This window comes from Moritella dasanensis ArB 0140 (genome assembly GCF_000276805.1).
In the GTDB taxonomy this organism is placed as follows: Bacteria; Pseudomonadota; Gammaproteobacteria; order Enterobacterales; family Moritellaceae; genus Moritella; species Moritella dasanensis.
In genome coordinates this window covers 1-115343 of record NZ_AKXQ01000001.1, presented here as the reverse complement: position 1 = coordinate 115343, position 115343 = coordinate 1, and the positions used below count along the sequence as shown (strand labels likewise).

The 115343-nt window shown below is 40.8% G+C and carries 106 protein-coding genes, 1 pseudogene and 2 riboswitches (1 of these 109 running past the window's edge); of the genes and pseudogenes, 41 read left to right on the top strand and 66 right to left on the bottom strand.

Annotation, left to right across the window (positions count from 1 at the left end):
- The 13 genes from A923_RS0100525 to A923_RS0100465 form a co-directional block, all read left to right on the top strand.
- A protein-coding gene (locus A923_RS0100525) for a lipid A deacylase LpxR family protein (RefSeq protein WP_017219676.1) crosses the window boundary here: on the top strand, positions 1-99 show its 3' portion. It extends 861 nt beyond the left edge of the window; the window shows 99 of its 960 coding nt (coding positions 862-960); the start codon falls outside the window, past its left edge; the stop codon is at positions 97-99.
- Positions 100-229: 130 nt separating this feature from the next.
- The gene (locus A923_RS0100520) at positions 230-1273 is read left to right on the top strand and encodes a hypothetical protein (protein ID WP_017219675.1); all 1044 of its coding nucleotides are present in this window, start codon (positions 230-232) and stop codon (positions 1271-1273) included.
- Between the two features lie 265 nt (positions 1274-1538).
- Positions 1539-2243, top strand: coding sequence for a proteobacterial dedicated sortase system response regulator (gene pdsR, locus A923_RS0100515; protein WP_017219674.1), 705 nt, complete (start codon positions 1539-1541; stop codon positions 2241-2243).
- Positions 2240-4300: an ATP-binding protein gene (locus tag A923_RS0100510; RefSeq protein WP_017219673.1), complete on the top strand. Its 2061-nt coding sequence runs from the start codon at positions 2240-2242 to the stop codon at positions 4298-4300. Before pdsR ends, A923_RS0100510 begins: the two co-directional genes overlap by 4 nt.
- Positions 4301-4361: 61 nt before the next feature.
- Entirely contained in the window at positions 4362-5021 is a 660-nt protein-coding gene (locus A923_RS0100505) for a DUF2982 domain-containing protein (RefSeq protein WP_017219672.1), read from the top strand.
- Between the two features lie 105 nt (positions 5022-5126).
- Positions 5127-7148, top strand: a complete 2022-nt coding sequence (locus A923_RS0100500; protein ID WP_017219671.1) for a hypothetical protein — start codon at positions 5127-5129, stop codon at positions 7146-7148.
- Between the two features lie 150 nt (positions 7149-7298).
- Positions 7299-7781 carry a hypothetical protein gene (locus tag A923_RS0100495; protein ID WP_017219670.1) on the top strand — a complete coding sequence of 161 codons (483 nt, stop codon included), beginning with the start codon at positions 7299-7301 and terminating at the stop codon, positions 7779-7781.
- 1 nt (position 7782) lies between these two features.
- The gene (locus A923_RS0100490) at positions 7783-8631 is read left to right on the top strand and encodes an FTR1 family iron permease (protein WP_017219669.1); all 849 of its coding nucleotides are present in this window, start codon (positions 7783-7785) and stop codon (positions 8629-8631) included.
- Positions 8632-8839: 208 nt separating this feature from the next.
- A complete protein-coding gene (locus A923_RS0100485; RefSeq protein ID WP_017219668.1) occupies positions 8840-10315 on the top strand; it encodes an FAD-dependent oxidoreductase in 1476 nt (491 codons plus the stop codon).
- Positions 10305-10943 carry a hypothetical protein gene (locus A923_RS0100480; protein ID WP_017219667.1) on the top strand — a complete coding sequence of 213 codons (639 nt, stop codon included), beginning with the start codon at positions 10305-10307 and terminating at the stop codon, positions 10941-10943. Before A923_RS0100485 ends, A923_RS0100480 begins: the two co-directional genes overlap by 11 nt.
- Positions 10927-12348 carry a hypothetical protein gene (locus A923_RS0100475; protein ID WP_017219666.1) on the top strand — a complete coding sequence of 474 codons (1422 nt, stop codon included), beginning with the start codon at positions 10927-10929 and terminating at the stop codon, positions 12346-12348. The genes A923_RS0100480 and A923_RS0100475 overlap by 17 nt, the downstream gene beginning before the upstream one ends.
- A 91-nt stretch (positions 12349-12439) precedes the next feature.
- Complete coding sequence (locus A923_RS0100470; protein ID WP_033197495.1) at positions 12440-15430, top strand: multiheme c-type cytochrome; 2991 nt, start codon at positions 12440-12442, stop codon at positions 15428-15430.
- A gap of 328 nt (positions 15431-15758) precedes the next feature.
- Positions 15759-16394 (top strand): EAL and HDOD domain-containing protein, encoded by a 636-nt coding sequence (locus A923_RS0100465; RefSeq protein WP_017219664.1) that lies wholly within the window; start codon positions 15759-15761, stop codon positions 16392-16394.
- A 54-nt stretch (positions 16395-16448) separates the two neighbouring features.
- On the opposite strand, the gene A923_RS0100460 is transcribed toward A923_RS0100465, so the two are convergent.
- On the bottom strand, positions 16449-17030 hold the full coding sequence (locus A923_RS0100460) for a thymidine kinase (protein WP_017219663.1): 582 nt from the start codon (positions 17028-17030) through the stop codon (positions 16449-16451).
- 102 nt (positions 17031-17132) lie between these two features.
- Positions 17133-18728: a Na+/H+ antiporter NhaC family protein gene (locus tag A923_RS0100455; RefSeq protein ID WP_017219662.1), complete on the bottom strand. Its 1596-nt coding sequence runs from the start codon at positions 18726-18728 to the stop codon at positions 17133-17135.
- Between the two features lie 110 nt (positions 18729-18838).
- Positions 18839-19025, bottom strand: a riboswitch (Lysine riboswitch).
- 415 nt (positions 19026-19440) lie between these two features.
- Here A923_RS0100455 and A923_RS0100450 point away from each other — a divergent pair.
- On the top strand, positions 19441-19848 hold the full coding sequence (locus A923_RS0100450; protein ID WP_017219661.1) for an H-NS family histone-like protein: 408 nt from the start codon (positions 19441-19443) through the stop codon (positions 19846-19848).
- Positions 19849-19858: 10 nt separating this feature from the next.
- The gene (locus A923_RS0100445) at positions 19859-20290 is read left to right on the top strand and encodes an HIT domain-containing protein (protein WP_017219660.1); all 432 of its coding nucleotides are present in this window, start codon (positions 19859-19861) and stop codon (positions 20288-20290) included.
- Between the two features lie 157 nt (positions 20291-20447).
- On the opposite strand, the gene A923_RS0100440 is transcribed toward A923_RS0100445, so the two are convergent.
- Positions 20448-20690: a DUF3820 family protein gene (locus A923_RS0100440; protein WP_017219659.1), complete on the bottom strand. Its 243-nt coding sequence runs from the start codon at positions 20688-20690 to the stop codon at positions 20448-20450.
- Positions 20691-20740: 50 nt separating this feature from the next.
- On the bottom strand, positions 20741-21382 hold the full coding sequence (locus A923_RS0100435) for a tRNA-uridine aminocarboxypropyltransferase (protein WP_017219658.1): 642 nt from the start codon (positions 21380-21382) through the stop codon (positions 20741-20743).
- A 31-nt stretch (positions 21383-21413) separates the two neighbouring features.
- Between A923_RS0100435 and rrtA the strand changes: the two genes are divergently transcribed.
- The gene (gene rrtA / locus A923_RS0100430; RefSeq protein ID WP_017219657.1) at positions 21414-21992 is read left to right on the top strand and encodes a rhombosortase; all 579 of its coding nucleotides are present in this window, start codon (positions 21414-21416) and stop codon (positions 21990-21992) included.
- Positions 21993-22030: 38 nt separating this feature from the next.
- On the opposite strand, the gene pyrF is transcribed toward rrtA, so the two are convergent.
- The 13 genes from pyrF to A923_RS0100365 all read right to left on the bottom strand — a co-directional run bounded on the left by pyrF (position 22031) and on the right by A923_RS0100365 (position 34590).
- Positions 22031-22732: an orotidine-5'-phosphate decarboxylase gene (gene pyrF, locus A923_RS0100425; protein WP_017219656.1), complete on the bottom strand. Its 702-nt coding sequence runs from the start codon at positions 22730-22732 to the stop codon at positions 22031-22033.
- A 94-nt stretch (positions 22733-22826) separates the two neighbouring features.
- Positions 22827-23996, bottom strand: coding sequence for a lipopolysaccharide assembly protein LapB (gene lapB / locus A923_RS0100420; RefSeq protein ID WP_017219655.1), 1170 nt, complete (start codon positions 23994-23996; stop codon positions 22827-22829).
- A gap of 8 nt (positions 23997-24004) precedes the next feature.
- Entirely contained in the window at positions 24005-24292 is a 288-nt protein-coding gene (locus A923_RS0100415; RefSeq protein WP_017219654.1) for a LapA family protein, read from the bottom strand.
- Between the two features lie 198 nt (positions 24293-24490).
- Positions 24491-24775, bottom strand: a complete 285-nt coding sequence (gene ihfB / locus A923_RS0100410) for an integration host factor subunit beta (protein WP_017219653.1) — start codon at positions 24773-24775, stop codon at positions 24491-24493.
- Positions 24776-24843: 68 nt separating this feature from the next.
- The gene (gene rpsA, locus A923_RS0100405) at positions 24844-26511 is read right to left on the bottom strand and encodes a 30S ribosomal protein S1 (protein WP_017219652.1); all 1668 of its coding nucleotides are present in this window, start codon (positions 26509-26511) and stop codon (positions 24844-24846) included.
- Positions 26512-26633: 122 nt separating this feature from the next.
- Positions 26634-27308 (bottom strand): (d)CMP kinase, encoded by a 675-nt coding sequence (gene cmk / locus A923_RS0100400; protein WP_017219651.1) that lies wholly within the window; start codon positions 27306-27308, stop codon positions 26634-26636.
- 202 nt (positions 27309-27510) lie between these two features.
- A complete protein-coding gene (gene aroA / locus A923_RS0100395; RefSeq protein WP_017219650.1) occupies positions 27511-28794 on the bottom strand; it encodes a 3-phosphoshikimate 1-carboxyvinyltransferase in 1284 nt (427 codons plus the stop codon).
- A 139-nt stretch (positions 28795-28933) separates the two neighbouring features.
- Entirely contained in the window at positions 28934-30049 is a 1116-nt protein-coding gene (gene hisC / locus A923_RS0100390; RefSeq protein ID WP_017219649.1) for a histidinol-phosphate transaminase, read from the bottom strand.
- Between the two features lie 94 nt (positions 30050-30143).
- A complete protein-coding gene (gene serC / locus A923_RS0100385) occupies positions 30144-31235 on the bottom strand; it encodes a 3-phosphoserine/phosphohydroxythreonine transaminase (RefSeq protein ID WP_017219648.1) in 1092 nt (363 codons plus the stop codon).
- A 250-nt stretch (positions 31236-31485) separates the two neighbouring features.
- The gene (locus A923_RS0100380) at positions 31486-31746 is read right to left on the bottom strand and encodes a hypothetical protein (protein ID WP_017219647.1); all 261 of its coding nucleotides are present in this window, start codon (positions 31744-31746) and stop codon (positions 31486-31488) included.
- A gap of 55 nt (positions 31747-31801) precedes the next feature.
- Complete coding sequence (locus tag A923_RS0100375; protein ID WP_017219646.1) at positions 31802-33217, bottom strand: bifunctional ADP-dependent NAD(P)H-hydrate dehydratase/NAD(P)H-hydrate epimerase; 1416 nt, start codon at positions 33215-33217, stop codon at positions 31802-31804.
- 69 nt (positions 33218-33286) lie between these two features.
- On the bottom strand, positions 33287-34183 hold the full coding sequence (locus tag A923_RS0100370; RefSeq protein WP_017219645.1) for a DMT family transporter: 897 nt from the start codon (positions 34181-34183) through the stop codon (positions 33287-33289).
- A gap of 77 nt (positions 34184-34260) precedes the next feature.
- Positions 34261-34590 (bottom strand): hypothetical protein, encoded by a 330-nt coding sequence (locus A923_RS0100365; protein WP_017219644.1) that lies wholly within the window; start codon positions 34588-34590, stop codon positions 34261-34263.
- 136 nt (positions 34591-34726) lie between these two features.
- Between A923_RS0100365 and A923_RS0100360 the strand changes: the two genes are divergently transcribed.
- Entirely contained in the window at positions 34727-35218 is a 492-nt protein-coding gene (locus A923_RS0100360) for a peptidylprolyl isomerase (RefSeq protein ID WP_017219643.1), read from the top strand.
- 201 nt (positions 35219-35419) lie between these two features.
- Here the strand turns inward: A923_RS0100360 and A923_RS0100355 are convergent, their stop codons facing one another.
- The 17 genes from A923_RS0100355 to A923_RS0100280 form a co-directional block, all read right to left on the bottom strand.
- The gene (locus tag A923_RS0100355) at positions 35420-35914 is read right to left on the bottom strand and encodes an HAD family hydrolase (RefSeq protein ID WP_017219642.1); all 495 of its coding nucleotides are present in this window, start codon (positions 35912-35914) and stop codon (positions 35420-35422) included.
- A gap of 59 nt (positions 35915-35973) precedes the next feature.
- On the bottom strand, positions 35974-36594 hold the full coding sequence (locus A923_RS0100350) for a LysE family translocator (protein WP_017219641.1): 621 nt from the start codon (positions 36592-36594) through the stop codon (positions 35974-35976).
- 55 nt (positions 36595-36649) lie between these two features.
- Entirely contained in the window at positions 36650-37150 is a 501-nt protein-coding gene (locus tag A923_RS0100345) for a GNAT family N-acetyltransferase (protein WP_017219640.1), read from the bottom strand.
- A 39-nt stretch (positions 37151-37189) separates the two neighbouring features.
- Positions 37190-37843, bottom strand: a complete 654-nt coding sequence (locus tag A923_RS0100340) for an FMN-binding negative transcriptional regulator (RefSeq protein WP_017219639.1) — start codon at positions 37841-37843, stop codon at positions 37190-37192.
- Between the two features lie 13 nt (positions 37844-37856).
- Positions 37857-38231, bottom strand: a complete 375-nt coding sequence (locus tag A923_RS0100335) for a cupin domain-containing protein (protein ID WP_017219638.1) — start codon at positions 38229-38231, stop codon at positions 37857-37859.
- Positions 38232-38431: 200 nt separating this feature from the next.
- Positions 38432-38641: a DinB family protein gene (locus A923_RS22680; protein WP_083849942.1), complete on the bottom strand. Its 210-nt coding sequence runs from the start codon at positions 38639-38641 to the stop codon at positions 38432-38434.
- 57 nt (positions 38642-38698) lie between these two features.
- The gene (locus A923_RS0100330; RefSeq protein ID WP_017219637.1) at positions 38699-39094 is read right to left on the bottom strand and encodes a DUF2391 family protein; all 396 of its coding nucleotides are present in this window, start codon (positions 39092-39094) and stop codon (positions 38699-38701) included.
- 26 nt (positions 39095-39120) lie between these two features.
- Positions 39121-39507, bottom strand: coding sequence for a VOC family protein (locus A923_RS0100325; protein WP_017219636.1), 387 nt, complete (start codon positions 39505-39507; stop codon positions 39121-39123).
- 26 nt (positions 39508-39533) lie between these two features.
- Positions 39534-39947 (bottom strand): bleomycin resistance protein, encoded by a 414-nt coding sequence (locus tag A923_RS0100320; RefSeq protein WP_017219635.1) that lies wholly within the window; start codon positions 39945-39947, stop codon positions 39534-39536.
- A gap of 56 nt (positions 39948-40003) precedes the next feature.
- Entirely contained in the window at positions 40004-40399 is a 396-nt protein-coding gene (locus tag A923_RS0100315) for a GFA family protein (protein ID WP_017219634.1), read from the bottom strand.
- A 136-nt stretch (positions 40400-40535) separates the two neighbouring features.
- Positions 40536-41015 (bottom strand): GNAT family N-acetyltransferase, encoded by a 480-nt coding sequence (locus A923_RS0100310; protein ID WP_017219633.1) that lies wholly within the window; start codon positions 41013-41015, stop codon positions 40536-40538.
- Positions 41016-41026: 11 nt separating this feature from the next.
- The gene (locus tag A923_RS0100305; protein ID WP_017219632.1) at positions 41027-41824 is read right to left on the bottom strand and encodes a class I SAM-dependent methyltransferase; all 798 of its coding nucleotides are present in this window, start codon (positions 41822-41824) and stop codon (positions 41027-41029) included.
- A 68-nt stretch (positions 41825-41892) separates the two neighbouring features.
- A complete protein-coding gene (locus A923_RS0100300) occupies positions 41893-42624 on the bottom strand; it encodes a glucose 1-dehydrogenase (RefSeq protein WP_017219631.1) in 732 nt (243 codons plus the stop codon).
- A gap of 9 nt (positions 42625-42633) precedes the next feature.
- The gene (locus tag A923_RS0100295; protein WP_017219630.1) at positions 42634-43086 is read right to left on the bottom strand and encodes a GNAT family N-acetyltransferase; all 453 of its coding nucleotides are present in this window, start codon (positions 43084-43086) and stop codon (positions 42634-42636) included.
- Positions 43087-43141: 55 nt separating this feature from the next.
- Positions 43142-43618: a GNAT family N-acetyltransferase gene (locus A923_RS0100290; protein WP_157532724.1), complete on the bottom strand. Its 477-nt coding sequence runs from the start codon at positions 43616-43618 to the stop codon at positions 43142-43144.
- A 34-nt stretch (positions 43619-43652) separates the two neighbouring features.
- A complete protein-coding gene (locus A923_RS0100285) occupies positions 43653-44264 on the bottom strand; it encodes a LysE family translocator (RefSeq protein WP_017219628.1) in 612 nt (203 codons plus the stop codon).
- Positions 44265-44304: 40 nt separating this feature from the next.
- Positions 44305-44769 carry a GNAT family N-acetyltransferase gene (locus A923_RS0100280; RefSeq protein ID WP_017219627.1) on the bottom strand — a complete coding sequence of 155 codons (465 nt, stop codon included), beginning with the start codon at positions 44767-44769 and terminating at the stop codon, positions 44305-44307.
- A 563-nt stretch (positions 44770-45332) separates the two neighbouring features.
- Between A923_RS0100280 and A923_RS0100275 the strand changes: the two genes are divergently transcribed.
- Complete coding sequence (locus A923_RS0100275) at positions 45333-46964, top strand: sodium:solute symporter family protein (protein ID WP_017219626.1); 1632 nt, start codon at positions 45333-45335, stop codon at positions 46962-46964.
- Positions 46965-46998: 34 nt separating this feature from the next.
- Positions 46999-47121, top strand: a complete 123-nt coding sequence (locus A923_RS23185; protein ID WP_017219625.1) for a putative transporter small subunit — start codon at positions 46999-47001, stop codon at positions 47119-47121.
- Positions 47122-47193: 72 nt separating this feature from the next.
- Here A923_RS23185 and A923_RS0100265 read toward each other — a convergent pair whose 3' ends face one another.
- The 8 genes from A923_RS0100265 to A923_RS0100230 form a co-directional block, all read right to left on the bottom strand.
- Positions 47194-49803 carry an LruC domain-containing protein gene (locus A923_RS0100265; protein WP_017219624.1) on the bottom strand — a complete coding sequence of 870 codons (2610 nt, stop codon included), beginning with the start codon at positions 49801-49803 and terminating at the stop codon, positions 47194-47196.
- A 6-nt stretch (positions 49804-49809) separates the two neighbouring features.
- Positions 49810-50277: a hypothetical protein gene (locus tag A923_RS0100260; RefSeq protein ID WP_017219623.1), complete on the bottom strand. Its 468-nt coding sequence runs from the start codon at positions 50275-50277 to the stop codon at positions 49810-49812.
- A gap of 496 nt (positions 50278-50773) precedes the next feature.
- Positions 50774-51196, bottom strand: coding sequence for a lysozyme inhibitor LprI family protein (locus tag A923_RS0100255; protein WP_017219622.1), 423 nt, complete (start codon positions 51194-51196; stop codon positions 50774-50776).
- A 126-nt stretch (positions 51197-51322) separates the two neighbouring features.
- Complete coding sequence (gene prpF / locus A923_RS0100250) at positions 51323-52546, bottom strand: 2-methylaconitate cis-trans isomerase PrpF (RefSeq protein WP_017219621.1); 1224 nt, start codon at positions 52544-52546, stop codon at positions 51323-51325.
- Between the two features lie 34 nt (positions 52547-52580).
- Positions 52581-55238: an aconitate hydratase AcnA gene (gene acnA, locus A923_RS0100245; protein ID WP_017219620.1), complete on the bottom strand. Its 2658-nt coding sequence runs from the start codon at positions 55236-55238 to the stop codon at positions 52581-52583.
- Positions 55239-55244: 6 nt separating this feature from the next.
- Positions 55245-56369, bottom strand: a complete 1125-nt coding sequence (prpC, locus tag A923_RS0100240; RefSeq protein WP_017219619.1) for a bifunctional 2-methylcitrate synthase/citrate synthase — start codon at positions 56367-56369, stop codon at positions 55245-55247.
- 202 nt (positions 56370-56571) lie between these two features.
- Positions 56572-57474, bottom strand: coding sequence for a methylisocitrate lyase (gene prpB / locus A923_RS0100235; protein WP_017219618.1), 903 nt, complete (start codon positions 57472-57474; stop codon positions 56572-56574).
- 82 nt (positions 57475-57556) lie between these two features.
- Complete coding sequence (locus tag A923_RS0100230; protein WP_033197499.1) at positions 57557-58252, bottom strand: GntR family transcriptional regulator; 696 nt, start codon at positions 58250-58252, stop codon at positions 57557-57559.
- Positions 58253-58459: 207 nt separating this feature from the next.
- Here A923_RS0100230 and A923_RS22675 point away from each other — a divergent pair, with 207 nt between their 5' ends.
- Both A923_RS22675 and A923_RS0100225 read left to right on the top strand, forming a co-directional pair.
- A complete protein-coding gene (locus A923_RS22675; protein ID WP_157532722.1) occupies positions 58460-58783 on the top strand; it encodes an acyltransferase family protein in 324 nt (107 codons plus the stop codon).
- A complete protein-coding gene (locus tag A923_RS0100225; RefSeq protein WP_017219616.1) occupies positions 58723-59268 on the top strand; it encodes an acyltransferase family protein in 546 nt (181 codons plus the stop codon). Before A923_RS22675 ends, A923_RS0100225 begins: the two co-directional genes overlap by 61 nt.
- 9 nt (positions 59269-59277) lie before the next feature.
- Here A923_RS0100225 and A923_RS0100220 read toward each other — a convergent pair whose 3' ends face one another.
- On the bottom strand, positions 59278-59739 hold the full coding sequence (locus tag A923_RS0100220) for a methyltransferase family protein (RefSeq protein ID WP_017219615.1): 462 nt from the start codon (positions 59737-59739) through the stop codon (positions 59278-59280).
- Positions 59740-60185: 446 nt separating this feature from the next.
- On the opposite strand from A923_RS0100220, the gene A923_RS0100215 reads away from it, so the two are divergent.
- From A923_RS0100215 to tenA, 6 genes are all read left to right on the top strand, one after another.
- Positions 60186-61766: a BCCT family transporter gene (locus A923_RS0100215; RefSeq protein ID WP_017219614.1), complete on the top strand. Its 1581-nt coding sequence runs from the start codon at positions 60186-60188 to the stop codon at positions 61764-61766.
- Positions 61767-61989: 223 nt separating this feature from the next.
- A riboswitch (TPP riboswitch) is annotated at positions 61990-62089 on the top strand.
- Positions 62090-62161: 72 nt separating this feature from the next.
- On the top strand, positions 62162-63040 hold the full coding sequence (thiD, locus tag A923_RS0100210; protein WP_017219613.1) for a bifunctional hydroxymethylpyrimidine kinase/phosphomethylpyrimidine kinase: 879 nt from the start codon (positions 62162-62164) through the stop codon (positions 63038-63040).
- Positions 63033-63917 carry an ABC transporter ATP-binding protein gene (locus A923_RS21865; RefSeq protein ID WP_017219612.1) on the top strand — a complete coding sequence of 295 codons (885 nt, stop codon included), beginning with the start codon at positions 63033-63035 and terminating at the stop codon, positions 63915-63917. Before thiD ends, A923_RS21865 begins: the two co-directional genes overlap by 8 nt.
- Positions 63910-64722 (top strand): ABC transporter permease, encoded by an 813-nt coding sequence (locus A923_RS0100200; RefSeq protein ID WP_017219611.1) that lies wholly within the window; start codon positions 63910-63912, stop codon positions 64720-64722. Before A923_RS21865 ends, A923_RS0100200 begins: the two co-directional genes overlap by 8 nt.
- Before the next feature lie 60 nt (positions 64723-64782).
- Positions 64783-65730, top strand: a complete 948-nt coding sequence (locus A923_RS0100195) for an ABC transporter substrate-binding protein (RefSeq protein WP_017219610.1) — start codon at positions 64783-64785, stop codon at positions 65728-65730.
- A 30-nt stretch (positions 65731-65760) separates the two neighbouring features.
- Positions 65761-66426 (top strand): thiaminase II, encoded by a 666-nt coding sequence (gene tenA / locus A923_RS0100190; protein WP_017219609.1) that lies wholly within the window; start codon positions 65761-65763, stop codon positions 66424-66426.
- Positions 66427-66519: 93 nt separating this feature from the next.
- On the opposite strand, the gene A923_RS0100185 is transcribed toward tenA, so the two are convergent.
- From A923_RS0100185 to mrcB, 6 genes are all read right to left on the bottom strand, one after another.
- A complete protein-coding gene (locus tag A923_RS0100185; protein WP_017219608.1) occupies positions 66520-67371 on the bottom strand; it encodes a helix-turn-helix domain-containing protein in 852 nt (283 codons plus the stop codon).
- 39 nt (positions 67372-67410) lie between these two features.
- Positions 67411-68229 (bottom strand): GNAT family N-acetyltransferase, encoded by an 819-nt coding sequence (locus A923_RS0100180; protein ID WP_017219607.1) that lies wholly within the window; start codon positions 68227-68229, stop codon positions 67411-67413.
- Positions 68230-68414: 185 nt separating this feature from the next.
- The gene (locus tag A923_RS0100175; protein WP_017219606.1) at positions 68415-69134 is read right to left on the bottom strand and encodes a 3'-5' exonuclease; all 720 of its coding nucleotides are present in this window, start codon (positions 69132-69134) and stop codon (positions 68415-68417) included.
- A 9-nt stretch (positions 69135-69143) separates the two neighbouring features.
- The gene (locus tag A923_RS0100170; RefSeq protein WP_017219605.1) at positions 69144-71021 is read right to left on the bottom strand and encodes a DUF294 nucleotidyltransferase-like domain-containing protein; all 1878 of its coding nucleotides are present in this window, start codon (positions 71019-71021) and stop codon (positions 69144-69146) included.
- Positions 71022-71040: 19 nt separating this feature from the next.
- Positions 71041-71511 (bottom strand): tetratricopeptide repeat protein, encoded by a 471-nt coding sequence (locus tag A923_RS0100165; RefSeq protein ID WP_017219604.1) that lies wholly within the window; start codon positions 71509-71511, stop codon positions 71041-71043.
- A gap of 130 nt (positions 71512-71641) precedes the next feature.
- The gene (mrcB, locus tag A923_RS0100160) at positions 71642-73921 is read right to left on the bottom strand and encodes a penicillin-binding protein 1B (protein WP_017219603.1); all 2280 of its coding nucleotides are present in this window, start codon (positions 73919-73921) and stop codon (positions 71642-71644) included.
- A 450-nt stretch (positions 73922-74371) separates the two neighbouring features.
- Here mrcB and A923_RS0100155 point away from each other — a divergent pair, with 450 nt between their 5' ends.
- Positions 74372-74860, top strand: coding sequence for a hypothetical protein (locus tag A923_RS0100155; protein ID WP_017219602.1), 489 nt, complete (start codon positions 74372-74374; stop codon positions 74858-74860).
- Between the two features lie 61 nt (positions 74861-74921).
- On the opposite strand, the gene A923_RS0100150 is transcribed toward A923_RS0100155, so the two are convergent.
- From A923_RS0100150 to A923_RS0100130, 5 genes are all read right to left on the bottom strand, one after another.
- A complete protein-coding gene (locus A923_RS0100150; RefSeq protein ID WP_017219601.1) occupies positions 74922-76148 on the bottom strand; it encodes an L-lactate MFS transporter in 1227 nt (408 codons plus the stop codon).
- 335 nt (positions 76149-76483) lie between these two features.
- Positions 76484-77674, bottom strand: a complete 1191-nt coding sequence (locus tag A923_RS0100145; protein ID WP_017219600.1) for an amino acid aminotransferase — start codon at positions 77672-77674, stop codon at positions 76484-76486.
- A 223-nt stretch (positions 77675-77897) separates the two neighbouring features.
- A complete protein-coding gene (gene pntB, locus A923_RS0100140; protein ID WP_017219599.1) occupies positions 77898-79433 on the bottom strand; it encodes a Re/Si-specific NAD(P)(+) transhydrogenase subunit beta in 1536 nt (511 codons plus the stop codon).
- Positions 79434-79444: 11 nt separating this feature from the next.
- A complete protein-coding gene (locus A923_RS0100135; protein WP_017219598.1) occupies positions 79445-80986 on the bottom strand; it encodes a Re/Si-specific NAD(P)(+) transhydrogenase subunit alpha in 1542 nt (513 codons plus the stop codon).
- A 631-nt stretch (positions 80987-81617) separates the two neighbouring features.
- A complete protein-coding gene (locus A923_RS0100130; RefSeq protein WP_017219597.1) occupies positions 81618-82073 on the bottom strand; it encodes a hypothetical protein in 456 nt (151 codons plus the stop codon).
- Positions 82074-82313: 240 nt separating this feature from the next.
- Between A923_RS0100130 and A923_RS0100125 the strand changes: the two genes are divergently transcribed.
- From A923_RS0100125 to A923_RS0100110, 4 genes are all read left to right on the top strand, one after another.
- Complete coding sequence (locus A923_RS0100125) at positions 82314-83018, top strand: response regulator transcription factor (protein WP_017219596.1); 705 nt, start codon at positions 82314-82316, stop codon at positions 83016-83018.
- On the top strand, positions 83008-84474 hold the full coding sequence (locus A923_RS0100120) for a sensor histidine kinase (protein ID WP_017219595.1): 1467 nt from the start codon (positions 83008-83010) through the stop codon (positions 84472-84474). The genes A923_RS0100125 and A923_RS0100120 overlap by 11 nt, the downstream gene beginning before the upstream one ends.
- A gap of 249 nt (positions 84475-84723) precedes the next feature.
- On the top strand, positions 84724-85767 hold the full coding sequence (locus tag A923_RS0100115; RefSeq protein ID WP_017219594.1) for a hypothetical protein: 1044 nt from the start codon (positions 84724-84726) through the stop codon (positions 85765-85767).
- A gap of 261 nt (positions 85768-86028) precedes the next feature.
- Positions 86029-86829: a response regulator gene (locus tag A923_RS0100110; protein WP_017219593.1), complete on the top strand. Its 801-nt coding sequence runs from the start codon at positions 86029-86031 to the stop codon at positions 86827-86829.
- 135 nt (positions 86830-86964) lie between these two features.
- Here A923_RS0100110 and A923_RS0100105 read toward each other — a convergent pair whose 3' ends face one another.
- Positions 86965-87885: a LysR family transcriptional regulator gene (locus A923_RS0100105; RefSeq protein ID WP_017219592.1), complete on the bottom strand. Its 921-nt coding sequence runs from the start codon at positions 87883-87885 to the stop codon at positions 86965-86967.
- A 183-nt stretch (positions 87886-88068) separates the two neighbouring features.
- Here A923_RS0100105 and metE point away from each other — a divergent pair, with 183 nt between their 5' ends.
- Positions 88069-90369, top strand: a complete 2301-nt coding sequence (gene metE / locus A923_RS0100100; protein ID WP_017219591.1) for a 5-methyltetrahydropteroyltriglutamate--homocysteine S-methyltransferase — start codon at positions 88069-88071, stop codon at positions 90367-90369.
- A gap of 107 nt (positions 90370-90476) precedes the next feature.
- Here the strand turns inward: metE and A923_RS0100095 are convergent, their stop codons facing one another.
- Positions 90477-90776 carry a Dabb family protein gene (locus A923_RS0100095; protein WP_017219590.1) on the bottom strand — a complete coding sequence of 100 codons (300 nt, stop codon included), beginning with the start codon at positions 90774-90776 and terminating at the stop codon, positions 90477-90479.
- 234 nt (positions 90777-91010) lie between these two features.
- On the opposite strand from A923_RS0100095, the gene A923_RS0100090 reads away from it, so the two are divergent.
- From A923_RS0100090 to A923_RS0100080, 3 genes are all read left to right on the top strand, one after another.
- On the top strand, positions 91011-92738 hold the full coding sequence (locus A923_RS0100090; protein WP_017219589.1) for a choice-of-anchor I family protein: 1728 nt from the start codon (positions 91011-91013) through the stop codon (positions 92736-92738).
- A gap of 275 nt (positions 92739-93013) precedes the next feature.
- The gene (locus tag A923_RS0100085) at positions 93014-93424 is read left to right on the top strand and encodes a hypothetical protein (RefSeq protein WP_017219588.1); all 411 of its coding nucleotides are present in this window, start codon (positions 93014-93016) and stop codon (positions 93422-93424) included.
- Positions 93425-93643: 219 nt separating this feature from the next.
- Positions 93644-94138, top strand: a complete 495-nt coding sequence (locus A923_RS0100080; protein ID WP_017219587.1) for a hypothetical protein — start codon at positions 93644-93646, stop codon at positions 94136-94138.
- Positions 94139-94291: 153 nt separating this feature from the next.
- On the opposite strand, the gene yejK is transcribed toward A923_RS0100080, so the two are convergent.
- Positions 94292-95326, bottom strand: coding sequence for a nucleoid-associated protein YejK (gene yejK, locus A923_RS0100075; RefSeq protein WP_017219586.1), 1035 nt, complete (start codon positions 95324-95326; stop codon positions 94292-94294).
- An 80-nt stretch (positions 95327-95406) separates the two neighbouring features.
- Here yejK and A923_RS0100070 point away from each other — a divergent pair, with 80 nt between their 5' ends.
- On the top strand, positions 95407-95637 hold the full coding sequence (locus A923_RS0100070; RefSeq protein WP_017219585.1) for a YejL family protein: 231 nt from the start codon (positions 95407-95409) through the stop codon (positions 95635-95637).
- A gap of 82 nt (positions 95638-95719) precedes the next feature.
- Positions 95720-97606, top strand: coding sequence for a DUF3413 domain-containing protein (locus A923_RS0100065; protein ID WP_017219584.1), 1887 nt, complete (start codon positions 95720-95722; stop codon positions 97604-97606).
- Positions 97607-97639: 33 nt separating this feature from the next.
- On the opposite strand, the gene A923_RS0100060 is transcribed toward A923_RS0100065, so the two are convergent.
- Positions 97640-98317: a metallophosphoesterase gene (locus tag A923_RS0100060; protein ID WP_026005986.1), complete on the bottom strand. Its 678-nt coding sequence runs from the start codon at positions 98315-98317 to the stop codon at positions 97640-97642.
- A 359-nt stretch (positions 98318-98676) separates the two neighbouring features.
- Here A923_RS0100060 and A923_RS0100055 point away from each other — a divergent pair, with 359 nt between their 5' ends.
- Positions 98677-100464: a GMC oxidoreductase gene (locus tag A923_RS0100055; RefSeq protein WP_017219582.1), complete on the top strand. Its 1788-nt coding sequence runs from the start codon at positions 98677-98679 to the stop codon at positions 100462-100464.
- Between the two features lie 106 nt (positions 100465-100570).
- Here the strand turns inward: A923_RS0100055 and A923_RS0100050 are convergent, their stop codons facing one another.
- Positions 100571-100843, bottom strand: coding sequence for a GIY-YIG nuclease family protein (locus tag A923_RS0100050; protein WP_017219581.1), 273 nt, complete (start codon positions 100841-100843; stop codon positions 100571-100573).
- A gap of 180 nt (positions 100844-101023) precedes the next feature.
- Here A923_RS0100050 and dacB point away from each other — a divergent pair, with 180 nt between their 5' ends.
- Positions 101024-102463, top strand: a complete 1440-nt coding sequence (gene dacB, locus A923_RS0100045) for a D-alanyl-D-alanine carboxypeptidase/D-alanyl-D-alanine endopeptidase (protein ID WP_237716144.1) — start codon at positions 101024-101026, stop codon at positions 102461-102463.
- Between the two features lie 164 nt (positions 102464-102627).
- On the opposite strand, the gene A923_RS0100040 is transcribed toward dacB, so the two are convergent.
- From A923_RS0100040 to A923_RS0100030, 3 genes are all read right to left on the bottom strand, one after another.
- Positions 102628-103929, bottom strand: a complete 1302-nt coding sequence (locus A923_RS0100040) for an inosine/guanosine kinase (protein WP_017219579.1) — start codon at positions 103927-103929, stop codon at positions 102628-102630.
- Between the two features lie 154 nt (positions 103930-104083).
- Positions 104084-104419, bottom strand: a complete 336-nt coding sequence (locus A923_RS0100035; protein ID WP_017219578.1) for a hypothetical protein — start codon at positions 104417-104419, stop codon at positions 104084-104086.
- A gap of 124 nt (positions 104420-104543) precedes the next feature.
- Positions 104544-105701, bottom strand: coding sequence for an acyl-CoA desaturase (locus A923_RS0100030; RefSeq protein WP_017219577.1), 1158 nt, complete (start codon positions 105699-105701; stop codon positions 104544-104546).
- A gap of 447 nt (positions 105702-106148) precedes the next feature.
- Between A923_RS0100030 and wecB the strand changes: the two genes are divergently transcribed.
- Positions 106149-107273 carry a non-hydrolyzing UDP-N-acetylglucosamine 2-epimerase gene (gene wecB, locus A923_RS0100025; protein ID WP_017219576.1) on the top strand — a complete coding sequence of 375 codons (1125 nt, stop codon included), beginning with the start codon at positions 106149-106151 and terminating at the stop codon, positions 107271-107273.
- A gap of 84 nt (positions 107274-107357) precedes the next feature.
- Here wecB and A923_RS0100020 read toward each other — a convergent pair whose 3' ends face one another.
- The 4 genes and pseudogenes from A923_RS0100020 to tdh form a co-directional block, all read right to left on the bottom strand.
- A complete protein-coding gene (locus tag A923_RS0100020; protein WP_017219575.1) occupies positions 107358-108278 on the bottom strand; it encodes a DUF4434 domain-containing protein in 921 nt (306 codons plus the stop codon).
- The gene (locus A923_RS0100015; protein WP_017219574.1) at positions 108272-111334 is read right to left on the bottom strand and encodes an NfrA family protein; all 3063 of its coding nucleotides are present in this window, start codon (positions 111332-111334) and stop codon (positions 108272-108274) included. The genes A923_RS0100020 and A923_RS0100015 overlap by 7 nt, the downstream gene beginning before the upstream one ends.
- Entirely contained in the window at positions 111331-113520 is a 2190-nt protein-coding gene (locus tag A923_RS0100010; protein ID WP_017219573.1) for a glycosyl transferase family protein, read from the bottom strand. The genes A923_RS0100015 and A923_RS0100010 overlap by 4 nt, the downstream gene beginning before the upstream one ends.
- 455 nt (positions 113521-113975) lie before the next feature.
- Positions 113976-114139 (bottom strand): annotated as a pseudogene (tdh, locus tag A923_RS22895) (L-threonine 3-dehydrogenase); the annotation flags it as partial.
- Positions 114140-115343: the final 1204 nt, after the last annotated feature.

The window sequence follows — 115343 nt, the reverse complement described above, 5'->3', positions numbered from 1 at the left end:
GGCGTTAAGTTCAGTGTTGTCGCAATGAGTCCCGACTTCGAAGAAGACGCACATGAGGAATATATCGTCGGCAGTTTGGGCCTATTCTGGCAGTTTTAGCCAAAGTTTATTCTACAATGTATGAATTGTGCACATTTTTAAAAATACTAGAAAGTAGATATATGTTACTAATTTCCCGTGTTAACATGCTTGCAAATTAGCCACTTTTCTGCCTTAAAGATATATTTACATGCATGATTCTTCATTAACATATACTCGCCGCCCTAAAGGCACCCTTGCAATGTGTAGCTTGTATGCCTTTACTGGCGCAGCGATCGCGGCCTCGGTTATATTCTCATTGCTGCTATTTTTATCTATTCACGATAAATTACTCATGCAAATTTTATTCGGTAGCTTAGCGGTCATCTTCGAATTAGGTAAATTCTTTGCTTGGTATGAATTTGGTGAACGCATTGCCCGTAAAGCATTTCATGCCGCAATCATTGCGCTTGGCTTCTATTGTATTCTCGCCATTATTTCGATAGGTGGTAGTATCGGCGGTATTAACAGTGCAACCAATGTCGCCCAACAATATGTTGATAAGCGTGAAAGTAAAGTTAATGCTGTCAATCAGCAAATACTCGCTATCGACGCTGAAATTGCACTAAATAATAAAGCTGCAGATAAATACCTCGAATTAAAAATGATCTCGATTGGTGTTACACGTATTCAGAATGAAAACCAAATACTACGTGAACAACAAACACAGCTTCGAATTGAGCGTGATAATGTGCCTGTCGCTGAAAATGGCTCGGTTATTAGTTTGATCGCAAGTCTTGCTAAAATTCTCAATACCACAACTGAAAATGCACAATCTTGGTTAGTCATATTCTTATCGGTATTACTGGATATTTTTGCCGCATTCTTTGTGGGTTTGATTGGTGAAGAACTGCGTTTCCGTCATTCAATCGTCCGTAAGAAAAATCAAGAAAAAGCCGATAAAGCTGAACGTTTACACTTGCTAGCAACACAAAACTATATTGAAATTGAAGCACCGGCACAAATTGAAGACCAACCGTTACTGATTGAAAAACAGATGTCAGTAACCTCACTCGCGGTCTTAAAAGCAACACAAGAGCAAGACTTGAGATGCTCTAAGAAGCACATTGCTGAAGTATTAAAACTCAGTGCTGAAGACATAGAGCATGTCTTTGAAGAATTCTTATCATTTGGTGTCGTAGAAAGAAAACGTAACAACCATTTACGTTGGATAAGACAGGCGGATGTAGCTTAACCCGCTATATTCCTCGGTAACGAACTCCCTTATCGAGCTTTCTCTATCCCTAGATAGGTTTAGGTATCATAGATAGTTTTCGATGCACTGGATAACATAGATATTCTATAAATATTTAAGCTAATTCAACACAAAACGTTAATTATGATGGTGTTGAATTAGTCTATCGCGCTATAAATCCCACCTTCGCTGTATTAATATTTTCATCCTTGCTAACATAGCCTGTAGATTACACTTCCCATTCTTGATTTATGAGTCAGCCCGAATGATTAAACAACAATTACATATTGCCCTCGTTGAAGATGAAATAAATATCGCAGAGAATTATCGAGATGCATTACAACGAATCGGCTATCGGGTGTCACTCTTTCATAATCGTCAGGACGCGCAAGCCGCCTTTGCTTTAGCATTGCCTGATATGGCTATTATTGATGTCGGTTTACAAGATGAGTATGAAGGTGGTTTTGATCTATGCCGAACATTACGCCAACTTTCTGACACGCTGCCGATAATATTTTTAACTGCAAGAAACAGTGAACTTGACGAAATTTCGGCGTTACGTCTTGGCGCTGATGATTACTTAACCAAAGACGTTAGTATTCATCAAGTTTTAGCCCGTGTTGCCGCGCTGTTTCGCCGTATTCAAGCATTAAAAAAGCCCCAATCTAGCGACGAACAAGTACTCAACCGAGGCGCATTGCGGATCAATGTTGAGCGTATTGAAACATCCTGGCAAGATCAGCCTGTGATGCTTACGTTAACCGAATTTTGGATTGTCCATACCCTTGCTAAATATCCAGGTCAGGTTAAAAACCGTGATCAACTCATGGATGCTGCGCACGTGGTGTTAGATAACAATACCATCACCACACACATCAAGCGCATCCGCAAAAAATTCAGTTATATCGATAGCGAATTCAATGCGATTAAAACAGCTTACGGTATGGGTTATCGCTGGGTTATTGAGTGAAATTTCACTTTAACCTAAAAACGCAATTATTCTTGGTTGCCAGCTTAATGTTATTACTGCCTTGGGCTGGTTGTCAGAGTGTCAGTATTTTGGAAACCAGTTTACGCCAAAGCCACAGCCAGCTACTTGACGTGCAAATGGCTGCGGCAGCACAACAACTGCAACGCAAACTAAAGCAATCACAACATGCCAACTTTAATACCAATCAAGGTAACTATTACGCTCCCCTCACTGACAGTAAAATGTTATTGGATGGATTTGATGGTGAAGAAAGTGATTGGGAGAATATAACCACCCCTTGGTTTCAGCTTAATACTTATGGCTACGTGGCCAAATTAGCCGCAGTAACAACCCCCGCTACCACGGTAAAATTTAAGTTAGCCGCCAATGATAAATTACTCTATATATTTATTCAGACCTCGGCACTGACCCCGCATTATTATAATCCAACGCAACCGCAACGATCTGCAGATCAGCTTAATATCCGCAGTATCAACAACACAGGTCTTATTTCACAGTGGCAGATTAACCCACAAGGTTCTGGTCGTGTAGAAATGCATAACACCGCTCAGGCTATAACAACCAGCCGAGATGCGGGGTCATGGGTGTGGCGCGATGGTCACTACACGATAGAAATTGCAATCCCAATTAATTTAGCCAGTAATGCCATTGGTTTTGATCTCATCCTTAATGACTATCAGATAAATCAACACTTTAAATCGAAACCGAGTACGACTTACGAACGCAGTCTTGTGCGTGAAAAATTGGATTTAAACCACCAGCTTGCGAACTATCAACAACCTGGCCTGAGTTTATATTTGCTCAATAGCCAATATTGGTTAGTTGGGCAACTCAATGCAGAGCAAATGATGAATGACGCAGAGGGGGATATTCATAGCGACCAAGCAGATTCATCTTGGTTCAGCAACGCCATCTACAACAAGTTATTTACCTCAGACTCATTACCTTATTGGCGAGAACCAACTAGCTTAGGTCGCTGGATATCGCCACAGCAGCTAGGACAAACAATCTGGTATCAAGACTCACCGATTAATAAGCAACAACACAGTAAAACCATCATCATTGACGGCCAACCATTCTATTTTATCGCCGTACAAGATTCACGACAAAGCTTACTGTCAGCAAGTAAAGCCTTAAACCAACTGTTAATTTTACTGTTCACTATTATCGCCATTATAGTCTCAGTATTATTTGCTTTTGCATCACTACTATCATGGCGTATTGTAAAAATGAAACAAAACTACCGTGACGCTATTGATAGTGACGGTAAGATAATGGCTGTACCTAACGCCAGTAAACTGCCAGACGAACTGGGTGACTTATCCCGTGTAATGCAGCAGCTAACCGTCAACCAAGGTAAGTACACCGATTACCTTGCTTCACTGGCCGATAAACTGTCGCATGAATTAAAAACACCAGTGGCCGTTATTCGCACATCATTGGAAAATCTTGAGCTATCCAACTTAGATCCTGAAGCAACAAAATACCTGACCCGTGCCATGCAAGGTACTAACCGCCTAAGCCAAACATTAAATGCCCTGAGTGAAGCCAATAAACTAGAACAAAGTTTTGAATATGCGCAATGGCAAGTCGTGCCGTTTGACGATATGTTGGAAGAATTAACAGAGGCTTATCGCCAAATTTATAGTCGTCATCAATTTCAATTAGAATATGACCGAAATGATGATTACACCATTAATTTAGCCCCAGAACTCATCGTGCAATTACTCGATAAACTCATCAGTAATGCTGTTGATTATGCGCCTGTAGACCAGCCGATTCGCTTTACGCTAACGAAGCAAGACACCCAACTGCAACTCTCGGTCGAAAACCAAGGGCCACACTTTAGCAGTGATAATATCCCGCAACTGTTTGACTCTATGGTTTCCAATCGTGCGCAATCAGCTACCCCGCACCTAGGACTCGGATTGCACATCGTTAAGTTAATCAGTGACTTTCATCACGGTAAAATAACCGCAGAAAACTTATCCGGTGAAAAAGGCGTTATATTTAAGCTATTATTACCTATAGAATAGTTAAGTGAGTAGAGAGATATACAAATAAATAAACAGATAGATAACTTATAAAGAGGTATGCATGCTAATACGACCTATCGCAAAACGTAATGGTATGACGTTTACTATTGTTGCTGCTGTACTTATCTTCAGCAGTATTATCGCCCTACTCTCAATCGCTAACAACAACAGCCTCTACTTTCCATTATTCGCTGGTTCGTTGGTTGTCGGGTTCATCCTATTACTTGTTGGCATAGTTAAAATAAATGATGTCGATTATCGTTTTTCGTTAACCAACGAAGGTATTCATTACTTCACCTCTCGAGGTGGCTTTACCATCCTCTGGCAAGATATACAACGAATTGATATACCAAGAATAAATGATGGGTTAGCACTAAAAGACTTACCTTACATTGGTATTCGTCTCAACCAACGAGAAAATCTTATTAACAGCGCTTCATTACCCACCCTCTCACACATGTTACTAGAACAGCGTGCGCTTATCATGCTCACAGATCCCAACTCCACATTGTATGGCAATGCTGACAACATGCTTTATCCCAACATAAAAGTGACCCATAAATATAAAGGTTTACAGGCTATGTTTATCAATCGAATGCACTATCTTCACGATACCCTAGGTTATGATATTTACTTTCCCGAAGATGATCTTGACCGCCCCGCGGCAGAGTTTGTCACGTTACTGCGTCAATTTAAAACACATTGTCCTAGATCAGTGTAAATGGTAATAATTATCAATTAGACTTGCATTAAACATTTTTATATGGATAATACGAACTATTCTCATTAAGACATAGTCTATTATAAAAAATAAAAAGGATTTGTTGTGAAAAAGTCTGCCCTTTGCTTTGCCATCTCTTCAGCTTTACTTACTGCTTCATTTGCATCACATGCTGCAAACGTACAAGTACTTGATAAAACGCTTTCTCCTGCTGCAAACTTTCTTGCATATACAGAATTCGAATTATCAGGTGAACCACTTGCTGAATCTCTTGGTTTAGACCTTGACGTTTTAGACCCTAACCAAGTTGACCAACCGACTGCATTCGATTATGCAGCTGGTATTGAAAGTTACGAGTACTCAGAAGAAGCGATGTATGCGTTAAACTACCAATCAACGATGGGTCCTCACCTTGTAAATGGTCCAGTAAACCAAGCTCGTGGTGGTTCTCTTGCCGATCTAGGTAAACGTTTCATCTCACTAGCAGGTGCGGTTGGTTTCCCAAGTGAAGAAATTCCATTAAACATGTACCCTATCTCTGTACCATACGTATCAGGTAATCCTGAGTTCGTCGGTAAAGTAGATACAACTAAAGTAAATGGCGAAGAACTTGAAGTATTATCTGCAACAGGTAAAGCAGCAGTTCACAACACCGTAATTCCAGCTTACTTCCGTGATTACAAAACACTAGCATGGGACAGCGCAAGTTTCGATAAAGCCTTAAACCCTGGCGCAATCGGCAGCATCTTCCTTAAAGAAGTAATGTGGTCACAAGATTTCTTAGGTGGCATGCACGTTACAACGACTGATGAAGAAGTTGAAGCAACATCAAGCACAATGGATCAAGATGGCGTACACAGTCTTGGTGTATCCGCTGCCGATGGTTTCAACGGTATGATCTTAACTGAAATGTCACTAGACAAACTACTTATCTTGCAACAGCAACTTGGCTTTGACGGTAAGAACTTAGGTGTTAAATTCGGTCCTGACTACGACGCATCTAAAAATCCTATCTGGTTTGCACATAAAGTAGCGGTGAAAGAAACACAGAAAAACAACGTCAATCACATCGGTGAATTATCAGTAACAGATGGTTCTTCATCATTACGTGATACTTGGATGCTATTGTGGCCTGTCAGTGAATTCTATGCATTTACTGACCAACGTACGGCGAACACAGCGCAAAACCCAGCGTTTAAAGCTGTATTTGATGGCAAACCATTTGCTGCAGCACCAAAACAAAACATTGATAACAAAACAAGCAATAATATCATTGCTGACGATGCGTTCTCAGTGGCAAGCAACGTGGCTAACCTATCGTTCCAAAACTTAGCAAACCTACATTTCAACAAGAAAGAAGGTACGTTTGTTACTCAATACGACGGCAAACAAAATGCACAAGTTGAGACATTTGACGCGGCATACAGCATTGTTGCACTATCAATTTACCAACGTTCACAAGATGCATTACCTGTAGGTTATGCAGCAGCAGACGGCGGTGATGTAGATTTAGCAACACCTCAAGGTAAACAAGCACTGGGTCTAATCAAAGCACAAGCAGATTACATCGTTAATACGTTAGTAGCGAAAAATGGTCTAGTATATGACGGCGCGACGATTGGTAAATCAGTAGATAAAAACCAATCACTTGACGCTCAATTCGCTTCAATCCGTGGTTTAGTTGCCGCTTACCTTGCTACACAAGACGATAGCTACAAGCAAGCAGCACGTTCAATCTTCCTCGCGGTAGAGAAAAACATGTTTGATGCAGAGCTAGGTACTTGGGCACAAACGCCAGGTAAAGCAACTATTCACACACCTTTAACTGCTGCAGCAATCTCTGGCGGTTTACGTGAAACAATGCTTCACCTTGCTAACGAAGAAGGCGAACATGTTCCAGCACTCGAACTACAACACTTAACAGAGCGTTACACAGCTTGGTTCAAGAAAGTAGTTAACGGTGGTCAACAATTATCAGAATGGGTTGGTGATTCAGGTGAAAACTTACTGAAAGACAGCAATACTACCGATTCAGATAATGATGGCGTACACCAAGTAACAGGTGCCGGTGGTAAATTTGGTACAGCGCAAACGATGGCAGCAAAAGTATCGGTTAGTGCAAACTAGTCTCACCCTTTTGGCAATGAATAGCCATCTCGCAGTCACAGTTTCAATTAACATGTGGCTGCGAAATTAAAATAAAAGTTGCACAAAGGGATGAGATTTTACTCAGCCCTTTTTGCGTTTTCATACCGTCGATATGAATAAGGTTTTATCATGTCAGTTCAAATAGCTACCTCAACCAGTGATAATGCTTGGTCACGTTTACAAGATCATTTTAAACGTTTAGCCTTTCACCACAAAAAAGCCGAAGCAATATTATATTTAATGTTCTTATCGGGGCTTTTACTGTGGCCATTTATCAGCATCCCATGGCAAGTAGAACGCACTGTGCTGCTCATGCATATGCTTGCTGGTATTAGTATCTTCCCTGCTTTTGTTGGTAGTTTTTGGCTGTCTCATCGAAATCTTATTCAAAACAGTAAAAAGAAATTCTTGCGTCAAACTGGCAATGTGATTGAGTACTTACTTGTTACTTGTACTCTGACTGGTGTTTATCTCACTTTTTGGGGAAACACAGGTAATGACTTCAGTATCCTGATGCAAGATATCCATTTTTACAGCTCATGGTTACTCACCCCACTGGTTCTTCGTCACGCATGGCGCTGGACTGTCATCAAATTTTTTAGGAAGTCATAATATGTTTGCCAGTTTTTTAATTACCTTTCGTGAAGGACTCGAAGCCTTCCTACTTGTTGGCATTATACTTTCTTACCTTGCAAAGCTGGGTGAATCAAAACACAACAAACTCATCTATATTGGTGTTGCACTCGGTTTGATTGCGTCATTAATTGTTGCCTTCATTTTCCAATTTGTTGTCGACCAGTTTGATTCCCATGAATACCGCAATTTATTAATGGCGGGTATTTTAAGCTTTGCGACAGTCGTCCTCACCTACATGGCCATTTGGATGCAGCGCCAGGCTAAAAGCCAAGTCGCAAACATGCAAAACAATATCCGCCAAATATTAACCACGGGTAATGTTTTTGGCTTAATCTTTTTAGCTTTCCTTGCCGTGATGCGCGAAGGCTTTGAAACCGTGTTATTTTTCTCGGCGTTAATGTATTCAGGCCAAGGTGACTTTTCATTACAAGATGGATTAATTGGCGCAGGCGCAGGTCTTGTTGCATCACTGGTTCTCGTTATTGTATTAATGCGCGGTACCCGTAAAGTACCAATCCAAGCATTCTTCAAATGGACCAGCTTGTTGATCATTATTATTGCCGCTGGTTTGTTATCTTCAGCAACCAATATGCTACAGAGCGCCGACGTATTACCTGTATTCCAAACGGCGGTCTTTGATATTAGCCATATCCTTGATGACCAAGGTGTATTTGGTACTTTCTTACGCGCTTTATTTGGTTATAATTCATCACCTAATCTATTACCTCTGATTGTTTGGGGCATTTATTTAGCGGTGTTCTCTGTTTTCTGGCAGCGTGGTTATCAAACGCAGGCCAAACCAACAGCTAATGTAAGTAATACATAGAAGTTAGCGAACAATATATAGAGTGGATGGCATAAACTAAGACAACTGTTGCTGGCATGGATGCCAGCGCAAGCCCCCATGGATGGGTTTACGGCGCGTTGGCGTGCTTATGTTATCTGCTCGAAGGCTGCCAGTAGTTACAAAAAATTACTCGCCGCTTAATAAAACTGACTATTTGAAAAAACACTAATTTTAAACTGAGTTAATAATGTCGAAACAAATTGTAATTTTAGGCGCAGGTCCAGCTGGATTAATGGCCGCATGGGAATTTAATCAAGCTGGCTATGAAGTCACCATCCTAGAACGTGAAGAGTTTGCTGGCGGCATGTGCGCAACCCAAACATTCCAAGGTGAAAAAGGCGAATACCGTTTTGATTACGGTGGCCATCGCTTTATTACTAAAAATCCGAAATTATTACAGTTTATCGATGACTTAATGACTGACGATCTGCTTTATGCTGAGCGTACCAGCGTGATCCGTTTTAAAGGCCGTACTTACAACTACCCACTCGCGATTGGTAACCTACTGCGTAATGCGCCAATCAGTTTATTAGCAGGTGCTGCGGTAGATTTAGTATTTAAACTACCATTCCAGAAACGCCCTAGCGAACAAAGCACCAGTAACTTTGCCGAGTGGATTGAAACGCGTTTTGGTACAACCTTATATAAAAACTTCTTCGAAGGTTACACAGGTAAGCTTTGGGGCATCGACCCACGTCAACTCTCTGCAGACTGGGCATCTCAACGCATTAGCTTGTTAGATTTAAAAGATGTAGCACGACGCTTAATACCCACTCGCGGCGCAACACCTCGTACTTACGCTAAAAAATACCGTTACCCTAAACTCGGCTTTGGCCAGATGTATACCAAGCTTGCTGAAAAGTTACAGTTGCAAGGCGTAACGATAGTACAAGGCGCAAACATCACAGCGCTAAATCAATGCCATGATCCACGTAAACATAATGAGCTTAATAAGTGCAATCGCATTGATGCCGTGACTTATGAACTTAACGGTGAAACGCATACGATTAATTGTGATCACGTGGTGGGCACAATTCCTTTACCTGTAGTTTGTACATTAACAGGGTTCGATTCAGGCTTAACTTATCGTTCACTGCGTTTTTTCAACATGCCAATGGCGACAGAAAACGTGTCAGAAAATACCTGGCAGTACCTGTCTGACCCAGAGTTAATCGGTACTCGTTTACAAGAACCTCGTCGTCGTTCCCCCTTCATGGCTCCCGAAGGTCAAACATCTGTGATGATTGAGATCCCATGTAACAAAGGTGATGATGTTTGGAATATGGACAACAACAAGTTATTAAAACGGGTAAAAGAAGACCTTGATCATTTAGACGTACCAGATGTAAGTACGGGTGAATACTTTACTACTTATACTGAATACGCTTATCCAATGATGGACGTGCGCTATAACGCCAAACGTGAAGCCGCGATTAAACACCTTAACCAATTTGATAATTTGGTCATGACTGGTCGCCAAGGTACTTTCCGTTATATCTTTACTGATACCGCAATGGAAATGGGCTTAATGGCTGCAGAAGGTATTATTAAAGGTGAAGATAATCGCCGTCAGATCTTTGATCACCGTAACGAAAAAACAGTCATTGAAGTGCAAAGCATTATGGATGATAAAAAAACACCAGAGGGTAAAAATGTCACTTAACACGGCTAATCCAATGTTTGTGAAAACAAGCGTAATAAACACCAGCATGATGAAATCATTTATCTTAAGCTTCTTTGTCTTACTATTTAGTACACAAAGTTTTGCTTATTCTTATGCTGCAGCAGGTAAAGAACCGTTAATTGAAGGACGAGAGGTGCTATTAAAAGCATTATCAACGGATGATTATACCGCTGTACAAGCTGCCTATAATACCATGCAAGCTGAGTTTGTTTATTTCAATGAACACCATGGTTTAAATCTTGATGAACAGATGGAAACAGCCATCTCAAATAAAGACCAGCAAGGTGTAACGGAGGCACTCGTCACCACGATGAAAGCAGAAGTAATGCGCCGCCTTGAAGGTGCAGAGCAAAACATTAACGATTACCAAGTCGCTAAAGTACTCGTGGTCAAAAGTAAGTTATTTATTGATTTACTGGCCGCTGATTTGACGGCTGATAATCGCCAGAAAGCAGATTTAGCGATCCGTGGGGCGCTTGCCTCTATCGGTAACCCTGGTGTATTTGGTGTTGGCCAAAAACCTGCGGATGTAACGCGCTTCATTGCCTTCCGTACTGACTTACAAGCGGCACTGCAATTCACATTACCCGATGCACCAACGAAGTAATAAGCCTTGCTACGCTGATTTAATTATCGGTATTAGCGTAATAGCCTGCATTGCTGGCTATTTTGGCTTACTCAATTATTATAGTTTCGATATTAGCAGTGATGATGCACTGTACTTTCAGCGTGCATTAACTTACTTTTCGGTATTAGAATTCAGCCCACACTTCCCCGGTTATCCCGGTTTTGTTTGGTTAGAACGCTGTATCGCTGCAATCACTTCCCATCCCAATAGTAATGTATTATTAAGTTTTCTTTCAGCTATCGCGTTAACGTTCAGCGTCTTTGTCTATTGCTATCAACATATGCAATCAAAGGGGTTTACTATCCTTGCCGTTATGCTTTTTTTACTGCAAGGCAATATTGCTGAATTGGCCTTTAATGGATTGTCTGATGCGACAGCACTGTGGTTCTTCAGCTTATATTTATTGCAGGCTCACCTGTATACGCGGCCCACTACGAACATTGAAAAAAAAGATAAATACTCAGCACTAATCGGTGGACTGTTATTAGCGGCATGCCTCGCTACCCGCCCCTCTTATTTACCGTTAGTTGCGAGTGCTCTGGTTTTAGAGTTTATCTATCACGCTCAAGAACAACAGCGTGTTCAGCGACTCGGTTGGCAATTATTCAGTATCACTGCAATTGGATTATGTTGCGCTGGTTATGTCTTTATGCAAGACGGCTGGGCATATATTGAAGAAGGCCAACGCTTTACCCAAGGCCACTTTACAATTTGGGGCAATACCACCAGTACAGCTGATTCTCTATTGCAACAATGGCTAACAACCCTAACCAATACCTATTCAAGTTTAGGACTTACCTTATTAACCATGAGCCTTACCATCGGCCTTTATATACCCAAGACTCGTGGTCTTAGCATTCTCACTTGTTGCTGGTTTGCATGGATAATACGTGGACAAAATCCAGAGAACATTCGCCATTTAGCTGTTTTCAGTTTGTTGTTACCCATCATCACCGCTCAGTTAATGGCGCATTTTTATCACCAAAAAAGCATTCGTCCTATTCTATACATGCTTAGTATTATATTATTGGTAACACTGGGTTATCACAGCCTAAAGCAATTTTCAAAACCAAAAAACGCACCGGTATTACAAGCAACTCAGTTTTTTGACATTATGGATACGCAACAGGTTATTATCAGTAATTATAATATCGATAATTTACGCCATACTTTACCGCAACATGTCATTTTAGATCGCCATTATCAAAACAGCAGTAATTACCAAGCCCAACAGCAAGACTACTGGCGTCTAAGCAGTAATAAACTAGACTCGGATCCACTGGATAATGAACATTTAGTGGCACAATTTAAAGGCCGTTTTCTTGGTGAGCGCAGTTTATACCTCTATTACTTTGATCCTAATCATTTAAGCCCGCAAACATAACTGCAATTATTGCACTATCGCACCAAAACTATATAATGATAACCATTCTTAATCGCAATACCATTCACCCCTGTCAAAATGTTGTAAATCTATGAATATAAATATGTTGCCTAAATTAATGTTTACTTTACTGCTCCTAGTAAGCCAGTCACTTTATGCCAGTAATGCCAATGCGGCTGATAGCAATATTGCTCATGCTAAAGGTACTTATGCAAATACCAAAAGTAACAGCTTATTACTATCAACTGATAAAACTCAGTTTATTAGTGCAAATATGGATGCAGGCAGTGTCAGTATTCTTGATGCTGAAAGTGGTGAGTTATTAGCAGAACAAGCATTTGGTAAAGATTTACGCCGTCTTGCACTCGATCCGATTAACAACCAATTATTAGTCAGTGATTATCTTGCCAATCAGCTCTACCTTATTGATGCAAAGAGCTTAGCTTTAATCAAAACCATTAAAACCGGTGACCGCCCTTTCGGTATTGTCTACGACGAATATAATAAACAGTATTACGTCTCTTTATTCGAAGCCAAACAACTATTAACTGTATCGACAGAGGGTGAGATCACAGCAACAACGCCAACAGCAGAGACGCCCCGTGGACTCGCTCTGGCAGCCGATGGGCGTTTGTTTATCACCCACAGCATGACAGGTCAGGTATCCATTTATGATACCCGTGCTGCAACACAGCAATCAAACACGCTACAATTAAAAAAAGTCATTCAACTTGTCGATACGCCAGCACATGCATCGCGCGCGGTACCACAAGGTAAACCACGTGTACTCGATAATATTGCGATATCACCCGATGGTACGCAAGCTTGGTTACCGCATGTACTGTGGTCATTCTCACAAAATTTTCAATTTCAATCGACAGTCTTCCCCACTATTTCATTACTGGACCTGACACCAGGTAAAGAAAAAGAAATGGTTGATAAGCGTAAGCAATTATTTAAGCAAATAAACATTATCGAGAATAACAACACCACCCGTATTGTCTCAAATCCACATGACGTTTCATTTCGTGAAGACGGTAAAAAAGTCTTTATTAGCTTATCAGGCTCTGAGGACTTGCTGGTATTCGATTTATCTCGCCAAGCTAAAATAGGTAAAAAGTCTAAACGCCATCGTCGAACCAAGTTACAAGGCGGCGTGAAAGCCACGCAAATATACCGTCATATTCCAGGCAGTAATCCACGTAGCCTAATTGAAAAAGACGGTACCCTGTATGTGCAAAACGCCATGTCTCACGACTTAGTCAGCTTTGATGTCAGTGGCAAAGGACCTTTTGCTAAAGTGAAACTCGCTAATGCGCAGTTCGCCAAACTGATTAATCAAGATCCAATCGCACCAGAATTACGTTTAGGTAAAACCCTGTTTAACCTTGCCAACAGTGAAAAATTTGAAAACAGCGCCATGGCGGGTGATTTCTGGATGAGTTGTAACTCTTGTCATCTTGATGGTTTTAACTTTACCAATAAATACCTATTAGCTGACGGCACTAAAAACGTCAAAGAGAATGCCATGACAGGTCATGTTGGACTCGCAAGCATGATTGCAGGGGATCCGATCGAAGCTTATATCGATATGATCCAAAAGACCCAAGGTGGTATGGGCACAGATCCTAAAAGACCAGAATTACCAAAAGTCGATCCCAAATCACCCTCAGTAGAGATCGTCCGTTTAATGTCAGCATTAAACATGTACGTCACCACTAAAGAGAATCTACCGTACCTGTCAACTTGGTTACGTTTTGATGACGAGCGCAAGTTCACGCACAAATCAGAATGGTTAAACTCAGCCAGTTGTGAATCATGCCATAGTACCCTCTATAAGCAGTGGTCTAACTCGAACCATGGTATGCACATGGATAGCCCTTATTATCGTTTCCAAGAAAACTTAGCGGCTGAATCAGAAGGCGAACCCTTTAGAAATTTATGCCGTGGTTGTCATGCCCCGCAAACGATATTGAATAACAATACAGCGCCGTTGACTCACCTTAATAGCATGTATGAAAAAGAAGGCCAAAGCTTGCGTGATGCGTTGAAAGAAGGCTTACCTGTCGATGAAACAGGGACTAGCTGTGTATTCTGTCACCGTATAACCAAAGCTGAAGATGCTGGTGGTAATACCGATCTTACCGTTAACTTAAAAGACCGCGCTGAATACCTGTTCGAATTTTCGAGTAACCCGGCATTAAAGCTCATCGCCGAAGCACAAATAAATGCATCGCCACAGCAGCATAAAGACAGCTATTCAAACCCAGACCTGTATAAGAGCTCGTTATATTGTGCGACTTGTCATAATGAGTTCACTCCAGGTCAAGGTGCTAATGTAAATAATAACTATGGAGAATGGCAGGCATCTAAATTTAACGCGCCTGACAACCCAGAACAAAACAAAACCTGTATCGATTGTCACATGCGCTCAGACATGACTGATTTCGATAACGATGTACCGGGACAAGCAACGGATAATGGGCCTATTAAGCCGAACCTCATTGCCCATAACTTTATTGGCGGTAACTATTATTTCTCTGATATGCGTTCAAAAGAACACGGTAAACTTAGCCGTGATATCTTACGTAACGCCCTACTACTTGACGTTGAAAGTAGCGAAGATGGCCGTCATATCAACGTGAAAATAACCAACCATAATACCGGCCATAAAATGCCTGGTGGCGCACGTCGTCAAGTATGGGTTGATCTGGTTGTTACCGACAGTCAAGGTGTCGAGCGTTTAGTCAGTGGCCAATTAAATGATGGTTATTTACCGAAAGATAGCCGTGTATTTGCCAAGAAAAGTGGCTATATGCATGGTGAACCGGTTGGACTTAAATTCTGGCGTGTAGAAAAAATTCTATCGGATACTCGCATATCACCCGATGAAACGCGTATTGAAACATTTGAGCTACCTAAGGGGCTAAGTTATCCAATCACAGTAGTCGCTAAAATTAACTACCGCTCATTCTCGAAGCCGTTAACGAGTAAGGTACAAGCAGCGTTCCCTGAGCAGGTTATTCCTTTTGCTGATGTGATCGAGCTAAACAAAGTCACTAAAGTGTTCCAACAACACTAGTTGATTGGCTAGCTGAATACTGGAATAGATAATGTGTCTATTGTGATATTCAGCTAGTCTATCGATAAAATGATCCATACAAACTATCAATAAAAGCCGTCAATAAAACCAGATCAAAAAACTCGAGATGTTTGGTCATAAACAATAATCCTATTCTTGGCTGGTGCTATTCTTATCTGGCGCTATTTCAAACAGATATTATTGCAGATAAAGTACTACGACAGTACTCACCAAAAGTAATGGCAAGTTACTTATATTCATTAAATAATTCGCCTTTTCGCTAATCCGGCATAAGCTTATAGATAACTTTGTTAATAAAGCACCCTTTATGCATGCATATATAGCTAAACAACCGATTTTAAACAGTGCACGCCAAATTGTGGCTTATGAGCTGTTATATCGTGATAGTTTAGATAATACCTTCCCAATGATTAATGCTGAGCTCGCCACCGCGCGCTTAGTTGAAGAGCACTTGTTGAATTCTAATATCAACAAGCTCGTGGACAACAAACCCTACTTCATTAATTTCACCGAGAAGAGCATACTGACTGGCTTACCACTAAAACTGCTCAACAAACCCATCGTCATTGAAGTATTGGAAGATGTCCCACCAACGCAAGCGATATTTAATGCGTTAACAAAGTTGAAAAGTATGGGGTTTACCATCGCATTGGATGATTTTATTTATTCTGAAGACTGGCTGCCATTTTTTAGCATTGTCGATATTATCAAATTTGATATTACCCTCACCTCTTTTAAAGAGATAAAAGCACTAAAGCCATTATTAGACAAACATGAGGTAAGTATATTAGTCGAGAAAATTGAAACGGAGGGGCAATTTACCCAAGCTAAAAACCTGCAAAGTGAATATTTTCAAGGTTACTTATTCTCTGAACCAGAGATAGTATTGAATGAAATTAATACGCCGGAGACACAAACAACGCAGATGACAAGCGCACCATAATACGCCCATCACCAGCACATTTAATCGAATCAGAAAAATAACGCAACGATGAGACTAAGCGCTCGCGTTACCATTCATAAAATGCTTACGACACAAGGATACATAGCGTTCATTACCGCCGATTTCAACTTGTTCGCCTTCTCGCAATACCACGCCACTGTCACTCACTCGAGCATTCATGTGCGCTTTATTGCCACACCAGCAAACCGTTTTCAGCTCTTCCACTTTATCTGCTAGACACATTAAGTGATACGAACCTTCAAACATCTCTAATTTAAAGTCCGTTTTTAATCCATAGACAATGACCGGGATATTTAATTGGTCCACGACATTCGCGAGTTGATAAACCTGCTCGCGAGAGAGGAATTGCCCTTCATCAATGATAAACACATCGATTTTTTTCTCTTCTGAACGTCTCGAAACAGTGGTAAATAAGTTGGTATCTTTTTCAAATACTTCGACTGCTAGTTTTAAACCAACACGTGCACCAATAACCCCCTTGCCATAACGACTATCACACTCAGGTGTCATCGCTAGTGGATACATACCACGTTCAATATAATTAAAGTGAGCTTGGATTAATTGTGTTGATTTACCTGAATTCATAGCTGCAAACTTGAAATGCAAAGATGCCATTTTATACCCTCAAAAAAAACGCCTGTATCAACAGGCGTGTATTATTACTTAACCATCAAATTCAAGGCTGCTTGTTACAAACAGCCTGTTTTTAATGTCTTATTATACTTTACGACTTAATCGAGCCATAATAGCAACCACAACAGTAAATGCAATTGCAGAAGCGATAAACCCAGATAGTACAGAGCTTGTAATACCAAGTACCAAGTAACCAATAGCACTTACTAACGCAATTGATAACGCATAAGGTAACTGAGTCATCACGTGGTCCATATGGTGGCAGTTAGCCCCTGTAGACGATAAGATCGTGGTATCAGAGATAGGTGAACAATGATCACCAAATACCGAACCCGCTAACACGGATGCTAACATAGGTAACATTAACGCTATTTCCGTACCTGCAGCCATATCACCTGCGATTGGTAACATGATACCAAATGTACCCCAGCTCGTACCTGTTGCAAACGCCATAAAGCCAGCGAGTACAAACACGATAACCGGTAATAAGCTCGTCGGGATTGAATCGCCCACTAGCGTAGCAAGGTATTTACCTGTCTCGATAGAACCAATCGTTGAACCAATTGCCCATGCGAAGAATAAGATATAAACCGCAGGTAACATTGATTTAGCACCGTGGAAACTTGCTTGTGCTAATAATGATACCGACACACCAGAAATAAGGCTTAATACCAAGGCGACAGCCAGACCAGATAATGCACCGTATACCAATGAGCTACCTACATCTGTATTTTCAAATGCACCAAGGATATCGAACGCTTTACCATCAGCAGCCAGTGACGAAGCACCAGAGTTAATCATAAAGAAGATAGTGGCAAAAATAAGCACTAGAATAGGTAAGATAAGACCAGAGATGTGACCACCTTCCGCTTCTTTTAAATCAAGTGAAGCGCCTGCTGGTTGGCCTTTTTTATCATCAAATAATTTGCCTGCTTTAGCCGCGGCTTCTTCTTTCGCCATTGAACCAAAATCAAGGTCTAACAAGACAACAGCAAACACCATCGCGATAGCGAACATGGCGTAGAAGTTCATCGGGATCATTTGCATGAATGCAGAAAGTGGACTGATATCCGTAATGGCATGGCTCGCTAAAATACCACCGATAACGGCAATAATATAAGCACCCCAGCTTGAAATCGGCATTAATACACACATAGGTGCAGCTGTCGAATCCAGTAAGTAAGCTAGCTTAGCACGCGATACGTTATAGCGGTCTGTCAATGGACGGCTTACACTACCTACCGCTAGACTATTAAAGTAATCATCTACAAAGATGAAAATACCTAAGAATGCCGTCAATAATGTACTACCACGACGTGTTTTAATTCGTGTTTTAGCCCAGTCAGCAAACGCACTGGTTGCGCCACTTACCATCATAACGCTCGTTAACATACCAAGTATGAACAAGAATACGATGATGGATAGATTCCAAGTGTTGAATGAACCCACTTCCCAGAACGAGCCCTTGCTCGCATCACCTGATTCCCAAACTAAGCTTAGCGCTAAGTCTGTAAGGTGTTTAGCCGCGTTAACAACATTAAAATCTGTTAAAAATAGTGCGCCAAGTAAAATACCACAACCAAGTGATAACAATACTTTACGCGTTAAAATTGCTAATGTAAGTGCAACTAATGGTACAACCAGCGATAATGCTGAGTCTGAGTAATTAATGAGTTCCATGATCCCTTTGACCTAATAAGTTTTATAGGAAGCGACTGAACAAGACAGATGAGATATGGTATAAGGCTATTTACAAATGATGTATGTAAAGATAACACTTACAACTCTTCTATTTCAGTAGCGCCCCATAGTTAATTTAAAATTGACTATGACAGTGATGTATCTATTCGAACACATCCCCAGAATGAATACTTTAAGCTGTTAGCATCCGTTCTTCGGCGCAATTCCCTTTCGTATTATTGTCATTGGAGCTACCTAAACAATACTAGTAATGAGTTGCGCACCTCTACTTAGGAGGAAGCCAGATAATAGCAGATAATTTCACCACATCAAGACATAGTCAGTGTTAATGTTCATAAAATAAACAGCAAGTGACATTAAAATCTAGCTCAATCATCGGATGATTTTTCGACATAAAGTATATCGACTTCAAATAATAGACCATTAAAGAGTTTAAAAAACAATGTTCACACTATAGTTGAATTATATTCATTTACTTATCGAATTAATCCCTAATGAGTTCAATTTAATAAATAAATGTAAATACGTTTCTTATATTTATTTAGCTATAGTATATTCATTACATTAGAGTATATTATTTACATTATGTTTTTCGTATTAAATAGATTCATTATACTAGGTGCTTCTTTGTATTAGTGTATTAATCTTATTTCGCGTTTACTCGTCCCCTGTCTATATTTAGGTATTAATTATGAATGATTTTATTAAAGTATTTTTAAATGCACGTAGTCTACGCGCTGCAACAAAAGAATTAAGCGTTGAGCAACTAGAAGAAGTGTTAATTAAATTCACTACAATAGTAGAAGACAGAAAAGAAGCTGAAGCGGCTGACTTAGAAAAACAACAAGAAAAGCAAGCTAAGATGACCGAAATATTATTACAACTTAAAGAAAATGGCATTAGCCCTGAAGAATTAATGGGCTTAACTGATGCAACAGCTGAAAAAGCAAAAGTTAAAACTAAACGTGGCCCTCGCCCTGCAAAATACGCATATGATTTTAATGGCGAAACTAAAACATGGACAGGCCAAGGTCGCATGCCTTTACCACTTCAAGAAGTAATGAATGCTAAAGGTACAATTGAAGAATTCTTAATCTAGAGGGATCTTTGTGACACAGTTTATATTACATCCACAACTTGCTGCAGATACAATCCTGGTTGGAGAGTTTCCACTGTGCCAAGTGTTATTGGCTAAAGATGGTAACTTCCCGTGGTTAATCTTAGTCCCTAAAATTAATGAGATCAGCGAATTTCATGATTTGACGAACGAGCAACAAATTCAATTTTTATCTGAATCTAACGCTGTCAGTAAATTATTAAAAGACGGATTAAGTGCTGACAAGATCAATATTGCAGCCTTAGGTAATATGGTGCCGCAATTACATATCCATCATGTAGCCCGCTTTAAAGAAGATGTTTGCTGGCCGAAACCGATCTGGGGTCAAATACCAGCAGTAACTCGCACTGAGCAACAGACTCTATTATTAACAACCATGATATTGAATAAGTTAGGCTCTGGCTTTATCGCGAAACAAGCGTAACGCTAAACTTAGCGCTAGATTCAAGTAATAAGTATTAACAATCATCACCCCTAATACTTATGTCTGGATGTTAACAGTGTCAAGTATCGGAACTAATCTGATACTTGACCTACTTACCTTAACCATCCAATCTATTTACCTTCACGCTCTACAAAAATTATTTGCCTTCACGGTCCAAAATGCGCGACTGCCTTTTTAGTAACGGCGTGAGCATTGATTCCAAGCCATTTAGCTTAATTTCATATATCAACGCAAGTTGTTGCCCCAGTTTAGAATCTGGAAAGCCATTACTATGAAACCACACTAAATAAGGTTCTGGTAACTCCAATAATAAACGCCCACGATATTTACCAAAGGGCATCACGGTATTAATTGCTTCAATCATTGCTTGTTGTGACATATTAAATCCAATATTAATTAATGACTTAGTGATTTTTATTCTCGCGCTAGCTATTTATAGTTTTTGTTAAATAATCCTTCAGGCATTTGTGCAATCTGAAAGTTAATCATATATTCAAATGCAGTCAACAACGGTTGATACTTGTGTTTATCTTGATCTAATGTTGAGAGTAATAAGAATCCGGCTTCAACCGTCGATAAACCACCTTCAATAGACGTTTGTCTTATTGTATATTGGCTTTGTTGCTGCGCATTTAATCGCACTGCAGGTATTGATTGTAAATTAACTGATGATTGATACATTTTAAAGGCTTTACGCCAGGTACCATCAAGTAAAATAAAAGTACGGTTAATATGAGTATCTAGCGCACCATTATCCACATCGAGGTTTTCATTACCCGCTAAAGTTTCAGCTGCAATACTGTCTTCACTCGGATAAAGTAAAAAGCACTGTTTTGTCGGATCATTGAGTCGATCATTTAGCTGAGCGTTACCAGTAAAATCCTCACCAATTATAATTTGACATTGTGGCAATGAAAGATTGAGAATACGGGCGGTGCCGATCGCATTTTTAACTTCGCTTGGATGTTGTAATATGATTAACTCAATAGCAGAATCAATCTTGGTGATATGCTGACATATACACGCGGCTAATGCTTTATCACAAACTGTACACTTTTTTCTTTTACTCACGACAAACCTAAATATTATGGATTAATAAGATATGCTAATTCAACATCGGTGGTTAAACTGGTTTTTTATCGGACTATTATGCCTCGTTATATATGTGGTTTCAGCCGACAATATAACCGCGTTTGATTATAACAGGGAATTAATTATCAATGGCGAATATTGGCGTTTGATCAGTGGTAATTTTAATCATACTAATATCTATCACCTACTGCTAAATTTAAGCGCTTTAGCGGTCATGGCAGGCTTACACTATCGCTATTATAGCAGCGCGGCTTACGTTAGTTTAATTTTATGTTTATCTATTGGCGTTGGTATTGGCATATTATGGTTCTCACCAAGTACGCATTTATATGTGGGTTTATCAGGCGTGCTACATGGTATTATTATTGTAGGGGCGATATTAGATATAACGAAGCGCTATTACTCCGGTTATCTATTAATTATTGGAACGATTATCAAAGTGATCCACGAGCAATTATTTGATAGCCCAATAGCAATGAGTCAATTGATCGACGCCAAAGTACTCACTGAAGCACACCTTTATGGCCTTGTGACTGGATTTGTTATTGCCCCCGCCTTTGTATATCTAAATAAAAAAAAGAGCGCCTGAGCGCTCTTATAGATATTAACGTTAATGCTAGACAGTGATTAGCTTGCTAAGCTGTTATTAATTTCAGTTAATACCTGCATTGGTGATTCAGCTTGCGTTATTGGGCGACCAATAACTAAATAATCTGAACCAGCTTCTACCGCTTCTACAGGCGTCATAATACGGCGTTGATCGCCAGCTGCACTGCCCGCAGGACGAATACCTGGGGTAATTAACAGGAATGACTCACCAAGTGTTTCTTTCAGCATTGCTGCTTCCTGTGAAGAACACACCACACCGTCTAAGCCACTTTTCTGCGTTAGCGTCGCTAAACGAACAACTTGCTCCGCAGGGCTAATGTTAACACCCATTTGCGCTAAATCTTCTTGTTCCATACTTGTTAGTACAGTCACGGCTATTAGAATTGGCGCTTTATCACCATATGGCACTAATGCTGCTTTTGCAGCTTCCATCATACGTTGACCACCACAAGCATGTACATTCACCATCCACACGCCCAGCTCAGCGGCTGCAGCAACGGCTTTAGCCACTGTGTTTGGAATGTCATGAAATTTAAGATCTAAGAACACATCAAAATCACGCGCAACTAATTTGCGAACGAACTCAGGTCCAAATAACGTAAACATTTCTTTACCAACTTTTAAACGACATTGGCTAGGATTGATTTTATCAACAAAATTCAATGCACTTGCTTCATCAGCATAATCAAGTGCGACTACTACTTTACTATCTTGCAACATATCTCTTCCTAGGTCCGGTTAATCATTATCGTATTCTTGTTATATTATCTATCGCGATTATCTATCGTTAATAGACATGGATTATGAGGTCACGCTATTCGCCATCTAATCCACGAATTGGTTTAACGCTGCCCCAACGCTTACACGATGGGCAATGCCAGTAAATACTTTTAGTACTAAATCCACATTTACGACAGCGGTAAATCGGCTTTAACTTAAGCTGCTCACCAACTAGATTCCGTAACATGGTTAAACTTTCTTTTGCTTTCCCTTCTTCAGCAGCCCGCTCTTGGTATTGCATCAGGTGATAAAAGCCTTTCATCGTTGGGGTGCGGACAATTTGATTTAAAATCAACTTTTCTGCTGGTTCTAAGCCAACACTACTTACGGTAAAATCAGCTAATTCAATAGCAACACTGATACCCGCTTTATTATTTTGAGCATCGTTGAGAAAGTGAATAAAACCATCTTCATCGTTAATTTCAACGTAGCAATTTTTTAGTTTCTGTAATATTTCGGTAACAAAATCGATGTCCTGAATCATGACATGTTCAAGCCAAACAATGGCTTTTTTATGTTCCCCTTGCTCAATGTGCAGATCAGCAAGCATAATACTTGCTCTCACACAGAGCTTGTCATGCTGCAGGGCTTTTTTAAGGCTTGCTAAACGTTTCTTGGGTTCATTAAGCAACGCTGGTGATTTCGCTAACTCACAATAAAAATGAGCCACTTTGCGTTCAATCTTAACATCACCTAATTTCTTCAATTTATTACCTATCGCAATCGCTTGTTCCCATTCTTTAGTTTGTTCATAAATAATAATGAGTTGCGATAATGCGACTTGACGATGATCAGGTTCATCAATCAATTTCAAAAATAATTCTTCGGCTCGATCGACTAATCCAGCAGCAAGGTAATCCCGCGCGAGTTGTAATAAAGCTAGATTACGCTGTTCATGCGTCAATGACGGGCGGGCAATCAGGTTTTGGTGGATTTTAATTGCGCGTTGCACTTCGCCACGTTGACGAAATAAATTGCCAAGTGCTAAATGCGTATCGATTGTTTCGCTATCAACATCGAGTAAATCGATAAATAAATCAACCGCTTTATCAGGTTGGTCTGATAATAAAAAGTTAAGACCGGTTACATACTCTCTAGAGATCGTATGTTGCTTATCTTGTTGTAAATAGCGGCCATTTCTTCTACCCATATACCAGCCATAAGCAGCTGCGACAGGAAGTAAAAGAAATAAAAGTTCAAACATAGAGTAACTTAACCTTTAATGTCGGTTGTACGTAATCGCTCAAGTTCTGTCACTTGACGTTTAGATTTACGTTTTATTTTTGACAGTGACATTTTTAATTTCATCACGATTAAAGTCATGCAAACACCTGCAACAACTAAACCAGAAACAAATGCACCAACAAGCAAAGAAGATAATTTAAATGAATCTAATGCGATTAGATAATTAAAATCGACTAACTGATCGTTACTCGCAGCAAATGCAGCTGCTAGCGCCAGTGTACAAGCGATAATAATAAAAAAGATAAATGATTTCATCGACGTCCTCTGTGATATGAATTAGTAATACAAGGGATTATCGCCAAAAAATGGGTCAAGTGCTAGTAATATATGGTGCAATCCAAAACTACTGCTTTCTTCTAGTATACAAACAACACAACAACTCAGTGTCGTTCGCTAAAAAAATGTAAAAAAAAACGACATACCTAGGTATGTCGTTTTTGCAAGTATCAACTACTATAACGAAGCGTTAACACGATCTCGAAGTTCCTTACCAGGTTTGAAATGAGGAACATATTTTCCCTCTAATTCAACCTTTTCACCTGACTTAGGATTGCGCCCAACTCGAGGTTCACGGTAATGTAGAGAAAAGCTTCCAAAACCTCGAATTTCAATTCGATCGCCAGTAGCCAAAGTATCTACCATCTGATCCAGTATAGCCTTCACAGATAATTCAACATCTTTAGTCGCCAGCTGCGAATTTGCAGTGCAAAGACGTTCGATCAGTTCAGATTTTGTCATATAATCTCCATTAAGAATATTGTCGACATCGTACTAATTAAGGGATGAATTAACATCCCTCAGGCTTATTATTCGCCTTTAGCAGCTTTAAATGCTTCTGCCATAGCAGAAAGACCAGACTCTTGCGGTTGGCTGTTTACACTAGCCATTGCTTCTTTCTCGTCAGCTTCATCTTTAGCTTTAACTGAAAGACTAATTACGCGGTTTTTACGATCAACACCAACATATTTAGCTTCAAGTGATTCGCCTACAGATAATACTAAGCTTGCATCTTCGATACGGTCGCGAGAGATATCGCCAACACGGATGTAACCTTCAACGCCTTTAGCTAATTCAATTGTTGCGCCTTTAGCGTCAACTGAAGTAACTGTACCATTAACAATAGCATTCTTCTTGTTATTAGCTAGGTATTCGTTGAACGGGTCTTCATCAATTTGCTTGATGCCTAAAGAAATACGTTCACGCTCAGGGTCTACTTGTAGAACGATAGCTGTGATTTCGTCGCCTTTCTTATATTCACGAACGGCTTCTTCACCAGTAGCATCCCAAGAGATGTCTGAAAGATGAACTAGACCGTCAATGCCGCCGTCAAGACCGATGAAGATACCGAAATCTGTAATAGATTTGATCTTACCAGTAACTTGCTCGCCTTTAATGCGTGAAGTTGAGAAGTTTTCCCAAGGATTAGCAATACATTGCTTAAGACCTAGAGAGATACGACGACGTTCTTCGTCGATATCAAGAACCATAACTTCAACAGAATCGCCAACATTAACCACTTTAGAAGGGTGAATGTTTTTGTTTGTCCAATCCATTTCAGAAACGTGAACTAAACCTTCAACGCCTTCTTCAATTTCAACGAAACAACCGTAGTCAGTTAAGTTCGTAACTTTACCCGTAAGCTTAGTGCTTTCTGGGTAACGTTTAGCGATAGCTACCCATGGATCTTCACCAAGCTGTTTAAGGCCTAGAGATACACGTGTACGTTCGCGGTCGAATTTAAGAACTTTAACGTTGATTTCATCGCCAACATTAACGATTTCACTTGGGTGCTTAACGCGTTTCCAAGCCATATCAGTAATGTGTAGAAGACCATCAACACCACCAAGATCAACGAATGCGCCATAGTCCGTAAGGTTCTTAACGATACCTTTAACTTCTTGACCTTCTTGAAGGTTAGCAAGAAGCTCTTCACGTTCTGCACTGTTTTCAGTTTCGATAACTGCGCGACGTGAAACAACTACGTTGTTACGTTTTTGGTCAAGTTTGATTACTTTGAACTCTAACTCTTTGCCTTCAAGGTGAGTAGTGTCACGTACAGGACGAACGTCTACTAAAGAACCTGGTAAGAATGCGCGAATAGTGTTCACTTCAACCGTGAAACCGCCTTTAACTTTACCGTTGATAACACCGATAACAGTTTCTTGGTCTTCGTATGCTTTTTCAAGCTGAATCCAAGACTCGTGACGTTTAGCTTTTTCACGAGAAAGTTGAGTTTCACCGAAACCATCTTCAATTGATTCTAGTGCTACATCAACTTCTTGACCAACTTCAACTTCAAGTTCGCCAGCAGCGTTCTTGAATTCTTCAGCAGGAATAGAAGATTCTGATTTAAGACCAGCGTCAACTAAAACGTAACCGTTTTCGATTGCAACAACAGTTGCCTTGATAATGCTACCAGGAGCAGCAAGTTCTTGTAGTGACTCTTCAAAGAGTAAAGCGAAAGATTCATTCATAATGAGTTATATGTACTTATAAAACGTTCACATAAGCAATCCGGCTAATGTGGGTTGTTAATCAAAAGTCATCATCATCCTTGATGCTTGACTGCTAAATAATCGACAGAATATCGACTACCTTAAATTTTCCCTTCTGCAAAAGCCAACACACTAGCAACTACGTCCTCGATCGACATAGATGTCGAATCGATAACCAGTGCATCATCTGCAGGCTTTAATGGAGCGACCGGTCGATTGCGATCTTGATGATCACGCTTTTCGATCTCTTCCAGAAGGGCTGACATGCTAACATCGAAGCCTTTGTCTTGCAACTGATTAAAGCGGCGAACAGCCCTTTCTTCAGCAGATGCATCTAAAAATATTTTTACCGGTGCATCAGTGAATACCACAGTGCCCATATCACGCCCATCGGCAATCAGCCCTGGTGCGGTGCGGAAGTCACGTTGGCGTTGTAATAACGCTGCGCGCACCGCTGGATAAACCGCAGCTCGAGAGGCTGCAAAACCCGCTTCTTCAGTACGGATTTCACGTGATACATTTTCGCCTTCTAGGATAACTTGTAACCCGTTATCAGTCGGTTCGAAACGTACGTCAAGGTTAGCTGCAAGCGCAGTTAGCCCTTCTTCGTTGTCCAAATCAACATGACGATGCATCGCCGCTAATGCTAAAACACGATAAATGGCACCACTATCTAGTATATGCCAACCTAGCTTAGCCGCAAGTAATTGGCATAAAGTACCCTTACCAGAGCCACTCGGCCCATCGACTGTAATAATTGGTGCTACTGCGGTCATAAATTCTCCAAACTCAATATCTAACATGCAACTTTATACTGTGCCGCATGGATCTGGCGGCGATTATAACGGATCTGTATGAAAAGTGTATGGATTAATAACCACAAATAAAAAAGCGAGTTATCACCTTATCAGTAATACCTCGCTTTTTAAGATTGATACTGACGCACAATATCAATTATCAAGACAGTTTATTGATTGTTTATGCTTGCACTAAACTAGCAAAACGGTCGAAATAGTCTGGGAACGTTTTTGATGTACAACCGGGATCATTAATCGTTACCGGTGTATCACTTAATGCTACAAGTGAGAAACACATCGCCATACGATGGTCGTCATAAGTATCAATCGCTGCATGAATTAACTGTGCAGGAGGGGTGATTTTAATATAGTCATTACCCTCTTCAACTTCTGCGCCAACTTTACGTAACTCAGTCGCCATCGCCGCTAAACGGTCAGTTTCTTTCACGCGCCAGTTGTATACATTACGAATAACAGTGGTACCTTTTGCAAACAATGCTGTTGTCGCAATGGTCATCGCCGCATCTGGAATGTGGTTCATGTCTAAATCTACAGCCGTCAGCTCACCGACTTCCGCTTCAATATAGCTATCTGCCCAGGTAATCTTACCGCCCATCGCTTCAATCACATCAGCAAACTGGATATCACCTTGGATTGAGTTTTTACCAATACCGGTCACACGGATCTTACCGCCTTTGATTGCAGCAGCTGCAAGGAAGTAAGACGCAGAAGATGCATCGCCTTCAACTAAGAAGTCACCTGCAGCTTGATAAGTTTGTTGACCTTTAATAGTAAAGGTCTGGTAATTATCATGGCTTACCGTCACACCAAATTGCGCCATAATATGCAGAGTAATTTCGATATACGGTTTCGACACAAGTTCACCGACAATTTCAATTGTCGTGTCACTTTCAGCCAAAGGTGCTGCCATTAAAAATGCGGTTAAGAATTGGCTTGATACACTGCCATCAATCTTAATATTACCGCCTTTTAAGCCAGTACCTTTAATTAATACCGGTGGATAATCAACATTCTTTAAATAAGTAACATCTGCACCCGCTTGGCGTAAGCTATCAACTAGGCTACCAATTGGGCGCTCTTCCATACGCGGTTCGCCAGTGAGTTCAAACTCACCTTCGCTCAAACATAATGCCGCGCATAAAGGACGCATAGCAGTGCCCGCATTACCTAAAAATAATTCCAATTTTTCTGTGGCAGAAAAAGCACGGCCTAAACCAGTGACTGTACAAATTGTCTTACAGGCAGACAGATCATACTGTACACCCAGTTTTGTCAGTGCATTTAACATATGACGAATATCATCACTGTCTAATAAATTAGTTAAACGCGTCGTGCCTTCAGCTAACGCGGCAAGTAATAACGCACGGTTTGAAACGCTTTTAGAACCGGGTAAGTTAATCGTACCAGATACTTGGCCAATTGGTTGTAATGTTAATTTTTCCATAAATTTATTCACTTAATTTTTAATATTTGATTCTCTACATTCTGCTGTTTATAAGGTTTACACATAAAGTCTTAATACTGACCAAAATATAAACCTTCATTAACAGAAAACAGAATAAGGACTACAATCTTAACTGGTATTACAGCGCGTCTAATTCAGCTAACACAGCCAGTAATGCTTGCATAAATGTTTCATTTTCCAGTTCAGTACCAATGCTCACTCGCAGGTGCTTGGTTAAACCATAACCCGCAACAGGGCGTACAATCACGCCTTTATGTAACAATGCTTGGTAAACAACAGCAGGATCTTGGGTAAGTTCCATGGTAATGAAATTACCTTTAGATGGAATATAACCAATACCTTGTGCGTTGAAAAATGTTTCTAATACGGTGCGCTGCTGATTATTTAACGCCACACTTGCGGTTAAAAAATCGTGGTCAGACAATGCAGCTTCTGCAGCGGCTAATGCAAAGCTATTGCAATTAAATGGTTGGCGTACACGGTTTAGAATATCAGCAATATCAGGATGTGAAATGCTATAACCAACACGTAAACCAGCAAGGCCATAAGCTTTAGAAAAGGTACGAGTAATGATTAAATTTGAGAATTCCGTTAACCAGGTAATCGATGGCGCTTGCAGTTCTTTATCTACATACTCGAAATATGCTTCATCCAATACCACAATCACGTCTTTTGGCACATTACTCAAGAATTGGTATAACGCTTCAGCCGTTAAGAACGTACCGGTGGGATTGTTTGGATTGGCAATAAAGATAAGACGTGTACGTGCTGTAATGGCTGCCAGCATTGCGGGTAAATCATGCCCCCAGTCTTTCGCAGGAACCGCGACACCGGTCGCGCCAATAGCTTGTGTCACTAACGGATACACTACAAATGCGTGCTGCGCAAAAATTACTTCGTGCTCTGGCGTCACAAAGCTGCGAGCGATTAACTCAAGTACATCGTTTGAACCATTACCTAAAGTAAACTGTGCTGGCGCGAGGTCGTATTTATCTGCCAGTGCCTGTTTTAAGTAAAAGCCATTCGCGTCTGGATATCGTGTGATACCCGCTAGTTCTTTCTCTAACGCTGCTTTAACTAACTCACCAACACCTAATGGATTCTCATTCGATGCTAATTTAACAATATTAGTTAGCCCCAATTCACGTTCTAATTCATCAGTCGGTTTTCCCGCTTGATAAGGGTGTAAACCTTTAACCCCTGTATTTGCTAAAGCAAAAAAATCACAACTCATATCAAATCCTTGTAGTCGGCACTGCCGTGTTCAACCAATTTTGTCCATTGCCTTAAAGGCGTATATGTCGATCTTATCTAGAGCACGCTGGCGATTAACGCTGTTGGCGTTCAAAGTTTTCCATAAATTTAATTAACGCTTTCACACCTTCAATTGGCATGGCGTTATAAATACTTGCGCGCATACCACCGACAATACGGTGACCTTTTAGCGCCATTAAATTAGCGTCTTGAGACTGCTGTAAAAACGCAGTATCCAAATCGCTTGATGCTAATGTAAACGGTATGTTCATTTTAGAACGGTTTACACTCGCCACATTATTACTATAGAAATCGCTGCTATCAACGTAGTCATAAAGTAACTTGGCTTTTTCTGCATTAATTTCTGCGATAGCAGACAGACCACCTTGGGCTTTTAACCACTTGAATACCAGTCCAGCTAAATACCAAGAATAAGTCGGTGGTGTGTTAAACATTGAATCATTTTCAGCCATCAATTTATAATTGAAGATTGATGGGGTTTCTTGTCTGGCTTTATCGAGTAAATCATCACGCACAATCACCACACCTAAACCTGATGGACCGATATTTTTTTGCGCGCCGGCATAAACAATACCAAACTTGCTGATATCTAACGGCTTAGAAAGGATGTTTGATGACATATCAGCAACGAGTGGAATATCGCCAGTATCAGGAATATCGTTAATTTCAATACCTTCAATGGTTTCGTTCGGGCAGTAGTGCACGTAAGCAGTATCTTTACTTGATACTTGCCATTGTGACGCAGGTTTAACCGCAACAATACCATCTGTATTTGGCATGAGAATGTTCGATTCATTCACTGTGCAGTACTTTTTACCTTCAACAACCGCTGACTTAGACCATTGGCCTGTTAACAGGTAATCTGCTTGGGTTTTATCGCCAAGGATATTCAGTGGCACAGCAGCAAACTGACCGCGACCGCCACCTTGTGAAAAAATAATTTTGTAGTTATCTGGAACCGTTAACAAATCACGCAGATCTTGTTCTGCTGCCGTCGCAACAGCCATGTAGTCTTTACTACGGTGGCTTAATTCCATTACCGATACACCGGTATTATTCCAATTAATAAATTCTTTTTGGGCTTGTTCCATCACTGCAGCTGGCAACATTGCGGGACCAGCGCAAAAGTTATATGTCCGACTCATATCAATTATCCTTGTTAACAATGCAGCTTAAACGGTTTAAACCTTTATTGGATGACCATCTAATGTAAGCGATTAACGTGGATTTTTAAAGTCTTTATTTTACTGCAAATAATTCACGATTAAGGCAATGCTTGCAGGGTATAAAAAACCAGAAGATTGACTGAACAGCTGAGGTATTAAGGAGGGATTAAGTTACGCTAATATCGTTAAAAAACGGGGCACCCTGTAACACTTGATGGGTGCCATTTAATTACTTTTCTACTTTCTTAGGTAGCGCTGATTTTGCGAAAAAGAAGATTAACGAACCAACAGCCATTGATAACATAGCCAATCCAAACTTAGCGTCACTGCCCATGCCAATAATGAGTAAAAATAAACCGATAACGATAAGTACAGAACCAGTGAACATCGCAGCGCGAGGATGCGTACTAACCAAACTAGTCTGTTTATTTAAGTCGTGATGCTTATGTGAATGCTTTGCTGCTTTACGTTTATGCTTTCTGACTGTCATAATTTGCTCCAAACACTGGTAAATTAGATATGCTATCGATTACGTAAGATAGTATTCACAATACTTTAACGCCTTCGATAATATCCATCGGCGTTAACGCGTAATTATTTTTTGTATAATTCGTTGCGGCCATACCGTGCGCTAAGCTGGCTGTAATAGTTGCGTTAATAGCACTATATCCTTGAGTTAACAGCGACGCAATCAATCCAGTTAACACATCTCCAGTTCCGCCTTTACTGAGCGCATTATTTCCCAAAGTGTTGATGTAGAGCATATTATTATAGCTAATAAGTGAGTTCGCGCCTTTTAATAACAGTACCGTTTGGGGATAGTTACCAGCAAACATCCGCACATACTTAAATCGATTACGTTGTAATTCGGCTACGGTGATATCTGCTAGTTTAGTCAATTTCAACAGCGAGCAGAACTCTTTAGGGTGTGGTGTTAGCACCACGTTTTCACGATTTAAAATAGTAAGGATAATGTCATCATGAAATAAATCCGCATCAATTACTTTTGACAGTTCATTGTTTAAGATCTGTTGTACTTCCGCTTTTTTAAAATAGCCGAGCCCCATACCGATTGCGATCGCAGTGGAGTTTTCTGGCAAAACAGATTTTTGCATAATATGACACGGTAGATTTATCTCTTGATCTGTAATGACAGTAACCAAACCCGCACCAAACGCAAAAGCAGCCTCGGCGGCAATAATACCAGCCCCGGTTTTATTACCGACGATCACGCTTAAATGGCCAAATGTACCTTTGTGTGAGTTTTGTTTTGTGCGTAATGGTAATTTCATATCAACGGAGTCTAAAAGAAAGGTATTAGTATTAGCTTCATAAATGCTTCGATGCACACCTAAATCACTGACTGTGATATCTCCCGTGTGATCTTTAGCGACATCACTGTAGAGCTGCGTTTTCAATGCACCCATGGTGATAGTGATATCAGCGCAAAAAGCAACAAGACTAACCCTACCCTGCTTATCTAATCCAGACGGAATATCACACGCAATTTTATATCCCGACAACGCGTTAAGCTGTTTCAGCAAACACTGCGACGCTTCATCCAAATCTCGGTTTAACCCTGAACCGAAAAGGCAGTCAACAATAACATCAGGAGCATGTTCAAGTGATCGTTCCAATAGACCAGATAGGTCATCAACAATATTGACACCAAGAATCTTGGCTCTTTTATGTTGCAGCTTGGCCATCGCAGATTTAGCCTGATACGGCATAAGCAAACTGACATCATATTGTGAATATAAAAGTCTGGCGAGCGCGATGCCATCAGCGCCATTGTTACCTGAACCACTGACAATAAGTATCTTGGCGTTATTTAAACACTTACTGTGTATATGCCGCATCATTGACGCTGCGGCATGTTCCATCAGTAAATCTTCGCTTAACCCAAACTCATCACAGCATCTGTTATCCAAAGCGTTCACATCATCAAATACTTTTTGCATCTTGTTACCCCGTTATGGATCCAAATCTGTGTTCAATAAAAACCCCGTACTACATGCTACCTTACTACGTCACTGGGTTTTAACTCGATAATTAAGGCTACCAAACACGTTGATTAAAGCGCCGAGAATAATTAGCCCTCCGCCAACCCAGGTCCATAATGAGGGTATTTCACTAAACAATAGCCAACCAAATATGATTGAAAAAACCACTTGTACATAAGAGTAGGCAGTCGCTTTACTTGCTACTTCTGTTTGCATTGCTTTCGTTAATCCGACCTGGCCTATCTGCGTAAATATACCAATCAAGATGAGTAATACCAACGCCTCTACATCCGGCATCACAAAGTTATTACCTAACAAAAACACAGATAAAGGTAATGCAATAAGTGGAAAATAAAATATAATCACCGAGCTGTCTTCAGTACTGCTAAGGCGCTTAACAATCACATACGCAATCGCACTGCCTAAAGCCCCCATTAGCGCAACAAAAACGCTAAATAAAGGTAACTCAGTCGCCCCTGACAATGCCATATTTGGACTAACAATAAACAGTAACCCGACGATACAAAGCACAATGCAAACGATAGTTGAGCGTTGAATTCGTTCTTTAAGAAAGACTAAGGCAAGTATAGCGGTAAATACGGGGTGTAAATATTGTAAAATGGTGGCTTCGGCTAATGGCAATGTTGTCACAGCGAAATAAACGCATATTAGCGCTACAGAGCCCACAGCACCGCGTGCTATCAGTAATTTTTTATTGTGGCCCCAAACCGATATGCGTTTTCGACGCACGTCTACATAGCTGATAATCAATGACACGATAGCTCTTACCGCTACAATTTCAAAAACAGGAATACCATGCGTACTGACTAATTTAACGCAGGCCGTCATAATCGCAAAAGCCAATGCAGACATCAGCATGAACCTGACGCCAACAGGGATATCGTGTATAAATTGAATATTCATAGTGAGTGGTTAACTTTAAATGATTAGAATTATGATCCTATAAGACTAATCATCTAAATGAAAGTAGTTTCAGGTAGTTATCTAGCAGCATTAATGGTATCAATGTAGTCGCACCATTGTGCTGAATTACGCGTTGGTAGGCTTGAGTCACCGCGAATACCTAACTTGAATTCAATAACAGAACGCCATTCTGACGAACCTAAATCAGGTCCATGCCCTTGCCCATCACCTGTCACTAATTGACGGTCTATTTTAGTAAACCATTCGTTCGAACAGGCTTGCGGTTTAACATCGTCAATAACCGGGTTAACACTTACGCTCGAAGTCGGACTCTGCTCTGCCCCTGAACATCCGATGACAACCGCACTCACTGATGCTATCACCATTAATTTTATTACTTTAATCATAATAACTTCCTTATCAAAACTACATTTTAGGATCAACTATCTTGAAAAACACCGTATACTGCAGCGATTAAACGAATACTCACGTGAGTAACGACATAAGTTACTACCGACATTAATACAAAGATGGTGCAACACAATGATTATTTTTACCACAAACTTAGGTGACATCGAAATTGAGCTCAATACCGAGCGAGCGCCTGTCACCTCAAAAAACTTCATCCGCTATTGCAAAGAAGGTTTTTATGAAGGCACTATTTTCCATCGTGTGATTAAAGATTTCATGATCCAAGGTGGCGGTTTTACTGAAAAGATGCAAGAAAAACCAACCCGCCCAGCGATTGCTAACGAAGCGAATCGAGGCCTTAAAAACGTCATTGGTAGTCTAGCAATGGCGCGTACAGATTCGCCACATTCTGCAACGGCTCAGTTCTTTATCAACTTAGATGATAATGACTTTTTGGATCATACCGCGACCACAAACGCAGGTTGGGGTTATACGGTATTCGGTGAAGTATCTGCTGGTATGGATGTGGTGAACATGATCGCGTGTTCACGAACGGCGACAGTAAAAGGCCACGAAGATGTGCCAAGTGAAGCGATTGTTATTAAAAAAGTAACGATAAAATAACTGCGCTTGTAAATAATCATAATGGATGCCATGAATAATACATGGCATCCATTCATTATTATTTAGAATCGATACAACCTGCTGGTTTTAATATACGTATTATCGACGCAGGATTATCCCTTAATGCATCGACAGGTCGAATCGGTCTAGCAACCAGATTACCTGCACAATTAGGGCGAACATCTAGATATCCTTATAATTTTAGAATACTTCCTTCACTTGAAATTGGCATAACTCACTAAGAACTCTAATTTGTTGGTAATCACCAACCTCTTCCAGTGAGGCGTCTGGCGTATACCAAATCGCATTCAAGCCAGCCTCAACAGCGGGTATGATGTCACGATGTAGCATATCGCCAACCATGGTGACTTCGCAGGCCTCAACACCAAGCGCTTGCACTACCGCTTGATAATAAGCAGCGGTTCCTTTGCCTATGCCGAGGTTTGATTGGCAAAAAAATGCCAATATATATCCATCAAGTCCAACACGTTCAAATGCCGCTTTAATATCTGCTTCACTAGAATCTGCAGCACCTGTTGCCACGTAAAGCTGGCAACCCTGTTGTGACAATAAAGCGAGCGTATCATGTGCACCCGTTATGGCTTCAACATGTTCCCAGTTGCACATTTTACCTTTCATCTCAGGCGGGTTCACCATCAAGGTTCCGCCCCAGTCAAACAGATAAATCTTAGCCATCTGTACTCCTTTACATTTTATTTTTAACACTAACTAGGTTATGTTTAGCTATCGATTCACTATTTCTGTGTCAGCACCAGAGAGCTGAAATATATCATCGCAGTACCTGAGATCCTCTGAACCCAATTGCCAACCTTGGTATTTTTAGCCGATAATTTTATTTTTTCTATTGCTAACGTGACGCCCAAAAACCACATAAAGATGATGCTGGCATGAATGGCCACTAACGAGAATGCATTAAAATACGAAAAGTTATCTGGAGATATAAATTGCGGAAAAGCCGCCAAGTAAAACATCGACACTTTGGGATTGAGGATCTGAGTGATGAATCCTTCATTAAAATAACCCAGACCTTGCTTCTCCGATTTAGCAACTTCATTCACTTTAGTATCAGTGGTTTTATACGAGTTAATAATCGCTTTTACGCCAATATAAAATAGATACCCTGCTCCGAGTATTTTAATAATGAAAAACAACTCAGCAGATTGCATCAATAAGGCTGAAAAACCGAAAATAGACAGTGCGCCATGAAAGAAGGTTGCCGTTGTTAATCCGAAAATATTCAGGATTGAAGCGCTTTTTCCCTGCGATGAGGCCGTTTTTAAAATCAACACGCCATTTGGACCTGGTGATACCACTAAAAGTAACGCGATTAAACTAAACGCTAATATGTCATTCATTATCATTCACTCCTTTTTTAATGATAATAAACACACTTTGAAGTTCAGTGTCAATTTAGCTGATGATATTGAATCGCGCCATGTGATAAACATTCACATATTGGCCATTTCTAAACGCAAACGCTTTCGACTCACCTTCAATAACAAAACCAAATTTTTCATACAGCGCAATTGCCGAATGATTATCGGTATAAACGGTGAGTTCAATACGCATGATATTAAGCCAGTTATCAGCCAATTCGATAATGTTCGTGAGTAAGGCACTGCCAACACCCTTACCTTGGTAATGATCTTTAACCCCCATACCAAATGAACCAACGTGACGCCTGCGCATATTACTGCATACTTCAAAACCTAGATTACCAACAATCTCGCCATTAATTTCAGCAACCAATGAATAGACGTTAGCAGGTACATTGGCCATACGCTCTGACCATCCCTTCGCCGATGGATTCGGAAGTTGCAGCGTACCGCTATAAGCGTTCTCGCAAGCGTAAATATCTCGAATAGCTAAACCATCTTCAGGCTCAGAGTGTCTTACTTTAATTTCTTCCATGTTATGCGACTCCGCTACAACTCAATGCTAAAGACTAAATTAATTTTCTACATACTGACTTACTAAATCAGCCATTGCTAACGATTCAAAACCGCCTTCGTCCACCAGCCCAGAAATAACCCCTAATTGATTTTCATGCGGTTGATTTTGGCTTACTTTCCATTGACCCGTTATTGATACGATGTCCAGTTCCAAACCAACAATAGCAGGTAACATTTTTTGAATATATTCTGACGGTGCATCGTTAACAGACCAAGGGTTTGACTGACCAGCTTCATGTTGATCACTGAGTTTAGTTATGTGGCTTAAAATCCAGGCATCATCATGAATACACTTCAGTGAACCTTTTACATGCACGGCAACATAATTCCATGTTGGTACTGCTCTGCCCGTTCTTTGCTTAGTTGGATAATGGTTTGGAGAGATATAGCCATTGGGGCCACTAAAAACGAGTAACACGTCGGCGTTATTGTTATCGCTATTGTTATTACTTAATGTTTTCCATACTTTATTGGCCTTGGCCACATGCCCTTGCAGTACATCAACACCTTGAGCGTTGTCGAATATAAAGGGAATGTGATTAGCCTCTAAACCAGCGTCTGAATAACTGATTAATGTCGCTAGTGGATATTTCACAATAAGGGCTTTTAACTTATCGCTATCTGCCTGTTTAAACGTCCTTGGGATATGCATTATCTTTCCTTAATCATCCTGAAGTCATCGCTTGACTTGGAAACGATATTTCCAAAACCACACATTCTTGCTCACAAATAAACGGCCCATGCACTTCTCCTGGAGGACGGCTAGCGTAATCTCCAGCTTCTAGCCAAACATCAAAAGCTGCATCAAAAAGCCGACCGGATATTATGTATATTTCTTCCGGGTATTCATGATACTTACCACCAAACATTGACGTATCAGCGCCCGCTTTGAACCGCGTTAAACGAGTATAATCTCCCGAGACAGGGTCCATCGATAACGTGAGCTGTTCAAGCTCACCATTTGTGTCCGCAATGACATCCCATTGATTTTTACTCGTCGATGCTAACGTATTCCAATACTGAATTGTGCTTTTACTCATGACTGTCCTTGTCTATTCATGATTTAAAACTAAACAATACATTCAAAAATACAGGTCATAAACCCAGTAAGCAATGGTTATAATTTAGTTCAATGTACTACATTACCAATAATACACTGACAAAGTGAAGGAGCATTAAAGGGAGGTGTACGATAAAACCTCAAGCGAAATTCATCCCAGTTAACACTCGGTCTTATTTATTACGTCTTGAGGTCTGGAATATTGATGAAAAAATCAGTGATACCAACATTTATATTTAGCTGATGAAGAACAGCACTTAATTGCCCACGATGGTGCGTTTGGTGATTGAATAAGTGGCTGACCAAAGCGCTAAAATTTCGCTCACTCACCACTCCAGAAGTACTCGAGTATACCAAGTTTTTTTTCAAAATCGTCACGATGAACTTCATGCTTTAGCCACTCAACGTATCAGTCATATATACAAAAATTACTCTAAAATGCCAAATTTATTCTTTATCAAAACTGTCCACGACAATAGCACCCATTGACGCTGGCATTGTAATGACAATAATGCGTTTCAACGATACAATTGGATCACCTGCTAGCGGTAACTTGTCTAAACAAAAAAGCACCAGTGCAACGACTAATGCTGCGATTAAATAAGCGATGACAATTCGGAATACAAAAACTAATTTTCTCGATTTAATGTCTCGTTGGAAAACACTTTGGTAGGTAAACAGAGTGAGAAATATGACTGACAATGAAAACAGCATAAACAAATTAGCAAAAGGTAATGTCTCGCCTAACTTCCATGCTTCTTCAGAAAATGAAATAGGTACTGCAAGCGCAAATGCACCAACAAAAATCTGGCTGGCATCTTCGAAGTTAAAACTAAATTTCATTGTTGTTCCCCACTAAGCCACCCAAATTAAAATATCAGTTGTTTAAAGCCTAGTTCATCTCTGATACCAACACGATTACCGTCTGGGTCGGTTATATTTATCACGACTCCCCAAGCATTCTCTACTATCTGCGCATCAATACCATAGTCACGTACAGCGTGAAGCGCTGACTGAATATCGGCAACATTGAACCTCAATTTAGTCGCGTTTTCACTAATTGATTTACCGGCCGTATTTGACACGCCTTCGGTTTCAATCATTAAATAGGTCGCACCATATTCTAAACAAGTGAGTTTAAAGTCTCCTTCAATTTTAGAAAATAATACCGGTAAACCAAATAAATCGCGATAGAAGGCAACGCACTCGTCAAAGTGTTCAACGTTTAATATAATGCCGTGTCGTTGTATTTCCATAAATTCCTCTTAACTGGTCACTATTTTTATTTCTCATCGAGATGCTGCGTAAAGCGTAACAAATATCCATCGGGATCTTGAACCAAAAACTCACGTTCTCCGGATAGCTTATCGCCAATGTCATACCATGCTTCTTTAACGTCTCGGTAAAGTGGTATTTGACTGCTTTGAAGTCGTGTTAATAACGGTTCAATGTCCGGTAGTTCAATTTGAAAATTAATACCGCGACCAAATGGAGCAAGCAATTCACCCGTATTCCATGCACTCGATGACACTTGTTCTAACATTAATTGAACTTGACCTTGTTCGAGATAAACAAAATCAGGATCATCGCGTCGAATCCTTATCGCGAATCCAAGTAAGCGAGTATAAAAATCCAGTGATTTTTCAAAATCACTTACCATTAATTCGGGAACCATTGGGTTCCAATATTCAGTCATGCTGTAAATTCCTTTTACATATACATTATTGTTACTTCAATTGCGATTATCGAAAACTACCTATCAGTAGGATGGTTCACACCATCATTAGTAACTACATCACCTAAGTCATAGGGATTTACACCTTCTAAACAGCCGATGTTAAAGCCATATTCATGCGGATTAGAACGTCGTTGATGATGGGTATAAATTCCACAATTCGAACAGAAAAAATGTTGCGCCGTATCGGTATTAAATTGATATAACTTGAGAAACTCTTTGCCTTTTACAACTCGAATGCCATCGAGATTAACTGACCCTACAATGGCCCCTTTCCGTCGACAAATAGAACAGTCACAACGCCGAGGGTTTTCAATACCATTTGGTAGTGATAATTCAAGCTCAACAGAACCACAATGACAGCTTGCTTTATGTTTAGCTTGGATCAGAGTCTTTCCAACTTGTTTCAACATGCTTAAAATCCCTTTTTATAAATATCCCAACAATCGTAATGTATCCAGTGCCTTAGTATATGCAGTAATCACGTTCCACTTGCCTGTACGGGCTTTAAATCGCTCATATCATAATAGAGCCGCGATATCTCGAGTATTAGATTTCGAGCATCATACAAAGCTCATTTTCAGTCCTCATTGCCATCGAGTCCTCGATTTTAAAACCGGACTTCTCGTAAGTTCTGATCGCACTTTTATTATCAGGGTAAACATCAAGCTTAAGCGTAGTGACTTTAAACTCTGTGGAAGCGTACTTTTGCGCTAATGAAAGTAAGTTCACGCCAATACTATTACCACGATAGCTGGATTCAACATACATTTGAGTAATGTCTGCTGTATCAGTCGATTGAGGTGTAACACCACATAAACCGACTAACTTACTGCCATCAAATGCACCTAGCATAATATGATTTTTACAGCCCTCTTCAATTAGTCTTTCAAAATAAAGTGTCTGAAGATTAACTTGTTCTAGGTACTTTGAACCAAAACAATCAGGGTGTAACTTAAGACTGTCTAAACGTACTTTGCGATATTGTAAGCTGTCCTCGGATATCAAGGCTCTATATTTAATGTCCATATTGCCCTCTATCAACTGATTTTTTTAGCGAGTAATAATCCATGATTACTTGACCCTAGCAGAGACGGTTCATCACAAATCTTAAGATGATAACTCAACCATGTTTTATATTGCTCTGGCGTAAAGTTATTAACACCAGATGAAATATATCGATTAAACCCATCAGTGGCTACATGCCGTAATTGAGTAAAACCATGTTCGCTAACAAGATCTTCCATTTCTGCGGGTGTGGAAAAGTCCCCCACGTTAAAAAAACTATCCGCGAGCGGGCTTGGAACCAAACCTGTTTCTAAAAGTGTGGATAGAATCTCAGGTGTAATTAGCTCCGGATATTGCTGAGCAAACATACCAGCAACGAAATAACGCGAAATGTAAGCAACCGCTAATACGCCATTCGGTTTTAGAATTCGGTAAGCCTCAGAAATGGCTTGGTCACGTTGCGCTTGAGTCTGTAAATGATAGAGAGGGCCAAGCATAACGCAAAGGTCATGTGAGTCGCTTTTAATACATGGTACTGAACAAGCATTACCTTCATGAATTGAAAGTGTTAAATCTTGTTCTTTAGCGTTGCGCTGCAGAATATTAACTTGATCGGGAACCAACTCCACGGCTGTTGTATCACAACCCATTTTCGCGAAGTTGAGAGAATAACGTCCCGTTGCAGCGCCAAGTTCAATGACTTTTACTCTGGGAACAAGATACGCTTTCAAGACATCCATCGTGGTATCAAATTCCATTTGAGTAATGAACTGCCGAGTAAGACGGCTATCTTCATTAGCATCTGTATATTGCGCGATTAACCCCTGCATTAAAGCCTCCTTTTTAAAATCCGTTACATCTATAGAATTAATATTATTTTGATGACGTGAATGACCTCTTACTTACCGCCTGCAATATCGATAAATGAACCCGTAACATACGAGGCTTCATCAGATAACAACCACGCGATAGCATTAGCGACTTCTTCAGGCTTGCCGCCACGCTGTAAAGGGATTTGCGAACTTAACCTTTCGACACGATTTGGTTCACCACCATCGGCGTGCATGTCGGTATGAATAAAACCGGGACGAACACAATTAACCCGAATGCCATCGGCAGCGACTTCGAGTGATAAACCTTTGGTTAACGTATCCATTGCGCCTTTAGAGGCGGCATAATCTATGTATTCGTTTGGCGCACCACTTCTTGATGCTGCAGAGGATACATTAACAATAGCGCCACCAGCGTTAATTCGTTTAACCGCTTCTCTGCAACATAGAAAACAGCTGTTAACGTTGGTAGACATGACTTTATTAAAGCGTTCTAAACTTAAATCAACCAAACGTGATTGCGGGAATAAAATACCGGCGTTGTTGACTAAATGCGTGATGTTACCGAATCGTTTTTCAGTCGCCTCGAACAATTTAATCACGTCACTTTCATTAGAAACATCTGCAGCAAAGGCAAACGCTCGACCACCAAGCGCTGTAATTTGAGATACTACAGATTCAGCGTCTGCCACCCTAGAATGATAATTAACGCAAACAGCATAACCTTTTGAGGCTAACAATTTTGATGTGGCAGCGCCGATTCCTCGGCTACCGCCAGTAACAATGACAACTTTACTCATGTAAATCCTTTACTGTGTAAGTCTAATTTCCATTTTATAGTATGGAATACCTGATTTAATAAATGGCTCACCCAAAGTTTGCATACCAAATCGTTGATAGAAACTCACTGCACTTTCACGCGCATCGCACCAAAAATAATTTATACCGATTACGTTTAGTGCTTTCATAATATGAGCAATAACCTGAGAACCGATGCCCTTATTTTGAAAGTGAGGCAGCGTAGCGAATTTACGGAGCCTTGCTGTTTTACCCTCAATATAAATCGACGCTACACTCACTAATTCGCCATCGATATAAGCACCGTAATGAGTGGCAGTTTCATCTCCATCTACTTTACAAAACAAAGGCGGTTTACTTGGCCACAATACTCGGTGTCGTATGGGTAAAGCGTCTTCCCATTGAATCGTTTGTACATTCATATTGGCGTCACTTAATGGGCTGTCAGCTTCTAAAATATCCATTTACTTTCCCTTTAGGTAAAATGCCTTACTTAAAGTAGTTTGTTGAACACAACATCTATTTATAGATATTATGTTCGAGCTTTAAACGTTCAAGCAATTGATGTCTATTGATTTTTAGATTTAGTACGCCTTTATTTCTACCTGCTTCTTTAAAACCAAGTGAAAAATACTGCTCTTTAGCGACATTATTGTCGAATACACGGCATAACACTTGCGCGTTTTCATCAAAGTTGGCTTGTTCTTTTGTTAGCACTGCTTTTAACAAACGAAACCCACACAAGCCGTTTTGGTATTCTCGAGATATTTGAAGTGAATGGATCATTTGATTGTTGACTGACACATCATAAGCAATAAACCCAATAATATGACGTCCATATTCGCCAACTAATACCGACTTAGACATGTAATGTTTAATGATCGACTCTCGATTCCAATCCAGCCCTAACTCTTCTTGCATTGAAAACATGTTGTCTTCTATCAATTGATAGATATGCTCCCAATCTAAACTAGAAACTTGCCTTATCTTCATCATTATATCCTTGTCTGAGCATTCGGTTTTATTGCCATTATTTACTGGACGCGGCTAAACCTACGCCTAGTAATACAAAAACACTACCACTCACTTTATTAAGTGCTTTTCTTCCTTTTGGTGCTAATAATTTCTTTTTAGCAACACTCGCTAAAATGGCGTAGCCGCTATGAATAACGATAACCAAACAACAAAATGTTAAAGATAACGTAATAAACTGGGCCACATAACTACCTTGAGCATCAATGAACTGTGGAAACAATGACATGAAAAAAAGTATTGGTTTAGGGTTTGAAATAGTGAGAGAGAGCCCTTCGATATAACATTTTGTATGCGATTTATCTTTCAACGTGATATGCGTATTAAGAGGCGCTTGAACCCTCCAAAGCTTGACACCAAAATAAATTAAATAGGCTGCACCAATCAACTTCACAGCCGTAAATGCAACAGCAGAAGTAGCTAAAATAACACCGATACTTGTCGCCGAAAGCATTGATACAATTAACACTCCAGTTGCAATGCCCACAATGCCAGAGAAGGTATTAAAAGCACTTCTTTGTATCGCGTTATTAATCGTTAAAATAACACCAGGACCTGGGCTAGCAATCGTAAGCGCAGCGACGACCACATACATTAAATAATTTTCCATAAATTCCCTTACAGATACGATAGCCTGAGACTCTGGCCGACTAAATAAATTTTTCCATGACGAAATTTATCAACTTCTGCCCTCTGACTTCTATTAACTGCTCTTTGGCTAACGTAAACCCGCAATGTTCATAGAACGGACGAGCGGTGATACTCACGTTTGAATAATATCTCATTACTCCCGCTTTATGCCCAGCAGAGAAAACGTGATTCATTAATGCCTTACCAACGCCTTGGCCTTGAAACTTATAATGACAAAAGAAATGATCGATCAACCCATCATCTTGTAAGTCTGTATACCCAACGATAACGCCATCAATTTCAGCAACGAATGGTGATAATCTTGTCATCACTTTTTTCCAGACCTCAAAATCAAATGAATCAGGTGCCCATGCTTCAACCTGCACTTTAGAGTAGTCACGGGCATTGATATGGCGAACAGTATTAAAAAATATATCCCATAACGCTTTAGCGTCACTGTCTATGTAGTTCCGAATGATTATCACTGTAATCTCGCTTCTTGAAATTTAACGTCTAACGATAAGAAATAATATATATTACAAAGGGATGATCGACAATACCAAGCATAACTAAAGTGATATAAGTAGCTGGCGTTATATTCAAATAAAAACGCTGCTTTAGATAACTAAAACAGCGCAGGGCTCTGAAATAACAAGACTCTGCTGCAAAAGATCTATTCTGATGTAGCGTATCTACAATATACCACGAGATTGAAAAACGTCCTTGGCGACAAACATACCATTGAGTGATGCTGAGAATTGGCTAATGTGCATCTAAACTTCCTTATCTATATCGCATTGTAGACACTTACGTTGATTATAGTAACACTGTGAAATACACCTAAATCGTATTAAATCGACGGCGTTAAAATCGTGATCAAGATCTCATTTCCAGTCAATCTCCTTTTATACTGAGGATCATGTATAGTGGCGCGCGGCGACTATCTCTAATGTGAATAGCAATCGTGCAGAGTCAACCAATAGGGCATGCCATTGTTCTTATCCCGCACATTTGAAATATCGCCACAACAATAACCCCAAGGAGACCTATGTTAGACCCTGTGTTTTACCAATTTTCAACCAGTACTACTCTTATTCTCTTAGTCGGTTTTTACGGCCTTACATTCCTCTTCTCAACCTTAGCTTCAAAAAAATCTGATAGTGTCGACGGTTATATGGTTGCCAATGGCGCAGTCGGATTTGGAATAGCAGCAGCAAGTATGACAGCAACCTGGATTTGGGCGGCTTCTTTTTACGGCGCGGCAAGCTCAGGCTACCAATATGGCTTATCCGGATCTTTGCACTACGGATTTTGGGGAGCTTTGATGATATTGTTTATCTATCCCTACGGCCAACGTTTCCGTGAACTAGCCCCTAGAGCACGTACCTTGGCAGAAATAATGCAAGCAAGGCACGGAACATCAAGTCAGCTTATCTTAGCGATTTCAAACTTAGTTGGCAGCATCATTAGCCTAATGGTTAACTTCACCGCAGCGGGCGCGTTAGTGTCTGTACTTACACCACTGTCTTTTGAAACCGGTGTAATGATTGCCGGTGTTGGTGTTTTATCTTATACCTTATGGTCAGGTTTTAGGGCTTCGATCCTAACCGACTTTGCACAAGTTGTGGCGATGATGCTCGTTGCGATTGTGCTGATCCCTTGGATTTATTTCAACATGGGCGGTTCAGAAGCACTATCACAAGGCTTCAATATAATCACTGCTGAACAGGCCGATTTTTTCTCGACTAAAGCCATGTTAGAACAAGGCGCACCATTTTTTGTCGCTGTTCTTGCCTACGGTATTGGTAATCAAACCATTGCTCAGCGACTTTTCGCAGTACGCCAAGACTTGATTAAATCGTCATTTATTACCGCGACACTAGGCTATGGCTCAATAGTCATCGGTTTAGGTATGCTTGGTATGATGGCATTATTCATGGGCATGACGCCGTATGAAGGTGATTTAAACAACCTTATTCCCCAAGTTGCTTCTGCCTACCTGCCTCCTGTTGCGATAGGCATGCTGTTTATCTTAGTTATTGGCTCACTGTCTTCAACGGCTGACTCAGATTTGTCTGCGCTGTCTGCCATTGTCATGACTGATATCTATGCTAAAAATTTAGCCAAAGGTAAGATCGATAATAAGAAGATGCTACTGTTGGGCCGTATAACCATGATTATCGCGACAGCGCTTGGCTTAATACTAGCAAGTTTCTCACTCGACATTCTAGTGATGTTGGTATTCGTCGGGGCATTATGGGGGACGCTTGTGTTCCCTGTTATCGCCAGTTGTTACTGGGACAGAGTCACCAATCGCGCGTTCTTAAGCGCCGTACTTGGTGGTTTAATTCTATTTTGCTTAGTTCGTTTTGAATGGATCGCACTTGTGGGAGCCTGGGCTTCAAGCTTAGAGTTCATTGCTGCTGTCGGTGGTGGTACTGTCATTGGTTTGATGTTCTTCGGCTTTACAAATCGCAACGTAGCGCTTATCGCAGGATCGATTGTAGGTGTGTTATGCGCTTACTATTTCCACGATTTTTTACGTGACTACACAGTGTTGCTCGGCTCTCTTGTTGCCTACGGAGCAAGTACTATAATTTGTACTGCGGTTAGCCTTGCAAGTAACGAACGCTTTGACTTTGCGCTGATCCATGAACGTATTCAACACTTTGATGATTAATAACTATTTAATAATTAATAGCTAGGAGCACAATATGATGTTATCACTCTATATTTTGATATGGCCAGTCATTTCAGCTGCAGTGCTGTTCGTGATAGTCCGCGCTTTTTTTAAAGACATGGCAGAAGCTAAACGCGAAGAGCGTGATATTATTTAAATAAAAATCAGGGTACCCAATATGCTTGGATACCCTGATTTAGTTTAACGCTATTAGTTCAGAACGCTGACGTTATTTGCCGTTACCTTTACCTTTTTTATTCTTATACCAATCTTTTTTATTCTTACCACGGCTTGAAGCCCAATCCAATATTTCAGGATAATCCTCAGATAAATCGACTTTCTCTTTTGGATGTTCCCATATTTGCGGAATGAGCATCGCCCAAGGTAAGTTATCTTTCGTTTGGTAATATTTGTCCGTGCCTTTGTCGGTATCATCATAGCCAGTACCAAACTTCCTTTTAGATGCATACTTAGTCGGTCGATAACCGGGGAAATGTACCTCAATAACTTCACCATTTCCGAGCTTACGTGAAATAAAGGTATTGTAAGGTGCTGAACCAAATGTATTTTCATCCACCGGATTTTTTAAGTTTATGGTCAGAGTGAACATAGCACCAGTGACTTTAGGGCTATTAGACTCTGTATTAGCAAACTCAAAGCCACTTGGCGACGGTAACGCTGTTTCGATATCATCGATAATAACAAACATGGTCTGATTACCATCTTCAATCGGTGTTAATGGCACTGTATTGGAATGTTTCCCCATGGTTGCGGATGCAATATTGGTAATGGGTGTATTAATACTTACCTGCAGTGCATTTTTATAAGACGCCCCCCGCGCAACGGGTTGTAATTTGAGGATCAATTTACTTATTTGCCCATCCACTTTGGTCTCTGTGGCATTATAATTAATCACCACATCATTAAAATCATAGTCACCTTTGTTGGGCCAAAAATCTTCAAACGCCATTGTGCCCATTTGGTTATCTGCAGGTGAATAAGTTGTGCTGGTAACTAAGGGTTCAGGTACGTCGGCGACTTCTAACGGCGCAGTATCATATTTATTAACTTCTAGACCATCACTAAAAGTATCATTGTCACTGTCTGCATCAAGTGGATCGGTAAGGTGCAAATTTAGCTCCTCATTATCTGTCAAACCATCGCCATCGGTATCGGCCAGTGATGGGTTTGTGGCTAATTCATTCACTTCAACTGCATCAGATAGCCCGTCGCCATCGGAATCAACCAATCCAGGGTTTGTTTTAAGGGTGTTAACCTCCATTTCATCTGAAAACCCATCACCATCGGTGTCTGATAACGTAGGATCTGAATTATAAAATATAACTTCTTCTAAATCCGTCAAGGTATCTTGGTCGGTATCACTTAACAGCGGATCCGAACCGTAAATAGTCACTTCTTCAAAATCAGTTAAGCCGTCATTATCACTATCAGCATCCGTCGGTGAGGTATTGAGGATATTCGTTTCATCACTATTCGTTAAGCCATCGCCATCAAGATCATTTGGGTTTACAATCGCTTCTGCTGCTGGATTATCCAGTGTTGCCAAGGTATTTTCCAAATCGATTTCAGCTTGCGAAACTTGCGTTTGCTCATTTAATGCGTAGACATACACCTCACCAGGGACACTTTTTTTAATCTTTTTATTATATGCACCAATCGTGACATAACTTGCAGAAAGACCTACTGCATGGCCAAAATTTTCTTGTGTAGAGCCCTGTGCAGCGCCATCGGCAGCTGTAAATGAAAATTGCTCTAACCACACATCATCAACAAGCTTAAACAATACCGCTTTACCTGATGATGAATTACTATTTTCAGCGCCAGTGACAATATTGTCGCCAACAATCGCGACGGAGTTACCAAATTGATCAGCCGCAAGTCCATTATTAGCGGTTAACTTGGCTTGGTTAGTCCATACATTATCTTTGCGTTTATATATGTATACAGCACCTTTTGAAGTAGCGTTTCTCACATGGAGATCATTTTCTAAAGGCGCGCCAACAATCGCGTAATCCTTAGAAATAGCGACTGAAGATGCGTACTTGGCACTACGCGTAACTAAACCGCCTTTGAGTGTGGCTTGTTTAGTCCAGATATCGTCATAGTCATCATATTTATAAATATAAGCAGAGCCTTCTTTAGTTTTACCAGACTCACCATCGCCAATGATCAAGTAACCTTCAGATATGCTCACTGCGGACCCAAACTTTTTACTTCGAACCTCAGAATCAGGTGTGATGGTGATGTTTAATATCCAATTAGAAGCGGTGCGTTTATAAACATAAACAGCGCCATCATCATTGGCACCGCCTGGAGAACCAATGGCGGCAAGATCGCCTGATATACTCACTGATTGACCAAAAAAATTGTTAATCACTTTCCCTGGTTTGGTCAATTCCCCCTGCTGACTCCAGGCGCCATTGTCATAACTGAAAATATACACAGCCCCCGTCTGCCCACCTTGATGCCTAGCCGCGATAATGACGCTTTGCTCTGATGCTGCAACAGCACGACCGAACTGTTTGATTGTTGACTGCGTATCTGAAACAGGGTTTAGACAATGCGTCATCGTCCAAGTTGATTGCTGACGAAAAAAAATACAAGCTTCACCATGATCACTCTGTTTTCCCGGTGTGCCAACAGCAGTAAAAGAATCCGTAACAGCGACTGCAGAACCAAAATTCGCAAATGATTTAGTCGAACCGTTCGCAAGCTGACTTTGTAGTAGTGGATCAGCATTAACAGAAACAGTCCATACGCTAGTCATTAACAACAAGATGAATAACAGCACGTCTGAATTTTTTTTTAAATTAAGCATAAGCGTTTACTCAACTAGATAGAGAATATGATTAGTGTCGTCGATAGGCAGTTCAAGCTCGGCATAACTATCGCCATTAATAACCACGACCATTGATTCGGTATAGCTGGGGACTGGTAATGACGTCGAGAATTTCACTGCATTGTAGAGTTCTGCTTTTTCCAACAGATTGATCGGCATATTGGTATCCGGATCTGTTGCTGAAAAAATTGAAATTTCCGTGAATCCTTGCTTCTGACTAAAAGAGATATCAATACTCACCGTTCTTTGCATATCAAACGTAAAACCATCTTCAATGACAAGTTCGTCAAACGTACTCGCTGACTGAAGAATCGGATCTGGTTCTACATCGGGAGTGGGGGCACTCGAGGAACCTGATGAACTCGGTGAACCACCTTGCTCAGAACACCCCATCAAGACCATCATCATCAAGACAGTACTACCCTGTATTATCAATCGACTTAGATTACCCATTACGCTATATCCTCTTGGCAAACTTGAGTAGGAACAAGGTAAGTACAGCATTTATAACGTCACGCAAACCAACCTTTCATTACAGTTTTTAATTACACTTTAAACCTGCACTTAATGACAATATTGCAAGGTTTACGCCAACTGAAAATACGAATACATTAAATGTTAAGAAAGGACTAGAGGATACATCAAGCATTTGTTTAATAAGGTTATTTATATTATCGTGAATAATTAAAACTAAGATGGTTCATAATGAATGGTATCAAAAAACGATAAATTAGCGTGATTCCGGCTGTCTAATTCGCAATTTGCAATGCATGTCGCGACGTACACATTGCAATATGCGTAATACAAAAACACGCACTTCAATACCACACTAGTGACAGAGATAGAGGTTGAGGTTGAGATAGGGAAAGAAATAGAAAGCAGAATAACAGGAAGAAAAGACGGGGCTATCGAGGATGTCGTTGATAGCCCTGTTGGATACGCGTATAAGCTAGCTGATATCTAACACCGCTGGTTCGGGTAATACCGGTTCTGCACTGTCAATATACGTTAAGTACTGTGACCAAAGTTGATGAGTACGTTGTTGCGTAAGCTTAGTCCGACAGCTTAACGTCATCATCACCCGCATTGAACCATCCCGGAACATAGTAAAAACCGAATCACACTGTGATTTACTATACGATTGCCATGCCGATTGTGCGATGTTGATCGACTCTACAACATCGGTATCCTCGGTATGTTGGGCAATACTTTTATCTAGATAGCGCTCCATTTCAGCTTCAGCTTTGTCTAATTCTACTTTAGCGCAGTAATTAATTTCTAATGTATTAATCGCTTTATCGCAGTCTACAGAGGTCGCCATAGCAGTAAAACTGCACGCACTCATGAGTAACAATGTAATTACCTTTACCATTATAGAATCAGCCTAGATGTGAATAGGCTGACAATATAACGACATCTCACCATTAATCCAATTATTCTAACAACTGGTTTGATTAGTTTGGTGTTATGAGCTAATTGTTATTAACAAAGAAACTTATTAACCGTTATCCGCTGGAATACGCACCCAACCTTCCATTAAAATACGTGCGCTGCGGCTCATGCTGGCTTTAGTAACGGTCCATTGACCATCCACTTCACTTGCTTGTGCGCCCACCCGTAATGTCCCCGACGGGTGGCCGAAATTGACCGAATCACGGTTACCGCCACCCGCCGCCAAATTAACGAGTGTGCCAGGTACTGCAGCTGCAGCACCAATCGCAACAGCTGCCGTGCCCATCATCGCGTGATGTAGTTTACCCATAGATAAAGCCCGCACGGATAAATCAATATCGCTAGCGGCAATACGCTTATCACTTGAGGATATATAATCAGCAGGCTTAGCCACAAACGCAACTTTAGGTGTATGTTGACGCTGTTCAGCTTCTGAAATATCAGTAATTAAGCCCATTTTTACCGCGCCATAGGCACGGATAGCTTCAAACATAGCCAGCGCTTTAATATCGTTATTAATCGCCTCTTGCAACTCTGAACCTGTGTAACCCACATCTTCGGCATTAATGAAAATAGTCGGTATACCAGCGTTAATCATCGTCGCTTTTAACTGTCCACCAGCAACGACAGATTCAGGCACAACCAAGTCATCAATCAAATTACCAGTCGGGAACAGATTATTAGTTGTGGAACAGGTTCCTTCACCATCTGCAGGATGCATAAATTCTACCAGCACTTCCGCGGCAGGAAATGTGACGCCATCCAACTCAAAGTCACCGGTTTCTTGCACCAAGCCATTTGTCATCGGCACATGGGCAATAATGGTTTTGCCAATATTAGCTTGCCAAATACGGACAATAGCAATGCCGTTTTCTGGAATGCGGCTCACATCAACCAAACCACTGGTAATCGCAAAAGAGCCCACAGCAGCAGACAAATTGCCACAGTTGCCGCTCCAATCAACAAATGGTTTATCAATCGATACCTGACCAAACAGATAATCGACATCATGATCGGCTTTATCGGTTGCCGATACGATCACTGTTTTACTGGTACTTGAGGTTGCCCCGCCCATACCATCGGTTTGTTTGCCATAAGGATCCGGACTGCCAATCACCCGCAGCAATAACGCATCTCGTGCAGACCCAGCGACTTGCGCAGCCTCGGGTAAGTCCAGCAGGTTAAAGAACACGCCTTTACTGGTGCCACCACGCATATAAGTAGCAGGGATCTTAAGCTGTGGTAAATACGCTCTACTATTTATTATCATGTATCCTGTTCCCCATCATGTATCGAATTCCTCATTAGGCTTCACTTGATTCAAGGAAGTCCTGTGCAAAGCGTTGCAATACACCACCCGCGCTGTAGATAGACACTTCTTCTGCGGTATCTAGACGACAAGTAACAGGCACTTCAACCATGTCACCATTTGCACGATTAATGATTAACGTCAATGCACATCCAGGCGTTGGTTCACCGATAACATCAAAGGTTTCACTGCCATCAATCGCATAGGTCTTACGGCTTTCCCCCACTTTGAATTCAAGCGGTAATACCCCCATACCCACCAAGTTAGTACGGTGAATACGCTCAAAGCCTTCTGCAACAATCGCTTCTACACCCGCGAGACGAACGCCTTTCGCCGCCCAATCACGTGAAGACCCTTGACCATAATCTGCACCTGCGACGATAATCAGTGGTTGTTTACGCGCCATGTAGGTTTCAATCGCTTCCCACATACGAGTCACCGTGCCTTCTGGTTCGATACGCGCTAATGAGCCTTGTTTAACTTGACCGTTTTCTAACACCATTTCATTGTTCAATTTCGGATTAGCAAAGGTAGCTCGCTGCGCCGTCAAGTGATCGCCACGGTGAGTCGCGTACGAGTTAAAATCAACTTCCGGTAAACCCATTTTATCTAAATACGCACCCGCTGCACTATCAAGCATAATGGCGTTAGAAGGCGATAAATGGTCAGTGGTAATATTGTCACCCAATACCGCGAGAGGACGCATACCTTTAAGAGTACGCTCACCCGCTAACGCACCTTCCCAATAAGGAGGTCGACGAATATAAGTACTCATTTCACGCCAATCATACAGCGGGTCTATTTGGTCGCCATAATCAACGCTGCATTCTATCTCACTGCCGGTATCAGAACCTATATCAGAGCCACCATCAGAATCAGAACCAACAGCAGTACCAAACATGGGGTTGTAAACTTGGCGGAATTGTTCTGGTTTGACACTGGCCTTAAGCACTGTATCAATCTCGTCATCATTTGGCCAAATGTCTTTCAAGGTGATGGCATTGCCAGCCTGATTATAGCCAAGTGCATCACGTTCAATATCAAAACGAATAGTCCCGGCAATTGCATAGGCAACCACTAACGGTGGCGAGGCAATAAAAGCTTCATTGGCGTGTGGATGAATACGGCCATCAAAGTTACGATTTCCCGACAATACCGCGGTGGCATATAAATCGCGATCTAAGATCTCTTGCTGAATAACCGGATCCAGCGCCCCACTCATGCCATTACACGAGGTACAAGCAAACGCCACGATACCAAAACCAAGTTGCTCGAGTTCAGGTAATAATGTCGCTTCTTCGAGGTAAAGTTGCACTGCTTTTGAACCCGGTGCCAGTGATGTTTTAACCCAAGGTTTACGGGTTAAGCCAAGTGCATTGGCATTACGGGCAATCAAACCTGCTGCAATCATGTTGCGTGGATTACTGGTATTAGTACAACTGGTGATAGCAGCGATGATCACTGCGCCATCTGGCATTTTACCCGGTTCATTTTCGACTTTACCGCTGATACCACGTTTGGCTAGTTCAGAGGTGGGCACACGATTATGCGGATTTGATGGGCCTGCGATATTACGGCACACCGTCGATAAATCGAATGTTAATACACGTTCATACTCAACGTTAGCTAGGTCATCTGCCCATAAGCCAGTTTGCTTAGCGTAAGTTTCTACCAGTTTAACTTGCTCGTCTTCGCGGCCGGTTAATTTAAGGTAATCGATCGTCTGTTCATCAATTGAAAACAGTGCTGCTGTTGCGCCATACTCCGGCGTCATATTTGAAATAGTAGCGCGATCACCTAGGGTCAGATGCGGCACACCTGCACCATAAAATTCGAGATAACTGGAAACGACTTTCTGTGCTCGGAGGAATTCTGTCAATGCCAACACGGTATCTGTTGCCGTCATTCCTGCTGGTGGTTTGCCCGTTAGCTCAACACCAATGATGTCCGGTAAACGCATATATGACGCACGACCTAGCATCACACTTTCAGCTTCTAGACCACCAACACCAATAGCAATCACGCCCAATGCATCAACCATCGGTGTGTGGCTATCGGTACCGACTAAGGTATCAGGAAACGCCACGCCATCCAGAGATTGGATCACCGGTGACATACGTTCTAAGTTAATCTGATGCAGAATGCCGTTACCTGGCGGGATCACATCGATATTCTTAAAAGCTGTTTTGGTCCAGTTAATAAAATGGAAACGGTCATCGTTACGACGATCTTCAATGGCACGGTTTTTTGCAAACGCATCAGGATCAAAACCCGCATGTTCAACAGCCAATGAATGGTCGACAATTAATTGCGTTGGCACCACAGGATTGACCTTGGATGGGTCGCCACCTTTCGCCGCGATCGCATCACGCAGGCCAGCCAAATCAACTAAGGCAGTTTGGCCTAAAATATCATGACATACCACACGCGCCGGAAACCAAGGAAAATCAAGGTCGCGCTTGCGCTCGATAAGTTGCTTTAAAGATGCGGTTAATGCTGCAGGTTCACAGCGACGCACCAAATTTTCGGCAAATACTCGAGATGTATACGGCAAGGTGGCATACGCGCCCGCTTGAATGTCGTCAACAGCAGCGCGGGTATCAAAATAATCCAGATCACTGCCAGGCAGTGCTTTACGATAGTTAGTATTCATAGTCCATTATCTCTCTGAAATTCGTGTGACAACTCTTGGCTCGGCACCAATATAATCTGCACTTGGGCGAATAATACGGTTGTTAACACGCTGTTCCATCACATGCGCAGCCCAGCCTGTTAAACGTGAACAGACAAAAATAGGGGTAAACAGTTTCGTCGGAATGCCCATAAAATGATAAGCAGATGCATGGAAAAAGTCGGCGTTACAAAATAGTTTTTTGCTATCCCACATAAACTCTTCACAGGCAACTGAAATGTCGTATAACGCGGTATCACCCTGTTCATGCGCCAATTTTTCTGACCATTTTTTGATGATCACATTACGCGGATCGGAAGTACTGTAAATAGCATGACCAAAGCCCATGATTTTTTCTTTACGCGCTAGCATGCCGGCCATTTGTATTTTGGCATCTGTTGGTGACGTGAATTTTTGGATCATATCCATCGCCGCTTCATTCGCACCACCATGTAGTGGCCCGCGTAGCGTACCGATTGCACCGGTTACACACGAGAACATATCTGACAATGTTGACGCACAAACACGCGCCGTAAATGTCGATGCATTAAACTCATGCTCTGCATATAAGATCAGTGATACATCCATCACGCGGCGGTGTTGCACTGACGGTGCTTCGCCATGTAGCAATTTAAGAAAATGACCAGCCAATGACGCTTCATCAGTTGTACAGTCAATTTCCACGCTATCATGAGAATAACGATACCAGTAACACATGATTGCAGGGAACGCAGCCAGTAGACGATTGGCCGCTTTATGCTGCGCTGAAAAGTCAGCTTCAGGTTCAATATTACCTAAGAATGAGCAACCGGTACGCATGACATCCATTGGGTGGGCGTCTGCTGGTATATGTTGTAATACTTCTTTTAACGATTGCGGTAAATCGCGCAATGTATGCAATTGCGCTTTATAAGTTTCCAGCTGATCAAGTGTCGGCAATTCGCCGTTAAACAATAAATAAGCCACTTCTTCAAAGGTTGCGTTCTCGGCCAGATCCGCCACATCATAACCGCAATAAGTTAAACCGCTGCCTGACTTTCCAACGGTACAAAGTGCGGTGTCACCTGCGCTTTGACCACGTAAGCCTGCGCCTGATAATTTTTTGTCTGTCATCATTATTCCCTTAATTAATTGAAACTGTTAATTTCAAACGAATAGCAACTCTACATACGCAACTGCTTTTGACTGCAATTGGCTCACTCTGCAACATCCTGTTTGCTATGATCCGATTGATGATTTCTATGTTTATTTATTTAATCATTTCTATTTCTTTAATAAAGTCGATTTCTTCAATATCTTCTATGCCTTCGACTGTTTATTTATTCTTACCTTCCGAGAACAGCGTATCTAGCTTTTGCTCGTAGTCGTGATAACCAAGATAATCATATAAATCCATGCGTGTTTGCATGTTGCCCACCACGGCTTTTTGATCCCCATCCGTCAATAAGGTTTTATACACTTGTTCCGCGGCTTTATTCATCGCGCGGAATGCCGATAATGGGTAAAGCACCATCGCGCAACCCCATTCACCAAGCTGTTCTTTATTCCATAATTCGGTTTGACCAAACTCGGTAATATTAGCGAGAATTGGCACATCTAACGCCGCTGAAAAAGCACGGTAATGCGCTTCGGTTTTCACCGCTTCAGCAAAAATACCGTCTGCGCCAGCTGCAACATACGCTTGCGCTCGAGCAATCGCGGCTTCTAAGCCTTCTTGTGCGAATGAATCAGTACGCGCCATAATGAAAAAATCAGGATCACTGCGCGCATCAACAGCAGCCTTGATACGGTCAACCATTTCTGCGGTCGACACAATTTCTTTATTTGGGCGATGACCACAACGCTTTTGTGCCACTTGGTCTTCTAAGTGAACGGCGGCGGCACCGGCTTTTTCCATATCACGGATAGTTTTAGCTATATTGAATGCCCCACCCCAACCAGTATCGATATCCACCAGCAAAGGTAAACTCGATGCAGCGGTAATACGTTGCACATCGACAATCACATCATTCAATGACGTCATGCCTAAATCGGGTAGTCCATAAGACGCATTCGCCACACCACCACCAGAGAGATATATAGCTTGATGACCTAATTGTTCTGCCATCATGGCGCAATAGGCATTAATAGTACCGACCACTTGTAAGGGTTTATTGTTGGCCAAAGCTAAACGGAATTTAGCGCCGGGGGATAAACGTTGCGATGATGGTGTAGACATATTATTACTCTCCTTGAATTGGGGTAGATGCTGTTACTGTCTTTAATTTTAGTTTCTGTGCAATTTTAGTTGTTGGGTAATTTTAATTGCTATGTAATTTTAATTGCTGTGTAATTTTAATTTCAATATTTTTACGTGAAGCAGCTATATGGCGGCGCATGAGCATTTCGGCTAATTCACCATCTCGGTCACTAATGGCTTCGATAATTTGGGCGTGTTCTGAAAAAGCGCGGCTGGCTCTGGGGCTGTGCATACCAAACTGGCAGCGGTACATGCGCACTAAGTGATAGAGTTGGCCACATATCAAATGAATGAGTTGGGCATTATGGCTGCCTAAAATGACTTTATAATGAAAGTCTAAATCACCTTCTTCTTGATAATAAGCCACACCATCTTTCAGTGCTTGCGCCGATGCGTGTTGGTTAAGCATGGCTTTCATGTCGACAATCTCGGCATCCGTCATATTTTCTGCCGCTTGTCTGCATGCCATACCTTCTAACGCTTCGCGTACAAAATACAGGTCGAGTAAACCTTGCGTTGTACATTGTACGACCCGTGAACCAACATTGGCTTTACGCTCAATTAAATGGCATTTCTCTAATCTATTTAATGCTTCACGCAGGGTAGAACGACTGACTTGGTAATGTTTTGCGAGTTCGGGTTCACTGATCTTACTGCCAGCGAGTATTTCACCGTCAACAATGGCACGTTGCATTTGCTCGAAGACTTTATCTGCTGTTGTCACAGCGACTATTTTTGTTGGGTCATCTAAAGGCATAATATTGTCGACAATGTTTGAATTTAATTCAATATCATTCATTTTTTACATCTTGTCAACATTGCAGTAACTAAACTGACGATTTCAGAACGGATATATCGATAACACCAATACCTATTTCCATACTTTTTTCACCTACTAAGCTTTGCGAATATTGTTAAAATAATAAGCAATTAAATGACTTAGATAACTTAAATGGAAATACGTATGTCAGAAAATACTAACGTACCTCGCTTGTACGCTTTAGATCACCTTAGGGCGACGATGATGTTACTTGGTGTGGTGATTCATTCTGCAGTCAGCTACATGATATATGAGCCTGACCAAGTATGGCCTTATCGTGATCCCGTTACATCGGTATTTTTCGATATCCTTGTCGGTATTATCCATAGCTTTCGCATGCCAGTGTTTTTTCTAATGTCGGGATTTTTTGCCGCATTAATTTATCATCGTCGAGGGTCAAATTGCCAATGTCGTCGGGTTCACTCGACAGTGATTTACGCTGGATCCCGAATGCCGGGGTATTTTTAGCATATGGTTTTGTTTATTGGTGTGGCTGGTTATTGTATGGTCAGCAAGCGCGGTTACAGGATATTAAGCAGCACAGCTATCGATATTTACTGCTCGCTTTCATACTATTGCCAATCGCCAGCTATTTTATTCAGCAAGTGGCTAACAATACCCATTTAAGTCAAATAACAGCCCATTTATTGGCGGTTCTGTTTAGCGGTTTATTAATGTGGGCATTCATGCTGGGGATCACTGGTTGGTTTTTGCGGTGTTTTAATCAATACAACATGACTGCAAGGTATCTAACCGATTCCGCCTATTGGGTATATCTGATCCATTTACCGGTCGCCATCTGGATCACCGCACAATTGGCTCATTTGGACTGGTCGGTCTGGACTAAATTCAGTATTACCCTAACCGTGACACTCACACTTAGCTTGCTCAGTTATCATTATTTAGTACGTCGCACGGTTATCGGTTATTGGCTAAACGGTAAACGCGCCTGAGCCTGAGATTTATAACCAACGGCGAACCTGACTTTGGTAACGAATAAATTCACGGCCAAACAGCGTGGTTAACGCGCTTTCTTCCGGTTTAATTTGATATCGATTCATATATAAAATAAAACCCATGATGCCGAATAAGCTCAACGGGGTAGATAAGTAGACATTCCAAGCAAGTAATAACAGCACTAAGCCAACATACATCGGGTTACGTGAGTACTTGTAAACACCTGAAGTCACCAGTAATGATGCAGTTTCTGGTTTTAATGGATTCACCGTGGTTGCAGCTTTTTTAAATGACACCACACCGGCGATAGCAAAAAAAATGCCTAAGCCAATAAGGACTAAAGATAAAATCAGTCGTAACGTCAAGCTCATTTCAACACTGGGGACAAGGAACGAACATCCCCACATGATCGCAGCAAAAAATAAGGTAATAACCGGTGGTGGGATCTTATTTTCAAGTCTCTTCATCATATAACGCCAAGTAGATTAAGCAGTTGTAATAGCATACATTATTTAATCTTATTAAAAATAAACCGAGATCTTAATTGTGAGAACTGGACAGGGGTTCAAGGTGATCTATACTAGATATTGAAAAGCGTTTTATCTACCGACAGACCTAAGAGGTGAGGCAGATATAGCAACCACGTCAGTTTCTGGGCTTGAAACGTGGCCAACGGGAAAGAAGCAGAACCCTGTAATAGCTAATTCTCGACGCGCTTTTCACACTTCAATCTCCGCATTAAATTAAATACCGCCATCCCCTATTTCGACGCTACATATCCAATATCCATTATAAATTAATGGTTAAAGTTACTCTAAATAGATATTCCGCTGAAATTTAACTCTAAATTTGCTAAACTCTCGAACAACAAATAACTAAACAAATAGAACAGGCTTGTTCTAACTGAGGACTAATGAGTATTAATAGGGATAAATACAGTATTGATAATACTGACTACACTGTTGGTCAAGATAATGTCCAAAAATGGGGTTTTGATGTTCACAACCCAGTATTTGGTATCAGTGCATCGTTAATCGGCTTATTCTTGGTTGCAATTTTAGTAGTTGACCCTGAAACATCCAAATCATTTTTAGACGGCATCAAATGGCAAATCATTGGTACTTTTGATAGCCTCTTCATGTGGTCAGCAAATATTTTTGTTATTTTCTGCCTCGGTTTAATTGTCTCGCCATACGGTAAAATCCGTTTAGGCGGCGATGACGCTAAAGCCGATTATAGCCGCATGTCTTGGATTGCAATGCTATTTGCTGCCGGCATGGGTATTGGTCTTATGTTCTGGGGTGTTGCAGAACCTGTTGCTTACTTCACGGGTTGGTATGAAACACCGCTTAACGTAGCAGCAAACACACCTGAAGCAGCGCAACTGGCATTAGGCGCAACTATGTTCCACTGGGGTTTACACCCATGGGCAATTTATGGTGTTGTTGCACTGTCACTGGCTTTCTTCTCTTATAACAAAGGCCTACCACTTTCAATGCGTTCAGTATTCTATCCGATCTTAGGTGATAGAACGTGGGGTTGGGCTGGTCATATTGTTGATATCCTCGCTGTAATCGCAACTTTATTTGGTTTAGCAACATCACTTGGCTTAGGCGCACAACAAGCCGCAAGTGGTTTTCACCATGTATTGGGCATTGATAACGATCTATTCTTACAAATTTCGATCATCTTTATCGTGACGTTATTGGCTGTTGTGTCGGTAATTCGTGGTATTGACGGTGGCGTTAAAGTAATTAGTAACATCAACATGCTACTCGCGTTAGTGTTATTAGTATTCGTTGCGTTAGTAACGTTTGCCGTATCAATGGGCACAATTCCAACGACTATTATGGGTTATGTTAAAAATATCATCCCATTAAGTAATCCAATTGGTCGTGAAGACGAAGCTTGGATGCACGGTTGGACTGTATTCTATTGGGCATGGTGGATCTCATGGTCACCATTCGTAGGTATGTTCATCGCGCGTATTTCACGTGGTCGTACTATTCGTGAATTCATCACGGCGGTATTACTGGTTCCAACCGGTGTGACTGTATTGTGGATGTCTGTATTTGGTGGCATAGCGATTGATCAAGTCGTTAATAACGTCGGTACATTAGGCACTGAAGGCTTGACTGAAGTACCTTTAGCTATGTTCCAAATGTTTGATGCTTTACCTATGGGTAACGTATTATCAATGCTAGCTGTATTGTTAGTATTAGTATTCTTCATCACCTCATCGGACTCAGGTTCGTTGGTTATCGACAGCATCACTGCTGGTGGTAAAGTTGATGCGCCAGTACCACAACGTGTGTTCTGGGCATTCATCGAAGGTGCTATCGCAGCAGCGCTACTTTGGGTTGGCGGTACACAAGCAATTGAAGCATTACAAGCAGGTGCAATCTCAACCGCACTGCCATTCACGGTGATCTTATTGGTCATGTGTGTGAGCTTGATTATGGGTTTAAGAACAGAGCAACATAACCGCAAATGATAAGCGTATTCGATTTTCGACTGTGAAAATCTAATTGACGACATTCAAGCATGAAAAAGGCCACGCGTTACATTAACGCGTGGCCTTTTTATTATCCTTAAAAAATAAATAACCGAATCAATGGCTAATGAATCATTGAGGAATCACTGCTAAATCGTTAAAGCAATTTTATAATCTAAGTAACTGGCTATTGCGCTTTCAAAAAAACTTGTTACTATTGCCGCCTATATAGTCGGGGGGCCTAAAGGCTGAGAGCGCATATTGCGAGACCCGTTGAACCTGATTCAGTTAACACTGGCGTAGGGAACTATCAGTCTTGCTTCACCTGATTTGACCTACTCCGTCTCTCAATCTTGGCTTGATAAAGTTCCTATACGTCTGTACTAGGAATATTTATGCTAAAGGTTACAACAAACACATCAACACCCGTTTCATCAACAGCTAGATCATTAATCAATAGCGTATCAACTCCTATCGTATTAACGATCGCGGGCTCTGATAGTGGTGGCGGTGCTGGTATTCAAGCTGATATCAAAGCAATCTCTGCAACGGGCAGTTATGCATGTTCAGTAATCACAGCCATTACTGCGCAAAATACCCTTGGCGTGTCCGCTATATTCCCTATTCCACTCGAATATGTTGAAAAGCAACTTGATGCCGTCTTTAGTGATTTAAATATTGTCGCCGTTAAAGTGGGTATGCTGGCAGACAGCGATATCATTAAGGTTGTCACCGCTAAGATTAAACAATATAAACCCGCATTTTTAGTCGTCGATCCGGTCATGATTGCCACCAGCGGCGATTTACTGTTAAAAGAATCAGCCATCAACACCCTTAAAACTGAGCTATTACCGCTTGCCGACTTGATCACCCCTAACTTACCCGAAGGTGCCGCTTTAACAGGTTCATCGCTGCCAACTTGTGAGGATGATATGGGCGCGATGATCCAATCATTACGCCAGCTTAACGTTAATGCAGTGCTGTTAAAGGGCGGTCATTTAGAACAAGACGAAAACAGTAACGACCTGCTTATCTTCCAGGATCATTTTGAGCAGTTAACCGCAAAACGTATTAATACCCACAATACCCATGGTACTGGCTGTACGCTGTCTTCCGCCATCGCATCTTACTTAGCGCAAGGACACGACCTACTGCAAGCCGTCAAATTGGGTAAACAATACATTTCTAACGCGATTGCGCATGCCGATGAATTAGACATTGGCAGTGGTCACGGTCCTGTGAATCACTTCTTTGCTGGCCACGCTGATGTCTAGCTCACCACAGGTAATTTTAGCGCCTACAAATAGCAAAGACACCATTGCGGTAAACATAACTATTACCAACGGTTACTTACGCTATCACGACAGTATCGACCCCGTGCTCAGTCAGCTAAACATGACGATGCCTGCAAAACAGTGGACATGTATCTTAGGTCGCAGCGGCTGCGGAAAAACCTCGCTACTGCGTTATCTTGCAGGCTTGTTAGATCAGCAAGTGACATGGTCTGGTGAATACGCCATTAACGCTAACCAGCAAGTCCTGGCAGACTTAAACAATCAAATAGCCTACATGGCACAACAAGACTTGCTATTGCCTTGGTTATCCGTGCTCGACAATGTCACTTTAAGCAGTAAGTTTGGCGGAAAAATGTCGAAATCAGCTTCGAAAGTAACGTCGCAAGCAAGCACTAACAAAGCGCTTACTCTATTAGCTAAAGTCGGACTTGCTGACAATGCTCAGCATTTCCCCCAGCAACTGTCTGGCGGTATGCGTCAACGAGTGGCATTGGCAAGAACATTAATGCAAGACAAGCCAGTCGTCTTAATGGATGAACCATTTTCCGCTTTAGACGCCGTGACGCGTTATCGATTACAGGATCTTGCTTGTGAATTATTAGCAGATAAAACCGTGGTATTAATCACCCACGACCCGCAAGAAGCCATTCGTCTCGCTGACCAAATCTATATTATGCAAGGTACACCTGCTAGCGCAGAAAATTTATCCGTCCCCACATCAGCAACACCTCGGCAATTCGATGCAGAATGTGCACAACTACAACAACAAATAATGTCTTGTTTGGCAAAAGAATATCGGGATGAGAGTGAGGATGAGGATGAGGATGAGGGTGAGAGTGGTGTTGGATATGAGTGAATTAATCAATAATCTTACCCCAGCGCAATCAAACGCAGTCAAAAATACCGACAAGCAACAGCGCCACATTAGCCCCTGGCTACGCGCGATAATTAGTACGCTAGTGATCATTGGTATATGGCAAAGTATCGTGGATATTTTTGCCATGCCCTCTTTCATTCTACCCGCGCCATTAGCGGTATTTGAACGCTTAATAGAACGCCATGAAGTCTTGTTTAAACACACATTGGTTACTGCGCAAGAAATTGTCTTTGGCTTGTTACTGGGTTTATTCATGGGATTATTTTTTGCATTGCAGATGCTGCTATTCAAACCAATTAAGCATTGGCTGTTACCACTCTTAATTGCCAGTCAAGCCATTCCGGTATTCGCCATTGCCCCCGTATTGATGCTTTGGCTAGGTTATGGCATGGCGTCGAAGATAGTGATGGCGGCATTAATCATCTTCTTCCCCGTCACAACCTGCTGTTACGACGGTTTACGTAATACCCCAACAGGCTATTTAGATCTGGCTAAAACCATGGGCGCAACCAAGTGGCAGCTGCTGCGTCATATTCAGCTACCCGCGTCTCTGCCGACACTCGCATCCGGTATTCGGGTCGCGGTAGTCATAGCGCCAATCGGCGCGGTTGCAGGTGAATGGGTTGGATCCAGTGCTGGACTCGGTTACCTCATGCTGCAAGCGAATGCCCGGATGATGATTGATGAAATGTTTGCCGCATTACTGATCTTGTCGGCTCTATCGATCTTACTTTATTTTGTCACTGACAAAGTATTGAAAAAACTCATTCCTTGGGAAGGATAATTCCCAATAGCCCTTATCAACATATACAACAACATATACAAAAATATAAAAAGGATATTTATGAAAAACAACATGTTACTAAAAGCAGCTATATTGACAACGGCTATGCTATCGACAAGTGCACAAGCAGAAACCAAGACGCTAACGCTGATGTTAGATTGGTTTGTTAATCCTAATCACGGCCCTATCGTCATTGCCAAAGAACGTGGCTACTTTGCAGAGCAAGGCGTGAACGTGGTGATCCAAGAACCTGCCGATCCAAGTATGCCACCAAAGCTTGTAGCGGCTAATAAAATCGATCTTGCTATCACCTACCAACCAAATCTCACTATTGATGTGGCGGCAGGTTTACCACTTATCCGCGCAGCAACCTTGATCGCAACGCCACTCAATACTTTGATGGTGCTCGACAACGGTAAAATCAATAGTATGGCTGATTTGAAAGGCAAGAAGATTGGTATCGCCATTGCTGGTAACGAAGAAGCAACTATCGGCACCATGTTAAAAACAGGCGGCGTTAGCTATGATGATGTCCAGATCATCAACGTTGGTTGGGCACTGTCTTCATCACTCGCATCAGGTAAAGTCGATGCTATTTGGGGTGGTCTACGTAACTTTGAAACAAATCAACTCGAACTTGAAGGCTTTAAATCAAAAGCCTTCTTTCCAGAAGAACATGGCGTACCCGCTTATGACGAATTAGTGTTTGTTGCTAATGCCAATACCTATGACAAAGTAGCGATCAAAGCCTTCAATAAAGCCCTAGAGAAAGCCACGACTTATATTGTTAATCACCCACAAGCATCGTGGAAAGAGTTTGTCGCTTATGCACCAGACACATTAAACAACGAGTTAAATAAACGAGCTTGGAACGATACCTTGACTCGTTTCGCGTTGCGTCCTTCTGCCGTTGATTTAAACCGTTATGACGATTATGCCGAATTCATGTATTCGCAAAAGATCATCAAAACATTACCGAAAGCGCAAGACTACGTGCTGGCACTGTAAACAACGTTGTAAAAAACACTGAGAAAAATGATGAATCATCAAGACCTAATCAATGCCTGTCGTGAAGACTGGGATGCGTATACCCAACATGCGTTTGTACAACAATTAGCGCAAGGCACGTTAGCACAGCCGAGTTACTTGCATTACCTTAAGCAAGACTTCTTGTTTCTTAAACAATATGCCCGTGCTTACGCGTTAGCGATTTATAAAGCCCGCACTTTAGCGGATATGCGTAAAGCACTACCAAGTGTGCATGCCCTACTGGATTCTGAAATTGGCCACCACATCACCTATTGTGCTAACTGGGGATTAACCGAATCTGATTTAGAGGCAGAACCGGAAGACTTTGGTACGGTGGCTTACACACGCTACGTCCTCGATTCAGGTATGGCTGGGGATATTGTTGATTTGTATGCAGCGTTAGCACCCTGCTCGATTGGTTACGCCGAAATTGGCCGTAATCTTGCGGCAGATAGCAATACCAAGCTTGTTGATAATCCATTCGCAAGCTGGATTGAGCTCTATAGTGGTGATGAATTTCAGCAAGGTGTGGCACAAGGTACAGCGCATATTGATGTGTTGTTAGCTGAAATAGACGTTAACAGCCAACGTGGCAAAAATCTGCTACATGTATTTAAAACTGCAACACGCATGGAAATTGCATTTTGGCAGCAAGGGCTTGATGTCGATAAGTAGTAACACGCAATTAATCAACTCGCTGAGATTTTATCATTTAGGCTAATTTGGCCAGCAGTCGACATAGATTGCTGGTTTTTATACTATTCAACGTCAGCTAACCCCACCATAGACATCAATAGTCAGGTCACGCTGCTTCACATAATTATTCGGCGTGGCACCTATTTGGCCTTTTAAATAACGGATCAAATGAGGCTGGTCACTAAAACCAAACTGATACGCTAAATCAACCCAATCAATGTCTTTGCTATCTCGTTGATATAAATACTCTAACAAGCTTTCTAACTTAAGCATTGACTGACATTGTTTAAGTGTAAGGCCGGTAACGCGATTGAAACTGCGCTCGATAGTCCGTTGCGAACAGTAAAGCTGTTCACCTAAGTGTGCAATAGGTGTCGTCGTTAACAGCGGTAAGACTTTTCGCGTTAATTGGCTGTGGTTATCTTCATTATTATTCGCCAACCAAGTTGATAGATATTGATCTAAACGCTCACAACATAGGTCAGGATCGTCTTTTGCAATAGCCAATATATGTTGCTCAATAAAGCTCTCATCTTTTGAACAATGGCTCAGACCAGCAATAAGTTCACTCAGATTCACGTCCATCACTTCATCGATGACGGGTTGTACTGGCGACATTGTCAGTGAATATAATGCGCCAACACGGAATTTAACACCAAGATATAAAAACGCTTGGGCATGGTCGAGCTGCAAAGTCTGAACTTGTGGAAATAGCCAATGACTACCCTGCCCTTGTTTTACGCCTGATTTTAAATCATAACGATAGTGCTGTGCGGCTGGCGCTAATAGCAGATGACTTTCTGGATGTGGGTTTAACTTCGGTGACTGATGTGATCCCGTATCCGTCTCCTTAATTAATAACCAATAGCTTTCTACATACTTGGCTACAGAAGCAGACTTTGGCGTTCTAATCCAATTTATCATTTAATATCTACATCCATAAATAAAGTGAGCGTTATAGCGCTAGCTATTAACACTAAATTGAACAATGCGGTGACACGCATTAAACCCAGCTTTTAAAATCGCCTTCTGCGCGCCGATATTAGCCATTTCGGTTGAGCACATCGCGGTTAAACCTTTCGATTCAGCGCAACTAATAAGATAATTTAAAACTTGAGTCGCAATACCTTTACCACGTTCAGATTCAGCAACAATCATACCCAAATCAGCATATTCAGTCTGGACGGTATCAAACAGGCGGCATTCACCACTTGCTAACAGTTTACCGCGTTTCCAATAACCGACTAATTCCTGGCGATTAATCAAGCGCTGATAATAACCCGTCAGCCATACTTCAGGGGCACCAATGGCATGCATTGTAAATTGCACAAAGTCAGATAACTGTGCATCGGTCGCGACGTCCATTGCAATAGATTCACCTTGGAATGGTGCTGCTGAAAGGTCTTGTTGATACATTAATGCGTTAGTTTGGTGCGTGGAATAGTTATCTAAACACAAAGAGAGATACAAAGGTTCTGCAGTACTAACAAACGCACCTTTGACTTCACCTATCACTGCGCTATTTTGTTCAACGATCAGTGTAAATAATTCACTCGCCTGTAACAGACATTGTGGATCAAGGTGAAATTGCAGCAGGTAACCATCGGCGTTAATACAGCAATAGCCCACTAAGGTATTATTTTCATAAAAACCAAAGTGCGTCGCCATCGGTAAAAAACCGCATAACCACATGCCATCAAGCGCAGCGGTCGTCGTGCTAAGATACTGACATTTTAGCGCGTCGAGTTGTGTAATATCGTAAATCTTTTTGATTACTAGCATCTGTCATTCCTATCATTTACTGACTTGTTATGACTGGGAACACTTAGCTATATACTCTTAGTTATATACTCTTAGCTATATAAGAACTAAGTCGCTCACCAGTCGATAACGTCAATATTAAGGCAGTAGCAAAAACAAAGATTGAACAAATACGACAATATTAAAACAACATGACACTCACTAGATTACAGCCATAGTTTCTTAATCGGTGTGTCCGGTGAAAAGTGGTAATGGATCTGCGCTTGTAATAACTCTGCCGTCGCAACCGCATCCGTTAATGCATCATGCGGTGGATAAGCAGGTAAATTATAGCGTTCACGGCTCTTACCCAAACGAATCGACTCTTGGCGTTTCTTGGGTTTGAACAGGCTGAAAAAGCCCTTTTTTTGCGCATCCTGTATGTCAGCTTCTATCTGCATGGTATCGACAACCGGAAACACAATACCTTCATCAATCAAACTGCGTAAATGATTATCAAAAAAATCGCGTTCAATACGGCGATAATGTACTACCACGACTTTACCTGCTAATGCCGCTAATACCGGTTTTAGAATATGTAATAAATCCGGTGCACCGTTCAAGTCAGTATGTGTAATACCATGAATAATAATTGAATTTTCTTTCAATTTATCTTCAGGCTCAATATACCAATGCTGTGCTTGACGACAATAAATACGCTTTAAATTAAACGGCACCAAACCAATACTAATAATACTGTTTTGTTCAGAATCCAGTCCCGTCGTTTCAAAATCTAACGCCACAAAATCAATATCACTTAACTTGGTTTCATCATGATACATACCAGCGCGATAAAAAGACTTTAAACGTTCATCCTTGCTTTGCTCTACTTTTATTTTGTAGAAAGCGCTCCAGTTTAAAATCTCTTTATTAATAAAATTATGCATTAATGATCCCTACATTTTATTGGCGGTATAACGATACTTCAAAAAGTTCTGCGCGTTACTCAATACCAAAAATGCATCTTTAAGATTACGACGCTCAAATTCAGACATGTTTTCTGGTTCGATATTATTATCCGGTTCAATGTTCGACTCGACATCTAACGCTTGGTGACGTAAACGTACTAAGGAAATCAATTCCATTGCATGTTGTAAGTCTTGGCCTTTCGATGCAGGTAAGATCCCCGCTTCAATAATATCTTCTAAGCGTTCAAATGAATTTTGAGATTGTGAACCAATGGCTAATCCATGCACACGGATCAAATCTGCAAGTGGTGCTGTACCACGGCGTTTTAAATTAATAGAATTGTTATGGCGACCATCGTTCTCCATCACAAAGGTTTTGAAGAAACCCAATGGCGGCGTACGGTTTAAAGCGTTACGGGCTAAGCAGGCTAAAAATCGGTTATTTTTCTTGGCACGACGAAGAATGAAAGCGTTTAATTGTTCGGCCCATTTAACACGACCATAAACACCGGTTAAATCAAAGAAGATAGAACAATTTAATAGCGCTTGTGGATTCGGATTATCAATCCAATCAGCAAAGCAATCTTCCCATTGTGCTTGCGTTTTACGATGTTCTGGATTAGTCGCCATAATATCGCCAGTACAATAGGTATAACCGCAGGCCGCTAATCCATCACAGACAAACTTGGATAATTTTTCAAAATACTCGCCATGCAGCGCTTCGTCATAACTGTTATCTAAAATAATACCGTTATCTTGGTCTGTTACGATCAATTGTTCATCACGCGCCATCGAGCCTAAAGCCAAGAAACAATAAGGAACCGGTGGCTGGCCTAATTCTTCTTCAGCAAGTTCAAGTAATCGCTGCTTAAAGCTACGACCAATTTCTGACATCGCACTACCAATCATGTGTGAGTTGGCATCTTCATTCACCATACGCACGAAACAGTCTTTAAGCTGCTTTGACAGTAACACCAAGTCTTCAATATTTTGTTGCAGAAAAATACTGCCCGACAATAACAAACTATTTTGTGATTCATAACGAATAATATCAGCCACTTCAATAAGGCCAATAGGTTGCTTGTTCTTGAGAATAGGTAAATGATGAACGTTATAGCGCAACATCATCAGCATCGCTTCTGATACATAAGCATTATGGTCGAGTGACATTAATTCTGTCGACATCACATCTGAAACGGGGTTATCAACACTCATGCCCATCGCGATAACTTTGGCACACAAGTCATGTTGAGTGATAATACCGACAAAGTTATTGCCATCTTCGTCGGTGATTGTTGGATCATTAATCAGCGCAGCTGTGACATTTTCTACCGCCATTACTTTCGCCACATCTTGAATTGATGTGGTGCTTTTCAACATGACTAAATCTCTGCTTAATAACTTTTTCACCTTTGACGTTGTTAATGAATTAGCATCATCATTATTATCTTCAACGGCTTGTTTTAAACGAATCGTACCTTCCACTTCGGAAAAATCTGAAAACGCTTCATAGCGTTCACAAAAATCATAAAAGATTGATTCTGGAATACAATAAAGCAGCGTATCTTTAACGGCTTTAGCAGGTAGTCGCACTTTATTATTGGCGATCAAGCCCATCTGACCGAATATTTCACCTTGGTCTAGACGATTGTATAGCTCACCTTTACGACGGTATATTTCTACCACACCACTGCGAATAAAATACAGTTCATGGATCTTATGACCATATTCAATAATCATCGAATCCGCACGGAAGTAAGAGATTTCAATGCTCTTAACCACTTCGTTCAATGCTTCTTCTGGCAATTGATCAAAAGGTTGATACTGACTTATAAAATTTTTAATTTCTAGTAATTCGATTTCCATTCTTTACTCTATATGTAATTTATTGATATGCCGATGCGCGTTCAATTAAAGACTCAGCTTGTCGGCGTAACAGCCAATCTGCACCCAATGTTATCGACTTTTCAGCCAATGAACGGGCTTGCTTATAATTACCTTGATAAAAATAGCGTTCGCCTAAACGATAATAGGTTTCAGGATAACGCGGTGCGATGCGGATCGCGCGCTCTAATGACGCGATAGCGCCGCGATTATCACCACTTTCCACCTGTTTATCAGCACGCTTCATCAGCGATAATACCGCCGCGGGCGCTTGCGCCGTATCGTCAACAGGTGCTTGTTTTGGCGTCACCGTTGGCGCAGGCTTGCTTTGTTTATCGGTATCCGCGTTACCTATACTTGTGTTCGTCGTGCTTTGTACTTCAGTCCCATTAGAGTTATATGTTGGGATGGTGCCACAAGCCGTCAGCAACCAGGGTAAGGTCAACAGACACAGGCGTTTAATTATTTTCATTTTACGTCCATTTTTCATTGTACATGATCACTATTTACTAAATATTCGATGAATAATGTTTGCTTAATGCACAAATATTATTCATCTATAATTCTACGGTTGATCTGCCCTTATTCTGCACTAGGTCAAATTACTCGACCAAGCCTCGGAACCATTCAATGACCCGCTTAACACCTTGGTTACAACGTAATTCAATTTCAGGCTCATAACCGCTTATAAAGGGTAACGGAATAGAGTTAAGACAACTGCCTTGACTACCTTGTCCCGTATCTTTATCTACCCAGCCGACCGTAATATTTTGTGGCGGAAGATTCTGAATAGGCAATGTCGAACGTTGACGGAAAATATCAGCCCACACACGTAATGCACCACTTGAACCGGTCAGACCGATAGACGCATTATCATCACGTCCCATCCAGACAACCGCCATCATGTCACCAGAAAATCCAGCAAACCAACTGTCTCTTAAATTATTCGTGGTCCCCGTTTTACCTGCTACTTCAAAGTCAGGTAATAGCCATTCTAGCGCTCTGCCCGACCCTTCATGAGTCACTGCTTGCATCGCATGGCGTAGCATATAAATCGAGCCCGCATCAAAGCGTTTATCAACCGCTAACGGATAACTTTTAAGGACATCACCACTTGGATCAACAACCGATCTGATCGCTAATAACGGTGTATAAAAACCATCTGCAGATAAGGTCTGATACATTTGCGCCACAGAAATCGGCGACATATCAACAGCACCTAATGTAATCGCAGGCAACTCAGGTACTTTTTGTTCGACACCTAAACGCTTAAGCGTATCAACAACGTTACCTAAACCAAGCTCATTCCCTAAACGCGCTGTCGATTGATTATAAGACTTGGCCAGCGATTTATAGAGTAGTACTTGCCCGTGATCTTTTTTATCATAATTTTTAGGCGACCAAACATCCCCATTGGGTAAAGTCAGATTATATTCGTCATCACTAATAATAGTGGCCAGATTATATTGTTCTGGTTGCTCTAACGCGGTTAAATACACCGCTGGCTTTATTAATGAGCCGACTTGACGTCTTGCATCAATGGCACGATTGAAACCAGCAAAGCGGGTGTTAGCCCCCCCTACGATAGCAATCACAGCACCGGTATTTGGTCGGGTAATAACAACAGCACCTTCAAGTTTAGCACTCAATCCATCACGTTTATGTCGCGCAATGGCTTTAGTTAAACTTAATTCCGCACTGCTTTGCACAAGAGGGTCAAAATGCGTAAAAATAGACAAGCCATTTTCACTTAAATCTTCGACTTTATAGTCACGTTGTAATTGACGGCGCACCAAATCAAGATAAGCCGGGAATCGCTTCGTACTACTTGCGGTTTGTTCACCCATTCCTAACGGTTGTGCTTTTGCCGCTGCCGCTAACTCTGCGTCCAAACGTCCTTCGCGTACTGCAATATCCAGTACTAAGTCTCGTCGTTTCAGTGCTCGTGCTGGATTTCGCCATGGATTGTAATAACTCGCACCACGTACTAATGCGACTAATAGCGCTTGTTTATCAAGTGATAACTCGGCGAGTGATGTTTTAAAATAATACTGACTCGCTAAACCAAAACCATGGATCGCACGAGGTCCATCTTGACCAAGGTAAATTTCGTTAACATAACCTTCTAAAATATCAGCCTTGGTAAAATGCAACTCGAGCAGGATCGCCATTAAGGCTTCTTGCGCTTTACGCGTAAAAGTACGCTCTGAACTCAGGTAATAATTCTTAACCAGCTGTTGAGTCAGTGTAGATGCGCCTTGCGAAATACCCCCTTGTTTGATATTCGCCACTAACGCACGGGCAATACCACGCACCGAAATACCAAAATGGTCATAAAAGCTATCATCTTCAACCGCCACGAGCATCGCTTGTAACGATTCCGGCACCTCAGATAACTGTACTAACAATCTATCTTCATTATGCGCAGGATAAATGCCACCAATAACCACAGGTTCTAGGCGTAACAGTGAGGCATTGTCATCGGTATCAAGCTTCGCCACTAAGCCATTTTTCACAGTCAGTAAAATGTTACGAGGCGGTTCGAGACCGTCACTAAATTGAAAACCAGGTGTATAGACATGCACCTGCTCACCGTCTATATTTGCTTGCCCTGGTTTTGTTGGGTATGCCACAAATTTGTACCCTAACAAACCAAGTTCCGTTTTCAAGTCAGCAACCGTTAACGCGGCACCTTCATATAACTCAAGCGGACGCGCGTAAACCGTCGATGGAACCGCCCACTGATTTTCATCAAACGTAGAGCGAATTATCACATCTAAATAGACCATTACCGCAATACCAATAAACACAGGGATCAGCAATAATTTCCACCATAAACCTTTACGACTTTTAGTGTTATCGCCTTTTACTTTTTTACTCACAAGCACCTCTCGTTGTCATTTATCCGTTAAACAACAACTTATTTAATCTATTAGTCAATACGGATCATACCACAGTAAATAAACGCTAAACGATATTAGGCTGTAACGCATGATATTTTCATAAAATACAAAATAATACTTTGAAATCAGCATTTAAAAGTCATATTTATAAACTAATTTCAGCTAAAAAATGAGGTAATAAATACGATTAATGCCACTTCAACCACTTTCAAATGAAAACACCAAGGGTTATAGGGTAAAACCGACGATCTACATTACGAGATCTGCTCATCGACATCAAACACAGTTAATTGATATAACCTGAGTAGCACTAAAATAGCGCTATTACTTAGATATAAAAATGATAATTAGTTCATATTATAGCGAAATCAGCTGTTAAGACTATGATTAAAAAAACACGTCATAGTTCACATACATCAAGGATCCACGATGAAAATACTTATCCCTCTCGTTTTATCACTCGGTTCAATTGCAGCGAGCCCCGTCCTAGCTAACGACAAGACATCAGGTGATGTCGACTTTTACCTCGGCGCTAAAACTGGTTATATCTATACCGCATTTGACGAACTAGACCCTAAATTACCGGCTACTTTTATGCTGGGTATTCAAAAAAGTGGCTTTGGCTTAGAGTTTGAAGGTACTTTTGTTGATATGGATGAAAACAATATTGATTTGGAATATGAATCTTACGCGCTCTACGGCGTCTACCGTACACCCGGTAAATACTACGCAAAATTAAGGGCGGGTTATTTAGAAGAAACGTTGAAGTCAGATACCAAAAAATGGGAAGAAGATGGATTTTCTGGTGGTATTGCCTTTGGTATGGAACTGGGAGATGCATTCAGTATTGAAGCGGGTTATACCGTTATCCAGGCTGACTTGAAATATTTTTCTGTAGGCGGCAATGTGCACTTCTAACAAAAAGGGATAGTCAATTGCTTGAGCTATCCCTTTGACACAAATTATGACGCGCTAATAATTAAGCTTTAGCCGTTTTTAATTTGCTTTCTTCTTTCGCTAATACAGCGGCTTTATCAACTGGCTTAGTAAAGAATGCGATAACAGTAACTAACACTAATAATGCTGAGAACGCAAAATAAGTATTGTTAGTTGAACCTGCAACCGTTGCTAAGAAACCACCGAAGAAACCAGATACACCCCATGAAGAATAAAGGATACCGAAGTTAGTGCCGTAAGTTTTTAGACCGTAGTTATCTGCCGTAATCGTTGGGAATACACTTAATAGTGCACCGTATGACATAGCACCAATTGCAATTGCAAACATAAGTGGAACTTGCGTTGTAATTGTAGTGAAGAATGCCATGTTAGCCGCTTGCATCATGAATACTAAAGCAAGCGTATTAACACGACCAATCTTATCAGATACTAAACCACCAACAACACGACCACCGGTGTTGAAAATTGCAAGTAGTACAACACTGAATGCAATTTGCTCTGGTGTTAAACCAATTGATTGACTGATGTTACCAACAGAACCAATAAGCATGATACCTGCAGCCGCTGAAACCATGAACATTACCCATAACTGGTAAAATTGACGCGTTTTCAGCATTTGCTGCCAAGTCAGGTTGATGTCATCACTTGATGCTGCCGCGTTCGCTTCAGCTGCATCAGCAACATAACCAACAGGTGGTGCAACAAGTAAAGATGCTAATGGGATAGCGATAGCTAATAGACCAGCACCCAAAATTTTGAATGTGTCGTAGATACCATAGCTTTCAATAAGGCTAGTAGATAGTGGTGCAAGGTAAACAGAAGCAAGTCCGAAACCACCAGCAGTTAAACCACTGACTAAGCCTTTTTTACCTTTTGGCCACCATTTCATAGCACTTGGGCTAATACATGCGTATGCGAAACCGATACCGGCACCCACAATACCACCAAAGGTAAATTCAAGTTCAGTTAACGTTGTTGTATAACCTGAAGCAATAAGACCAACACCAACGAGCGTTACACCAAGCATGGTTACTTTTTTAGGACCAATCTTGTCTTGTAAAATACCAGCAATAAGTAAACAAGTAGCAAATGTGAAAACCGCAATTTTGTATGGTGATTTTACATCTGTTGCATTCACGTTCAACGCTTCAGCGAGTGGAACAGTGAAAACACCCCATGCGTATAGGATACCAATTGTTAAGTTAATGCCGATGCCAGCTAGTAGTATTTGAAGTGGTTTATTACTCATTTTTGCCTCAAGGTTACAAATATTTCGGCAATTTACACGTTTTGTGATCTAGGTACAACTTTTAATTTAAAATATACTGAATATATTGGAATAAGCAGCTGTATATTTACTACATGTAAAGAATAAATTGCTTATAGAGTGATTATTAGACATTTTTAATATCAATCTGAAATAACTCGACGATATTTTATAGCGTAAAGATATTAAAAATAATTTTAGGGTAATTTTACGGCCTGTCTTAAACGAAAAATGAGCGCCGAAGCACTCATTTAATCATTCACTGTAGCAACAATTAGCTATTGCCCTACACCTACTACTTATTAACACTAAGCAAATTAAAGTACAGCTGCAATCGCTTTACATAATGGTTGCATGTTGTTTTTAGTCATACCAGCAACACTGATACGGCCAGAACCAACGATGTAAACTGCGTGCTCATCTTTTAATGTAGCAACTTGCTCTTTTGTTAGACCTGAAAATGAGAACATACCGTTTTGACGAGTAATAAAGCTATAGTCGCCAGTCACACCCATTTCAGCCAACGTTGCTACAAACAGCTGGCGCATTTCGTTAATACGTACACGCATCTCAGCTACTTCTGCAATCCATTGATTACGTAATTCTGCATCATCAAGAATAAGCGCAACAATGGCAGCACCATGTGCAGGTGGATTCGAATAGTTTGCACGGATACCAGATTTGATTTGGCTAAATGCGGCGACAGCAACCGTTGGGTCTTTTGCTACTAGCGTTAGACCACCAACACGTTCATTGTAAAGACCAAAGTTTTTAGAGAATGAGTTAGCCACTAAAAGCTCTTCACAATGCTCTGCGAATACACGCAAGCCAGCTGCATCTTCTTCTACACCGGTAGCAAAACCTTGGTATGCAAAATCAAATAAAGGTAATAGTTTTTTGTTTGCACACAGTTGCGCTAATGTCGTCCATTGTTCCAATGTTGGATCAATACCCGTTGGGTTATGGCAGCAACCGTGGAAAAGAATAACATCGCCAGCTTCTGCTTCAGCTAAAGAAGCTAACATAGCATTAAAGTCTAAGCCGCGCGTTTCAGCGTCATAGTAAGCATACTGTTCAACTTCAAGACCCGCGGTATTAAATACATTACCGTGATTCGCCCATGTTGGGTTACTTACCCAAATACGATCACTGGTTAAATGACTTTTGATAAAATCGGCAGCTGTACGTAAAGCACCTGTACCACCCGGCGCTTGTGCTGTAATTGCACGTTGCTGAGTAACTACATCGCTATCGGCACCAAATAATAGTTTTTGTACTGCAGACGCATAGGCTTTATGGCCTTCAATACTTAAGTAACTTTTACTTTTTTCTTCATCAATTAGCTTTTGTTCTGCTAATTTAACTGATTTTAGGATAGGAGTTTGACCTGTTTCATCTTTATAAATACCCACACCTAAATTGATTTTTTCGGCACGTGGATCTTTAGCAAATGCTTCAGTTAAACCTAAAATTGGATCTGCTGCTGCTGTAACGATTTTCTCAAACATGGTATTCCCTATCTGTTTGTAATTAAACTACGTAATAAACCTAACGTTTGACTTATTTATACCATCACAACCCCTAAATTAATAGTGATGTGACGAAAAATTTACACAGATATAAGAAATAAATACACAGGTGAATTATCTCTTATTTCAAAATAAAAAAAGGAGCCTTTCGGCTCCTTCGATCTTCAACGTCTTGTATCATTTAACCGATACGGACAGCACATTACATTGCTTTGAAGATTTCTTCTACGCTTTCTTTAGCATCGCCAAACAGCATAGTTGTATTCTCTTTGAAGAATAACGGGTTTTGAACACCAGCGTAACCTGTTGCCATACTACGTTTGAATACAACAACGTTCGTTGCGTTCCAAACTTCAAGTACTGGCATACCAGAGATTGGCGAATTTTCTTCTTTCGCAGCTGGGTTAACCGTATCATTGGCACCGATTACAAGCACGGTATCAGTGGTATTGAAATCTTCGTTGATTTCATCCATTTCTAATACGATGTCGTAAGGTACTTTTGCTTCAGCAAGTAATACGTTCATGTGACCCGGTAAACGACCCGCTACAGGGTGAATACCAAAACGTACATCAACACCAGCATCACGTAATTTCTTAGTGATTGCGAATACAGGATACTGTGCTTGAGCAACAGCCATACCATAACCAGGAGTGATGATTACACGCTTAGAATTCATCAGCATTTCAGCAACTTCAGCTGCAGATGTTTCAACGTGAACACCTTGCTCTTCATCACCTGTAGGTGCGACAACATCGTTACCGAAGCCACCAGCAATAACAGAGATAAACGAACGGTTCATCGCTTTACACATTACATAACTTAAGATTGCACCTGAAGAACCTACTAGCGCACCCGTTACGATTAACAGATCATTACCTAAGATAAGACCTGTAGCCGCACCAGCCCAACCAGAGTAAGAGTTAAGCATAGATACTACAACTGGCATATCTGCGCCACCAATTGATAATACTAAATGCGCACCAAATACAATGGCGATAAGGCTCATGATAACTAATGCTGCAGTATTGCCTTCAAGGCCAGCACCAACAAATGAGAACATTAAGAAGATGATAACAAGCAATGCCGCTAAATTCATTTTGTGGCGGTGCGGTAACATTAATGAGCTCGATTTAACTCGACCGTTCAATTTACCCCAAGCAACTAATGAACCAACAAACGTCACGATACCGATGAATACGCCCAGGAAGATCAACGTTAAGTGAATGCTTAACATAACTGGTTCTGTAATACTGTGTTCGATATAGCTGTTGTAACCGATGAATACTGCCGCTAAACCACCGAAGCTGTTTAGGATCGCAACCATTTCTGGCATTTCAGTCATTGCAACTTTGTTTGCCCAGCGTACACCAAATGCACCACCAGCAAGCATAGCGGCAATGATATAGCCGATGTTTGTTACGTCGCTGCTAAATAATGTTGCAACAACCGCTACAATCATACCTAGAATACCAACGAAAATACCTTGCTGTGCAGTTTCTTGCTTTGATAGTGCAGCAAGAGCAAGTACGAATAGTACCGCAGCAGCGATATAAGCCGCTTCCAAAATACCTTTACCATTTGTTGCAACAACAACATCTTGTACAACTTGAACAACAGCTGGCGCTTGTTCTACAACAGCTGATTGTGCCACTTGCGCAGCTTGGGTTGCTGCATCTACTGCTACTTGCGCTGCGTTAATCGCAGTTTGTGCAGCATCAATTGATTCTTGAGACATTATAAAAATCCTTATTTACGGAACATTTTCAGCATACGCTCAGTAACGGCAAAACCACCGGCGATGTTGATAGTGGCAATAAATGTGCCGAGGAATGCGAGGAAGGTAACAAGACCGCTCTCTGCGCCCATTTGGAAGAAAGCACCAAGGATAACAATACCTGAAATAGCATTAGTTACACTCATAAGCGGTGTATGCAATGACGATGCAACGTCCCAAATCAGGTAATAACCAATCACACAAGCCAGTGCAAATACCATTAAGTGATTTAAGAATTCCGCAGGAACATAACTTGCTAACGCTGAATAAGCCCAGATACCGCCACCCGCTAGGATTGCTTTATAGATACCGGTTTTTTTCTTTTCAGGTTTTGCAGGCGCTGCTTTCACTTCTTCTTTTTTAGCGGCTTGAGGTGCAGCTGAAACTTGAATCGGTGGCGCAGGCCACGTAATTTCACCGTCTTTAACTACTGTCACACCACGTTGAACAACATCATCAAAATTGATGCTCATTTCACCGTCTTTTTCTGGTGTTAATAGTTTAAGCAGGTTAACTAAGTTGGTACCGTAAAGCTGAGATGCTTGTGCAGGTAGACGACGAGCCATTTCGTTATAACCGATAACTTTAACGCCACCAGCTGTAGTAATAACTTGATCAACAACACTTGGTTCAACGTTACCGCCATTGACGGCAGCTAAATCGACAATCACACTACCCGCTTTCATCGCATCAACCATTTCTTGGCTAACAAGACGTGGTGCTGGACGGCCAGGAATTAATGCAGTGGTAATAACGATATCAGCATCAGCAACTTGTTCTGCAAGCATTTTCTGCTCTTGAACTTTATATTCGTCACTCATTACTTTAGCGTAACCATCACCTGAACCAGCAGATTCTTCAAAATCAACTTCTAAGAATTCAGCACCCAAACTGGTGATCTGTTCTTTCACTTCAGGACGTGTATCGTAAGCGCGAACAATCGCACCTAGACTACCAGCAGCGCCAACAGCAGCAAGACCAGCAACACCAGCACCAAGAATAAGTACTTTTGCAGGTGGTACTTTACCAGCAGCGGTGATTTGACCGGTAAAGAAACGACCAAACTCATTTGCAGATTCAATTACCGCACGGTAACCGGCGATATTAGCCATTGAGCTTAATGCATCAAGTGACTGTGAACGTGAGATACGAGGCACTGAGTCCATTGCTAAAACGTTAATTTCACGTTTTGCAAGCTTCTCTAGAAGTTCTTCATTTTGGGCTGGCCAAATGAAACTAATTAATGAAGTGCCTTTTTGTAATAACTTAATTTCTTTGTCATTCGCTGGCGCGTTAACTTTAAGTACAATATCTGCAGCCCAAACTTGTTTGGTGTCTGCCGAAATTGTTGCTCCAGCCGCTTCAAAAGTAGCGTCACTAAAACTAGATAGTTGGCCTGCATTGCTTTCAACCAACACAGAAAAACCTAATTTCTGTAACTGCTCAACAGTTGCTGGTGTAGCAGCAACTCGAGTTTCACCTTTGAGGCTCTCTCTTGGTATACCTATTTGCATCATCTGTTCCTGTCTGTTTCAACATCAAAGATAAAATACTACGTTCCATGTGTATCCCATTTAGCATGAGGTACGGAGAAGCATAAGTACAAAGTATCGGATTCAACCCATTCATAATAAAAATGAAACGGGGTATTTGTCACTAACGATTGTTCACAAAAATGTGACTTAACGCAACAACAATTTATTTGACCATACCTTATTTCAAATTGAATATAGAATCTAAAATGTGGATTAACTGTAAAATAAATAATTATCTAACTCGGATTAGAGCATCTTTGAAGTGTGATTGACAAGGTTAAATTGGTTTAATGTTCAATGATTTACATGACTAGGTAAAGCAGGTTTCGTTTGAAATGAAAGAGGATATCGAAAGGTGGTAAAATGAAAGAATAATGTAATAAAATAAAAAGGCATATGTTGTTACTTTTTATTATAAAGTATCATTTTATTATTTTAGTGCGTGATTAATGGCTAATTTTACACCGCTACAGGTTAAATTTTAAGGCCTAAAAAATGTAGATCCCATAATTAAACAGCTGTTTTAATGATGATTAATCAGCTGCGTCTATTAAATCAAATGGTTTTACATATCAAACGCAATTTTAAAGACGCTAGCTCACCAGTGATTTTACGCCATTAACGTTATATTTGCCGACCCTGCGAGCTGCTGATCCTTAAACAATAATAATGAATGAATATTACTGTCATAACTGGCCACCGAGAACAATTCGATATGATGATGGGCAGACGCTATATTCATCCGTAAAAAGCCGTTATGAATATGCCACTCCCCTCGTAATTGATCTCTTTGCATTAAGGGGCATAAAACCGCATCACGGGTTTGTAAACAGTCTAATTTGGCGGCTTGACCACGGTAAGTGGTTTCCAGCCAATGAGAATCAGCCACTTCGGGATAGTCAAAGTCACGTTTACCTGACTCCCACAAAATATATTCTCCCGAAGTGCGAATAAAGCGCGCTTCCTCATCAGAAATATCAAGCACTGATTCAGACGCTAACTCGCCTTGAGTTTCAAATTGATATAACAAAATTAATTTATCAGTTTCAGTTATCTGACCAAGCATGCTGTTACACTCTATTCATGGGGTATAATTTAACGTTAGCCAAGATAAATAAAAATGCATGAATTAAGTGGCAGATGTATGATGTGGATACAAGCGGTTATAAAAAACCCAACGTAGATCGCACTAAATAAGACTGAAATGTCTCGCCTTCGCAGTTGCTATACAACCTATATAAAAAAATAGCGAAAAACACAAAATACAATAACTAAATATCGAATGGTATAAAGAGGTAAGGATACAATGGACACACATGTATTGGTGGTCGAAGACCAGCAGGATATCGCTAATTTAATACGCATCAATCTAGAGATGATAGGCAACAAGGTTATTTGTTGTCACAACGCCAAGGATGCTTTTCAACAGTTAAGCGAACACACCTTCCAACTTATCTTGTTAGATCTCAATCTACCCGATATGGATGGCCTCGATATCTGCAAAAAAATACGTTCGACTGACGCTATTGTGCCGATCATGATGTTAACTGCACGTACTGAAGAGCTCGACCGCGTACAGGGTCTAGAAGCTGGCGCAGATGATTACCTCGCTAAACCTTTTAGTGTTTTAGAATTACAAGCTCGCGTTAAAGCCCTACTACGTCGCAGCAATGTGCAAGCTGCAGCTAATGTCGTGCCAGAACGCATCAAAATTGCCGACCTCATCATAGATCAAGCAACGCACACTGTGCATAGAAACGACAAGCTAATTACCTTAACCAGTACTGAATTTTCGTTATTGTTCTTTTTGGCTAAATCGCCTGGGCGTGTCTACAGCAGAGAACAGTTGCTAGCAGAAGTATGGGATTACCATCACGACTGTTATGAGCACACTGTTAACTCGCATATGAATAGATTAAGAAACAAAATAGAACCAAACCCAGCAGCACCGACATACATAAAAACAGTGTGGGGCGTTGGTTACAAACTGGAGGTCAGCGATGTCACATAGATCCTTATTAGGACAGATAACATTCCCGTTGATTATTTTGTTTGCCATTATGGCGACGGGCTTGTTTGTTATTTATTGCGCGATCACCGATACCAACTCAGCCCGAGTAGAACAAACACTGCATAAAAATTTAGCCCAGCAAATCATTCATTACTCAGATGATTTACAACAAGGTGATATTAGTCGTTCGGCACTAAAACCAGCTTTCCATAGCTTAATGCTGTTGGGTCCCAGCTATGAAATATATATCACCGATAACCGCGGTCAGTTATTAGTTTATGCAGCAGAACCGAGCAAGATAAAACGTAATATCATTAACGTGAAACCGCTAGAGCGCTTTATTAAAGGCGCTAACTACCCTATTTATGCGGATAATCCAAGAAGCCCAGACAAACAAAAACTATTTTCATCCGCACCTATATTCAAAAACAGCCAGCAAGTTGGTTATGTGTTTGTGATCCTCGGCGGCGATAAATATGACAGCATTGTCAAGAACTTAGCCTTCGACAGTGATATGTATAAGATCCTTGCAGCCTTAGTCATCTTCTTTGCATTAGCTTTTGCGCTATTAGTGTTTATTTTTGCGCGACTTGTTCGCCCTATCAGTCAATTAGACAAAGATATGACGAACTTTGTTAATAGTGATTTCAGCACACTCTCTAATTCAACACCCGATCAATATGCCGCCAACGAAATTATTAATTTGCATAATAACTTTGGTTCATTAGAAAATAAGATCAATAAGCAATTAACCCAAATTAAATCGACTGAACAGTTACGTCGAGAGATGCTTTCGCATATATCCCATGATCTCAAAACCCCATTAGCCTCTTTAAAAGGTTATCTGGAAACTTGGTTATTACAATATCCAGAGGCTGCAGGTAGTGATTTCATTGAAGTTGCACAAAAGAATGCGAACCAATTACAACGGCTTGTCGAACAGATCATTGAGCTCGCGCAGTTAGACAGTAATACCGTTAGCCTGTATCAGGAGCCAGTGGCGGTGGCAGAACTGGCACAGGACGTATTGAGTAAGTTCCAGCTGCAAGCACAGCAAAAAAATATCACCTTGTCTGTTGAACCTAAAGACCCTAGCTTGCAAGCCATTGCTGATATTGCCAAGCTTGAACGGGTATTGACCAACCTGGTTGATAACGCGTTAAGGCATTGCCAGCCTGGTGACAGTATTAAGATCCAGCTGCAACCGAAAGATAACCAGTTGATTATTAGCATTGCCGATTCAGGCGTTGGTATTCCCAAAGAAGATGTCGACCATATCTTTGATGCCCATTTCAGGGCTAAGAATTCCGTTAATGGTCAACAAGGTAATTCAGGGTTAGGACTCGCTATCGTGGCTAAATTACTGTCCTTGCATCACGCCCAAATATCGGTATCGAGCGTGTTGAGTCAAGGCACGACATTCAGCTTTAGCTTACCAACAACGGCAACAATATAAATCAGATTGCAACTTAACCTAGCAGGCTAAGTTGCAATTTGGGTTCTAAACAATTAATTCTAAATCATTATTTTTTAATATATTACCTACAATTATTCATTATTTTATTCTTCCTAGCTCACAATTTTTGATTAGATCTAAAAACCGCATCTCATTTAAACTGCAAATACCTTAATTACCGCTAACCTTTAAAACCATTATGTTACGACTACTTCCAACACTCTCGTCTAGGATGGACTCATCCGAATATTGAAACTTACTCATACGGCTATATTTATCACGCTTGTCACAGGCTGTGCCAGCTTTGAAAAGCGTGCACCTGCAACAGCAGATCTCCAACAAAGTAAAATAACCAATATACAACTCAACAAAACAGTCAATGACGCTGTAACACAAATTGAACAGAAGTACCTCGCGGCTAAAGATGAGAATTTTAACTATTATGCCCCACGTACCTGGCAGTATATTGAGCAAGATGTAGTGGAAATGCGTCAACTGGTAAATCGATTTGACCCAAATAATCAAGGGTTCTTTGGCGGGCCATCAGAAAGTACCGTACTAACCAGTATTACCGACGTCAGTGAGCAGTTAATCCTAGCGCAACAATATAAGAACCAAATAATGACATTATTGGCGCAACCGCTAGCAGACATAGAATATCTCACACCCAAAATAGGAAAGGTGTGGCAAAGAGAGTTAGAGACGATTAATCAAGATATCGACCAATTCATTCGTAACGTTGAAAAAAAATACCCTGAATCAAAACAAAAGTTCGATCGCGATAAGTTACAGAAAAAAATTCATGATCTCGAAATTAATATAGTCATAGCCAATTATTATTCACCATTAGAAAAACCATTTAATCAGTTAGATAAGCAGTTAATTCCACAGAGTTACAATAAGGCCTCGCAAGGTTTACAACAGCTCAATAGGCTTATAACCAAGGTTCCTCGTGATACAGAAGCACTTACTAACGCGGCAAACCAGATTAAAAAAGACATTCAAAGTGCAGAACATATCACCACAGATGTTACTTGGATCAACAATCTAGATAAAAACCAGCGTGAAGAAGTTGTTTTACACTATCGCGCCACACTCGAAGGCTTAGGACATAAGTTTCTTAATCAGGACCTGTCGAATTTGTCATACAAAGCACAAGTGAGCACATTTGAACGCGTGCTGTCTGCACAGCTAGGTGAATTTACAACAGCAAATATCGAGGTCACCAAAGCTAAAGAGACCAGCATAACAACGATACCAGAAACAGTGACGCCAACAGCGGTCGACGAGTAATATTGGAACACAATACTTGGTGCGACGCGCTGCCTAGCCAAGTATTGTGAGCTAGAATAGCCCCTTCTATATGTGCGATTTATAATTAACCGACTTCGTACACTATCTGCATTAATTAAACTGGATCAGTAATCAAAGTCACTATTCATGACGCTAAAACTAGACTATTTTATCCAGTCGCGGTAATTTATAATGGCTGTTCGTATTAGTCACGATGTTGACTTTTTAGCTGTAATATCTACTTATATAACAAGGAATAATATGAGTCTTGAAGTGCGTGATCTGTCTATTTTATTAATTGAGCCGTCGACTACACAAAATAAATTCATTAGAACGCAATTGCAGGATGCTGGAGTTGATAACATCGAATGTGTTGTCTCAATAGCGCAAGCAAAGCAGAGTTTAACGGGATTCATTCCCGATTTAATCATCAGTGCGATGTATTTTGAAGATGGCTCTGGCGCTGAGTTAGCCGAATTCGTTAAATCAAATCAACTCACTGAAAACATCGCCTTTATGCTTATTTCCAGCGAACAACGTTTCTCAGTGTTAGATAAAGTAAAACAAGCTGGCGCGGTGGCTATTTTACCTAAGCCGTTTAAATTTGTTGATTTGCAACGCGCACTAAATGCGACTCTTAGCTACATTGAACCAGAAGAAATGGAGTTAGATTTATACGATGTAACCGCATTAAGCATCTTGGTCGTTGATGATAGCTTAACCGCGAGAAAACATATTTGCCGTGTATTAAATAGCATGGGAATTGTCGGTGTTACCACCGCTGAAAACGGTGTGGAAGCGCTAGAGTATTTGGCACAAAACACCTTCGACTTGATCGTTACCGATTACAACATGCCAGAAATGGACGGTAAAGAATTGGTTGAACGAATCAGATTGAATCCGGAATTAGCTAACCTACCGATTATAATGGTAACGTCTGAAGAAGGCACCGCCCAATTATCAGCAGTGAAGCAAGCAGGCGTCTCTGCGTTGTGCGATAAACCGTTTGATATTGATACGGTAAGAATGCTGGTTAAACAGCTGTTAAATGAAGAAGATTAACTATCTCTAAAAGCTATCTATAATAACTATCTACAAAAGCTATCAAAATACATAAGCAGAAGTAATAGCTGTCATTAAGAAAATAGAAAGGGAAATGACTCACTGTGAGCGTTTCCCTTTTTAATGCGTAACGGCTTATTCACTCGCTATTTTAATGCCTTTCAACAGCTGAAAAGAACTGGCTTTGGCATCTTTTAAAAACTCACTCATGTAAGGCGTTTCCAGTTGTTCAATACGCACGGCAGCATAGAGCGTCGTCCAACAACTTTCTTCACCCAGTGGCTTAGCTAAAATATAATCTTTCTCTAAATATTCTGTTAACGCCCAATTCGGTAATGCAGCAACACCACGCCCACTCGCCACCAGCTGTAACATCATAATCGTTAATTCTGCATGGCGAATAGCATGCGGCGATACTCCTGCCGGATCTAAAAATAAATTAAATATATCTAACCGCTGCTGCTCGACAGGATAAGTAATCAAGGTTTCTGTCGCGAGATCTTCAGGATCTATATACGCTTTATCCGCTAAGGCATGATGACGACTCACCGCTAGCATAGGTTGATATCGAAACAGTGGTTCGTAATGAATACCGGATAATACTTGTGGATCGGACGTCACAACTAAATCGACATCGCCACGTTTTAGCGCTGGTAATGGCGCAAAACTAAAACCAGACGCTAAATCTAATTCAACTTCAGGCCACTGGTCTCGAAACACGTCAATCGCTGGCATTAACCATTGAAAACAACTATGACACTCAATGGCCATGTGCAAACGCCCGGCATTTCCCGATAATAAACGACTGATATCGCGCTCGGTATTGGTAAACATAGGCAGTACTGATTTCGCCAGTTTAAGCACCCTCTCCCCCGCAACCGTAAAGCGTAACGGTCTGGTTTTACGGATAAATAACGACGTATTTAAACGTTCTTCAAGATCTTTAATCTGATGTGATAACGCCGATTGCGTCATGTAAAGACTTTCAGATGCTTCGACTAATGAGCCGGTTTTTTCTAACGCGATAATCGTTTTCAAATGCTTAACTTCGAGCATCGTGAATTCCCTTTTAAACTGATGACTGAAATCAGCATAAAGCCAACTTCAATTAAATTCAACTTAATCAGTAAAAATATGAATTTGATTCACGTGAAATAATGAGCAATACTTTAGCCATCTAAACGGCTTTACGTTTATATGTATATTTTAAATAAATCATTAAATCAAATGGAGTTGCAAATGGCTAAATCACACATATTAGGTTTCCCACGTATCGGTGCAGACCGCGAGTTAAAAAAAGCAATTGAGTCATACTGGAAAGATGACATCACCAAAGCTGAATTGGAAACCGTTGGTAAACAACTGCGTGCTAAACACTGGCAGCAACAAATTGATGCCGGTTTAGACTTCATCACTGTCGGCGACTTTGCTTGGTACGACCAAGTATTAGCCTTATCAGCAACATTAGGTGTTATCCCTGAACGTCATCAAGAAGAAGCTATCACCCTAGATACATTATTTAATATGGCGCGTGGTTCAAGCCCTTGTTGTGGCCAACAAGCTGCTGCATGTGAAATGACTAAATGGTTTGATACTAACTACCACTATCTTGTACCAGAACTTAATCAAGATCAGCAGTTCGCGTTAAGCTACAACCAGTTGATTGAAGAGATCCAAGAAGCAAAAGTCCTTGGTTTCCCAATTAAAGTCAGTCTACTAGGCCCGGTTAGTTATTTATCACTCAGTAAGACCAACAGTGATTTTGATAAACTAACGCTGCTACCTCAGCTCGTTGCAACGTATAAACAGCTGCTTGCTAACATCGCAGCGGAAGGTATTGAATGGCTACAAATTGAAGAACCAATTCTAGTACAAGACTTAACAAGTGATTGGCAACAAGCCTTTACAACTAGCTATGCGGAATTAGCGAAAGGCACTAACAAGCTATTACTCACCAGTTACTTTGGTGCACTCGGTGATAATGCGGAACTGGCATTCTCATTACCTGTTGATGGTTTCCACATTGACTTGTCTCGTGCTCCACAGCAGCTTGAAACGGCATTGGCATTGCTGCCTGCTCACGCGATTTTATCGGCAGGTATTGTGAATGGTCGTAACATTTGGCGTAACGATTTAGCTAAATCAGTCAGTGCATTACAACAAGCTAAAGTACAGTTAGGTGAACGTTTATGGGTTGCTTCATCTTGTTCGCTACAACATAGCCCAGTTGATCTGGATAACGAAACTAAACTTGATGCCGAACTGAAATCTTGGTTAGCCTATGCGACACAAAAATTAACTGAAATCAGTACCATCAACGCACTCTTAAACGGTGACAGTACTGAAGAATTAGCCACACTATTAACAACAAAAGTAACAGAATCAACGGCGGTTGTGTCATCACGAGCAACGTCATCACGCATTCACAATGCCGCTGTTAAAGCCCGCGTTGCAGCAATCACCGACCAAGATGCACAACGTCACAGTGCCTTTACCCAACGTATTGCTAGCCAGCAACAAGAATTGAATTTACCCCTTTTCCCAACCACAACCATTGGTTCGTTTCCACAGACCAGTGATATTCGTCAGACGCGTAACCAATTTAAACAAAATGTGATTAGCCAAGACCAATACATCACCAAGATGCAAGCAGAGATCAAAGATGTCGTGACGCGCCAAGAAGCGCTGGGCCTTGATGTACTCGTACACGGTGAGCCAGAACGTAATGACATGGTTGAATACTTTGGTGAATTACTTGATGGTTTCGCATTCTCTAAAAACGGTTGGGTACAAAGTTATGGTACGCGTTGCGTTAAACCACCAATCATCTTTGGTGACATCTCACGCCCAGCACCAATGACAGTCGCTTGGAGCCAATATGCTCAAGCGCAAACTAACAAGTTAATGAAAGGCATGCTAACAGGTCCAGTGACTATTTTATGCTGGTCGTTTACACGTGATGATATTAGCCGTGAAGAACAGACTAACCAAATTGCCTTGGCGATCCGCGATGAAGTAGTTGATTTAGAAGAGGCTGGTATTAAGGTTATTCAGATTGATGAGCCAGCACTGCGTGAAGGACTACCGCTACGTAGCAGCGAGCAACAAGCGTATTTAGATTGGTCGACAAAAGCATTCCGTATCAGCGCATCGGGGGTCAGAGACAATACCCAGATCCATACGCACATGTGTTACTGCGAGTTTAACGAAATTATGCCTTCAATCGCGGCATTAGATGCGGATGTGATCACCATTGAAACGTCACGTTCTAACATGGAACTATTATCTGCGTTTACTGATTTTAGTTATCCAAATGATATTGGCCCAGGTGTTTATGACATTCACTCACCAAACGTACCCAGTGTTGAATGGATGACTCAGTTGATGACTAATGCCAGTGAATATATTGATGTGGCACGCTTGTGGGTTAACCCTGATTGTGGTCTAAAAACCCGTGGTTGGAAAGAAACAGAAGCAGCGTTGCAGAATATGGTGACGGCGGCGCATAACTTGCGTGAAACCTTTTCGCACAAGGCTTAAAGCATCACGTTATAGATAGCATTAGCGTTATTGCTATAACTTAAACCTAAAAAGGAGAGCGCACGCTCTCCTTTCTTATTTATACTGTTATAACTTATAAAATCAGATTAGTAATCTACAGCTGCGCGCTGACTCGTAATACTTTTCATCATAGGTAATACAGCTTGATGTGCAGGATGATCTTGATACACATCTAGCGTTTCGCGAGAGTCTAGATCGGCAATCAATACTAAATCGTAAGAGCCTGCGCCTTGCAGACAATCAATACCCACTTCCAAACGTTGTAACCCAGGGATCTGACCATTAAGCGCTTCAAGTGCTTCTTTTGCTAATTTAGCATTTGTGCTTTTATCATTACCATTAGCAGTGTCGAGTAAAGTCCACATTACGATATGTTTGAACGCCATGATTGTTCCATCCTTATTAACAAACGAATTATTCACCCACATTACTCATTCAAACTCTTCATCCAAATAAGGTGGGCATTTGAAGAAGCAAAAGTATAACTTTAAAAAGACTATTTAGTTGCATGAATATCAATATTTCACAAAATTGTCATATAGACATCACAAATATGTATTACATCTGCCCTATATTCATCTATACACATGCGCATAAAAACAACTCAAAAAGTGAACTCAATGAAAAAGACGCTGCTAAGCACCACAATCGCCCTTGCCCTCACCACCATAATCAGTGGTTGCAGCGCCAAGCCCAATGACACATCGATAGCAAGATCACAGCAGCGTGCACAATCGCCACTTGTGGTCACCATGCTTGCTCGCCATGAGTCTGGAGAATATGGTGTGAGCGCGGCAGAGATCTTAGATTATCACCCACAAAGTCAGTCTATTTTTGTGGTTAACGCTAAAAGCGGTCAGGTTGATATTCTCGATGCCGCTGTCATTAATACCATAAGCGACAGCCAAGAAGATGCTATAGACCCGTTAACGCTCAATAATCTCACTAAAAAAACGACACTAAACCTGGCAGAAGATTTGAACCTGACAGGTCTGGGTTCAGTTAACAGTGTCGCTATTTATGATAATTTACTTGCTGTGGCTATCGAACGCGGTGATAACCAAGGTAACCCAGTCCAAGGCCGAGGGTTTATTGGCTTCTACACGTTAGACAAGACAGGCAACGCAACTTATCTACAAGCCGTTGAAGTTGGCTTCTTACCAGACAATGTAGTGTTCACTCATGATGGCAGTAAAGTCGTGGTGGCCAATGAAGGTGAGCCGAATGGTGCCTATACTGTCGATCCAGAAGGATCCGTGTCGATCATTAACATCAACAATAATATCCCTGAAAAACAGGCGATTCACATTAGCTTCAATGACTTTAATCGTCAGGCTTCACGCCACCATGAATTACCAACAGGCGTGAAGATAAACGGTCCAAAATCATCGGTAAGCCAAGATCTTGAACCTGAATATGTGGCGATTTCCCATGACAATTCACACGCGTTTGTATCGCTACAAGAAAACAATGCCCTTGCAATAATAGATCTAAGATCCCATCGCGTTGAACGTATTGTTGATTTAGGCAGTAAAAATTACGGTTTAAGCAATAATGCCATCGACGCCAGTGATAAAGATGGCAAAGTAAACATCCAAGCATACGCCGGTGTATACGGTCTTTACCAGCCAGATACCATTGCCAGTTACAGCATTAATGGAGCCGATTTCATTGTCACGGCCAACGAAGGTGATGCCCGTGATTATGCCGGATTTTCTGAAGAAACCCGTGCCGGTAAATTAACGCTCGATAAAAACCACCCACAGTTTGAGGCAGTCCAAGACAAAAAACAGCTTGGCCGCTTAAAGGTAACGACCAGTATTGGTGATACGGATAACGATGGTGATATCGATAAGATCTACAGTTATGGCGCACGTTCATTTTCTATTTGGGATGCACAAGGACAGCAGGTATTCGACAGTGGCAATGATTTTGCGCGTATTACTGCCGCGCGTTTAGGTAACAATTTTAATAACCATAACAGCAAAAAAAAAGGGGATAACCGCAGTGATGATAAAGGCGCAGAGCCTGAAGCATTAGCACTCGGGTCTATTGATGGTCGTCAATATGCTTTTATAGGACTAGAGCGTACCTCGGGGTTTATGATTTATGATATTACCGAACCACAACACGCCTATTTCATCGATTACATCGTAAATCGTGACTTTGCGCCTAAGTTTGAAATTGAAGATGGCCAAGTAACCAAAGGCGACCCTGCTAAAGTGGGTGATTTAGGTCCTGAAGGGATGAAGTTTATTGCTGCAGACCACAGCCCAAACGGTAAACCATTATTATTAGTTGCCAATGAAGTCAGTGGTACAACCGTTGTTTATCAATTGCAAAAATAACGTTTAGCGCTATTTATTAATACACATAACGTTTAACCGTTTGTATTAATGAACAATAGCGAAAACTAAGTACATTAAAATGCATTACCTTGGGTGATGCATTTTTCATTTCAGCTTCTGAAAGCATCTATATATTGTCGTTTCATTACTACTTTTATACATAATTATAGATTTTTTATTAGCTCTGGAATGTGATTTCTAAATAAAACCCATATGATTAACTCAATTGAAAAATCTTAATTTAAATCTAAATACTTTCACTAGGAGTGATCATCATGGCTAACTTACTAAACCAAGTAGAAACTATCTACAACGTCGCAAAAGAAACAGCAAAAACATCAATCACTGCAGGTTTTGGTGTTTATGGCACAATCATTGATGAAGCATCAAAGTCATCAGATAAAGCAACGCAACTTTTTGAATCTCTCGTTGAACGCGGTACGCAAGTTGAACCTCAAGTAAAAGAACAAGTTTCTGCACTTTTAGGTAAAAAAATCTCTCTAGAATCAATTGAAGCTAAAGCACAAAGCATCACTAGCCGCTTTACTGGTGCTCAAGGCCAAAAATTGAATGAAGTAGAAAGTAAAATTGACCTACTTGCTACTATGATCAGTGAACTAAAGACTGAACCAGCAAAAGTACAAAAAGTACTTAAAGCGCCAGTAAAAGCGACTGCTGAAGCATAATTATCTTTGATGCATCACATGATGACTGCATAATCGATTCAAGGGGGGCTCTGTCCCCCTTATCCCCTACCTTTTAGCCTCTATTACCACTTAGCCTATACTCGCCAAATCCGCATATTAATTACCTTGAACTGTTTCTCATTTCCATTTGCACTTTACAATGTAAAAACTACTATTAAGTAATATCAATATCACGTATTCACCCAGTAAGGACTAAGAATGAGCCAAGTTAGCTTAACTTATAACCCTGTTGAAGATCGCATGTTACTTATCGTTTCAAATAATATAAATCATCCTCAATGGTGGCTCACTCGGCACATGTGCAAAAAATTATTAGAAATGCTCAATGCCGAGTTAACCCTGCAATATGAGTTAGATAAAATTCAATCTTGTTACAAAAATAATAAAACCGACCAAGAAGCCTCATTTGCAGATAAACACCAGCAAGCATTACATGACGCGGCAGGCAGAACCGAAATACAGAAAAAATCAACACCAGCACAACCAGAAGCGCTACTCACGACACGCATATCTTTAGATAAGAAGCCTGATAATCTAGTCGCTTTATATATTTATTCCCGAGAAAATCATGGGATTTGTCTGGATCTAGATAATAACGGCTTACATATATTCTTAGATATGATGCTAAAAGTGGCAATAAAAGGGGAATGGGGATTAAAACAGGCCAAGTCTATTGAAAACAAATTAAGTTAATAACGCACCGCAAAAGCGTGAGACTAATAATGAAAACATAGTTAAGACATAGCTAAGACAGAGTTAAGACATAGATAAAAAATAGTGATTAGCTATTCATCAAAAGTAAAATACCTAATCACTCATACCTAATCACACATAACGAATTAAGTGTTATTCGTTATTATCATCTGAATTACTGCGACGCGTTAACTGCTCACGTAAATTCGGTGGGATCCCAACAATTGTTAGCGTATCAGTTTGTGCATCATAGCTAATGCGTTCGCCCATTAACTTCTGATCAAAGCTCACGCTTAAACCACCGCCCTGACCGACATACTTAGTCAGTTTACGTACCGCGCCACGATCCGCTGGGAAGCTATCTTCAAGCTGGTATGCTTCTGACGCATATTGATAGAAGTCACGTGATGATACATCGGCTAAATGATCAGATAGATCTTTAACTTCAATCTCATTGCCTTCTTTAATTTGCTCGTTACAGTATTGTGCAACTTGCTCACGTGCTTGAATGGATTCGTTAGCATCGAGTTCGGCAACATGACAGAATTCGTCAACAGCGCGCATTAAGCCTGCGTTCTGTATTTTTGCATCCATGCCCTCTGTACAACCTAAGAAGTCGAGGAAGAAATCAGACACTTTACGTCCAGCGCGACCTTTAATGAAAGATAGGTAGCGTTTTGAATCACTATTTTGTCGCCACTCTGTCAGGTCAATTTTAGCCGCCAATTGTACTTTAGACAATTCAAGATAATGTGTACTGCTCAGATCAAGCTGCTCTGTCACCATCACACTGTCTTTATTTTCCAATAACGCCACGATAAGATAATCAGAAGCCATCCAGTTATAATGGACAAAAGACAGAATACCTTGAGTCATAAAGTCATATTTCAATAACTCGCCGACTAATAAACTTGACGCGGCGCTGGAAAAATCAACAAAATTGCTTTCTTCATAGATGAATTTGCGCAATTCAACTTCAAAAGGTAAACGACTATTGTCTTCTTCTGCGCCTTTAAAGTAACCAAAACCTTTCGCAGGCTTGGCGTTATAAATACGGTGTAATTCACTCGCCAGTTCTTCAACAGGCTGTGAAGTAATCAGTTCTTCACTACGTGGGTAGCATTTAAGCTCACCTTCGGTATTAAAGGCTAATGAATGTAGAATAATGTTATTTAATTTTAGCTGCATATATTTAAAGTATTAGAGTTAATGAATTCTGTGAGGTATTATAATCATCTTTGCCCATTCATACATTAAAAGATTAAATTATGCCTATAGTTTCTAAATACAAAAGCGATAAAGTTGAAAAAGTGATTGATGAAGTTATCGATGTACTAGAAAAACACGATGCACCCTTAGACCTTGGCTTAATGGTTCTTGGTAATGCAGCGGCTAACATCATCAACGCATCTTTATCTCCAAAACAGCGCCAAGCGGTTGCTGAAAAATTTGCTAAAGCGCTTGTTGCGTCAGTAAAAGCAAAAGATACATCACATTAATTAAATGATAGGCAAGGATGCCTTGTCATTTATTTTTATCCATTACACTATCAAAGTACTAATAGAGACTGCAGTTTAACTTATGCTAGAAACAGGACATCATTATCGCGATCAAGTCTCCAAGATTATCAGTTGGGGTCATTGGTTTAGCTTAGCCAACATCTTACTGGCTATCTTACTTGCATCACGTTATATTTTCATCGCCGAATGGCCTGAAACTATGCTTGGTCAAGTTTATTCTCTTATTAGCCTGCTAGGCCACTTCAGCTTTATTATTTTTATATTGTATCTGGTGGTGATCTTCCCGATCAGCTTTGTGATACCGTTTCCACGGGCGCTGCGATTTCTTACCGTTATCTTCGCCACAGTGGGATTATCGTTATTAATCATCGATACCGAGATATTCAAGCTTTATAATTTACACATAAATCCCATTATCTTTGAGATATTACTCGGCGAAAATGAACAAACATTAAACTCAGATTGGCAATCCTTCTTTGTTTTCGTACCGTTTTTGTTTTTACTTGAACTGCTTATTTCCAGCTTTTTGTGGCATAGACTACGACCGTTAAGCCGCTTTAAACTTGGCCCTATTATCGCCATTTTCTTTTTCTGCTGTTTCTTAACGGGTCATTTACTGCACATGTGGGCAGATGCAGCCGTCTACCGTCCGATCACCGCACAAAAAGCAAACTTCCCACTCGCTTACCCAATGACAGCAAGAACCTTCCTTGTTAAATACGGTTGGTTAGATAAAGAAGCCTTTAGCAAACGTATCCGTGATACAAAAAAACCATCAGATTCACGTCTCGACTATCCTAAGCACCCATTGGTAGTGAATGACGATAATCAAAAACTGAACGTGTTACTCATTAATATCAGTACGCTTAGAGCAGATATGCTCAATGATAGTGTGATGCCCGAAATGTCTAAATTGTCACGTCAAGGCCTGCGATTTAATCACCATTTCAGTACAAGCAACGATGACTTGCTCGGTAACTTCGGCATGATGTATGGTCTTGCCCCACAATATTGGGATGATATCGAAACATCAGCGACGTCCCCTTTCATGCTCGACTACTTTGTTCAGGCGGACTATAACCTCGGTATCTTTAATACTGAAGCGTTGGCGGCACATAGACAAGAGCAAACAACATTCATTAATTTGGAAAGCCCCAACACAACCATCGTGGCGGGTACACAGCAAGATAGTGAAACCGTTAGCGCGACACGTCGTTGGATAAAGCAGCAAGACGAGACAACCGCTTGGTTTGCTTATGTGAGTTTACAGTCAGTACAAAAGGTGGAAACGCCAGCTGGTTTCCCTGCGATGTTCTACCCTAATATTCAAGACTTAAATAGCCAAGCAAGCAACCGTCAGATAGCGCTGTTTAACAGTTACCGAAACAGTGTCAGCTATATTGATAAAGCCGTCGCTAAGATAGTTTATGAGTTAAAACAAACCAAGCAATATGATAATACGGTTATTGTATTCACAGCCAATCACGGTAATGAATTTAATGATTCTGAAAATCACTCGTGGGGATATGGCAGTAACTACTCAACGTATCAAACACAAGTACCGCTATTCATCGTCTGGCCAGGTAAAACGCCACAGGTGATAGAACAAGATACTAATCATATTGATATCGTACCGACTATTTTGACTAATCTAAACGCGGTCAATAATCCAATTTCAGATTACAGTAACGGGATTGATTTATTTTCTGGTGAGTTTAAAACGTGGCAACTACTCGGTGATAAGAATAACTTTGTGATCCTGCAACAAGACACGATTACCTTGTTCTCGTATCAAGGCCTATTCAGTCGCCAAGGTAATCATGATGTGAGAAATCGTCTTGATTACAAATCAATTCCACGAGAAGAGATGCTTGATACGCAATTTAATCAGATTTTGACGGAATTAAATTATTTTTATAAAGCGACGCCAGCACAAAGCCAGAACTAAGTTAGAACGACGCTAGAACGACCAGGTTAGGCGTTAGGCAATCACCATATATGCTTGCTGTGCGGACAAGACAGTTAATCGTCTTGTCCGCATTAATGTATCGATCCATAGTTGATTTACGTTCGTCGTCACCCGCGCACAATTAACATGCCCATGAATAACAAATTTAACCTCATCAATATGAAATACCTCCCCTCTTTTCACCTGCTGATATTGTTTCTTCGACCAAGCACAATCTTGTAATAACTCAATATCATCCAGCGTTGCCGTTTGTAATGCTGACCAATGACTTGGTGCATTGGCGTGACAAACACCAATATTGCCAAACTTAGATTCAATCGTAAAAGCAAAGGGACAATACGCGTCAACCAACACTTTGAGACGATCTTGCTCCTGTACACTGCACTGATAAAACCATTCGCCACCAGCATTGCGATGAATACGAGCCAAGTCACTGGCTTCGTCGGCTAATAACATCTCTTCATGATTGCCACGGACAGCGTAAAACCAAGGTTTTTGTAATAATTCAACGCACTTCATAGAGTCCGGTCCGCGGTCAACAATATCTCCCACAGAAAACAATCGATCACACTCAAAATTAAACTGACACTGCGCTAAGGTAGCCAATAATAAATCGTATTCACCATGAATGTCACCGACAAAGAAATCCTGCCCTTTATGATTCATTGCTATCTCTTTATGTATTCGCATTTTCTACCTCATTAGTCATACATGACAATATTTTATTTTTGCGATCTATTTCACGTAAGCATTCTAATAAGTTAACACTAACACCGTTTAATTGATGAAAGCCTCGCTAAACGTAACAGCCTAGTAATTTTACGAGTATTATTTAACTTAAGGTTAATACATTATTAACAAATAATTAAAAAATATTCCGCGAGATACCTAGAGTATGGTACATACAATCGCGGCAACATTTTGATAACATAATTAAGTCGTCAGCATTAATTATGTCTAATAGACACATCACAGAGACTCTAAAATAAATATAGTGCTTGAAGCACAGTCTTGATGTGAAATTAACGGATTAGCAGTAGGGGTAATACATGTCGAGTACTAACTTTGATTTTGACCAGATTATTATCGGATCTGGTTTTGGTGGTTCAGCCAGCGCATTGCGTTTAACAGAAAAAGGATTTCGCGTATTAGTATTAGAACGCGGTAAACGTATTACAACGAAGGAATTCTCACGCACCAGTTGGAATTTAAAACGTTTCATGTGGTTACCACAACTCGGTTTAACAGGGCCATTTACCTTTACGGTGACACGTAAGATCAGCCTCGTCCACGGCAGTGCGGTAGGTGGTGGTTCACTTGTTTACGGTAATACCCATCTGATTCCAGAAGCGAATATATTTGCCGACCCGTCATGGACAGGCATGCATGACGACTGGCATACACGTCTATCTCCTTATTACGCATTAGCACAACGCATGATTGGCGTACAAAAAAATCGTTACTTTGGTCCTGCTGATCTGATCTTAAAAGACGTCGCCACCGATATGGGACGTGAAGATACATTTAAAACAGTATACAGCGGCCTACTCTATCCAAAAGGTGAAGATAAAGTTTCACAAAATATCGATGTAGAACGTTTAGGTGAAGACCGTGGTGACCCTTATTTTAATGGCGATGGTCCCAAGCGTAATAGTTGTACTTATTGTGGTAACTGTATGTCAGGTTGCCGCCATAATGCTAAAAATAGTCTGGATAAAAACTACCTCTACTTTGCAGAGCGTAATGGCGCAGAGATCCGTCCAGAATCCAATGTCACCAAGATTGAACCGATTGTCGATGAAAATGGCGTAAAAGATGGTAGCGCGGGTTATACCATTCACATCACCGAAGGTCTGGGACTGTTTAATAAGAAAAAGTACACGCTCACGACGCGTGGTGTCGTTGTTTCAGGTGGTGTATTTGGCACGATGCCGTTATTACTGAGAATGCGTGATGTAGAAAAAACCTTACCGAACCTAAGTCCTAATCTTGGGCAGAATGTCTTAACCAATTCGGAAACACTGTTAACCGTTTCCCATAATCGTTTAACTCAGCAAGAACAAAAAGAAGAAGTGTGGAATGGTACTGCGATAACCTCAATTTTCTCACCTGATGATGAAACCAAAGTTGAAGTTGTCCGTTATGCCAAAGGCAGTGATGCAGCATTCACCGGTGGCATGTCCGTACCACTCACATCAAAGCAATCCGGTATCCCCCGCTCAGTGACTATGCTGGCGAACATAGCAAAGCAACCCATTAAAACCCTAAAAATGCTGAACCCCGTTGGTAAAGCCAAAGACACTATTATTTTGTTAGTCATGCAAACGGCACAAAATAATATCCACATTGAGAGTAAACGATCTTGGCACTCCCCTTTCACTCCAACTTGGATACCAGTCCAACATAAAGGTGACGAGAAGCTTAGAAACTACTTCCCAATCGCGCAGAAAGTCGCGGAACATTACATTAAGTACTCAGGCGGTGACGCTGGCAATCTCGCCTTAGAGGTTATCGCAGGCACCCCTATCACGGCGCATATGATGGGTGGCGCGCGTATGGGCAAAGATCCAGCAACAGCAGTACTCGATGATACAGGCCAGGCGTATGGTTATAAGAACCTGCGTATTCTTGATGGTTCTATTATCGCAGGTAACTTAGGCGTGAATCCATCGCTGACTATCCTGGCATTAACGGAACATGCGATGGCACAAATCCCCGTTTTTGATGCTGAAAAAGCCGCGAAAATTAAACCGGTCAATTTCTCGGCAGCGCTTGATGGTAATCCTTCAGCACTGCAAACGGCGGGTGTACCAGAGATTTTAGCCAAAGCAGTGTAACGGGGTGCAGACTCACGACTAATCATCGATGAGTCCGCTGTAGGTCAATAGTGAATCACTGCGATTGACATAGAAAATAACGACTGACAATAACTACAGACAATAACTACAGACAAAGACTCGCTGAATTAATTAGGGCGAGTTTTTGTTTACGTGGTAACTGCTTAATCGCGTACTCACGTTTACTTGCCCTGCTTCTATCAGGTTGAATTTCTGTATAGGCTATACGTATTGGCTTCGCACGGCGAAAAAATTTAGCGCCGGTGCCATTACAATGCTGTTTGTAACGCCTGTCCATGTCTGTGGTAATACCGCAGTATAAACCCGCTTCCGTTTCAATAAGATAAACAATCCATAAACTCGCTTCCGCTTTAGTCACAACCTCACCCTTATATTACTATCGTTATTCGTATTACTATTTATAAGAACAGAACAGAGCAAGCACATCTCCCTCGTCCTGATATTGAGTATTTTAGTGTTATTTAATGATTCGCATTCTATTAGACCACAATGTCCGCTAGAATAATCATCCACATCGCTTTGAATATTTAAAAATAATATGTTACGAATTTACCTTTACAGCCTTACTCTCTACTTTATTAGCATGACTGTTCATGCCGATGAACTAGCGTCTTTACAAGCACTTTTACCTTCAGGCACCAACGTTGCTTATATGATAGGTCAGCCTTTCGGTGCCACAAACGAAGTCACCAATGACATCTCTAGCCAACAGAATACCGAGTTACTATTAACGCCGGCATCCACACAAAAACTGCTTACCGCATTGACGGCGAAGCTTTATCTTACCGATGAATATACCTTTAACACCAGTTTACATGGCAATATCAACAAACACAGCATTAGTCACACGGAATTCAATTTCACTGGGGATCCGACCTTTACCCGAGATGATCTACGTCGCATGCTTAAGCAACTTAAAGCCCAAGGTGTAACTCGCATTAGCGGTGATATCAGCCTTAACCAAAGCCGCTTTAATGGTTACAATTGGGGTAATGGTCAAGTCTGGAACGACCAAGCTGTTTGCTATGCAACGCAAGCGTCAGCCTTAGTCATCAACGGTAATTGTGTACTAGGTAATCTAAATCGTTCAGCGGACCTTAAAAAAGCCACTATCTATATTCCCGATTACGAACCGTTAAGCATAATCAGTCAAGTTGATATTATGACGAAAGAGCAGCAACAAGCGCAGTTCTGTGATTTAGAGGTAACACGTCATCCAGGTAACAATTACACCTTATTCGGCTGTATAACCCCTTCTAAGCGCAATTTACCGTTATCTTTTGCTATATCGGAACCTGCGACTTATTTTGCCGCGGTATTGAAAGCGGAATTAAGCCACGCCAAGATTAAATTTAGCGGTGACGTTGTTGAAAACCTGCAGCCAGTAACATCAGCAATGGTGCTTAATCATCAATCTGTATCACTGGGTGACATCATAGCTAAAATGATGAAAGAGTCAGATAACTTAATTGCTGACATTATATTTAAAACCATTGGGGCGGAATACTTCCAGCAAGCAGGTAACTACCGTAACGGTGCTAAAGCCATGCGTGAAATTCTGGCTGAAGCAGGTATTTCTCTCAGCTCGAATGTCATTGCCGATGGTTCCGGTTTATCGCGTCATAACTTAGTATCTACTGAAACGATGTTTAGTGTGCTTGAATATACGATCAAACATGATGACAAACTGCAGTTATTAACAACCATGCCAATAGCGGGTGTAGATGGTACATTACAATATCGTCGGGGCTTATTGAGTAAACAGCTAACAGGAAAAATTGTCGCAAAAACGGGCTCATTGAAAGGTTTATCTAACCTAGTTGGCATTGTACAAACCCAGAAAAATCACAAGGTGCCTTTTGTACTCATGGTCAGTGGTTACAATCCGCTGCCACGTGATTCAGATAAACCGAGACAAGCCTCACCGTTAACGCAATATTTGGCCGCATTTTTTAATACCATAGTGACTAAGCACTAATTATTGCTGAGCGAACACGAACAATAGTGACGAAATCGACGGTAAAAAAAATGGCGAGCAACTAAACTTATTATCTGTTTAGTTGCTCGCCATTTTTGGTTTTTATACCAGAACATTAATTAGTCGTAGAGGATGACGCTAGCATCATTCACTAGACCAACTCATTAGCTAGACCAGTAACCTTCATCCAACGAATCTTCACGCTCTGGCAAGCCTGTTAACAGACGTGGTGAGTGCTGTGCTAATACTTCATAACTTACACGGTTTGCATATTTACATAACTGTGAAAGTGATGAATAAGCCAGGCAATTGGCCGTGTGCTTATCGGAATTAGGCACGATATCACGATGATATGAGTTAGCTAACATATCATGCAAGATTGCTGATAATGCGCCATCACCAGCACCATTCGTATTTTTAATTTCCATTGGGCCACCTAAATACGGCGCAATGTGTGAATACATTTTCAACGGTTCAATCGCATCAGCTAAACGCATTGGACGGCTGTATTCATAACGGTTAAATTCAGCAATGGCACCCGGTAATAATTGACCGCTTGTCTCACGTTTATTTTGCTCATCCGTGTAACCAGCCATATACAGACCTTCAGCGCCTGCAGTACAAAGCACAAGATCACACCATTCTAGCGCCGCATCGGCAGCAAGTAGTGGATCAGCAAAGCCTGTTAATGCTTCACCTTCATCTTCATTCATTGCAATAACAGTCACATATTCATTAATAAAATTCTGCCACCACTTTTCATTACCTTCAATAATGAAACGCGTACCGAGTGTAAGAATAATAGGAATGTTAAGAAGCTTAGCCTGTTCAACCATGTGCATAGCCGCTTCTTTGATTGGATCATCATCTGCACAACGTAATAAATACGCAGAGATGAGTAAACCAGAGCTTTTTTGTAATTGATCTACAGGTAAATGGTCTTTGGTTAATTTATTCATTAAACCAGCATTAATACCAAAACTACGATTGCCATCAGCTGAGATAAACGTAAAACAACGACCAATTGGACCGTTCACCGGTTGTAAGTAATTAAGGTTTACTTTACTGCTGGTATTACATAAATATTGGTACGCATAACTGCCAATTTTAATTTGGTCACACATAGTACCAAATAGCAGTGACTGAGATTCAGACAAGATCGCGTAGTTATGCAAAGTATTGGCAACTGTACCACCAGCGAATTCGCTGACGATAAGATCATTCTGTTTTAACTCGGTATAAATTTGTTCGGCTATATCATCACTGATCATCAGTGACTCACCCTTTTTTAAGCCAAAACGAGTTAAAAAAGCATCTTCGACATGTGCTTCAATATCAACGAGTGTCTGATCAATACCGCATAATACAGGTTGAGCTACATTTGCAACGTTTGCTTTTTTGACAAATGGATTGCCTGTATTGACAGGGAAATAATGCTTAGACTTGCGTTGACCGGGAAATTTCATATTTGAACCAGCATGAGAAAATAAAGGGGGCTGATTTTACCAGTCTAATTCTGAAATACCAGTAAAACCAAATTAATGATCCATTTATTAACCATATTCTGGTCGTTCACCTAGATTTAACCAGAATAAATAGAATATAAAGGTAAAAAGTAAATTAACCCTGCTTTATCCTTACGACAAAATCACCACCCATTTTACCCGGATCACTGCCGCGAATAACAAAACTGCTGGTGACAAAATCAAATTTACACTCATGCCAGGCACACGTGAAGTTCATCATATAATCTATTTGGGTAAGGTCATCACTTGGATCAAGACGAATAGTGCCTTCACAATAACCGGCAAGTACAAAACTGACGAGAGTCTCTACATTACACCGACGTAATGGACTGGCATATTCAACAAAGGCGAAAAAAGTGGCGTTACCGAAATTATTGGTGGGTAAATCATGTGCGAGTAAATACTTACGCATATCTTTATGTGTGATCAAAATATCCTCCCTGATTATCTTATGCCATCCTTGGCATTAAAGAGACTGTATTAAGATTACAGTCTCTTTCTAGCTTATATCGAGTAAAGTGCTATCTAGTGAATCGCATCAAGTAAATACGAATCTAGTGAGCAAAACTAAGCTGCATGTTATTCCATACTTTACGTTGATCATAGAACGCTTCTTTCAGTTGGCTTAGCTGCAATTTAGTATCACGAATTTGTTGTTCAAATTGAATTTTATCCAATTTTTCATTCAGTGACTTTTTCTTCGATTCAAATAATACGACTTTTGCTTTATAAAAAGCGTTAAGCTTCTCACATAACACATCGTATTCTTGGTTAAGACGTAAAATAACTTCGTCAGCATTAGGTAAATGCTGCACTTTATCGTGGCGGCGTTTCAATTCCATCTTCAATTTAGCCTGTTCGATACGCGCTTCCGGTACGGTACGCAAATCACTGGCTAGATTACACCACGCTAAAACATTAATGAGCCATTTAGTCGGATCGTATTGGTACCATTTAATACCATTACGGTAATCGGTTTCAAAAATATGGTGATAGTTATGGTAGCCTTCACCATGGGTAAAGATAGCTAATAACGCATTATCACGTGCGGTATTACGGTCTGTGTAAGGCTGAGTGCCCCACATGTGTGCCCATGAATTGATGAAGAATGTAAAGTGATGGCTTAATACTAAACGCGCTACACCTAACAATAATAAACTCGCCCATACGTCACCGTATAGCAAGCCCACTAAGATCGGCACACCGACATTCATAACCAGCGCCAGTACGTTATAGTATTTGTGCTGCCATACTGCGATACCGTCTTTTTGTAAGTCACGCACATTAGTGTAATCGGTATAAATCATCGCATTATATTCACGTAACATCCAACCGATGTGTGAGAACCAAAAGCCATGACTTGCTGAGTACGGGTCTTTGTCATCATGATCGACATGTTTGTGATGACGACGGTGATCTGAGCTCCAATGAATCGCACTATTTTGTAATGCAAATGCTCCGCCTAATGCAAATATCAGACGCACTGACCAATGGGCCTTGTAAGTACGGTGCGACCAGAGTCTATGGTAGCCACCTGTAATAGATAAACCACAGACAAATATACCTACAATCATAGCCACAACTTCGAACGTCTCAAAGCCGTATGTAAAGCCATACCAAGGTACTGCAGTTATAGCAACAAGGAAGGTTGAAGCAAAAACGAATACGTTTAACCAAATTAACGGTGGTTTTTTCATAATATGATCTTTCATAATACTATCTCTAAAGCCTGATGAAGTAGTTTCATTGAATAATAGCGTACAAGTGTAAGCTGAGTTGTTAATGAATGCAAACCTATGTTACAAAAATAGTTACTTATTCGACTATTTTGTTTGCTTAAATTTGATCTACGGCACAGGTCACGTTTTTAAATTTGTGATCTACTCGATAGTCTAAAGTGCCCAAGTCCTGTTGCAGATGCAATTAACACTATTTATCCAGAAAAAATATCCAGCTTAGTAGCTTTAAATGATTAACAATGCATTACGATTTGTATTCAATAAAAACACAAAGTCTTAGCGAGTATCTGAACACTTACGGTTTCCCCGCTGTTTAAATTTATTGTAATAGTGTAATGACTTGTATTATATGTTTTAATTTCTGAACATTAAAATTAAACACATATTCTATAAATTTAAGATCAATTTTCTGGGGGATATATGAAAAAAGTTTTAACTGTATTTGGTACTCGTCCTGAGGCCATTAAAATGGCGCCATTGGTGCATAAGTTAGCGGAACAACATAATTTAATAAGCAGAGTTTGCGTAACAGCCCAGCACCGGGAGATGCTAGATCAGGTATTAAATTTATTTGAAATCACACCCGATTATGACTTAAACATAATGCAACCTGGGCAGGACTTGTTTGATGTTACCGGTAATATCCTCGCTGGTTTAAAAGAAGTCTTAGATGATTTTGAGCCAGACATTGTGCTAGTACATGGTGATACTACGACTACTTTTTCAGCTTCTTTAGCCGCATTTTATAAACAGATAAAAATAGCACATGTTGAAGCAGGACTGCGAACTGGGAACCTTTACTCCCCTTGGCCTGAAGAAGCCAATAGAAAATTAACCGGAGTACTAGCTCATTATCACTTTGCGCCGACTAAAGGATCGAAAGATAACTTAATTAAGGAACAAGTGCCTGATTCGCGGATCACGGTAACAGGCAATACTGTTATTGATGCTCTTTTATGGGTTAAAGACAAACTGCAGCGTGATTTATCGATAACGGCTGAACTTAACAATAAATTTTCATTTTTAGATAATCAAAAAAAGTTAATTTTAGTCACAGGGCATAGGCGAGAAAGTTTTGGCGGCGGTTTTGAACGCATTTGTGAAGCGCTGGCAAGGATTGCTAAAACGCGACCAGATGTACAAATATTATACCCGATGCATATGAACCCCAATGTACGCGAACCGGTAAATCGAATTTTATCTGGGCTGGACAACGTCTTTTTAATTGAGCCGCAAGATTACCTACCCTTTGTGTATTTAATGAACCGTTGTTATTTAATTATTACCGATTCCGGTGGAGTACAGGAAGAAGCCCCGTCGCTGGGTAAACCCGTGTTAGTCATGCGTGATACAACGGAACGCCCAGAAGCAGTAGAAGCGGGAACAGTTAAGCTGGTCGGTACTGATATTGACAAAATTACTGATGCCACCTTAGCACTGCTCTGTGATCAACCGCTATATGAAAAAATGGCAAAATCACATAATCCTTACGGTGACGGTTTAGCCTGCAGCCGAATCGTTGAACAATTAGCTAATAGTCAGTAACGCAGACAACACACTGAATATATTTTTCAGTGTGTTGTAAGTCGCTCGTTCTGTTAATCGTACTGTTAATTGTACTATTAATCGTTAATCAGATTTTGAATCTAGAATCCCTTGCGCATAAGGCAGATAACGTAATGAAAATATAACTTTCTCGCCGTTACAATAAGCACTCATTGAGTTTAACTGCTGCTGCCATTCTGCCGCTGAAGGCGGTAGTGCTTTAAAAACATCTACTTCCTTCTGTTGCCTGAAATATTCGAAGACGGTCCCAGAAACGGTGGCATTGTCACAGTTTAGTAATGATGAAAAGTAATATTTTTTTTGCTCCGCGGTTAATGCCTGTGTTCCGAATCCGTCTTGGAGTATGACATTAAGCTGCCCCTGCAGTGAAATGGCAGAAAACAAATCACTGACTTGGCTCGCAGACTGATAACCGCCTATATAGGCGGAAATATAAATAGGCTGTTCTGGCGTTAATGTTAATATCTCATCTTTTATCGATGTCAGGTGTTTAATTAACAATGATTTTTTATCTGCGTCCTGCCAATGATAGTCATCAATCTCTTCTGTTAGATACCAACCTGAAAATGCTGTCGAGTTAACGTATTTCAGCCATTGTTGGACCTGTTTTAAAGATAATACCTTTTGTTTATGCAGATAATATTTTAACGATGCAGCTGGTTGTTTAATGCTGGAGAAAAAATTCGGATCTGAATATAAACCGATAATAACCTTTAGGTGCATCTGCTCTGCTAATATAAACACTTGCTCAAGCTGCTTATTTTGCTTAACACTTAAATCACCACGCTCTCCGTATGCAGTCCATTGCAAGACAATACCTTTAGCGCCAGACTGTTTAAGCTCAGACAGCAATCCTTGCCACTGCGCAGTCGTTACCGACACATCGCGAAGTTGCGGCTGGTAAAATACCCAGCTGTCTTTTACGACTGCCGCCGCATTAATAGAAAAAAGCAGCAGTAGACTGATCAAAATACCTTTTACCATGTAAGCCTCGCTGTTAAGCCAATACCATGATCATCATCCAGATAAGTCTTGAACGCTTCAGTAAACTCTAATTTGATCGTACTTTTTCTGCTGTAGGCCATTGTTTCACTACCGTTACTCCATAAACTAAATTCAAGGCCTGCCCCAACGCTAGAAACCCCGCCTAAATCATTCCCAGAAGCCTGTAGCAGTGCATAAGGTTTTATTGTCCATGCCTGGTCAAAAGAGCTCGATAATTTAAAGTTATGACCGATACTGTATTTAGATGTGACAGCATGATCGCCATCCTTACTCCAATAAGCAGCATCAACATAAAGCTCCTGCTCTGTCCAGCCGTTACCGTCACTATGCCACTCACTGGAGTATTTCCCAGTTGAGAAGAAAGACGCGGTAGCCCTCACCATAAGATCCGCCTGATCTAAATTCAAATGATATTGCGGTTCAAGGTAGAGATAAAAGCTTTGGTTTTCAAAAGGTGCTAATCGAGCACCAAGCCCGAACATATCAACCCCACCCGGACTACCAACACGTTGATTCGATGAGTTTTGTCCAAACAAACGTCCATACACAGCTACGTCGCCCAATGCTGTTTGATATTTATCAGGGTTACTTTCTAGAGATAACAGCCAGTAGTTAGCATAATTATCTTCTTTGTTGTCGGCGGCCACGGGCAGGTAAGCTGGCACACTATTTTTGCCATACCAGAGATCAAAATTTAGATTGTACTCTCTGTTTAACTGTTCGTTATACCGTCTTTTATTAAATTTAAGCTGCTCTACACTGACGCCGTTAACCGGTTCGGTGATGTAATAGTCCATATTGTCAGTGGCTTTATCTGACCAGACCCGCGCCATTGCCTTATCGTTGTTTTGCAGATAGAGATAAGATATCTGCTGATACATAGGGTAATTATCAGGCATACCTTTAAGGCTGTTTTCAAAATGTAAAATGGCTTCCTGTGGTTTCTGCTGACTCAGCAGTAAATAACCAAGTTCTTGAGATAAACGGCTGTTTTCAGGATCTGCGCGTAACGCCGAACGTAGTAACACCTCAGCTTGATTACGAGAGATAGCCGCTTGTTCCGGCGACTGCAAAGCCGCTATCTGAATCAGTCTCTGTGCTGTAGGTTCTATATTTTGCGCCTGCTGTAGACTCATTAAAGCACTGTTGTTATCCCCTGTTTTTTTGCTTAGCTGCGCTTTTAAATTCCAGTACGCTAATTTTTTCTCACCGTTATTATTTTCATACTGATTAAGCCAAAGTTTGGCCTTAGTGATGTCCTCAACTGAGAGTGCTGTTTGCGCGGCTTGTAGATAATGTTTATTGTCTAAAGCGCCAGTAGTTAACATCAACCAGCGGTTAAAAGCCTTCTGCGACTGACCTGATTCAGCTTCAATATAAGCCAGTTCAATTTGCGTATCTGAACCGCTTCTAAGCTGGTCTGCTTGGATAAAGTAATCGTACGCATAAACCGAACCGCTTTGTTTGAAGCAGTGTCCTAGATTCAACATATTTTTACGGCTATAGGGTTTGCTGTATAAGTTCTGGGCTTTATCACAATATCCAACTTGAAGCCAAAGCACGGCTAACTGTTGGCGCTCACTTTTGTTAAAGCTGGTATTTGGAAGTGTCAGTAACTGTCTTTCCAATTCATTATTATCAAGCCCTGAAGCCAGTTCAAACATATAACTTTTTAATGTTTCAGCTTCTACGGTAGTCGCACCTTTAAAAGGGTAACTTTTGATTAAATGCTCGTAGGCAACATTCTGCTGGCCGCTTTCAATCAACAGGTAACTGTAGTTTGCGAGTATTTTCCAGTCCGTTGGATAATCTTGGTTAAGCTGCTGGTATATAAGTTTAGATTTGCTGCTATTACCCTGCTTTTGATACAATTCTGCTATTGTTTGACGATCTTGTTTAGTCCGATTTTTTTTAGCAGACAGGAGTTTTATTGCCTGTAGATAATCGTCTTGTTGCTCTGCTATGTTAACGGCGTTAGCGCGCCACAGCTGGGTATTCTCACTGAATTTAACTTTATGCTCATAATAATAAGGTGACAGTTGCTTTTGCTTACTAACCAGTTCTGCCGCTAAAGTAAGTACCTGTCTTTCCTGGTCTGCCGTTTTAATCAACTTGATAGCGTTATTGAGGGGGGCCTTTGTTTGCTGATCTCTACCGGCCTTTAGATTTATATAAGCCCGCTTTAATTGCGCATCAAAGTTGTCGGTCTGCAGTGCCAGTAACTGATCTGCTTTAATTATCTCATTTCGTTTTATTAATAACACAGTCCATTGATCAATTTCCCCCTTTGTTAATAAGTGCTGGTCGTTAAGAATAGAAAATTGCTGTAAAGCCTGAGTCTCTTTACCATTACCATTACCAATATAAGCTTGTAACAGCGCTTGTCTTGTTTGTTTGCCGGCATTTGAATGAGAGAACTGGTTATCTTTGAGTAACAGCTCAACATCCTCTAATCGCTGCTCTTTTAACAGTATATTGGCATAGGCTTCATGGACCACAAAGTCTGTATTTTCCAGAAATAAATGCGTCTTAATTAAATTTAAGGCGTCATCTTTTTGGCCATGTTGATAGATATAATTACTCGTCACATAGAGTAAATGCAATCGTTGTTTTTTATCAATTCGGTCATCTTTAAGCTTTTCTTTTGCCTGCTCTAGCGCCTCACTATTTCCATGCTCAATAGCTTCGATTAACACCTCTATCTGTAGTGAATGAAATTCTTCATCTTCACTATTCACTGTCAGATATTGCTCGATTAAACCCTCCGCGTTACGGAACTCTTTTAGTTCAAGGTAAGCGGCGACCAGCTCTTTTGTAACTACGCTATTATAAGGAGAAACGTTTAGAGCATCTTTCCAAATAGGTACAGCTTCGGCATATCTGCTTTGATCTGTCAGGCGATACGCTTTATCTACATGCGGAAATAAGCGAAATTGTGTGTAGTCAGATAAGCCTTCACCTGCGGGAAAACTGTCTTTTGCCTGGGCAGGGCTACAGACAATTAATAATAACAAAATCAAACATTTCAAATTCATGCGTTTAGTGCTCCGGTGACCAGATGTGCCAAATTGGGTTCTCGTTTTACCTGTAAGGCAATAGCCGTATCCAGTTCTTCTATACTAATGACTTCTTTATCCAGTAAGTAATCATTTAACGTAAGAGCACTTTTTTCATAGCCAATTAATATTTGATTCATCACCTGAGGTGAAATATTACAATACTCGGATAATATCTCTAACAGCGACCACTGACCTTCAACATATTGATGCCAGACTTGTTGCTGCATGTTTTTGTCCAGTTGCTCAAAGCGCTCTACTCCGGCTGTAGGATCGGCAAACCTTTCACCGCTATAATAGGCTTTAAGTGCTATTTGCACCTGACCCGGGTAAGCAATGATATAGCTAACTTGGCACTTTAATTGGCGACTAATGGCTGCTAGGCTAACGGGGGATAAGTATTCTTCACTTGCCAGCATTACCCCTTGTTCCGATTTATAATTAATCGCCACGATGCCGTAACGCCACGCCAGACCTTTGCTGATTAGCGTAATAAGATCACCCGATATATTTAGAGGTTCAATATTTTGATAATCAACTTCTGCTTGCTCTGCTACGGCTTTGACTAGACTCTCAGATGTCACCAGTTGGTTATTTAACAAGTAACGTCCTAGGCGCTGGCCTTGTGGTTTGTCTTTTAAGGCTTTATCTAACTGTATTTCTGTTATTGCGCCCAAATCAATTAAGATTTGGCCGATTGCTTTACGTGCGCTACGTTCATCATCTAAATGGGGAAAGTCATGAGTGGTTTTATCCCAAGCGACACGACGTGCATCTCCCATCTCAATGACTTGACGTAATGCGCGAATATTAGCAAAAAAGTTAACAATATTACCCCATACCATACGTGGCATTGATAAGAATCCCTGCATCCAACCGTAATAAGCTTTAACAAAAATAAAGCGTTGAAAAATCCTATTGATAAGAAAAAATGCATTAATTTTCAGCAGAATACTTAGCCATGGTTCATCGCCATAAATAGAAAGGAAATGGTAGGGATCATCACTAAGGCTTTGCACTAACCAGATGATTCCTAACTGAGTGAATACAAGCACAGCAATAAAGCCGACCAAGTTGGTAATACCACCTTTACGATCTCGACATAAGAAATAGTTCATTGACCATGATTTACTCCAGGCATGATTTTTCATGCCTTGGAATACGATGCCGACAATCCAGCGAGATTTTTGTCTGACCGCAGTATTGAAAGTATCAGGAAAATACTCACGTATACATATCACACTGCTTTCTCGTAAGTTTTTACCTGACCAAACCGAATGCGCTTTTTCGTGCTCAGGAGTCACAACCGGGTAACGCACAAAGATCTCTTCCATTCCGTGCTCTTTAATACGGATACCAATATCGTAATCTTCGGTTAAGCTTTGAATATCAAACGCAATACCATCACCTTCTCGGAGCAGCATACTGATGGCTCTGCGGCTAAAACAGGTGCCGACACCTGCACTTGGTACCTGTCCGGCGATAGCTTCTCGAACAGGAACGTCTTTGCCGTGCAGTTCTGCAAATTCATCAATGTAGTGACCACTAGTAAAGTCGGTCCATTTACGTGTATATGGGTAGACTGGCAGCTGGATAAGATCTTTTCTGTTCACTAGGTGGTTATAAAGCCGCAACTCCATGGTACTCACGACATCTTCAGAATCATGGAGAATGAAACCAGCAAATTCAAACTTAGCCTGCGCTTCAAAAAGGAATATAGCTGCTGCTATGTTATTCAAACAATCCGCTTTACTGGTTGGGCCCGGACGCGCGCAGACCACTTTATGGACATTAGGGAAGCGAGCACAAACTTGGTCGACTTCTTCTTGGGTTTGCGGATCATTAGGATAAGTACCGACAAAAATATGATAATTTTCATAATCTAATGTTTTAGCGGCCAATTCAGCCATCGGGCCGACAACTCCGTGCTCTTGCCACGCCGGCACCATAATGGCTAACGGTTTTTCCGGCGCGTCATACAAACCTTCATAATCGTGAAATTTATGTTTGTCATAAACAAAAAATTTACGATAAAAGTGGCGAGTCCAATGACAAATATCGATAAAAAAGTCATCAATGCCACTTATTAATAGAATAATGGCGAGTCCATAAACAAGATATTTTAGCGAAAAAAGGTAAGTGACAAAGACGTCTATCCAGCTCATGATTATGTTTATCCTAAGTAAGCACTACCTTAATAGCAGAGTAGAAAATGAGTTAATTTATATTCTAAATTACCTGAGATAATCCGATAATCATTTGTATTAACCATATTAATCAGATGGTTTATAGTATAGAAAAGTATACTTATAGCAGAAAAATGTGATGTGTATCAAGTTAATAAATGATCTGATTACCGCAGGGAGGCTGGAAATAAGCACCATTAATGCGGTCGATTTCGCTAGTACCTTACTTTTCAGATGAACATAGAGTCTAATATTTTAATTTTATTATCGTTATTAACGGACCTGATTTCTGCTATGCCCTGTTTACGGCCGATCAATGTTTTAAGCACTAAACGCATATAAATTTGGCACTGGAGTATTCAACATATTGTTCGTTTTTAAATAATAAATGGAGATAAATTAATACACCACATTCATACCAGCTTTGCAGGGCAAACATGCTTACATACCGCAGCGCCATAATACCGATAGGACCAGCACCGTTGATTAATACATCTTCACCAACAACATCGAATGTCAATGCGGTGTGAACAGCATTACCAAACGGGTCAAAGATTGCCGCCATGTCATCAGAAATATCATCCGGTAGTTTGAATGCATAATTTATACTTCCATATATCGTTTGTTACCTTATTTTTAATTTAAATTCAATCGTTAACAATCAGTTCTCGTTGCTAATATTTCTAGTTATTTATGTGATACTGTACTAAATCCCCCCCCACTTGATATTAGTATTCAAGAATTTAACTCTCTGTATTGAACTAATAAGTGAGGTTTAGTGGTCTCTTTTGAATGCCCGATTTTAACCGTTATACCAGAAAACATTGTAATTAAAGTCGTTCAATTTGAAAATTTAAAATATGAATGCTTTAAGTTTTTATCTGTGTTACAGCTTATACATCTGTACATATTTCTGTAAATCAGTCGATCTAAGCCACGTCTTGGTATGCGAGCGAAGCGTGGATGATTACAACATCTCATATAGCATGTTTTTATGTATGGTTTAGATGTAACTCTAAAAAAATAATCGCTCCCTACGTTATCATCTTTACGCACATCATATGTATAACTATGATGTGATGTACCGATAGTAATCAATCGAGATGAACGTAACAATTCTAAAATATCGTAAGACATCCCCGAAAGTAGTAGTGTGTTATTTTCGACTAATTCATTTAAAGGTGAATACGCTTCTAATAGTGCATCTTTTTCGTCATTCGTTAGTACTATATCTGTAATCATACAACCTCTCTTTTTCAATTACATATCCCTTCTGATTACCACCGGACCTCAACTAATTCAAAAAAGAGCTAAGGTCTAGTTGCTGTTCGAATACTTGAGTAATTAACTAACAAAACGTCTTTTCTAAGTAAAACATCGGATTAAACTTAAACTTAAAATAAAACTAGACTAGATATAGAGATAAATGCTTTTTATTCATGGCATGATAAATATCATTTATTGAATTTTTAACATTACTTATCATTATATTGATCAATTTTAGTACTCCCTTCATCATCTATTGAACGTAATCAGTTAAAAATGTTCCATCACTTCGTTTTTTAATTGCTGAGCAGCGCCTTATAACATGACAGGTAATCTTGAAACCTAAATGGTTGAAATGTTGTTTTATTGCGTCACAAAGTAAATGGTAAAAATAATTTTTCAGTCGAAAATAAAAAGCACATTAATATTCACATTGATTTACAACCCTAAAAACTTACTCATTTTTATATAGTTTGCTATGACAGAAAATCAATAGGATGGAATTAAAATGTATTTTAAGTTATAAGTTATAACTT

What these genes read in the sequence shown, in the direction of transcription:
- tenA (WP_017219609.1), top strand. Translation starts at nt 65,761, where the DNA reads ATGAATCATCAAGACCTAATCAATGCCTGTCGTGAAGACTGGGATGCG.
- A923_RS0100380 (WP_017219647.1), bottom strand. Translation starts at nt 31,746, where the DNA reads ATGACAGTCAGAAAGCATAAACGTAAAGCAGCAAAGCATTCACATAAG.
- A923_RS0100130 (WP_017219597.1), bottom strand. Translation starts at nt 82,073, where the DNA reads ATGCTTGGTCAGATAACTGAAACTGATAAATTAATTTTGTTATATCAA.
- A923_RS0100200 (WP_017219611.1), top strand. Translation starts at nt 63,910, where the DNA reads ATGAGTGAATTAATCAATAATCTTACCCCAGCGCAATCAAACGCAGTC.
- A923_RS0100275 (WP_017219626.1), top strand. Translation starts at nt 45,333, where the DNA reads ATGTTAGACCCTGTGTTTTACCAATTTTCAACCAGTACTACTCTTATT.
- A923_RS0100030 (WP_017219577.1), bottom strand. Translation starts at nt 105,701, where the DNA reads ATGAAAGATCATATTATGAAAAAACCACCGTTAATTTGGTTAAACGTA.
- serC (WP_017219648.1), bottom strand. Translation starts at nt 31,235, where the DNA reads ATGAGTCGGACATATAACTTTTGCGCTGGTCCCGCAATGTTGCCAGCT.
- A923_RS0100125 (WP_017219596.1), top strand. Translation starts at nt 82,314, where the DNA reads ATGGACACACATGTATTGGTGGTCGAAGACCAGCAGGATATCGCTAAT.
- A923_RS0100310 (WP_017219633.1), bottom strand. Translation starts at nt 41,015, where the DNA reads ATGGACATTAAATATAGAGCCTTGATATCCGAGGACAGCTTACAATAT.
- yejK (WP_017219586.1), bottom strand. Translation starts at nt 95,326, where the DNA reads ATGCAGCTAAAATTAAATAACATTATTCTACATTCATTAGCCTTTAAT.
- A923_RS0100225 (WP_017219616.1), top strand. Translation starts at nt 58,723, where the DNA reads ATGTCGTCGGGTTCACTCGACAGTGATTTACGCTGGATCCCGAATGCC.
- prpC (WP_017219619.1), bottom strand. Translation starts at nt 56,369, where the DNA reads ATGACAGACAAAAAATTATCAGGCGCAGGCTTACGTGGTCAAAGCGCA.
- A923_RS22675 (WP_157532722.1), top strand. Translation starts at nt 58,460, where the DNA reads ATGTCAGAAAATACTAACGTACCTCGCTTGTACGCTTTAGATCACCTT.
- A923_RS0100260 (WP_017219623.1), bottom strand. Translation starts at nt 50,277, where the DNA reads ATGGGTAATCTAAGTCGATTGATAATACAGGGTAGTACTGTCTTGATG.
- A923_RS0100180 (WP_017219607.1), bottom strand. Translation starts at nt 68,229, where the DNA reads ATGCTAGTAATCAAAAAGATTTACGATATTACACAACTCGACGCGCTA.
- A923_RS0100185 (WP_017219608.1), bottom strand. Translation starts at nt 67,371, where the DNA reads ATGATAAATTGGATTAGAACGCCAAAGTCTGCTTCTGTAGCCAAGTAT.
- A923_RS0100085 (WP_017219588.1), top strand. Translation starts at nt 93,014, where the DNA reads ATGGCTAACTTACTAAACCAAGTAGAAACTATCTACAACGTCGCAAAA.
- A923_RS0100455 (WP_017219662.1), bottom strand. Translation starts at nt 18,728, where the DNA reads ATGGAACTCATTAATTACTCAGACTCAGCATTATCGCTGGTTGTACCA.
- A923_RS0100450 (WP_017219661.1), top strand. Translation starts at nt 19,441, where the DNA reads ATGAATGATTTTATTAAAGTATTTTTAAATGCACGTAGTCTACGCGCT.
- A923_RS0100360 (WP_017219643.1), top strand. Translation starts at nt 34,727, where the DNA reads ATGATTATTTTTACCACAAACTTAGGTGACATCGAAATTGAGCTCAAT.
- ihfB (WP_017219653.1), bottom strand. Translation starts at nt 24,775, where the DNA reads ATGACAAAATCTGAACTGATCGAACGTCTTTGCACTGCAAATTCGCAG.
- A923_RS22680 (WP_083849942.1), bottom strand. Translation starts at nt 38,641, where the DNA reads ATGAAGTTCATCGTGACGATTTTGAAAAAAAACTTGGTATACTCGAGT.
- A923_RS0100340 (WP_017219639.1), bottom strand. Translation starts at nt 37,843, where the DNA reads ATGCATATCCCAAGGACGTTTAAACAGGCAGATAGCGATAAGTTAAAA.
- A923_RS0100065 (WP_017219584.1), top strand. Translation starts at nt 95,720, where the DNA reads ATGCTAGAAACAGGACATCATTATCGCGATCAAGTCTCCAAGATTATC.
- pdsR (WP_017219674.1), top strand. Translation starts at nt 1,539, where the DNA reads ATGATTAAACAACAATTACATATTGCCCTCGTTGAAGATGAAATAAAT.
- A923_RS0100040 (WP_017219579.1), bottom strand. Translation starts at nt 103,929, where the DNA reads ATGAAATTTCCCGGTCAACGCAAGTCTAAGCATTATTTCCCTGTCAAT.
- A923_RS0100255 (WP_017219622.1), bottom strand. Translation starts at nt 51,196, where the DNA reads ATGGTAAAGGTAATTACATTGTTACTCATGAGTGCGTGCAGTTTTACT.
- A923_RS0100135 (WP_017219598.1), bottom strand. Translation starts at nt 80,986, where the DNA reads ATGCAAATAGGTATACCAAGAGAGAGCCTCAAAGGTGAAACTCGAGTT.
- A923_RS0100460 (WP_017219663.1), bottom strand. Translation starts at nt 17,030, where the DNA reads ATGGCATCTTTGCATTTCAAGTTTGCAGCTATGAATTCAGGTAAATCA.
- A923_RS0100355 (WP_017219642.1), bottom strand. Translation starts at nt 35,914, where the DNA reads ATGGCTAAGATTTATCTGTTTGACTGGGGCGGAACCTTGATGGTGAAC.
- rpsA (WP_017219652.1), bottom strand. Translation starts at nt 26,511, where the DNA reads ATGAATGAATCTTTCGCTTTACTCTTTGAAGAGTCACTACAAGAACTT.
- A923_RS0100440 (WP_017219659.1), bottom strand. Translation starts at nt 20,690, where the DNA reads ATGTCACAACAAGCAATGATTGAAGCAATTAATACCGTGATGCCCTTT.
- A923_RS0100170 (WP_017219605.1), bottom strand. Translation starts at nt 71,021, where the DNA reads ATGGAAATCGAATTACTAGAAATTAAAAATTTTATAAGTCAGTATCAA.
- A923_RS0100015 (WP_017219574.1), bottom strand. Translation starts at nt 111,334, where the DNA reads ATGAATTTGAAATGTTTGATTTTGTTATTATTAATTGTCTGTAGCCCT.
- A923_RS0100010 (WP_017219573.1), bottom strand. Translation starts at nt 113,520, where the DNA reads ATGAGCTGGATAGACGTCTTTGTCACTTACCTTTTTTCGCTAAAATAT.
- A923_RS0100330 (WP_017219637.1), bottom strand. Translation starts at nt 39,094, where the DNA reads ATGAAATTTAGTTTTAACTTCGAAGATGCCAGCCAGATTTTTGTTGGT.
- A923_RS0100470 (WP_033197495.1), top strand. Translation starts at nt 12,440, where the DNA reads ATGAATATAAATATGTTGCCTAAATTAATGTTTACTTTACTGCTCCTA.
- A923_RS0100265 (WP_017219624.1), bottom strand. Translation starts at nt 49,803, where the DNA reads ATGCTTAATTTAAAAAAAAATTCAGACGTGCTGTTATTCATCTTGTTG.
- A923_RS0100290 (WP_157532724.1), bottom strand. Translation starts at nt 43,618, where the DNA reads ATGATGAAGATAAGGCAAGTTTCTAGTTTAGATTGGGAGCATATCTAT.
- A923_RS0100480 (WP_017219667.1), top strand. Translation starts at nt 10,305, where the DNA reads ATGTCACTTAACACGGCTAATCCAATGTTTGTGAAAACAAGCGTAATA.
- aroA (WP_017219650.1), bottom strand. Translation starts at nt 28,794, where the DNA reads ATGGAAAAATTAACATTACAACCAATTGGCCAAGTATCTGGTACGATT.
- A923_RS0100505 (WP_017219672.1), top strand. Translation starts at nt 4,362, where the DNA reads ATGCTAATACGACCTATCGCAAAACGTAATGGTATGACGTTTACTATT.
- A923_RS0100020 (WP_017219575.1), bottom strand. Translation starts at nt 108,278, where the DNA reads ATGGTAAAAGGTATTTTGATCAGTCTACTGCTGCTTTTTTCTATTAAT.
- lapB (WP_017219655.1), bottom strand. Translation starts at nt 23,996, where the DNA reads ATGTTTGAACTTTTATTTCTTTTACTTCCTGTCGCAGCTGCTTATGGC.
- A923_RS0100350 (WP_017219641.1), bottom strand. Translation starts at nt 36,594, where the DNA reads ATGAATGACATATTAGCGTTTAGTTTAATCGCGTTACTTTTAGTGGTA.
- A923_RS0100320 (WP_017219635.1), bottom strand. Translation starts at nt 39,947, where the DNA reads ATGACTGAATATTGGAACCCAATGGTTCCCGAATTAATGGTAAGTGAT.
- A923_RS0100230 (WP_033197499.1), bottom strand. Translation starts at nt 58,252, where the DNA reads ATGCCTTTAGATGACCCAACAAAAATAGTCGCTGTGACAACAGCAGAT.
- A923_RS0100110 (WP_017219593.1), top strand. Translation starts at nt 86,029, where the DNA reads ATGAGTCTTGAAGTGCGTGATCTGTCTATTTTATTAATTGAGCCGTCG.
- prpF (WP_017219621.1), bottom strand. Translation starts at nt 52,546, where the DNA reads ATGATAATAAATAGTAGAGCGTATTTACCACAGCTTAAGATCCCTGCT.
- A923_RS0100475 (WP_017219666.1), top strand. Translation starts at nt 10,927, where the DNA reads ATGCACCAACGAAGTAATAAGCCTTGCTACGCTGATTTAATTATCGGT.
- A923_RS0100495 (WP_017219670.1), top strand. Translation starts at nt 7,299, where the DNA reads ATGTCAGTTCAAATAGCTACCTCAACCAGTGATAATGCTTGGTCACGT.
- A923_RS0100285 (WP_017219628.1), bottom strand. Translation starts at nt 44,264, where the DNA reads ATGGAAAATTATTTAATGTATGTGGTCGTCGCTGCGCTTACGATTGCT.
- A923_RS0100520 (WP_017219675.1), top strand. Translation starts at nt 230, where the DNA reads ATGCATGATTCTTCATTAACATATACTCGCCGCCCTAAAGGCACCCTT.
- metE (WP_017219591.1), top strand. Translation starts at nt 88,069, where the DNA reads ATGGCTAAATCACACATATTAGGTTTCCCACGTATCGGTGCAGACCGC.
- A923_RS0100295 (WP_017219630.1), bottom strand. Translation starts at nt 43,086, where the DNA reads ATGGATATTTTAGAAGCTGACAGCCCATTAAGTGACGCCAATATGAAT.
- dacB (WP_237716144.1), top strand. Translation starts at nt 101,024, where the DNA reads ATGTTACGAATTTACCTTTACAGCCTTACTCTCTACTTTATTAGCATG.
- A923_RS0100220 (WP_017219615.1), bottom strand. Translation starts at nt 59,739, where the DNA reads ATGAAGAGACTTGAAAATAAGATCCCACCACCGGTTATTACCTTATTT.
- wecB (WP_017219576.1), top strand. Translation starts at nt 106,149, where the DNA reads ATGAAAAAAGTTTTAACTGTATTTGGTACTCGTCCTGAGGCCATTAAA.
- A923_RS0100175 (WP_017219606.1), bottom strand. Translation starts at nt 69,134, where the DNA reads ATGCATAATTTTATTAATAAAGAGATTTTAAACTGGAGCGCTTTCTAC.
- pyrF (WP_017219656.1), bottom strand. Translation starts at nt 22,732, where the DNA reads ATGTTGCAAGATAGTAAAGTAGTAGTCGCACTTGATTATGCTGATGAA.
- A923_RS0100465 (WP_017219664.1), top strand. Translation starts at nt 15,759, where the DNA reads ATGCATGCATATATAGCTAAACAACCGATTTTAAACAGTGCACGCCAA.
- A923_RS0100325 (WP_017219636.1), bottom strand. Translation starts at nt 39,507, where the DNA reads ATGGAAATACAACGACACGGCATTATATTAAACGTTGAACACTTTGAC.
- A923_RS0100080 (WP_017219587.1), top strand. Translation starts at nt 93,644, where the DNA reads ATGAGCCAAGTTAGCTTAACTTATAACCCTGTTGAAGATCGCATGTTA.
- A923_RS0100345 (WP_017219640.1), bottom strand. Translation starts at nt 37,150, where the DNA reads ATGGAAGAAATTAAAGTAAGACACTCTGAGCCTGAAGATGGTTTAGCT.
- hisC (WP_017219649.1), bottom strand. Translation starts at nt 30,049, where the DNA reads ATGAGTTGTGATTTTTTTGCTTTAGCAAATACAGGGGTTAAAGGTTTA.
- A923_RS0100305 (WP_017219632.1), bottom strand. Translation starts at nt 41,824, where the DNA reads ATGCAGGGGTTAATCGCGCAATATACAGATGCTAATGAAGATAGCCGT.
- A923_RS0100055 (WP_017219582.1), top strand. Translation starts at nt 98,677, where the DNA reads ATGTCGAGTACTAACTTTGATTTTGACCAGATTATTATCGGATCTGGT.
- A923_RS0100150 (WP_017219601.1), bottom strand. Translation starts at nt 76,148, where the DNA reads ATGAGTAATAAACCACTTCAAATACTACTAGCTGGCATCGGCATTAAC.
- pntB (WP_017219599.1), bottom strand. Translation starts at nt 79,433, where the DNA reads ATGTCTCAAGAATCAATTGATGCTGCACAAACTGCGATTAACGCAGCG.
- A923_RS0100060 (WP_026005986.1), bottom strand. Translation starts at nt 98,317, where the DNA reads ATGCGAATACATAAAGAGATAGCAATGAATCATAAAGGGCAGGATTTC.
- thiD (WP_017219613.1), top strand. Translation starts at nt 62,162, where the DNA reads ATGCTAAAGGTTACAACAAACACATCAACACCCGTTTCATCAACAGCT.
- A923_RS0100120 (WP_017219595.1), top strand. Translation starts at nt 83,008, where the DNA reads ATGTCACATAGATCCTTATTAGGACAGATAACATTCCCGTTGATTATT.
- A923_RS0100300 (WP_017219631.1), bottom strand. Translation starts at nt 42,624, where the DNA reads ATGAGTAAAGTTGTCATTGTTACTGGCGGTAGCCGAGGAATCGGCGCT.
- A923_RS0100105 (WP_017219592.1), bottom strand. Translation starts at nt 87,885, where the DNA reads ATGCTCGAAGTTAAGCATTTGAAAACGATTATCGCGTTAGAAAAAACC.
- rrtA (WP_017219657.1), top strand. Translation starts at nt 21,414, where the DNA reads ATGCTAATTCAACATCGGTGGTTAAACTGGTTTTTTATCGGACTATTA.
- A923_RS0100375 (WP_017219646.1), bottom strand. Translation starts at nt 33,217, where the DNA reads ATGCAAAAAGTATTTGATGATGTGAACGCTTTGGATAACAGATGCTGT.
- prpB (WP_017219618.1), bottom strand. Translation starts at nt 57,474, where the DNA reads ATGTCTACACCATCATCGCAACGTTTATCCCCCGGCGCTAAATTCCGT.
- A923_RS0100315 (WP_017219634.1), bottom strand. Translation starts at nt 40,399, where the DNA reads ATGTTGAAACAAGTTGGAAAGACTCTGATCCAAGCTAAACATAAAGCA.
- A923_RS0100165 (WP_017219604.1), bottom strand. Translation starts at nt 71,511, where the DNA reads ATGAAAATAATTAAACGCCTGTGTCTGTTGACCTTACCCTGGTTGCTG.
- A923_RS0100195 (WP_017219610.1), top strand. Translation starts at nt 64,783, where the DNA reads ATGAAAAACAACATGTTACTAAAAGCAGCTATATTGACAACGGCTATG.
- A923_RS0100070 (WP_017219585.1), top strand. Translation starts at nt 95,407, where the DNA reads ATGCCTATAGTTTCTAAATACAAAAGCGATAAAGTTGAAAAAGTGATT.
- A923_RS0100485 (WP_017219668.1), top strand. Translation starts at nt 8,840, where the DNA reads ATGTCGAAACAAATTGTAATTTTAGGCGCAGGTCCAGCTGGATTAATG.
- A923_RS0100090 (WP_017219589.1), top strand. Translation starts at nt 91,011, where the DNA reads ATGAAAAAGACGCTGCTAAGCACCACAATCGCCCTTGCCCTCACCACC.
- A923_RS0100095 (WP_017219590.1), bottom strand. Translation starts at nt 90,776, where the DNA reads ATGGCGTTCAAACATATCGTAATGTGGACTTTACTCGACACTGCTAAT.
- cmk (WP_017219651.1), bottom strand. Translation starts at nt 27,308, where the DNA reads ATGACCGCAGTAGCACCAATTATTACAGTCGATGGGCCGAGTGGCTCT.
- A923_RS0100370 (WP_017219645.1), bottom strand. Translation starts at nt 34,183, where the DNA reads ATGAATATTCAATTTATACACGATATCCCTGTTGGCGTCAGGTTCATG.
- A923_RS0100365 (WP_017219644.1), bottom strand. Translation starts at nt 34,590, where the DNA reads ATGATTAAAGTAATAAAATTAATGGTGATAGCATCAGTGAGTGCGGTT.
- A923_RS23185 (WP_017219625.1), top strand. Translation starts at nt 46,999, where the DNA reads ATGATGTTATCACTCTATATTTTGATATGGCCAGTCATTTCAGCTGCA.
- A923_RS0100215 (WP_017219614.1), top strand. Translation starts at nt 60,186, where the DNA reads ATGAGTATTAATAGGGATAAATACAGTATTGATAATACTGACTACACT.
- A923_RS0100145 (WP_017219600.1), bottom strand. Translation starts at nt 77,674, where the DNA reads ATGTTTGAGAAAATCGTTACAGCAGCAGCAGATCCAATTTTAGGTTTA.
- acnA (WP_017219620.1), bottom strand. Translation starts at nt 55,238, where the DNA reads ATGAATACTAACTATCGTAAAGCACTGCCTGGCAGTGATCTGGATTAT.
- A923_RS0100335 (WP_017219638.1), bottom strand. Translation starts at nt 38,231, where the DNA reads ATGAGTAAAAGCACAATTCAGTATTGGAATACGTTAGCATCGACGAGT.
- A923_RS0100155 (WP_017219602.1), top strand. Translation starts at nt 74,372, where the DNA reads ATGAAAATACTTATCCCTCTCGTTTTATCACTCGGTTCAATTGCAGCG.
- A923_RS0100490 (WP_017219669.1), top strand. Translation starts at nt 7,783, where the DNA reads ATGTTTGCCAGTTTTTTAATTACCTTTCGTGAAGGACTCGAAGCCTTC.
- A923_RS21865 (WP_017219612.1), top strand. Translation starts at nt 63,033, where the DNA reads ATGTCTAGCTCACCACAGGTAATTTTAGCGCCTACAAATAGCAAAGAC.
- A923_RS0100415 (WP_017219654.1), bottom strand. Translation starts at nt 24,292, where the DNA reads ATGAAATCATTTATCTTTTTTATTATTATCGCTTGTACACTGGCGCTA.